Origin of the sequence: Enterobacter sp. UNJFSC 003, assembly GCF_036903355.1 — a bacterium.
GTDB lineage: Bacteria > Pseudomonadota > Gammaproteobacteria > Enterobacterales > Enterobacteriaceae > Enterobacter.
In genome coordinates this window covers 57,266-169,716 of sequence record NZ_JBAKHK010000002.1, presented here as the reverse complement: position 1 = coordinate 169,716, position 112,451 = coordinate 57,266, and the positions used below count along the sequence as shown (strand labels likewise).

Below are 112,451 nucleotides of genomic sequence, written 5' to 3'. Positions count from 1 at the left end.
CCAGCGCCATAGGGAGGGACGACGGGTCTGTTTCATGGCTGTTTGAACCTGTATCCCACGCCGCGAACATTAACCAGCACGCCGGAAATTCCGGCGGCTTCGAGTTTTCTGCGCAGGTTATAGATATGCGTATCCACCACGCGCTCCAGCGCCTCGCTCTCAGGCAAGCAGTATTCCAGTAAATACTGTCGTGAAAATGGGCGCGAAGGAGAACGCATCAGCGTAGCGAGCAGCGAAAATTCGGTGGGGGTCAGATCCAGTATAAGGGGCGCGCTGTCACCGTTGACGATGCTCGCCACAATGGCGGTGACATCCACCTCCAGCGACTGCCAGCGCAGTATCTCTTCCTCGCGCACGTTTTTATTGCTACGGCGTAGCACCGCCTGCACCCGCGCCACGACCTCGCCCGGATGATAGGGCTTGACGACGTAATCATCTGCCCCGTACCTCAGCGCGCCGATACGATCGGGCGTGTCCCCCATAGCGGTGACCATGATAACGGGCACATCGCTTTTACGACGCAGGCTGGCCAGCACCTCGGTCCCATTGAGTCTGGGAAGCATGACGTCCAGCAAAACCAGATCGGGCTTCCACCGTTGCGCCATATCCAGCCCGGACAGGCCGTCTCCCGTTACGGTCACGTCGTAATTTTCACGGCGCAAATAGGCTTCAAGTACGCCAGCCGCATCGGCATCATCTTCAATAATCAGCACTCTTCTGGACAACATCTGTTCACCTTGACCGTTTCTTAACACTATCCCGACGATTCATTGATTTAGCCAAATCATACTGCGCACATCTTATAGAGCAGTCCGCCACTACGGTGTGGAGAAGAGTATGATATCGAGAAAAAAAGCCCTGTATATGACCGTTCCGTTTCTGATGGCGGCGGCAGCCGGCGCAAAAGCCGATGATGCACAAACGCCTCCCGATTCGTTAACCGTCGGGTTAGGGGGGCGGTATGCCACTCGTTACTCAGGCTCAGACAAGCAGGCATGGCAGCTGGTTCCCGTGCTGCAGGGGCGCAAAGGCGCATTCTTTGTTGATGCGCAGAAAGGGGTTGGATATGACCTGCAAAATGACAGCGGTTGGTACGTTGAACATACGCTGGGATACAACCTGGGAAGAGCAGACGAAAATTCCAGCTGGCGCGAAGGCGCGCATAATCTGAAAGGGATGGGAGACATTGATGCCACCCTGAACACCGGGCTCGCTGTCGGCTGGCAGGTAACGTCCTGGCTCAGCGTTGAGGGCAAAGCGACGCTGCCGTTAACAGACAGCCAGGGCGTTAATTATCAGACGTCCGTGACGTTGATCCCCGTTCAAAACAGTGAAGACACGGTTGCGTTTCAGTCTGCCGCGCTGTTTGGCGATAGTCGGTACATGAACACCTGGTACGGCGTCAGCCAGCAGCAGAGCCACCGTTCCGGCTATAACCGCTATTCGGCAGCCGCCGGATTTTACGGCGTGGATAACAGCCTGACCTGGAGCCATCAGCTCGACGCTCGCTGGGGAACGGCGTTGAGCGCAGGCTACACCTGGCTTGGAGAGCATGCGGATAAAAGCCCGCTTGTTTCGCGACGTAATGAAGGCTCTGTCACAGCGGCTATCACCTGGACCTTCTAGCGTTGAGGTGAGGATATGTATAGACGTGACGGGATCTTCTTGAGCGTCGCAGCGACGATTATTACGGCCATCTATGTCATTACCTGGTACGTCTATGTATACGGTTGAACATATCTGGCCGGAGGGGAAAGTGTCGATGCGAGAAAATCCCTGAAAGATTATTTCTTCTTACCCATCATTGCTTTCAAATCGGCAAACGGGTTAAAGGTGGCGACGCCCATCTCTTTTTGCGCGTCTTCTCCCGCCACTACGGTCGTGCCGTACTGATCCGCCTCGGTATATTTCGAGTGTTCATGGTCGTGGCAGAACAGGCACAACAGTTCCCAGTTACTGCCATCTTCCGGGTTATTGGTGTGGTCGTGGTCGATATGATGAACCGTCAGTTCACGAAGATTCGAATAGACAAACTCTCGCGAGCAGCGTCCGCATACCCATGGATAGATTTTGAGTGCTTTCTCACGGTAGCCGCTTTCCAGCCGCGCGTAGTTTCTGGGGATCAGAGCCATTGCCGATGTTACCTGCAGGAAAAAGAGTGGGTGAAATTATATCCCATTATGATAGGGAATGGCGATCCGCACATTTCCATCAATTTATTTGAATCATTCCGTTAGATAAACGGCATTTATTCTCATCCTGTAATGCGTAAAGTAGAAGTAACACATGCATCATCAGGATTACGCATTATGAAAAAGATCGGATTTTTGTCGTTTGGTCACTGGACACCCTCACCGCAGTCTGGCACCCGAACAGCGGCTGACACACTGTTGCAGTCCATCGATCTGGCCGTGGCGGCTGAAGAACTAGGCGCAGACGGGGCTTATTTCCGGGTGCATCATTTTGCCCGTCAGCTCAGCTCTCCGTTCCCCTTGCTGGCCGCAATCGGTGCCAGGACGAAAAAGATCGAAATCGGTACGGGCGTTATCGATATGCGCTATGAAAATCCGATGTATATGGCGGAAGATGCCGGGGCGGCCGATCTGATCTCCGGCGGGCGTTTGCAGCTGGGCATCAGCCGCGGATCCCCGGAGCAGGTCATTGATGGCTGGCGTCATTTTGGCTATGTTCCGCAAGAAGGCGAAAACGAGTCGGATATGGCGCGTCGACACACCGAAGTGCTGCTTGAGGTGCTGCGCGGAGAAGGGTTTGCAAAACCGAACCCGCAGCCTATGTTCCCGAACCCGCCGGGGTTGCTGCGTCTGGAGCCGCATTCCGAAGGCTTGCGCGATCGCATCTGGTGGGGGGCTGGCTCAAATGCGACGGCGGTATGGGCTGCAAAACTCGGGATGAACCTGCAAAGTTCAACGCTGAAAGACGATGAAACCGGTGAACCGTTCCATATTCAGCAGGCGAAACAGATCCGCGCGTATCGACAGGCTTGGGCAGAAGCGGGTCATGCTCGTCAGCCGCGCGTGTCGGTCAGCCGCAGTATTTTTGCCCTGATGAACGATCGTGACCGGATGTATTTCGGTGCAAGCCGCAATGAGAGCGATAGCGTAGGCTATCTGGATGAGAAAACGCGCGCCATTTTCGGTCGCAGCTATGCCGCAGAGCCTGAAAAGCTGATTGAACAGCTGAAGCAGGATGAAGCGATTGCCGAAGCGGATACGCTGTTACTGACCGTGCCGAATCAACTCGGCGTGGACTACAACGCGCATGTTATCGAGTCCTTACTTAAACATGTCGCGCCAGCAATGGGCTGGCGCGATTAGGTGATGTAAGCGTTGCTCGGCCTCGTGCTACTTATGGCTCATATCGCTCAGCAGTACGGCGATACTTTGCCCGCCCGCCGTCTGTTCAAGACCAATCTTCACAATGATGGTCAGCGGCACGGAGAGTAGCATCCCGACGGGGCCGAGCAGCCAACCCCAGAATATCAGGGATAAAAACACCACCAGCGTGGAAAGCCCAAGCCCGCGCCCCATCATGCGCGGCTCAAGAATATTCCCGAACACCAGGTTAATCACCAGATAACCGGCCAGCAGAACCAGCGCGTCATACAAGCCACTGAAAACCAGTACCTGAAGGATAGGCGGGATCGCCGCCAGCACGGAACCGATGTTGGGGATGTAGTTGAGCGCGAAGGCCAGTAATCCCCAGACGAACGCAAACCGCACGTCCAGGGCAACCAGCATGCCCCAGACCACAAGCCCCGTCACCAGGCTGATCGCCGTTTTCAATACCAGATAGCGAGAGACGCTGTCCAGCGCGCGCTGAATCGCCCCCATACCCTCAACGGGACGGACCATAATCTGCTGCAGCTTTGCCGGAAGCTGAGGCACCTCCAGCAGCATGAAAACTACCGTCAAGAACAGCAGGAAAATGGAGGTCATGGCATTGGAGAGCTGGGCCAGCAGGCTAGTGACAATCGTCATGGCGGCATTCGGGTCGATATACTTCAGTAATTCCTCAACCGAGATCTCTATCCCTGCACGCTGTAACCAGGGTTCAAGCTGCAGCAGCGGGATGGCCAGCGATGAGCGATATTTCGGCAACGTGCGCGCAAGCTCGTTCAGGGAGGTGCCCAGATACGCGACCAGTAGCACCATGGCGACAATGATAATGCTGATAAGTAAGCTAATCGCCAGCACGCGGGGCACCCGTAGCCGTACCAGGCGCTGGATGAGGGGGTTCAGGATAACCGCTATAAAAAGTGCCAGGATAAAGGGCACGATGATGTCGGCAGCAAAGCGAACACCCGTGAGTATGATCACCAGCATACCGAGCATGATGACAATCTTTAATCCGTTCAGGGTGATGATGGGTTTTGACATGGGAGTTCCTGAATAATCTTTTTAATTATAATAGATGCGAAAACCATTCCAATAAACTAACCGAAATCAAACAGAATGGGTAAAGAATTGAAAAGACTTTGAGTAAAATCTTGGCTTATGGTACAAATCTGGCGTGTTCAACTACTGAGGACAATTTTCATCCGCACAGACGAGAAGCAACAACGCGGATAATTGTAATTTTATGGACAATTTGTTCAGGACGTACTTTTCAAATAACACCGCTGTATTTTCCACCTCCCTCTGCCTTCTGTCTGGTGAGCAACACTGGCGCACCGCGCTATAGTCACGTCTTCTGCCTGAGCTGGCGCTATGCGCTTAGCTATCTGATCTTATTTCCTCTTTTTTAGGTTTGCTGTCCGCAGTGAGCCCTGATGGATTATATTCTCAAGCAGGAGAAAACCATGTTTTACTGGATTTTATTAGCTCTGGCTATCGTTGCTGAAATTACCGGAACGTTGTCTATGAAATGGGCAAGCGTCAGTGATGGCAACGCCGGATTTATTTTAATGCTGGTGATGATTTCACTTTCCTATATTTTCCTCTCGTTTGCCGTGAAGAAAATTGCGCTGGGTGTGGCCTACGCGCTGTGGGAAGGCATCGGTATTTTGTTGATTACGCTGTTCAGCGTCATGTTATTTGACGAAACGCTTTCAACGATGAAAATTGCCGGATTAACGACGCTGGTGGTCGGCATTGTGCTGATTAAATCGGGTACACGAAAACCGACAAAACAGCAGAAGGAGCAGACCCATGCAGCAGTTTGAATGGATCCATGCGGCCTGGCTGGCGCTCGCCATCGTTCTGGAAATTGTGGCTAACGTCTTTCTGAAATTCTCCGACGGTTTTCGTCGTAAGTTCTACGGTCTGATGTCGATTGCTGCGGTGCTGGGGGCGTTCAGCGCCCTTTCACAGGCGGTAAAAGGCATCGATCTTTCGGTGGCGTACGCGCTGTGGGGCGGATTCGGTATTGCCGCCACGTTGGCAGCAGGCTGGGTGCTTTTCGGCCAGCGTTTAAACAGTAAAGGCTGGATAGGGCTGGTACTGTTGCTCGCCGGTATGATTATGATAAAACTTTCCTGATCGCGACAACGCCATTATTGACAGGCGGCGAATTCGCCGTCTGTCTCATTTAGAAAAGTATAACGTTCAGCTATTGCTGCGCCAGCGCTTCCAGCTTGTCGCGAAAACCTGTCACCGACAAGGCACGGTTATCGGCTCTCCAGCGATCTTTTGCTGCCGGGGCTGAGCTTTGAACGCCAATCAGCTGCCAGCCATTCTCTGTTTTCAACATCAGCGGCGAGCCGCTGTCACCGGGTAACGTATCGCACTGGTGTGACAGCACGCTGTTTTGCGCCCAGCCAGTAACGATACAGTCGGAATGGGTGTACAGCGCATCCAGATGATCGACCGGATAGCCTGACTGCGTTACTTTACGATCGGCTGCCTTCAGCGCGGCGGTCAGTGCCGCTTTATCTCCGTCAAAAAGCGGCAGCGGCGTGATGCCGGACGGCGGGTAGCGTAATACGATCAGGCCAAAATCCCAGGGGGCTGCTGCAGGCGGCACTATCCAGCCGTCGCCGTCCGGCTTCAGGCGTTTCCCCAGTGAAGGATCGACTCGGCCTTCAATACCGTGAATTTCATAGCGCCACATGCCTTTTTGCGACACAAAACGCAACGCAACCGCTTTGTCCGGTTTGCCGTTTGGGGGGGTTAAGAGACAGTGGCCTGCCGTCAGGGCAAGTTGAGGGGTAATCAATGTGGCGGTGCATAAGTTACCGCTGGCGGTTTCCAACTGCCCGATAGCATCCCAGGGTGCCTGGGTAGGATCGGCGACACGCGTACGATCGTCCTGACCGAAAAACAGTGTCTTTACCTCTTTTGCGCTAATAGCATCATCACCGCCATCGTCCGCATGTGAAAGGCCAGAAAAAAGGCTGAACGTTCCCAGTAACAACACAACAGATTTACGCATATCACACTCTGGTGGGGTAATTATGATTATTAAAAGTGAACCCTATGAAATTACTATAGACGGGACGGCGCTAAAGTGGGAGTAAAATCAGCGTGCTACATCAGGAAAGATAAAAGCGGCTTGCGATGAGCGCACATAAAATAAGCAGGATAAGAATCAGCTCAAACCGATAGCGCCGCAGCATACGCCCTCCGGATAAAAAAACGACGCTGATCCGGATGGTTCAGCGCCGGTTTACCAACGTGCCCCGAAGGGCACGGTTAAGCGTGTACTCTTACGCAGCTGGCTGTGCAGCTGGTTTAGCAGCTTCGTGTTTTACTGCTTTTTTGTGATGTTTTTTAGCAGCCTGCGCTTTCTGCTCTACAGCAGGTTTAGCGGCTTTTTTGTGATGTTTTTTAGCCGCCTGCGCTTTCTGCTCTACAGCGGGTTTAGCGGCTTTTTTGTGGTGCTTTTTAGCCGCCTGCGCTTTTTGCTCTACAGCAGGTTTAGCGGCTTTATGGTGTTTCTTGTGGTGAACCGCTTTTGCTGGCGCAGCGGTGGTGGTTGCCGCTGACGCTGCAGCAGGTGTTGCAGTTGCGGTAGTTTCAGCAGCAAACGCAGCAGAAGACAGACCCATAGCAGCGGCAACAACCAGAGCTAATACTTTTTTCATTCTCATACCCTCGAATTTGGTTTTTCATTTAACCCCACTGCGGGGCCGTTGAAATAACTATATCCCTGTAAATTCGCGGTTTCCGTGAGTGATTGGTATCGGCGTGTAACCATATGTACAAAGGTGGGGTGAGGTGTACGAAAACAGGGGGGAGAGATTGCCGGAGCGAACCCCGGCGATGTGAATCAGAGATAGCGCGAGGTCAGGTGTTCACGGAAGTAACGAATGTTCAGATCTTCGCCCGTCGCCTGGGTAATTAGCTGTGAAGTGGTAAAGCGGCTGCCGTGCTGCCAGATATTCTGGCGTAGCCAGTCGAACAATGCCGAGAAATCCCCTTCTGCAATAGACGCCTGAAGACCCGGAAGCGCGGTGTTGGCCGCATGGAACAGCTGTGCCGCGTACATCGCCCCCAGCGTATATGACGGGAAATAACCAAAACCGCCGTCTGTCCAGTGGATATCCTGCATACAACCGTTACGGTAGTTATCTTTGGTAGACAATCCCAGCCACGCCTGCATTTTCTCATCCCACAATGCAGGAATATCATCGACCTCGATATCTCCGTTAATCAGGGCGCGTTCAATCTCATAGCGCAGCACCACGTGCGCCGGATAGCTCACTTCGTCAGCATCGACGCGAATGTAACCCGGTTTCACGCGCTGGTTCCAGGCGATAAAGTTCTCTTCGCTGAATGCTGCCTGGCTACCAAAGCGGGCATGAACGGCGGGCAGGAGGTGTTTCAGGAAGGCCTCGCTGCGGCCAAGCTGCATTTCAAAGAACAGGCTCTGGGATTCGTGGATTGCCGTTGAGCGCGCCATCGCGACAGGCTGGCCGGCCCACGCGCGCGGCAGGTTTTGCTCGTAGCGTGCATGTCCGGTTTCGTGCACCACGCCAAACAGGGCGCTGAGCAGTTCGTCTTCATCGTAGCGCGTGGTAATGCGTACATCCTCCGGCACACCGCCGCAGAACGGATGCGCGCTAACGTCCAGTCGGCCACCATTGAAGTCGAAGCCGAGCATCTTCATGGCTTCAAGCCCCAGCTCGCGCTGTGTGATGGTTGGGAAAGGGCCTTGCGGTGGAACGTAAGACCGTTGCGCCTGTTCTTCGACGACGTTTGCCAGCAGGTCAGGCAGCCAGGATTTCATGTCGGCAAACAACACGTCGAGGCGAGCGCTGGTCATGTCCGGTTCAAAGATGTCGAGCAGCGCATCATAAGGAGAACAACCTTTGGCTTCGGCACGCAGGCGGGCTTCTTCACGACTAAGTTTGACCACGTCTTTCAGGTTGGCGGAAAAACCTTGCCAGTCGTTGGCCGGACGCTGGGTACGCCAGGCATGCTCACATTTGCTGCCCGCCAGCGATTTGGCTTCCACCAGCGACTCAGGCAACAGCGAGGCCTGCTGATAATGGCGCGTCATTTCGCGCAGGTTGGCCTGTTCAACATCATCCAGATCTTCGCTAGCCGCGGCAACGAGCCAGTCACCCACGTTTTTATCGGTCAGGATCTGGTGCTGCAGTACGCTCATTTCCGCCAGCGCCTCACCGCGCGCGGCGCTGCCGCCCGGTGGCATCATCGTAAACATGTCCCAGCTGGCGATGGAGGAGAGGTGGGAGAAGCGGGAGAGGCGCTGAAATGTGCGGGTGAGTTGTTGATAAGCGGATGTTTTTTCCATTCTTGTTATTCCTTATCGTGTTGGGAGTGTTCAGGGAGTGTAACGTGATTTAGGGAGGATTAATGCATTTTTGATACAAGGGGCGTGAAGCCCATTATCAGTCAGTCGTAGAGCCACTTGCCTGCTTTTGCGGACTCTGCAAACATTCTTACGGTCAACGGGATGCGGGTTGCTTCAACTTCTTCCCGCTTCAGCTTGAACCAGCGATCTAACAATGGGGTATGCTGCCAGGGAAAATAACGAGACCAGTTCACGCCAGACAAATCCACGTTAAACTCTTTCTCGTATCGGTTTAATGCATCATGAAAGTCATCCCCCGGGGAACCAAATAAATCAGAATCAAGTTCCAGAGGAACTTCTTTCCAGTCTTTATCCAGATAGCCAGGAATTTCATCCCGAAACATAAATAACACGTCGTCTACGATGCTCATCAGAAAAATGTCCACGCTATGCGGTCTTTTGGTCGTGCAATCAAATTGTATTTTTCTTGCGTACGTGTTGAAACTCGATGAAGAGTCAGTGCAAGCGAGGTCCATCCTAGCCAGGGGATGTAACGACCAATTACCGCAGCGAGTTTGTTAGTTGGCTGCATTCTGACTCCAACGGGAGTGGGAATTTTAATCCCGAAAGGGAGACGCGCGTCCCGTAAAATTATTCGCGCGTACTTTGAAACAACGCTCATCCCAAGGGTAGCGCCTTCAGGTTTTGCCCGAGTACCTAGCCATGGTTGCCCGCCCAAAATAGCCGCGCCTGAAACGGCATCTATCCCCAACTCCATACAGAACTCCTCCAGAAAAATGATCTCAAGTAACTCACCTGGAGTGAGGTTTGAATGGCCTCTGTAGAAGTAGGTTCCGTTAATCTCTTCCGAAGTATCCATACCAATACCCAGTTACGCTGTCGCCCGTTCATTCCATGCGTCAGAGAAAATGATATTGCCGTCGTTATGTTTCCACGTAATTTTCTCATAGCGCAATTCAACCGTTTCGAGGTGGTTGTTATTATTATCGCCCGGCGCGGCCATTGCAGGTGATACCGCAACAATCCGCACGCCTTCCAGAAGAATATTGCAGTACTCAGCTTCAAGACCTGCGTCATTAATTTTATAGAATTTGAGTTCGGCTTTTTGTAGAGCCTGACCTGTCGCGACCGCTTTATAGAGATAGGGTGATGAGTAATCGAATTCCTTTACGATCATCATCGGGGAGTGGATGCGTTTACCCGTAGGTTTACCTGTCAGGTTATCGGTCGGAGTCGAAAGATTGTGGTGAAATCCTTTGAACTCAATGCTGTATTCCCTGTGCTGCACATCACAACCACCTTTAATCAGTGCACCACCGTCATCGAATAATCACATATTGCCTGGAATAGCCATTTTAAAACCCTTCTTTTCTTAGGATGGAGTCGATGAGCTTACAAAAAGAGGGAGGGGCGATAAATGCACGAAATGGCTATAATTAATTGATTTTTCTTAATTTTAAATTAAGCGTGACTAACGTAAGAAACGCCCCCCCGCACAATTACGCTCATGTGGGGGATAGCGTTTGTTTATTTCAAACGCTGATGCAAACTCCCTCCCACCAGCAGCGCCGCGCACAGCATCAGCGCAATAAACCCGCCCACACCGTTCCAGCCGTAGTTATGCCAGAACACGCCGCCGAGCGTCCCGGCGATGCTGGAACCCAGATAATAGCTAAACAGATACAGCGACGATGCCTGTCCTTTGGCGCGACGCGCGCGCGGACCAATCCAGCTGCTGGCGACCGAGTGGGCGGCGAAGAACCCCGCGGAGAAGAGCAGCATTCCGGCAAAAATTAGCCACAGAGAGGAGAAGAGCGTCAGCAGCAGGCCGAGCAGCATCATCGCCGTGAAGAACAGCATGACCGGACCACGCCCATAGCGTGCGGTCATCGCTCCGGCTTTCGGCGAACTCCAGGTGCCGGTCAGGTACGCCACGGAAAGCAGGCCGACCACCGCCTGGCTCAGATGCCACGGGGAGAGCATCAGGCGATAGCCAATATAGTTAAATAGGGTGACAAATGACCCCATCAACAGAAAACCGGTCAGGAACAAACGCGGCAGCCCTTTATCGCGCCAGTGCAGGCGGAAGTTGATAAACAGCGTTTTCGGCCGCAGGGCGGTAGGGCGGAAATGGCGCGATTCCGGCAGGATTTTCCAGAACATCAGCGCAGCGGCCAGCGCGAAGCAGCCAATCACCGCCAGGGCTATACGCCAGCTAAATAAATCCGTAAACACCCCGCTTAACAGACGCCCGCTCATTCCGCCGATGGAGTTTCCGCTGATGTACAACCCCATTGAAAAAGCAACAAAGCTCGGGTGGATCTCTTCGCTGAGATAGGTCATCCCGACCGCTGCCACGCCGCTCAGCGATAAGCCAATCAGCGCGCGCATGATCAAAATCCCATGCCAGCTGGTCATCATGGTAGACAGTAAGGTACAAAGCGACGCCAGCATGAGCGCAGTGACCATCACCTGTTTACGGCCAATAGCGTCGGAGAGTGGCCCAGTAAAAAGCAGCCCCACGGCCAACATGCCGGTAGAAATCGAAAGCGAAATACTGCTGGCGGCAGGCGACACGCCAAACTCGTGAGACAGCACGGGCAGGATCGGCTGAACGCAGTAGAGCAGGGCAAAGGTTGCCAGACCTGCCGAAAAGAGCGCCAGCGTGACGCGCATAAATTGGGAAGTACCACGTTTAATGAACTGAACCGGCTGCGATGCTGCGGGTAAATCATCAATATCGCTTGCCGGATCGATATCAATGGTAGTTGTACGACTCACACATGTTCCTTGCTTAAACATCCCCGTGATTTCTGGTGACGGGTATGACCACATGATCAGAGTAGGAAAATGTAAATATTCTGTCTAATATATTAATAATCTCAAATGATACTTATAAAATATGAATATCGAACTGCGCCATCTACGTTATTTTGTCGCCGTGGCCGAAGAGCTGCATTTTGGTCGCGCGGCTGCACGGCTGAATATCTCGCAGCCACCGCTGAGCCAGCAGATTCAGATTCTGGAGCAGCAGGTGGGGGCGCGTTTGCTGGCGCGTACCAACCGCAGCGTGAGCCTGACGCCAGCGGGCAGGCAGTTTCTGGCGGACAGCCGACAAATCCTCAGCATGGTGGACGACGCGGCAGCCAGAGCCGAACGGCTTTATCTCGGTGAAACCGGAGAATTGCGCATCGGATTTACCTCGTCGGCCCCCTTTATCAGCGCCGTTTCGCAAACGCTATCGTCGTTTCGCCGTGACTTTCCGGATGTCCATCTTCAAACACGCGAAATGAATACCCGCGAACAAATAGCACCGCTGAATGAAGGTTCGCTAGATCTGGGTCTGATGCGCAACACTCAGTTGCCGGATACGTTAGCATGGCAGGTGATCCTCAAAGAACCGCTGATGGCGATGATCCCATACGATCACCCGCTGGCGTCGCAACCTTCCGTGACCTTAGCGGAGCTGGCGAACGAGCCGTTTGTCTTTTTTGACCCACAGGTCGGAACCGGGCTGTATGACGACATTCTCGGGCTGATGCGTCGCTACGATCTGGCCCCGACGATCGCTCAGGAGGTGGGGGAGGCAATGACCATTATTGGTCTGGTAGCGGCAGGATTGGGGGTTTCTATTCTCCCTGCCTCCTTTAAACGGGTACAATTACGGGAAATACGCTGGGTGGCCCTCGCAGAAGAGGATGCTGTTTCTGAGATGTGGCTGGTCTGGTCAAAACATCATGAACAAAGCCACGCGGCACAGCGTTTCAAAAAGCAGCTAATCACCGCCTCATCAGGGCGAAATTTATAGGGAAACGTGGGTAAAAATGTGCAGTAAATCACATGGCTAAGTAAATATTTGACGACGGCCATTGAAGTACTTCACCATAGCCCTCAGTTTATTTCGAAGCTCGAAAATAAGGGAGTACGAGGTGGTTGCTGATAGTCAGCCAGGGCATATTGATCAGATTAAGCAGACCAATGCTGGCGCGGTGTATCGCCTGATTGATCAGCTTGGTCCGGTATCGCGCATCGATCTTTCGCGCCTGGCACAGCTGGCACCCGCCAGTATCACCAAAATTGTTCGCGAAATGCTGGAAGCCCACCTGGTTCAGGAGACGGAAATTCAGGAGCCAGGCAGCCGCGGGCGCCCTGCGGTCGGTTTAATTGTTGAGACGGAAGCGTGGCACTACCTGTCGCTGCGCATTAGCCGGGGAGAAATCTTCCTCGCCCTGCGCGATTTGAGCAGCAAGCTGGTGGTAGAAGACCGAATCGAGCTGCCGCTGAAAGCCGAACACTCCCTCCTCGATGCGATCCTCATCCATATCGATCAGTTCTTTATTCGTCACCAGCAGCGGCTCGAACGCTTAACGGCGATTGCGATCACTATGCCGGGAATTATTGATACCGAGAATGGCATAGTGCACCGCATGCCGTTTTACGAGGATGTGAAAGAGATGCCGCTGGGCGAGGTGCTAAAAAACCATACCGGCGTGCCCGTTTATATCCAGCATGACATCAGCGCATGGACAATGGCTGAGGCGCTGTTCGGTGCGTCGCGCGGCGCGCGGGACGTGATTCAGGTTGTTATCGACCATAACGTGGGGGCGGGCGTCATCACCGACGGACGCCTTCTCCATGCCGGTAGCAGTAGCCTAGTGGAGATCGGTCACACGCAGGTTGATCCCTACGGCAAACGCTGTTACTGCGGGAACCATGGCTGTCTGGAGACGATTGCCAGCGTGGAGAGCGTGCTCGAACTGGCTCAGGTGAGGCTCAGCCAGTCCATGAGCTCTTCGCTCCACGGGCAGCCGCTCACTGTGGATTCCCTCTGCGCAGCGGCGCGTCAGGGCGATCTGCTGGCCAAGGACATTATTACCGGCGTGGGGAATAACGTTGGCCGCATTCTTGCCATTATGGTTAATCTCTTTAACCCGCAAAAAATTCTGATTGGATCGCCGCTCAGCCAGGCGGCAGACATCCTCTTCCCGGCGATCTCTGCCTGCATTAGCCAGCAGGCGCTTCCTGCCTACAGCAAAAACATTGTGGTGGAAAGTACCCAATTTTCCAATCAGGGCACGATGGCCGGTGCCGCGCTGGTGAAAGATGCAATGTACAACGGCTCGTTACTGATCCGCCTGCTGCAGGGATAACTCTTTTCCATAGATGTAAGAAATATTGCGCTATCTCAAGCCGGGTAGCGCACGCTTCCCGTAGACTTCCCCCTATTGAATTATTTACTTGGTTTATATTTCCGAAGCATACCCAAGAGGTGGAATGAGTCATGCTTAAGCGTTTCTTTGTAACGGGTACTGATACCTCTGTCGGGAAGACCGTTGTATCCCGCGCGTTGCTTCAGGCCCTGGCGGCAAGCGGTAAACGTGTTGCAGGGTACAAGCCGGTCGCAAAAGGCAGTAAAGAGACGCCAGAGGGGCTGCGAAATAAAGACGCCCTGGTGCTGCAAAGCGTCTCATCGCTGGAGTTGCCTTATCACGCGGTCAATCCTATTGCCTTAAGTGAAGATGAGAGCAGCGTGGCGCACAGCGGGTTGATTAATTACACCCTGTTGACGGATGGTCTTGCCAGCCTGAGCGGTAAAGTCGACCACGTTGTGGTCGAAGGCACGGGCGGATGGCGCAGCCTGATGAACGATTTGCGTCCGCTCTCTGAATGGGTGGTACAGGAACAATTACCCGTCGTGATGGTGGTCGGTATCCAGGAAGGGTGCATTAACCATGCGCTTCTGACGGCGCAGGCCATTGCGAATGACGGCCTGCCGTTAGTGGGCTGGGTGGCAAACCGTATCAACCCAGGCCTCGCGCACTACGCTGAAATCATTGACGTGCTGAGCAAAAAACTGCCTGGGCCATTAGTGGGTGAACTGCCGTATCTGCCGCGCGCCGAGCAGCGCGAGCTAGCGCAGTACATCGATCTCTCTGCCCTCGGTGGCGTGTTGTCCGTAGACAGAGTCGTGGCGTAGCGTTCTCGATAACACGGACGCAATCACGCACGCTATCAATAAGCCGGGCAGCAAAAAATACTGCCCGGTCATCTCACACACCATCAATGCCGACATAATGGGGGCATGCGTCGTGGCAGCCAGCAGCGTCGCCATTCCTGCCAGTCCCAGCAAGATCGTCGTTTCAGACCCCGGAAACCATAACGCGAAGAGCTGCGCAAACAGCATGCCCGTGGCCATTCCGACAAACAGCGTCGGCGTGAATACGCCCCCCGGCGCGCCTGAACCACTGCTTGCCAGCACTGCCAGCAATTTACAGATAAACACGCCAGCAATTACCGACAGCAGCGGCGGAGCGAGAACAAATGCCTGGACCACGCTATAGCCATTACCCCAGACTTTTGGTGTTAAAAGTGACAGCAGCCCGACAATCAAGCCACCCAGCGCCAGTTGCCACGGTGGCGAGAGTTTGAGGCGCAAAAATAAAAAATGACTCAACGCCATCAGCCACATCAGCAGCGGGCCGCAAAGGCCCGCCAGCAAACCCGTTGCGACAATGAATCCGTAATCGACCGCTGTAAGCGTTCCGCTAAGATGCACCTCATAGAGCGTGCTGGCGCCGGGGCTTAACAGGCGCGTTGTAAGCAGCGCCACGACAGCGGCAACCACCACAGGGCCAAGGGAGGCCAGCATCAGCGTGCCAAAAAGAATTTCAGCGATAAACAAGCTACCCGCGAGAGGGGCATGATAGGCGCTGGCCATCCCGGCAGCGGCCCCGCAGGCGATCCACAATTTCCATTCGGACTTCGGCGTAAAACGCCTGGCGAACAAAGAGGCCGCCAGCGCGGCAAGCAGGATCATTGCGCCTTCGCGGCCGATAGCGCTTCCGCTGGCCACCACAAGCAACGACGCCAGCGATTTTACCAGGCTGGCACTATAGTCGAAGCGTCCGTCTTCGGTTTCCAGCGCTTCCATATAATCGGTTGGCGCATGCGGGCGCTGCGCCGTCAGTCGCTGCCATCCCCACAGCAGTAATCCTGCCGCTAATCCGCCCAGCGCGGGGGTTAGCGCGCGTCGCCAGGGCGATAACGCCGCTGCGGCGTTGACCAGGCTGCCGCTGTCGTTACTCAAAATCAACCACTCCAGCAGATACATACTGTGGCGAAATACCGCAACGGCCAGCGCGGCCAGCACGCCGGTGACGGTTGCAATCAGCAGTCTGCGGAACATCGCGCGGATGTCGGGGTAAGCGTGAAGACGTTGCATGGGTCGCGATCAAACGGGAAAGATACGATATTGTGGCGGGAAATCGCGGGGTTAGCAAAAGATATGCGTGCGAAAAACGGTGAGATACGTTTCTTACATTTGCAAAACTAAAGGTGAACTTGGTAGACAGGTGGTTAGTTATACCGCTCTCTTTTAGATAGCTTGCTAATGACTATTCAATTACTTTTAAGTCTTTCTCTGATTTGGATCAACATCACGTTCTGAACGAAAAAGGATATTCATCAGCGGCAAGGTTTTGATGATTTTTTCCCACATAGAGCAACAAAAAATGATGAGAGCAGTAAAAGTAATTTCCGCCACCGTGCTGGCGCTGTCCCTGGCAGGATGTGCAACAAAGCAATATCCGCAGGCGCCTAACGTTACCGGCGCGGAGTCAACCGCGATGGATTGCAAAGCGCTGGATCTTGAAATTGCGAGGACGAAAAGCGTACAGCAGGAAATCGAGCAGACAGGTGAATTCGACGGCAGAACCGTTTTAGGTTTCCTGGGCGATTTTGGAATCGGTAACGGCATGGCGAAGGGGGAGGCCCGAAAAAAAGCCGAGAATCGACTCAACCAGTTAGACTCGCTGAAAGCCGCTAAGTGCAAACAACAATAAGTTAACAAGCCCGCCTGGCGGGCTTGTTTTTTATACGAACCATCACCTCTGCGCGTGCACGATTAGCTTCCGCTATGAATATTCAGCGCCCGGCGCGTACGCCCTGAACTCAGGTATTCCGCAATGTAGTCCTGCGAAATCTCGCCGTTATAACGCCCGTCTTCATCCACAATCGGCATCCAGCTGGTATTGCTCTCGTACAAGCGAGAAAGCACCACGCGCAGGTTGTCCTCGGCCTTACCGGTCATGCGGAACGGGTGAATAATATCAGCACAGGCACCGCTGGCGTTGCGCGCTTCCCGGCGCTTCACAAAGCCTAACGGTTTACCCTGATCATCGACCACGGTGATCGCCCGGATATCATTATCATCCATGGTCGCAAAGGCTTCGGGAAGCGGCGTAGAGCCCCGCACCGTGATGGTCGGCTGCTGGTCGGTCACGTCGCCCGCAGAGACCAGCAGCAGGCGCTTCAGCGTACGGTCCTGGCCGACAAACGAGCCGACAAACTCATTCGCCGGTTTCGCCAGCAGCTCATCGGGGCTTGCGCACTGAACGATTTTCCCCTGGCGGAATACCGCGATACGGTCGCCGAGCTTCAGGGCCTCGTCGATATCGTGGCTCACCAGCATGACGGTTTTTTTCAACGTGCGCTGCATCTCGAGGAACTGGTTCTGGATCACCTCGCGGTTGATGGGGTCGACCGCGCCGAAGGGTTCATCCATCAGCAGTACCGGAGGATCTGCGGCCAGGGCGCGAATCACGCCGATACGCTGCTGTTGCCCCCCGGACATTTCACGCGGATAGCGATTGAGGAACTTATGGGGATCCATCGCCACCATATCCATCAGCTCCTCGGCGCGGGTTTTGCAGCGCGCTTTGTCCCAGCCCAGCATGCGCGGCACGACGGTAATGTTTTCTTCGATGGTCATGTTTGGGAACAGGCCAATCTGCTGGATCACGTAGCCAATATTGCGGCGCAGCGTAACGGTATCCATGCCGCTGGTATCTTCGCCGTTAATCAGGATCGTTCCGCTGCTCGGGGCAATCAGGCGGTTAATCATCTTCAGGGTGGTGGTTTTGCCGCAGCCGGAGGGGCCGAGCAGGACGCACATTTCTCCTTCGGGCACGTTCAGGTTGACGTTGTCCACGGCCTTCATGGTCTGGCCGTGCTTCTGTGAAAATTGTTTGGTGAGGTTTTCCAGTTTTATCATTATCGAATCCCCTTTGGAGTCAGTACCACCTGCAGACGGTGCAGCAGCCAGTCGAGCACAATCGCTAACAGACAAATCATCAGCGCGCCCGCAATCAACATGCGAATATCACTCCCGCCAATACCATTGAGCAGCAGCAGGCCGAGGCCACCCGCGCCGATAACGGCAGCAATCGCCATCACGCCGATGTTCATCACGACGGCGGTGCGGATCCCCCCGAAAATCACCGGCAGCGCCATCGGAATTTCAACCCAGCGCAGACGCTGCCAGAAGGTCATCCCGATACCGCGGCCCGCTTCGCGCAGGCCAGGCGGCAGGCTGTCGAGGGCGGTGTGGGTGTTCCGTACAATCGGCAGCAGCGAGTAGAGAAACACCGCCGTGATGGCGGGCAGGGCGCCAATCCCCTGACCGATCAGCGAAAATAGCGGGATCATCAGGCCAAACAGAGCAATGGACGGAATGGTCAGCACGATGGTGGCTATTCCCAGCACCGGCGTTGCCAGCCACTTATGGCGGACAATCAAAATGCCCAGCGGGACGCCGATGAGAATGGCTAAGCCTACGGCCAGCGCCACCAGCCACAGATGCTGCAGCGTCAGGGTCAGCAGGTAGTCCCAGTTATCGAGAATGTAGTGAATCGTCTCCATAGCGCCTCCTACAGCAGCTGTTTGCTACGCAGGAAATCTCGGGCGACCTGCTGCGGTGACTGATGGTCGATATCCACCTTCTTGTTCAGTTCGGTGATAACGTCGTTATTGAGCTGGGCCGAGAGGGTGTTGAGCGCCTCTTCCAGGCCCGGGTTGGCCTCCAGCGTGTCCTTACGCACCACCGGGGTGACCGCATAGCTCGGGAAGAAGCCTTTATCATCCTTCAGCACTTTCAGGTCGAAACCCTTCACGCGGCCGTCGGTGGTGTAAATCAGACCGGCGTCGACGAAGCCGTCGCGCACCGCGTTATAGACCAGGCCGGGGTCCATCTGGAGGATCTGCGGGCGATCCAGCGTCAGGTTATAGGCCGCCTGAAGCGGTTTCATGCCGTCGCTGCGTCCGGCAAACTCCAGGTCTAAGCCCAGCAGCCAGTTTTTGTCCGGGTTGGTTTTACGAACCTGTTCTATCTTCGCCACCATTTCCGACATGGTGTTGATATGTTCCGCCTCGGCGCGCTTGCGCTGCATGGCGAAGGCATAAGTGTTGTTCATGTCGGCGGGTTTGAGCCAGACCAGACCGTGCTTCGCGTCGAGGCGTTTCACCGTCTCGTAAGACGCCTGCGGCGACATGCGCTTGTTGATGTGGTTAAAGATGAGTAATGACGTGCCGGTGTACTCCCAGGTCATATCAATCTGCTTGTTGATCATTGCGTTACGGGAAATCACCGTGGCGATATTGGTTTGCGGCTGAACCTGAAAGCCCTTCTTTTGCAGGTACTGCACGGTCATCGCCGAGAGAATATGCTGCTCGGTAAAGCTTTTGGTCGCCAGAATCAGCGGGGCCGCCATTGCCTGGCTGGTGAACAGCGCCGCGGCACACAGCGCCGTCAGGCCGGAAAACAGTCTCATAAAAGCTCCTTGTTATTGTTATCGAGCGAGATGAGGACTCATCACGCGACCCAGCGCCGCCAGCAGGGTATCGAGGATCAGGGCGAACAGGGCGGTGGCCGCCGCGCCGAGGATCAGGGTTGGGAAATCGTTCAGGTAAATACCGGGGAAAATCAGCTCGCCATAGCTGCTGGCGCCAATCAGGAACGCCAGCGGCGCGGTACCGACGTTAATGGCGGTGGCGATGCGGATCCCCGAGAGCATAACCGGCCAGGCAGCAGGCAGCTCGACCTGGCGCAGACGCTGCCATTTGGTCATCCCAATCCCGTTTGCCGCTTCCAGTAACGACGGCGGGACCGAGCACAGCCCGGCGTAGGTATTGCGCACTATCGGCAGCAGCGAAGCGAGGAACAGAGCGATAATGGCGGGCGTATCGCCGATGCCAATCACCACCATCGCCAGCGCCAGCACGGCCAGCGGCGGCAGCGTGTTACCGACGTTGAAGATTTGCATCACGTATTCGGCGATACCCCGCGCGGCCGGGCGGCTCAGCAGGATCCCGGCTGGAATACCGACCAGCAGGGCAAAAAACATCGACGAGAAAACCAGAATCATGTGCTGTTGCCCGAGATAGACCAGGTCCACCTGGCGCGCTTTGATCGTCTCCAGCCCGATCCCCCAGACGAGGAGGGAGAGGACCACGATAATAGCGCTGACAAACAGCAGCGAACGTTTGAGTAATGGGTGCATTGCGGTGTGTCTCCCTGTGCGCATGCGTTATAGCAACTACCGGTTGCCTGTTGTTATGCCATGTTTCGGCAGGGGTGTTTCAGCTATAGCAAGCGAATGGGAAGGGTTCCAGCGAAGGGGTAAAATCAGTAACCCTATGAAAAATGAGACAACCTTAGGTCAAGCCTTATGGTAAAAGGCCTTGGTGTGGGTGAGTCAGAATTGTCTTAAAGATATTTTTTATAAGTGACGCTGTCACTTAATGAGGGCGGTAACCCGCAGGACGTGCTGCGGGTTGGCGGCATTACACCATGCCGTTATTGCCGTGGCGTAAAAACGGCGGACGTTCATTTAGGCGTTCAAACCAGGCTTCAACAGCGGGCACGGCAGGTTTATCAAACGGCGTCATTTTCCAGCGGTTAACCGACAACCCCAGCACGATATCCGCGAGGGTGAAGGCGTCACCCGCCACCCATTCCCCTGAACGCTGGAGCTGTTGCTCAAGAATAGCGATGCAGTGATTCCACTCTCTAATACCTGCGGCGATTCGGTCTGGATCGTTAAAATCCGGGTTGTTACGGCCCAGGGCCGGGAAGACATAGCGCCAGGCGTTGTTGAATTCCGTCGCTTGCCAGTCCATCCAGCGTTCGACGTTAGCACAGCCCTGCGGCTCGTCGGGGAGCAGATCGTAGCGACCCGCTTTACGCGTCAGATAACGGCAGATCGCGTTGGATTCCCATAACACAAAATCGTCGTCGATCAGTACCGGCACCATGGCGTTCGGGTTCATGGCGCGGAAGGCCTCCGTTTGCGTTGAGGCGAAGCCGCTACCGTAATCTTCCTGCTGATACGCAATACCAGCTTCTTCGCAGGTCCAGAGCACTTTACGCACGTTAATGGAGGTTGTTTTGCCGAGGATTTTAATCATGCAGACGCTTCTCTTCACTGTGGGGAATCGTTTAAAAACAATACACCCGCAGTGAAGAAAAGAGGGAATTATTTACTGAGAGCAGGGCGAACCCTGCGCACGCGAAGCGAGATCCTCATGATGGAGAAGGTCGCAACCACAACGAGCATTAAGCCCAGCGCCAGCATCGCGTGAAATCCAAACTCTCTGAACAGGATCAGCCCTGCAATACCGCCGGTAATAAACGAAAACAGGGTGGTTAAATGGGTTTTGAGCTGGCTTTTTTGGGCCGCTGTATCTTTAGAGTAATCCCGTCGCAGCATGGCGACGACGACAGAGGCCAGCGATATTCCCGCATCGGTAAGCGTTCCTGTGATATGCGTCGATCTCACCCGTCCGCTGGAAAGCTGAGTGGAAGTGGAATTATGAATGCCCATCAGGCCGCACAAGAAAACGATAATCTGACGATTTGTGGAAAAGGAGTGGAAATACATTTCGTACAGCGAAACGCCGGCCAGTAATAATCCCTCAATAATCAGAATCTGACAAAAAATGAGCCTGACGTTATGGATAATGCCCCACAGCACCATTATGCGCGCCGCTATCGCTCCCGCCACAAATGAAAGGATAATAGCGCCGAAGAAAAGAATATCGTTCAGGTCAGTGGAAGAGACTTCACTTGATAACTGGGAGGTATTGCCCGTCATGTGGGAGGGAAAGAAGCCAAACGCACCCAGCGCGATGGCATTCAGCAAACCTGCAGAGGTCGCCAGCCACAGGGCAAGCCGACGATCCTCCTGATGCGTTCGATCTTTTTTTAGCTTAATGAGCAAAGAATACCTCCGGTTTGAGCTTTGCCTTTTCAGGCTAGCAAAGCGCGTGAACGGGCTGACCAGGATATTGCTTAATTATTAGCGTATTGAAAAAGAGTGGGGGTTTCGTAATTAATTAAAATAAGCCTGTTTATTTAATGCCTTTAGCAAGCTGGCGGGACGTGTAAAAGGTCATTACCGCCGCGCTTATCAGCAATAGCCCGCTCATGGCGAACGTGCTTTGCCAGCCAACATGGTCAAACACCGTGCCGCCCGCCGTTGAGCCCAGCGCAATGGAAAGCTGAATGACCGCAACCATCAGCCCGCCGCCTGCTTCAGCATCATTGGGAAGGGTGCGCGCGAGCCACGTCCACCATCCGGTAGGTGCTGCCGTTGCCAGCATCCCCCAGAAACCGAGCAGCAGGGCGACGCCCCCGACGCTTTGTCCGGAAAGAATTAACAATCCGGCAATGGCGGCCATCAGCAGAGGGATCGCCATCAACGTCAGGTAAAATGCGGCGTTCAGGATTGGGGCGATAATCAGGGTGCCGATAAAGCCCGCCGTTCCGATAGCCAGCAGGATCAGCGATAGCCCGGCATCACTCACCTGCGTAACCGTTTCAAGAAACGGTCGCACGTAGGTAAAGAGCGCAAATTGCCCCATAAAGAACAGGCCGCAGGCAATCAGGCCGACAGTAACCACGGACTGGCGAAGCAAGCGAAATACGCTCCCGCCCGCAGCGGTATTTTTATTGCCTTTCATCGTCGGCAGGCTAAAGCACTGCCAGATAAAGGCCACGATCGCCACGGGAACCAGACACAGAAAGGCGCCGCGCCAGCCAAGGGTTGCGCCAAGATAACTGCCCAGCGGGGCCGCCACGACCGTCGCCAGCGCGTTCCCGCCGTTGAAAATCGCCAGCGCGCGGGAAACCTGATGTCGCGGCACAAGTCGAATTGCCGTTGCGGCGGACATTGACCAAAAGCCACCGATCGCGATACCAATTAGCGCTCGGCCAGCCATATACACCGAGTAACGGGATGCGAAGGCAATAACGATCCCCGATACCGCCATCAGCAACGTCATCCCCAGCAGGAGATATTTGCGATTCATATTGCCGGCCAGCCGGGACAGGAAGAGGCTGGTCACAACGGCCAGCGCGCCGGAGATGGCAATTCCCTGGCCCGCGAGCCCCTCCGTCACGCCCAGATCCCTGGCGATGGGCGTAAGCAAGCTAACGGGCATAAATTCTGATGCAATCAGCACAAATACGCACAAGGTCATGGCAAAAATCCCGCCCCAGTACGACGTTTCGGCTTGTTGTGATGTGGTTTGGCTTAATGTGGACATATTCAGATTTCATCAAGAGCCACCCGTAAAAACGGGTGGCATAGGGGGTTATTTCAGGCTGGTTTTGAAGAACTGCTCGAACTGCGCGAAAGGGATCTTCCCGGCAGCATTGTCGTACAGGTCGACATGGTTCGCGCCCGGGACAATCACCAGCTCTTTCTGTTTGCTGCCGACGGCTTTATACGCATCTTCTGCAAAATAGCGGGAGTGCGCGTTTTCACCGGTAACGATAAGCGTCGGAATGGTAATCTCCCCGGCATAGCTCAGCAGCGGCATATTCATGAACGATAATGGCGTTGTCGCGGTCCATGCGCCGGTGGAGTTGACGGAACGCGGATGGAAGCCGCGCGGCATCCGGTAATAGTCATAGAACTCTTTTACGACCGGATGCGGATTGGCAGGCAATGTCTCCGGCAGAATACGATCGGCTACGCTTACCTTCCCGTTCTCATCGACGTTAATGTCATGCCCTGCATGGGCAAAGATGCCGCTCTGCGCATCTTTCCAGCGCTGTTCATTCAGATACTGCAACACGGCGCGGCGGTCGGCCGTTGAGTAACGATCTTTCCCGTCACCCACGCCGTGCCCCATGGCGCGGCTCATGTCATACATCACGCTGGTGGCGACCGCTTTGACGCGGGTATCCATGGAGGCCGCATTCAGCGCCATCCCGCCCCAGCCGCAGATGCCGAGAATGCCGATGCGGTTATGGTCGACCTCTTTCTGTAGCCCCAGGAAATCCACCGCCGCGCTAAAGTCTTCGGTGTTGATATCCGGAGAGGCGACGTTGCGCGGCTGTCCGCCGCTTTCACCCGTGTAGGACGGGTCGAACGCCAGGGTCACAAAACCCTGTTCTGCCAGGGTCTGCGCATACAGGCCGCTGGACTGCTCCTTAACCGCGCCAAAGGGGCCGCTGACGGCGATTGCCGCCAGCTTACGGTCTGCACGGTCTTTCGGGAGATACAGATCGCCCACGAGGGTAATTCCGTAGCGGTTCTGGAACGACACTTTGCGGTGGTCGACTTTGTCACTCTCGGCGAACGTTTTGTCCCAGGTGGTCACCATCGAAATGGGCGCGTTTGGGTTGGTTGTTTCTGCATAACTCATTGTCGTTACTCCACTTAATGATGCGCATAGCAGCATCGCAACTGACAGTTTTTGGGTGAATGTTTTCATCAGAGATACCCTGCGTTGTTGTGATGCGGTCATTATAGTGAGCAGAAATAGTGCTGATTAGAGGCCCAGAACTGCTAGGATTCATATCAGATTGTTATAAATGGCGAAGGCAAGATGGCGAAACGGGAAAACTATAATGAGCTGTATCTCTTTATGCAGGTGGTGCGGGAGGGAAGCTTTACGGCTGCCGCGCAGCGGCTCGGGCTGGCACAATCTGGAATAAGCCGTTCGGTGCGGGAACTGGAAGCGCGCCTGGGCGTTCAGCTGCTGGTACGCACAACGCGAAAACTGTCGCTGACCCACGCGGGGGAGCAGCTCTATCAGACCGCCGAGTCCGCGTTCGATACGCTTGATAATGGCCTTGCGACCCTGGCGCATTTCCGCGAGACGCCGTCCGGTACGGTACGGATTAACGCCAGTCAGCACGCCATCGATAAATGTCTTCTGCCAAAGCTTGCGGTCTTTAAGCAGCGCTATCCTGATATTCGCCTGGAATTGATGAACGAGAGTCGATTTGTCGACATCATCACCGAACGGTTCGATGCGGGCGTTAGGCTGGGCCCGGAGGTGGCGCAGGGGATGATCGCGGTGCGCATCACGCCCGATATGGAGATGGCCGTGGTTGGTACTCCGGAACATTTTCGGCGCCACGGTTTCCCGCAGACGCCAGCGGATTTAGGGGGGCATCCCTGCATCGCCTACCAGTTTGCCGATGGCAGCCTCTATCAGTGGGAGCTTGTGGTGGACGGAAAGAGCGTTACCCATCGGCCGGAAGGGCAATGGGCGCTGTCGGACAGCTATATGGAAGCCGAAGCCGCCCGTCTGGGGCTCGGGCTGGCCTATGTGCCGGTGGAGCTGGTGGCCGACGATCTGGAGCGCGGCACGCTTATCCGGGTTTTGCAGCGCTACAGCCTGCGCATGGACGGGCTGTTCCTCTATTATCCGCATCGTAACGTGTCGCCCGCGCTGAGAGCGGTGATTGATACGTTGAGGATTTAGGGGAGGGGGTTGTTGTTCTGGAAATGCGCCTCAAAATTCGTAATTGCTCACAGAACGCAGGTGATATGAAGTTCACATGTTTTATTTTTGCTAGAATCAACGAGTTAGTCGTTATGATATGTTGTGTCGGTAAAAAACGAAGGCAAATATATTAATAACTTATTGAAAATAACATTATGGAGGATGTGTGAGTGATACTGAAGGAAGTTTAAGACTCTTGACCCCCGGTGAAATAGCATTAGCGAGATCTGTCTTCGGAAGTTCTATAGCCTATTCGCGTGTCTGGATTCATCATGCGAGCTACTTCCCATTTAAACTTCAGGGAAGGAATGTTGCGATGAGCCCTAACGGTGAGCTCTACTTTCGGGACTGGTATTGTGAAGACTTCGCGACCAAATCATTTCAATATCAACACCTTTTCATCCATGAAATGTCACATGTCTGGCAGTATCAAAGGGGTGTGTGGGTAAGAATGAAAGGTCTTGTTAGTGGTTTTATTAGCTACGAATACTCGTTTGAGAATGATAAAAAACTCCTTGACTATAGATTAGAACAACAAGCACAAATCATAGCCGATTATTTTTTGCTTCGTAAATTTGGACGAAATCTGTGGTCAGGAAGGAGAGGAGAAGATCGTGAAGTTTCCTATGTGGGACCTGTAGACGATCGGCTTAACGCAAACTATCAAAAAGTTCTTGAAGGATTCCCGTTCAAATGATCATATTTAAAAACAGCACAATATTATTAATTGTCCTTCTGAGCGGCTGTACATTAGGTGAAAATCTCGATCACAGGTATACCAAAGAAACATCAATTCCTGCGCATATGAGAAACAATGATGTTTGCCTTACCTTACCTATGCAGGGCCAGGAGGTAGTGGTATCAGCAATTACATATAACATTGAGAAACCTGAAGAGCAGATTATTTTCCCATCTGGCAAACAACCGCAATCCGGTCTTTTCTGTATTCTGCCCGGCGAATTTACATTCAAAGCAGATCGGGAGTACCTCACTCAGATTGAAGTGAATGTAGGAACAGAGGGAGAAGATAAGAAAATAACCAGAAAAGCGTATGTTTCAACCTTCAAGGTTACAGGAAACGGCGACAGACTTAATATTATTCAGACCGAACATAATTAACCTCTCACATACCAAGTGCGGATTAGCATACATAGCTCTGAGGGCGGAGGTTGATCCGCTAAAGAGTAGCTTTTAGATGGCCGGCTAAGCGAAGCGCCCCCGGCTTGACCGCCTTTCTGGAAGACGCCTCGCAAACTGCAAAATAACCCTCTGTAATCGAGGGTTATGTCTTTTATTCATTTCTACGGAGTCGTAAAGTGCCTGCGTTGCGGCACATCCGCAATCGGGCGTAGGAACCCGCATCTACAGAGCGATATTTATATGTCGCGACAGCGCCGAACTCGTTAAAATTGCGGTGGCGCTGGCGGAGCAGCCGCAAGGCTGGCCGTTTTCTCTGTGGGCGGCATTCCTACCTCTGTCAGCGCTACCCCCTCGAGCGTAGGAACTCATCGGGTGGTTCACCCAATTTACACACTGAGGATGCCTTACGATGGCTACTACCCGAACCCTGACTTATCTCCCGTCTGACGAAAACGTCATTCTGCAACTTATCTCCCGGCCGTTTCCGGCTGATGCCGATCTTTTCATCGTCGCCGACAACTGCGCCGCGCTGGTAAGCGTGCTGGTCGAAATCGAGGATGCAAAGATGTTTACCGTGCTTTGCGAGCGTCTCCTTCAGGCTCTGCGTAAGCTGCGAGAACTCTGCGATGTCGATCTTCCGCCAGACCTGATCGCGCAGTTGATCATGGGTGAGAAAATGAACTCCTGCGTGCCGGACTGCTGGCAGGACACCCTAACTCAGGTGGACTATGTTCTGGCGCTGACACAAGCGGTTATAGGTGGAACGCTGCCCGCCCACGTAGCGAAAGAGCTTACGGGCTTGCTGCACGATATGGTGTGGCTGCTGGCTGAGTTCGTGAAGGAGCCGCGCATTACTGCGCATTAAGGATGCTGGCGTGGAGGGGCGGTAGCGCCCCTTTGAATGCGTGATTAACATGATGAGTTCGCGGTATCAAGAAGCGACGTACCGTAGGAGTTGTCGATGGTACAAAGCCAGCGACCGTCGCTTTCCTGTCGAAAAACATAGGTCGCGCGACGAGATATTTCCGTTCTTCCGCCCTGACCATCAGGAAAACGCAGAACGGTTTCCATGATAACGAGTGCATTACCACCCCCCTCTATTACCTGCATCTCCCCTTGTTCGACGATCAGCTGATCCTGAAAATAATCCGAGATAGCAATAAACGCGCTGCGGATATTGTCTTTGCCTTTAACCGTCATGCCGGGTTTGACCACCAGAGCCGCGTCTTCCGCGTAGTACTCCATCAGGGCGTCATAGTTTTTGGTCGTGATGGCGTGGTCGCAGGATTCGATTATCTGGCGTAGCGGGTGTGGGGTCATGCGCGTTTCCTCTTTGGGGGGTAAACACGTATTAACGTAACAGCCTGGTGCGTTTGTATAGCTACCAGGTTTTGTGGCTGGTGGCTTTAGGTTTGAAGTTGAGGGGGTAGCCAGGATCTCGCTGCGGACCTAGGCCAAGTCTTACATGCATCGTGGCGGTTTGAGATGCAATATTGTGCCGGAGAGGCGTTGTCAGTTCCGTCCAGCAAACCCAAAATTGCTCAACCACAAAAACCAAAGTGTTTGATTTTTTAGCCACTTTAACGAGAGAATCCTAATCAAATAATGGGATAAGGAAGACACGGAATGTTCACTCTTTACATGAGGTGGGACGCCGAGCGAGAGCTGGTTCCTGGTGATATTCAATTCATTCTGTCGCCACGAGATGCGCTGGATATGGCGAGCAACTTTTACGAACTGAATTACCTGGAATATGACCAGCACAGCCGCATTCTGCCTCACAGCCTCCCGAAGCGACGGGGAGGGGGTCACCACAGATTCGCGACACAACCCTACAAACGCAAGCGTCTTAATGAATACGATGGACTCTACGATGAGGTGAAATGGAATCTGGAGCACGGCTGGATGGTTGGCGTTAACGCTAAAGAAAAATGGGACCGCTTCCGTAATCCGTTCTATTTCGATGATGACAGTAATCTGATTTACGATTGCTTCATAGATATATACAGCGAGGGTTTTCAGCAGGCGGTACGTCAAATCTACGAATATAGCCTCAGCGAGCATCAGGGAAGAAAGCCGCCTCCGACCATTAAACATCACTATTCCGATGCTCCGATACAGCACGCCCAAGCGGGTACAACTATTAACAGTAATGCAGCAGGGAGGCTTTTGGCGGCTGGCGGTATCTATAATGGCAACATTGATGGATTCCATCAGGCCGCACAGCAACTTGGTGGCGATGCTCCAGCGGGGTATGATCAGATCGTGAACAACAAAGGTCTTCTCATCACTGGAGCATCTGTTGTCGCCGGTCTAACGATGGGAAAAATTAACGCTACCAGAGAACTTGAAGAATTATCGTCTTTAAGCAAAATCCCAGCGTTTGAATCGCCAGGTTTAAAGGGGTTTACCTCTGAGTCCGGGACATTACTAAATGCCGAACATGCCGTTGTAGATCATAGAAAACTATCTTCTTACTCTTTGGACCCAGCTCATCCAGTTGGAGGACTTAAAGCGAGGGTGTTCCAGTCAGCGCTGGGTTATAACCCGACAAATTCAGACGTGTTAGCGAGTAGAGTCCAGAAGGGCATTTTAACCGCCCCAGCTAAAGTTTTGGAGGCGAATCGGTATGGACAGCTAATGGCTGTAGACATGCCGATATTAGGCGCTAACGGTGAGACAGTGATAGTGCGCAGCGGTTGGATTTATGAACCTGATACCGTCGTTCCGCGCATGACGACGATTTTTGTTAAGTGAGGTACAGGCCATGAGAAGAAAAGAGTTTGACGTGGTTGTGTTAGCGGAAGACTTGCCGGATGAAGGGTTAACTAAAGGCATGGTGGGTGCCATCGTATTCATACATGAAAAACCTTATCTGGCTTACATGGTTGAATTTGTTGATGATGATGGGCGAACTATTGCGATGCCTTCTCTTTTGCCTGAGCAAATAGCGGATTACAGCTAACAAAAACAATGCAAATCAAATGATCGCCAAATTCAAACGCTGATGGTCACCGATAATTACGCGGTAGACAGTCCATGGCATAAACATCTTTCCTGCACAGGAGAAGGGCACCATGACCCGAAAAAAAAGGATCGTCGTCGTAGGTGCTGGGATTACTGGCGTATCCATCGCATGGCATATTGCCCACCGTGAATTTGACGTTACCCTCGTTGAACAGGATGTGCCTGCATCCGGTGCGACCGGTAGCGCGTTTGGCTGGTTGACCGGTGCGGTGAGGGATGATGCGGCTGACGTATTTATCCGGCGCATCGCACTTGCGGACTGGCACAGGCTGGAAGAACACATTCCGGAACTTCACATTAAATGGAGTGGTTCGTTAAGCTACGGCGCAGCATCCGAGTCCTGCCTGCAGGACGAACGCCTACTCGATAAGGCTGAAATTGCCCGTCTTGAGCCTGGTTTGAGCGATCCTCCTTCGCAGGCCCGCTATGCGGCAAAAGATGGTGCGATTGATGCTGCCAACGCAACACGACTTTTGCTCGAAAAAGCCTGTGAAAAGGGCGTCGTGCTGAATACGCAAACAACCGTTACGGATCTTTGCATGACGGAGGGGAGGGTGACTGGCGTCCTGACCTCACAGGGTAAACTGGATGCCGATTGTGTCGTATTGGCCTGTGGTACAGGTATTCCAGCGCTGACTGAGCGGGTGGGGATTCCTGTGCCGGTTCTGTCGTCACCGGCCATATTATTGCGCTTTACGGTTCCCCAGCGCGTGGTCAAAACGATCGTCTCAGGTGATGATATTGAGGTTCGGCAAGCGCACTACGGGGATTTATTAGCCGCAGAAGATTACCCGGCAAGCGGCAACGTCAGAGAAACGGTAGAGGCTGCACAACGCGCGGTCAGAAGCAGGCTCACGGGGGCAGAGACGGCTGCCCTCATCCAGCACTCTGTAGGGGAGCGTCCTGTTATTCAGGATGGGTATCCCGTTCTTGGTTTTACTGATGGGAGCAGGACCCTTTACGTCGCCTCTATGCACCCAGCCGTGACTTGCGCGGCGACGATTGGCAGACTGGTCTCTGAAGCGTTATGCGACGGTCAGAGCGATGAAATCCCGCAATGTTACCGGCCATCCCGCTTTAGTGCGTTATAGGGCTGAAACGCGATTTCTGATCTTCTCAGCCTTTTCAACGTGGCCCAGTTTCATCCCCATAATCAACCCGGTGCGGTTCCAAATAGACAGCCAAAAAAGCCGTAAGCAGTTATCTGCTTACGGCTTACGGATCGGTGATGATTTTTCTGACAATCAGGCCGCTTTCACAGCCCTGATTTTTTTCGTGTCAGCCCCATCGGATTCTGTTTTATCCGTTGCAGCTGGAGCGTTGAGATCGGGAAGCTTGCTGGTACGCAGAATATGCTGCACGGTCTCTTTCTGCTCGGCGAGATACAGGCCAAGATTTTCAGCCTGCGTTTCATCCATCTGCATTCCGCTTTGCAACAGCCAGTCGGTGAACGCGTCTGCCATATCGAGCAGCTTGTCGTGAGCGTCAGCCTCTTTCTTACTGGCAAATGTCATTTTCTCTTCACCTTTTCTTACGACAACAAATTTTGTTTCAACAGCCATTATGCGCACCTCATACTGTAATTATATACAGCATAACAGTTCCAGCTGTATTTTGCAGCTAAAAAATGCTCACATTTCTAGCGAGCAGGGGGCACATTCGAAAACCGTGCGCTGATCGCATCACGCTCATAGCCCTGCGGCTGCGTCAGTATCTGGTATAAATCAGGACGGCGACCGTGGATCCAGCGCCGCCCGGTGCTCATAGCGAGCAGGTTTAAATCCAGCTCGGCGCTCACCATCGCATCTTCCGCTGCCCAGGTTTCACTCACGATCCTTCCATAAGGGTCGAGGATCATCGCATTGCCTGTGCGCACTTCGTCGTCATCGGCACCGACGCCGTTACTGAAGAGGACAAATACTCCGTTGTCATGCGCGCGGGCAGGCAGCCAGCGCATGAGCCATTCCCGACCGCTTGGCCCTTTGAATGCGGCCGTAATCTCTTCCTTGCGCGTTTCCCGCTCCTCCCAGAGCGCGAGCGGAATGGGCTTCATTGCGTGAGGACTGCGGGAATCGGTACCGCCTGTTTGATGCGGCGCGAGAAGAATATCCGCACCCAGCAGCGCCGTCGCGCGCACATTTTCGACCAGATTATTGTCCCAGCAAATCAGGATGCCGACCTTCACTCCCCAGGGCGTATCAAAAACGGTAAAGCGGTCCCCGCTGCTGATGGCCGGATGTTCAAAAGCATGGAGTTTACGATGGGTATGCATTGAGCCGTCCGGCATACAGGCAACATACGCATTGTAGAGGCGGCCATCGTCGGCTCGTTCAATAAGTCCGGCGCCAATCAGCATTTGATGTTTGATTGCCAGCGAGCGAATTAACGTCAGGGAAGGGCTGTCAGCAATCGGTTCGGCCAGCGCAGACACCTCCGATGCGGTGAGCTTAGGGACATGCCAGTAGCCGGTGATACACATTTCAGGGAAAGTGAGAATGTTCACCTGCTCAAGCGCGGCCTGTTCAATAAATTTCTCCATGATCAGCAGGTTGTATTTTTTGTTATTGGCCTGATGCTGAAACTGTACGGTTGCAGCCTTTAAGAATTCAGGTTCGTTCATGGTGCGTCTCCGGTTGTTATCGAAACTGAATTACATAACGATTACCAATAACTGTATAATCAAAACATTTCTTATTTCGATAACCATCTGGAATGAAAAAATGAACACCCGGTTGCTCAAAGCCTTTTTGATGCTGGCTGAAAAAGGAAATTATGCCGATGCGGCGCGAGCGCTGTTTATCTCGCAACCGGCATTGACTAAACAGATTAATCTCCTCGAATCTCAGGTGAATATGTCTCTGTTTTCACGAGGACGTCACGGCGCAATACTGACGGCCGGCGGCAGGCGTTTGCTGCCGGAGGCTGAAAAAGTGGTCAGGCAAAGCCAGCTATTTATGCAGCATGCTGAGCGAGTATCAAAAGGGGTTGAGGGGCATATTTCCGTCGGGTTCGGTCTTTCAAGCTTTTATCTAGCACCGCGCTGTATCGCTGACTTTCGCCGGGACTACCCGGGAGTCGAGATGTCCTTGACGGATCTGCCTTCCTTCCAGCAGTACGCGCTTTTGCAAAATGATGAGCTTCAGGTGGGTTTTGTCAGGGTTCCTCCCCCCGTGGCGCTTGAATACTTGCCGTTATTTACCGATCGGCTGGTTCTGGTTGCGCCCGCAGCATCGCCGACAATCTCTGCCGCTGAGTGGCTAACGCAACGTCCTCTGCTGCGGCTGTATGATGAGCGAGGGCGGGGGTTAAATGCGCAAATTGACCGCTTCCTGCATGACAACGGTTTTTTCATCTCATCAACTCAGCTGACTGATGATATCCAAACTATCGTCGCGATGGTGATTGCGGGTATCGGCGTTGCTATTCTGCCCACCAGCGTGACGCATATCGCGCCGCCGGAACTGGTGGTGATTCCGTTAACGGGGGAGTCAATAAGCTGGAAGGTGGGCATCGCCTGGGACGCAGGCAAAGAAGATGTCATCCGTGACAACTTTATTGCCAGCATACGTAAGGGCATTTCCGCTGATTGCGGGGAGTGATGACTGAGGGCACCATCCCGCACGGCACACTTACCTGGATTGCTGGCGCAACGGGTGCGTTTCCGGGCCACTTATACTGCGCCGCCATGCACCAGGCGCCTGACCATACTGACGCTTAAAGCTGCGGTTGAAGGACTGCTGTGAGTCAAAGCCCAGCGCGATCGCCACGTTCAGAATCGGCTCATCGCTGTGGGTTAAGCGCTCGACCGATTTTTGCAGCTTTTGCGCGCGAATATAGCCGGCGAGGGGATAGCCCGTATGTTCTTTGAACAGCCGCTGGAGGTGCCATTTTGAATAGCCAGATCGCCTGGCGACGGACTCAATGTCCAGACGGCTGTCCAGGTTGTTGTCGATCCAGTCGAGTAAATCATGCATAAATGCGCCAGTGTTCATCTGGTTACCCCCACGCAGCATATCTAAAAGTATCTTTTTCTGTTGCATTAAAAGGTGGCGCGTTTTTGTATTAATTGCAAGTTTTATTGTTGCATTTAAATCCTTGACCGAAACGGGTCTTTTCACATCGGCTCAAATAGCACATAAAGTGCAACAATTATTCTTGCACTTAGTTAAGCGCCTTCCTACAATCGCCGCGATAGTGTATTCGCAACTGTTACAGTTTTGTGGCGATGAACGACACAAATGGCCTTAAGCCAGCTACCGGACAAAGGAAGTGGCGCGGTGTCTCCTGCTGCGTCTTGCCCGGCGGCTACCAATACCGGAATAAAAATAATGAGCCTGCAAAAAACCTGGGGTAACTTTCAACTGAGCGCGCTGGGGGTGATGTTGCTCTCCGTGCTGCTCGTCGGATGCGATAACAGCGTCGCGCAAAACGCCGCGCCACCTGCGCCCGCCGTCAGTGCCGCTGACGTGGTGGTGAAATCTATTAGCCAGTGGGATAGCTTTAACGGTCGGATTGAAGCGGTGGAGAGCGTTCAGCTACGTCCGCGCGTGTCCGGCTACATTGATAAAGTGAATTACACCGACGGCCAGGAAGTGAAGAAGGGCGAGGTGCTGTTCACCATTGATGACCGAACCTATCGCGCCGCGCTGGAACAGGCGCAGGCGAACCTGGCGAGAGCCAAAACGCAGGCCAGCCTGGCGCAAAGTGAGGCTAACCGTACCGATAAGCTGATCAACACTCACCTGGTCTCACGGGAAGAGTGGGAGCAGCGTCGCTCGGCCGCCGTTCAGGCGCAGGCCGACATTCGCGCCGCGCAGGCGGCGGTTGACGCGGCTCAGCTCAACCTGGACTTCACCAAAGTGACCGCGCCTATCGACGGTCGCGCCAGCCGGGCGTTGATCACCAGCGGGAATCTGGTCACCGCGGGCGACACTGCCAGCGTCCTCACCACGCTGGTCTCGCAGAAGACGGTGTACGTCTACTTTGACGTGGACGAGTCAACCTACCTTCACTATCAAAACCTTGCCCGCAGCGGGCAGGGAGCGTCCAGCAATCACACGGCGCTGCCGGTTGAGATTGGCCTGACGGGCGAGGAAGGCTACCCCCATCAGGGCAAAGTGGACTTCCTTGATAATCAGCTCACGCCGAGTACCGGGACGATCCGCATGCGCGCGCTGCTCGATAACGCACAGCGTCAGTTCACGCCGGGACTGTTTGCCCGCGTGCGCCTGCCGGGCAGCGCGGAATTTAAAGCCACGCTTGTCGACGACAAAGCGGTGCTGACCGATCAGGATCGCAAATACGTCTATATCGTGGATAAAGAGGGGAAAGCGCAGCGCCGCGACATTACGCCGGGGCGTCTGGCTGACGGTTTACGCATCGTGCGGCAGGGGCTGAACCCTGGCGATAAAGTCATCGTCGATGGTTTACAAAAAGTGTTTATGCCGGGTATGCCGGTTAACGCGAAAACCGTTGCCATGACCGCCAGCGCCGCCCTCAACTGATCCCTTGACCTGAGAATCCAATCCATGGACTTTTCCCGTTTTTTCATCGACAGGCCGATTTTTGCCGCCGTCCTGTCGATTCTGATTTTTATTACAGGATTAATCGCCATCCCGCTGCTGCCGGTAAGCGAATATCCTGACGTCGTGCCGCCAAGCGTGCAGGTGCGCGCAGAGTACCCGGGTGCCAACCCGAAAGTGATCGCAGAAACCGTGGCAACGCCGCTGGAAGAGGCGATCAACGGGGTTGAAAACATGATGTACATGAAATCCGTCGCAGGCTCGGACGGCGTGCTGGTGACCACCGTCACTTTCCGTCCGGGGACTGACCCGGATCAGGCGCAGGTTCAGGTGCAAAACCGCGTCGCGCAGGCCGAAGCGCGTCTGCCGGAAGACGTACGGCGTCTGGGCATTACCACCCAGAAACAGTCGCCGACGCTGACGCTGGTGGTGCATCTGTTCTCGCCCGGCGGTAAATATGATTCGCTGTATATGCGTAACTACGCCACCTTAAAAGTGAAGGACGAGCTGGCGCGTCTGCCCGGCATCGGCCAGATTCAGATCTTCGGCTCCGGCGAATACGCAATGCGTATCTGGCTGGACCCAAACAAGGTGGCGGCGCGCGGGCTGACGGCCTCGGACGTGGTGACGGCGATGCAGGAGCAGAACGTGCAGGTGTCCGCTGGGCAGCTTGGCGCCGAGCCGTTGCCGAAAGAGAGCGATTTCCTGATCTCCATTAACGCTCAGGGTCGTCTGCATACCGAAGAAGAGTTTGGCAATATTGTCCTGAAAACAACGCAGGACGGTACGGTCGTTCACCTGCGCGACGTGGCGCGTATCGAAATGGGCTCCGGCAGCTATGCGCTGCGCTCTCAGCTGAACAATAAAGATGCGGTCGGGATTGGTATCTTCCAGTCTCCGGGGGCGAACGCTATCGATTTATCTAACGCGGTGCGTGCCAAAATGGACGAACTGTCCACGCGTTTCCCGGAAGATATGAAATGGGCGGCGCCTTACGATCCGACGGTGTTTGTGCGCGATTCCATTCGCGCGGTCGTGCAAACCTTGCTGGAAGCGGTGGTGCTGGTTGTACTGGTCGTGATTCTGTTCCTGCAAACCTGGCGCGCGTCGATCATTCCGCTGATCGCGGTGCCGGTATCGATCGTGGGCACCTTTGGTATTCTCTACCTGCTCGGTTTTTCGCTTAATACCCTGAGCTTATTCGGGCTGGTATTGGCTATCGGTATCGTGGTGGATGACGCCATCGTAGTGGTGGAAAACGTTGAGCGAAATATCGAAGAGGGGCTTGCTCCGCTTGCGGCGGCGCATCAGGCGATGCGTGAAGTGTCCGGTCCGATTATCGCGATTGCGCTGGTGCTGTGCGCCGTGTTCGTCCCCATGGCGTTCCTCTCCGGGGTGACCGGCCAGTTCTACAAACAGTTTGCGGTGACGATCGCCATTTCAACGGTGATTTCCGCCATCAACTCGCTGACGCTCTCTCCGGCCCTGGCTGCCCTGTTGTTGAAGCCGCACGGCGCGCCGAAAGATTATCCAACAAGGCTGATTGACCGTCTGTTCGGCTGGATTTTCCGGCCTTTTAACCGCTTTTTCCACCGCAGCTCGAGCGGCTATCAGGGGCTGGTGGGCAAAACGCTTGGACGTCGCGGCTCAGTCTTTGTCGTTTATCTGCTGTTGCTTTGTGCGGCAGGCGTGATGTTTAAAGCGGTACCGGGCGGGTTTATTCCGACACAGGACAAGCTGTACCTGATCGGCGGCGTGAAAATGCCGGAAGGTTCTTCCCTGGCGCGTACCGACGCGGTGATCCGCAAAATGAGCGAAATCGGGATGAATACCGAGGGCGTGGACTATGCGGTCGCGTTTCCGGGGCTAAATGCGCTGCAGTTCACCAACACGCCGAATACCGGGACGGTCTTCTTTGGCCTGAAGCCGTTCGACCAGCGTAAACACACCGCTGCGGAAATTAACGCGGAGATCAACGCAAAAATCGCGCAAATTCAGGAGGGCTTTGGCTTCTCCATCCTGCCGCCGCCGATTTTAGGGCTGGGTCAGGGGTCGGGCTATTCGCTGTACATTCAGGATCGCGCCGGTCTGGGCTATGGCGCGCTGCAAAACGCGGTGAACACCATGTCCGGGGCGATTATGCAGACGCCGGGGATGCATTTCCCGATCTCGACCTACCAGGCTAACGTGCCGCAGCTGGACGTGCAGGTTGACCGCGATAAGGCGAAAGCGCAGGGCGTGTCGCTGACCGATCTCTTCGGTACGCTGCAAACCTATCTGGGCTCGTCGTACGTGAATGACTTTAACCAGTTCGGACGTACCTGGCGCGTCATGGCGCAGGCCGACGGGCCTTACCGCGACAGCGTGGAAGACATTGCGAACTTGCGTACCCGCAATAATCAGGGCGAGATGGTGCCGATTGGCAGCATGGTGAATATCAGCACCACCTACGGGCCTGACCCGGTGATTCGCTACAATGGCTACCCGGCGGCGGATCTGATTGGTGATGCCGACCCGCGCGTGCTCTCGTCCACGCAGGCGATGACGCAGCTCGAAGGCATGTCTAAGCAGATCCTGCCAAACGGGATGAATATTGAATGGACGGATCTGAGCTTCCAGCAGGCCACGCAGGGGAATACGGCGCTGATCGTCTTCCCGGTTGCGGTACTGCTGGCGTTCCTGGTGCTGGCGGCGCTGTACGAAAGCTGGACGCTGCCGCTGGCGGTCATACTTATCGTTCCAATGACGATGCTGTCTGCGCTGTTTGGCGTCTGGCTGACCGGCGGGGATAACAACGTGTTCGTGCAGGTGGGGCTGGTCGTTCTGATGGGGCTGGCCTGTAAAAACGCGATTCTTATCGTCGAGTTTGCCCGAGAGCTGGAAATCCAGGGGAAAGGGATCATGGAAGCCGCACTCGAAGCGTGTCGTCTGCGTTTACGCCCGATTGTGATGACATCCATCGCCTTTATTGCCGGGACAATCCCGCTGATCCTCGGCCACGGCGCGGGTGCCGAAGTGCGCGGCGTCACCGGGATTACCGTCTTCTCCGGGATGCTGGGCGTGACGCTGTTTGGTCTGTTCCTGACGCCGGTGTTTTATGTGACGCTGCGTAAATTCGTGACGCGCGGCAAAGCGGAAAGAGAAGTTCTGCCTGCGTAGGGACCTTGCAGATAATAAAAAACCGCCTTCATAGTGAAGGCGGTTTTTTTTCGCGATAAAGAAATGATTAGAGCGCTTTTTTAACCTGGGTACAAATTTCAGGGACCGGATCGCAGCCGCTGGTGTCGGCTTTTTTAACTTCTTCCAGCGCGCTTGCCACGGTATGGCGAGCTAAAACCTCTAACGACGCTTGCTCCGCTTCGTCGGCGATAGATTTGAAGTACCAGCACGCGTTGGCGCTGACCACGCAGCGAGCCGGCACGTCGGGACGCGACGCCCACAGTTTTTTATCTTCCGTTACGGAAATATAGATATCGCGCAGGGTTATCTTATCCGCCGGGCGGCCAAGGTGAATGGAACCGTTGCGGCCAAGGGTTGAGACGATAATGCCGTCACGCGTGAGCGGAACCATTAATTTGCGGATAAAGCTCGGATTGGCTTCCAGCCCGTAGGCCAGAATCGTACTCGTCGAACGTTCACCCGATTGCTCCGCCATCGCTACGCTGAGAACCATCTGCAAAGCTGTCGGGAAGCGGTAATCTAACATTATAGTGTCCTGGGTTGCGGTGAATTTTGTTCTTTTTGGCACCGCAGAGGTGAATAAACAGTGAGCAACATTATAACAAATACGGTAATTTTTTTGAAGCAGTGCAGGCGTAACCTGTGACGTAAAAAAGAGTTTCCGCCGCGCGCTGAACGTGAACGGGGATGAACAGGCCGGTAGGAACACCGTCTGCCGGGACGTCAATATCGTGGTTGATGAACCGTCCCGGCAGACGATCGGTCAATGGCTCGATTAGCCATCGATTGATTGCGTAGTGTCTTCCCACTGGTCTATTTCTTTATTTAATGCAGCGAGCTTTTGTCGGACTAAGCCCAATGCATCACTGCCTAACAATAGATGCGCAGGCGGGGTCTGGCTCTCAATCATTGCCAGCATCACGCGCGCAGCCTTAACGGGATCGCCTGGCTGTTTGCCGCTTTTTTCCCTACGTGACTGACGAATGGGCTCGGGGCCGTGAGACAGTGCAAAATATCAATACTTACGCTGACCACAGAGTAACAGCGGCACTCAATAAGCTTGATTCGTTTACCCAGGATGCTATATCCAGATTTGGCTGGCAATGGTGAACGAGCGCCTGGTCGGCTCAGTTGCAATCGACGGTGAGGATCTGGGAAACAACGAAGCGCATTTGCGCTGGTTTATCCTTGACGTGGGTGTCGTGGCAGTGGAATAGGCAGAAAACTCATTGCTGAGGCAATGAGATTTTGTGATGACCAGAAGTTCACTTCTGTACAATTATGGACGTTTAATAAACTTAGCGCAGCAAGACGATTGTACGAATCATTCGGATTTGAATTGTCGAAAGAATGGGAAGGCGAACAATGGGGTAGTACCATTACTGAACAGCAGTTCACCCGAAAAATCATCTAATCAACGGCAATCACTTATCTGTAGAGCAGGATGATTTGCTAACTTCTTGGACTCGTCTCTCTGTCCCAAATTAGCCATGTCCGCTCCTGGCACAATGCTGACATTTCAGCGTTGCTCCCCCCCGAACTGCTGAACTTAGTGTTGACACATTTCCCAAAAGCACCTCCTCAGGCGTTGAGACTATCGCGATATCCATAACATCAAACCTGTAGGTTTACGTATGGTTGAAGGACGTCTGTTATACTTTGGACTTTGATCACCACTATTGTAAACGTATGGAAATCGAATTAAATAAAAGCGTCAGGGAAAGGGTATTCCATGCTGTCATGTATGAGTTGACGGCCAATGTTATTATCGCCCTGTCACTCGCATGGTTGATGAAAGTTTCTGTTCTCCAATCAGGCACCTTATCCGTGATATCTGCACTTACCGCAACTGCCTGGAATTTTATTTTTAATAAGCGCTTTGACTCTTTGCAACAAAAATATCACTTTCAACGTACATTTATCGTGCGTGCAATACATGCAGTTGTTTTTGAAACAGGTCTTATTATAGCTTTAATCCCTGTTGCAATGGTTATGCTGGATCTGACTGTTACAGAGGCGTTTTTTGTGGAGATTGGTCTTGTACTGTTCTTTCTGCCATATACTCTCGCATTTAACTGGTTTTACGACTATCTACGTTGGACGATTGTCGGACGAAAGCGAACGGCTATATAGCCGTTGCGCGCCTTAATGCACGATATTAAAATCGCCTTACTCAAAAAGCACAGAGGCGCCGCTTTATGAATAAATTGCTTATATTATTTCCTGCTCTATGGTTAAGCGGTTGTGTGGATCTGGGTAAAATTAGCGCTCATCCTGACGTTGCGTCATTTTATATTAATCAAAATAAAAGCGTGGTTGCTGATTGCCTCATTTATGCGTCATCCAGAGAACATTTATCACTGGAATTTGATGACTCTCTCCCTGATGGCAGTGAACGATATAATTTGAAAGATAGCGAGTCTATCGATGTTGCTTGGGTCGAAGTAAGTAAATTCAGCGGGAAACAGACTTTACTTCAATTTTATTATGCACCTCACGAACCGGACTTGCACAAAGCAATTCTGTCTATAGTTGATCATTGTAAATAAAAACCGCCTCACGGCGGTTTAGCTCTCCAGTGAGGAGGTTGTGCTTACGAGCCGTGCTGCAAATCCAATAAACAACATACCTGCCTGTGCGTTTCCAATGGCAGATAACCTGCGGTTGCCTTTCAGACGGTTGAAGATAACATGGCGTTTTTTGCGCATACCGGCGGTGCCCGGATTTAAGGAGGGAACTGGCGCCCCAGGGTAAATAACCCATTGTTGCTCTGAACGGTATAATATCTGTTCTGATAAATGACAAAGAGGATGTAGCCAGGTGCTGACTTATATCACTATTGGTACAAACGACTTTCAGCGCTCTGTGGCGTTTTATGACGCTGTTTTAAACGTTCTGGGCTATTCACGACTGCCTGCCTGGACAGAGAGCTGGGCAATGTGGGGAGATGGAAATAATCCGGATGAGGGCTTCAGCTTCTGTATTTGCCCTCCCTTTGACGGGCATCCCGCAACAGCAGGAAATGGGACGATGTTCGCATTCAAAGCCGATAACGCGGAACGTGTCAGACGCTTCCATGCAGCTGGCCTCCTTGCGGGAGGAGAGAATGAAGGAGCCCCAGGCACACGAACCGCGTATGGCCCCGACTTTTATGTTGCCTATCTGCGAGATCCTGATGGACATAAGCTGGCATGTGTTTGTCAGCCTTATTCTCCTGAAGCAGATGAGTATTCAAAGGAATAAGAGTGGCTTCACGGATGAAAACCGTCACCTCCGCTAAGAGTGAGGCGCACATTCAGGGAACTCAATCGTCACCACCAGTCCGCCTTCTGCGGAGGTATCCAGGTATACGCTGCTGTTGTGTTGCTGCGCCACCGCTTTAACGATTGCCAGTCCCAGCCCGCTCCCGCTTTGTATCTGATTAGGATCGCGAAAAAATCGGTCAAACACGCGCTCCCTCAGTTCAAACGGTATGCCCGGCCCTGCATCTGAGACGCGTAGCTGAATGAATTTATCGGCTGGCCGTATATCTACCTCAACACGACCGCCCTCAGGACTGTACTTGACGGCATTTTCAATGACATTGTCAATCAGCGACATCAGGCGTTCCCTGACGCCGGTAATCCAGACTTCATCCAGAGCATAAAATTCCAGCTCAATATTGCGTTCGGCAGCGAGCGGCGACAACGCCGCCATTCGCTCTTGTATCAGCGTCGTCAGCGGCACCGGCTCCATCGCTGTGTCAACGCGCGCTTCACTGTGCATCAGCATCAACAACTGATTGACGAGACGAGCAGCCCGACTGTTACTGCGAATAATCCCTGCCAGCAGTGCCTGTTGATTATCACTGCTTACATAGGTCTGCAAAGCTTCGACGTTAATACGCATCGCCGCCAGAGGGGTGCGAAGCTCGTGAGCGGCATCTGCAATAAATACGCGTTCTCTTTCCGTACTTTCCCGCAGTCTTGCAAGAAACACATTAATCGCGTTCACCATCTGGCGAAGCTCCCTATGCTTTGGCACCTCTTTTAACGGCGAGAGATCTTCCGGGGGACGTAATGAAATTTCATTTACGACCTTGTTCCAGGGGCGCATGGCAATGCGGATCGATAGCCACGCAGGAAACAAAAGGAAGGGGATGCATATCAGGAGCGGCAGTATGTAGTAACCACGGGAGTTCAGATATATAAAGAAATTCCAGCCTGCGGCAGGGGTGACGAGCGTGACCTCCACGTTGGCGCTCGCGGATTTAAGAGTACGGCCAGTCCAGGTTCGACCTTCACTCTGAATACGCTGAATGTCCCCCAGCCGCGTGTTTTTCACGCCTACCGGCGCGCCGTCAGAGGCATAAATTATCACGTTATTCTTGCGAACAATCAGGCTGATTGAGAGGTCTGGATCTTCACCCCCGCCATAACCTTCCCGCAGCGCCTTGCTGAACGCGTCCAGCGCGTGAGTTCTGTCCAGCGGGCGCTCATCCATGCTCGTCACCAAGGTAAAAATGGCTTCGTAAGTCTTATCGCCCGTTAGCATAGGGGGGCTTCGCAAGTCCTCCCATAGGATGAAGGTCAGAAAAAGACACCATAGCAGCGTCAGCAGAAGCATCTGGGCGAACATCATGCGCCGGACCAGCGTGGGGAGCCTCACGTGGCGCCAAAAATTACGCATCAACCGGCTCCCTTATGAATAGGCACGGTATCAATGACATATCCTACGCCCCGCACCGTTCGTACGTAGCTATCGCCGATTTTGCGGCGCAAATTACCCATGTGCACATCAAGCGCATTGCTGATATTTTCTTTGGCGCCGAATAGTCTTTCTTCCAGAAAACGTCGGGTTAGCACCCGGTCGGCGCGCAGCATTAGCGTTTCAAGCAGCGCATACTCGCTTGCCGTCAAATCAATATGACGCGTGCTGACAGTAACGCGACGTGTCGGCACATGAAGCGATAACCCTCTAATTTCTATCGCCTCATTCTCATAGCCGTAACTGCGTCGCGCCAACGCTCTTACCCTGGCCAACAGTTCGGCGAGAACAAAAGGTTTCACGAGATAGTCATCTGCACCAGCGTCCAGTCCGCTCAGGCGATCCTGCAGCGTGCCTCGCGCGGTCAGGATGATGACGGGGATCCCCTTGTGCTGCTGACGCAAGCGCGCCATCAGGCTCATGCCATCGCCGTCGGGCAGTCCCAGGTCGAGCAATATCAGTTCTGGCACGCAGACAGTAAGTTGATGCAGCGCATCCTCTTTGCGGCGAACCCATATGACATCTAATCCCTGATCGGCAAGGGCGATACGTACCCCATTGCCGAGATCCAGGTCGTCTTCAATAAGTAAAATTTTCACATTGGCAACTGTATCAATAGTGAATGAAGAACATCTTAAGAAAACACGGTATCAGCAAATTTTCGGGTTTGCAGCACCTGCACGTGCTTCAGCCTTTCTTCATTTTGGGCTCATAAGAACCATAGGGTGAACATTCAAACTGAGAGCTCTGGCGTTTAACACCGCTTGTATCGTAATCATTTGAATTCACAGGGGCTTCTTTAATGAGAAACATTGAACTGCATCACACGTTCCTTCATTCGCTTACGGCGTTCAGCCTGAAAATAATCGTGCCGGGAGCACTGCTGGCATTGCTGGCCCCCCCTGTGCTGGCGGCAGAACACAGCCAGGGTAACGTATTGACTTTAGGGGGTGGGGTAGACGTGTCGCCACGCTATTCGGGGTCGGATAAAAGCCGCGCCACAACAGCCCTGGTGCTTGATTACTCGCTGTTTAATGGTTTCTTTGTCAGCACCACGCGGGGTATCGGTTACGGCAACACTATCGGTAAGTTGGATTACAGCGCGGCGCTGAGCTATCGTCCCGGCCGCAAGGATCGTGACGTGGACAGCGATTCAATCAGCTACGGAAGCGACAACCTTCGAGGGTTGGGCGACGTTAAAGGTTCTGCGCTCGGCGTGCTGGGTCTGGGATATAAAGTGACCGACTGGTTAAATGTGCAGTTACAGGCAGAAGTGCCGGTTTCCGAGCAAAGTAACGGTCAGGCCCTGCATGTCGGCATTGTCAGCCCGCTCTATGCTTCATCAAAAAATTCAGTGGCGCTGGCGCTGACCGGCAGTTGGGGAAGCAGCAAGTATATGCAGACATACTATGGGGTGAATCCTTCACAGTCTGCGGCGTCGGGATTTGCGCGACACGAGGCTGGTGCGGGTATTTATGCTTATTCTCTAAACGTTGACTGGACGCACAAGATCAACGAAAGCTGGAGCGTGGTAGCCGCAACAGGCTTTACGCAGTTGACGGGTGATGCGGGTAATAGCCCGATTGTTCAGCGAAAAACATCGCCGACGGGAAGTTTGAAGGTGACATATAGCTTCTGACCGTTGCTCGTCACTAAGACGCATTCGATCGGGGGAGGAGAGTATCGATTCAGGTGAGTAACACTTAAAAGCCCTGGCCATTGCAACCAGGGCTTTTAAGGTACTACGGACTTCAGAATTAACATTGATGAACTTACTTAGGATTTACTGCCATTTGTACTACTTACAAATGCACCCGTTTACTGCAGATAATTTTGGGCATTAAGACTTAAAAACCTCCCTCTATTTATCCTGATACACATTTCACCATCTTTATCATAAACAAAAGTATGGCAACTTAAACAAGTACATTCCCCATTGCGACATCTACTCTTTGATGCGTTGCCTTTTGCTGTTACGGCTAAAACAAAACCGACAGCGTGTACTAAAGAGGCCTTACATCGTCGCACTAACATGACCATTTTGCGAACCAGCACAATAACTACGAGGCCTGAAAGCAAACTGCATCCCAAACTACACACTTCGTGGCCTTTACAGCAAAATGGTATACCCCAGTACTGCTACTACTCGCTAACCTTTCTCTGTGCTGTTAGGTACTAATTTACGCATTCACAAAGCAGTGTCAATACTGTTTTTAAAGACATGTTTTTATTGACAGTTCGGGCGTTTCAACCCGTTTTTAGATTGTCCGTTTGGCTGCCCGTTGATTCACATCATCCTCACATGAGCCGAGTGCATTTTTGTATAAAGCAAGCCGTCGCTATCGCTTCTCGTGGTACACCGCCTCAATATTGTATCCGTCAGGATCAAGGATAAACGCGGCGTAATATCCGGGATGATAATGGGGGCGGTAACCCGGCGCGCCATTATCCCTACCGCCGGCAAGAAGGGCGGCGGCGTAGAAGGCATCCACTTCCTCTTTATTTTTTGCGCTGAAGGCAAGATGCATTCGGGGCGTGGAGGGGGTGCCCTGTGTTAACCAGAATGCGCCAGCCGGATCGGCGCTTTCATCGCGTAGGGCGGGACCAAAACCCACCGCATGATCCGGAAATTCAAGCCGGACAGTATGGCCAAGACTGGCAAGAACGCACGTGTAAAACCGTTTACTGTTCTCAAGATTCGTGACGCCGAAGCCGGTGTGATCAATCATGTTTCTACTCCTGTCAGCAAAGAAGAGTAAGCAGTAAAGCACTCAACCCTTGGGCGACGTTTGATTTGGTATAAGATCGGGTGACGTTGTTAACGTCAAAAACCAAATTCATTGCCCTCCTCACAGCAGAGTCATCGGTTCGGATTTTTTATAAGTCCTTTTCGTACTCTATCGTTTCTTTTACCGCGGTCAGGGCAAGACGAAGGTTATCAATACTGACCGAACCGAGCGCCAGGCGAATGGCGTGGGGGACGTTGGGTGATGTGCTAAAGGGTTCGGCTGAGGAAACCGAAATCTGTTGCTCAAGCAAGCGGTGCAAAACGCGTTCAGCCCTGATCTCAACGGGTAAAGGTAGCCAGATAAAGTAAGCGTTGGCATGGCTAATCCATTCACCGTCGCCCAATATTTCACGCGCGATGGCCTGCCGCTGGCGGGCATCTCGTCGTTTTAGCGATTCCATGCGTCTCGCCGTCCCATCCTTAATCCAGCCGCAAACAACCGAAACCATAAGGGCAGGTGTATTCCACGTCGTCGCCCGGATAGCGCGTTCAAGCGGCTTCCTCATCTCTGCCGGAGGGACCACCACGCCGACGCGTAAGCCTGCCGCAATATTTTTGGCAAAGCCGGTGACGTAAACCGTTCTTTCAGGTGCATAGCAAACAAGCGGCGGCGGTGGATGGTCTGCCAGAAACGCGTAAGCAGCGTCCTCAATGACGAGCAAATCGAACGCTCTGGCGATATGGGCGAGCTCCTTGCGCTGGGCATGGCTTAATACCCAGCCCAGGGGATTATGCAGGGTGGGCATTGAGTAAATTGCCCGAACGCGCCTCTGCTGACAGATTTGCCTGAGCGCGCTCATATCAGGGCCGTTAACGCCTGCGGGTATTGGCACAAGTTCCAGATGGTACAGTGCGGCCAGCGCTTTAAAACCCGGATAGGTCAGCGCATCGACAGCCACCACATCACCCGGTTTCAGTAAACCCATCACAACGACGGTTAACCCATGCTGTGCGCCATTCACAATCAGAATGTCGTCAGACGTGGGATTCACGCCGACGGTTGCAAGCCAGCTTGCGAAAATATCCCGATCGATTTTTCGTCCTGCATGGGGCTGGTATCGCAGCAGCGATTCGAGATCGCCGGTGCTGGCCAACTGCCGCATTGCTTCGCGCAGCTGTTCCGTCTGATTCGCAAGGGACGGGTAGTTAAAGTTCAGGTCTAACACATCCGATGCCATGGCTTGCTGATCCACGCCTTGTCCGACGGGGAGAGCGATGTCTCTGACAAAGGTTCCGCGGCCAGTTTCGCCTCGTATCAGACCCATGCCGTCCAGCTCTGCATACACGCGCGTTGCGGTAACGAGTGAAATACGTTTCTCAGCGGAAAGCGCCCTGTGCGTGGGAAGCCGGGTACCCGCGGGAAGGATGCCGTTTCGAATTGCGGTGGCGTATTCATCTACGACGGCCCGATAGCGCACCTTCATAAATTGTACCTATGACAATTTTTTGATCGTACTGAATCATGTTGCTTAGCATAGCGGCTGTCAATCATGCAGGCGTGCTGAACATGTCAACATCACAGGAAGGTATCGTGGCGATAAAAAGAGTACATAGCGCAAATCCTGCCGATCTCTCCGGCTGGATCAATGGATTTTTGGGCGTATTGATATTCAGCGGTTCACTGCCGGCTACGCGTCTGGCAGTGCAGGAAATGAATCCATTTTTTCTGACCTTCTTGCGGGCGTCTATTGCCGGTATTGTGGCGATCGCGCTGCTTTTTATCTTCAGGCAGAAACGTCCAGCACGTCATCAGTTGGCCTCATTGATGGTTGTTGCGGCGGGAGTCGTGATCGGTTTTCCTTTGCTAACCGCATTAGCCCTGCAGCATATATCCTCATCGCACTCAATTGTATTTCTGGGCATGCTGCCGCTGGCAACCGCTATTTTTGGTGCGATCAGAGGTGGAGAACGCCCGCGCCTGCCATTCTGGGTCTTTTCAACGGTTGGCAGCCTGTTAGTCGGCGGGTTCGCGCTCTCGCAGAGCGCTTCTGTTTCTGCGGTGGGAGATTTACTGATGCTTGCGTCAGTGCTCGTCTGCGGTCTGGGTTACGCTGAGGGGGCCAGGCTTTCACGCGAGCTGGGGGGATGGCAGGTCATATGCTGGGCATTGATACTTTCTCTGCCGTGGATGCTGGTGGCTACCTCAATGAGTCTGCCGGGAGAAATAAGCGCCATAAGTGTGAAAGGCTGGCTCGCGCTGGGCTATGTCTCTCTTTTTAGCATGCTGATAGGCTTCATTTTTTGGTACAAGGGACTAGCAACAGGCGGCATTGCCGCTGTGGGGCAATTACAGTTGCTGCAGCCTTTCTTTGGTCTGGGGCTTTCTGCTTTACTGCTTTCTGAAACGGTAAGCCTTTTGATGCTTATGGTTACGCTGGGGGTCATTCTCTGCGTTCTCGGATCGCGGAAGTTTGCACATTAGCCTCCGTAAACGGGCATCTGGACGAAGCAGACCTGACGTTAAGCCGTGAGGTCTGCTAGGTGCGAAAACGCACCACCACAGTGCACCTATCCCAAACCCACTCCCCAAAACGGTGAAGTCTCACCCGCAGAAATACCCAACCCACTCATAATCCGGGCAAAAAAATCCTGGCACACTGCTTGCTTAGATACTCGTGAACGGGCAGCACCACACAATTTGAGTAATAGCTGGCTAGGGTTCCGGTTCACGTCTGTGAATGTCTGGTCCAAGAGCTGGCGACCTCTGAGAGGTTACACGGCGGGACAAAAGCCCGGGAGACAGCAGCACCAGCCGGTGTCGCGCTGCCCCCTTATTTTGTGCCACTCAGAGGTCAAGCATGAAAAAAACGCCATTACTCCGCTCTCTTGTACTGACGCTGGCGATGCTGGTCAGTCTCCCCACGTTTGCTGCGGTGAAAAAAGAGTTCAACGTCTGCTGGACCATTTACGCCGGTTGGATGCCCTGGGGCACCATCAGCAGCAGCAAAATCATCGATAAATGGGCCAGCAAGTACGGCATCAAAATCAACGTCGTTCAGCTCAACGATTACATTGAGTCCATCAACCAGTACACCGCGGGCCAGTTTGACGGCTGCACTATGACCAATATGGACGCGCTGACTATCCCGGCGGCGGGCGGGGTAGATACTACGGCGCTGATCCTCGGCAGCTATTCAGAAGGCAACGACGGCGTGGTGATGAAGGGCGAGGGCAAGACGCTCAAGGATCTTAAGGGAATGAAGGTCTACCTGCCTGAACTGTCCGTTTCCCACTATCTGCTGGTGCGCGGTCTGGAAAAGGCCGGGCTGACGGAGAAAGACGTCACCGTGGTCAACACCTCGGATGCGGATATCGTCTCTGCGTTTGGCACGTCAAGCGTACAGGCCGCCGTGGCCTGGAACCCGCAGCTTTCCGTTATTAACGCCACGCCGAAAACCACCGAAGTTTTCAGCTCCTCGCAGGTGCCGGGGGAGCTCATCGACATGATGGTGGTCAACAGCGAAACCCTGAAAGACAACCCGGCGCTCGGCAAAGCGTTGACCGGTGCCTGGTACGAGATGATGGGCCTCATGAAAGCTCAGGATCCTCAGGCGCTGAACGCGATGGCGGCTGCCTCCGGGACCGACCTGGCCGGCTATCAGGCGCAGCTGAAAACGACCCACCTGTTCACTACCCCGCAGGACAATATTGCGTTTCTAAGCTCGCCAGAGCTGGCAAAAACCATGCAGCGCGTGGCGTCGTTTTCCTTCGAGAAAGGGCTGTTGGGCGACGGCGCTCAAAGCGCAGATTTTATCGGCATGCGCTTTCCGGGCAACGTAACCCAGGGCGATGCCAGCAACGTGAAGCTGCGCTTTGACGACAGCTTCGTGAAAATGGCCGCTGCCGGCACGCTGTGATAACGGACGGAATTTCCATGCGACAAATTAACCGCCATCCCACCTCCGGCATGCGGCTGATGCTGGTGATGCTGCCCTTTGTCCTGCTGCTGGCCGCGTACTTTTTCGGCTCGGCGATCCGGCTGGAGGCTAACCCGCACGACAAGCTGCTGCCCGGACTGCAACAGATGCTGGACGCGCTATCGCGGATGGCGCTTACCCCGGACAAACGCAGCGGTGAATATCTGTTCTGGGTGGACACCTTGGTCAGCCTCGCGAGGTTGCTGGCTGGGCTGGCGATTGCGTCGCTCCTTGGCCTGTGCATTGGCGTGACTGCCGGTGTCTTCCCGCTGTGGCGTGCCTCACTGTCGCCGCTGATGACGGTGTTGTCGATGATCCCACCGTTGGCGATTTTACCGGTGCTGTTTATCGTCTTCGGGCTCGATGAACTTTCGAAGGTGATGCTGATTGTTATCGGCATTACGCCGATGCTGGCGCGCGATCTGGAGCATCGCGCGTGTGAAATCCCGCCGGAAATCCTGATCAAGGCCCAGACGCTGGGGGCCAATAGCTGGACGCTGGTTCTGCGGGTGGTGCTCCCGCAGCTGCTGTCCCGACTGCTGACCTCTCTGCGTCTGCTACTGGGTTCCGCGTGGCTGTTCCTGATCTCGGCGGAAGCGATCTCGTCAACGGCCGGACTGGGCTATCGCATTTTCCTCGTGCGCCGCTATATGGCGATGGACGTGATTATCCCATACGTCCTGTGGATCACGCTGCTGGCCTGGCTCATGGATTTAGTGCTGCGCAAATTACACAAAACCTGTTTTCCCTGGGCGGAAGGAGGGAAGGCATGAGCTATATCACCATCAACAATATTTGGCAGGAGTACGGCGACCACGTGGTGCTGGAGCGCCTGAATCTGCAGGTGAAAGAGGGCGAGTTCTGCTCAATGGTTGGGGCATCGGGCTGCGGGAAGTCGACCTTTCTGCGTCTGCTGCTCGGCCAGGAAGCGCCGAGCCGGGGTTCCATCACCCTGGAGGGCAAACCGCTGGTCGCCGAACCGGACGGCAGCCGCGGCGTGGTGTTTCAGCGCTATTCCGTCTTCCCGCATCTCACCGTGCTGGATAACGTCACCGTGGGGCTCGAACTGCCGCAATCGCCGCTGTTTGGGCGGCTGTTTGGTGCGAAAAAACGCGCCGCGCGGCAACGCGCGAAAGAGATGCTGGAAAAGGTCGGCCTAGGTCATGCCCTGGATAAATACCCGGCGCAGCTTTCCGGCGGCATGCAGCAGCGTCTGGCTATCGCCCAGGCGTTCATCATGCAGCCGCGCGTGCTGTTGCTCGACGAACCGTTTGGCGCGCTGGACCCGGGCATTCGCAAAGACATGCATGCGCTGCTGCTGCAGCTATGGGGCGAAACCCGCATGACCGTCTTTATGGTGACGCACGATCTTTCTGAAGGCTTCAATCTCGGCACCCGTTTGCTGGTGTTCGACAAAGTGCGCCTCGATCCGCAGGCACCGAATGCCTACGGCGCACGTATTACTTATGACATCCCGCTCAACGAGACGCGGCTCTCGGCGCTGAGCGGAACGGTTCCCGACAACGTTTATGCCTTAAGAGGTTAATCAAATGACTACAAAAACACCGGTGCGTGAAGCGCTTTTGCCGGGCGGCGGACATCTTTCGTTTGTGCTTAAGCGCGGGCAGATCCTGCGCATGACGGACGTTGACGGAGGGGCAAACGTCAGCCTGATGATGCTCAATGCCCACGAGAAAAGCGAGCGTCTAAACCTGCCCGATACCCTAAAAGGCCAGCACACCGCGCGTCTTACCGCCGGGCACTGTTTTTACTCGGACATGGGCCGCGTGCTGGCAGGTATCACCGCCGATACTGCCGGCTGGCACGATCCGTTTGGCGGCGTCCTGAACGCGGCCGAAGTGGCGGAAAAGTACGGGCAGGGACGCTATCAGGAACTGCGCAATGGTTATTACCGCAACGGTACGGACAACCTGCTGGTGGAGATGGGGAAGTGGGATCTCAACCTCGAAGATCTTCTGATGGTGGTCAACTTCTTTAGCAAGGTCACCGTGAGTGATAGCGGGCAGTTCAGCTTCCACAGCAGCCATTCGCAGCCGGGGAGCTACGTCGAGCTGTTCGCACCCATGGACACGCTGATGGTGATGACCGCCCTGCAGCATCCGATGGATCCGTCCCGCGAGTATGCCCCGCGCCCGGTGCAGCTCGCCTGGCGCCCGGCTGAAGATGAAGAGGGTGCCCTTAACGCGCTGCTGACGCGTCCGGAAAACGAACGCGCCGTCTTCAATACCCAACTTTTCGCCCTGTAAGGAACCGCATCATGACTATTGCCAGCGAGAAAGACCTGCATCAGGCCTGCTTCCGCCACGTGATCCCGGCAGGTGAACCTTATCTGTTTGAGGTCAAAAAAGGCCAGACCTTGCGCCTGCGGGATCTTGACGGTAACCAGGCGGTGGATACCTTGTTTTATAACGCCGATAACCCGCGCGAACGCTACGATGCCCAGCGCACCCTGCGTCGGCAGAACAATGTCTATCTTACCCACGGCAGCGTGCTGTATTCCAACCTCGGCAACCCGCTGCTGACTATCGTGGCCGATACCTGCGGGCGTCACGATACGCTCGGCGGTGCCTGCTCGCAGGAGAGTAACACCGTGCGTTATGCCCTCGATAAACGTCACATGCACAGCTGCCGGGACAACTTTCTCTGCGCCTGCGTGCACGATGGCCGCCTGCAAAAACGCGATATTGGCGCGAACATCAACTTCTTTATGAACGTGCCGGTCACGCCGCAGGGCGGCCTGACCTTTGAGGATGGCATCTCCGCACCGGGAAAATACGTTGAGTTGCGCGCCGAATGCAACGTCATCGTGCTGATCTCCAACTGTCCGCAGCTCAATAACCCCTGCAACGGCTGGAACCCTACCCCCGCCGAGGTGCTGATATGGAACTGACGCCTACCCGCTGGCAGCGCTTGCGACAGGCAATTTATCGCCTGTTTGAAGTCCGCGCCGGACGCATTCTGCCGTAACCGCTTTTTCCCCATGGACGACCATGGGTGAGCCGATTTTCGGCGGGACGACCCGCCACGATTGAGTCTGACCTATGTTGACGACACTCCTGATTGCGAACCGCGGGGCGATTGCCTGCCGCATTCTGCGCACCCTGCGCGCCATGGATCTCCGCGGCGTGGCGGTCTATTCCGACGCGGATATTAGCAGCCTGCATATTCGTGAGGCCGATGACGCCATCAGCCTGGGCGACGGTCCCGCGGCGAATACCTATCTGGTCACCGAGAAAATTATCGCTGCCGCTAAGGCCAGCGGCGCGCAGGCCATTCATCCTGGCTACGGCTTTCTTTCGGAAAACGCCGCCTTTGCCGAGGCCTGCGAAGCCGCTGGCATTGCGTTCGTTGGCCCCACGCCGGAGCAGCTACGTCTTTTTGGCCTGAAGCATACGGCGCGTGCGCTGGCGAAAGCGCACGGCGTCCCGATGCTGGAAGGCACCGAACTGCTGGCAGACGTGAACGAAGCGCTTTGCGCCGCTGAACGCGTGGGCTACCCGGTAATGCTGAAAAGCACAGCGGGCGGCGGCGGTATCGGCATGCGCGTGTGTTATCACGCAGACGAACTCAACGATGCATTCGACGCCGTTGTCCGTCTGGGGAAAAACAACTTTAGCGACGCGGGCGTATTTATTGAGAAATACATCGAGCGTGCGCGCCACCTGGAAGTGCAGCTGTTTGGCGACGGTATGGGCGAGGTGATAGCGCTTGGCGTACGCGACTGCTCGGTGCAGCGGCGTAACCAGAAGGTACTGGAAGAGACCCCGGCACCAAACCTGCCTGCGGGCATGGAGAGCGCGTTATGCGAGGCGGCGATTACGCTCGGCAAAGCGGTTAACTACCGCAGTGCGGGCACCGTCGAGTTTGTTTACGACAGCGATGCCGCGCGTTTTTATTTCCTTGAAGTGAACACCCGCCTGCAGGTGGAACACGGAGTGACCGAGCAGGTGTGGGGCGTGGATCTGGTTCGCTGGATGATTGAGCTTGCGGCGGGCTCATTACCGCCGCTGGCTGGACTGCGCGCAAAGCTGAAGCCAGGCGGACACGCCATCCAGGCGCGCGTTTACGCCGAAGATCCCGGACGTCAGTTTCAGCCTTCTCCCGGGCTGCTTACCGACGTGGTGTTCCCGGTGCAGGATCGCCACACGTTGCGTATCGACAGCTGGGTAGAATCCGGCTGTGACGTACCGCCGTTCTTTGACCCGATGCTGGCGAAAATTATCGCCTGGCAACCCACGCGCAACAAAGCGATCGACGCCCTGCATGCCGCGCTGGGCGAAACGCGCCTCTACGGCGTGGAAACCAACCGTCGCTATCTGCAGCAGATTTTAACCTTTGCGCCTTTCGCCGGCGGCGAACCCTGGACCCGCTGCCTTGATGGGCTGACGTATCAGGCTTTCACGCTGGAGGTGCTCAATGCCGGCACGCAAACTACGGTGCAGGATTACCCCGGACGCACGGGATACTGGGCGGTGGGAGTGCCGCCGTCCGGCCCTATGGACAGCCGCGCGCTGCGCCTGGGTAACCGCCTGCTGGGCAATGATACTGACGCCGCCGCGCTGGAAATCACCCTCAGCGGCCCGACGCTCAAATTCAACTGCGACGCGCAGCTCGCGGTGACGGGAGCGGAAATTTTGCTCACGCTGGATGGCGAGCCGCTGGCGAATAATCGCGTTTTCACCGTGCGCGCGGGCATGACGCTGCGGATGGGCGATATCGGCAGCCAGGGCGTGCGCAGCTACCTGTGCCTGCGCGGCGGCTTTAGCGTGCCAGATTATCTGGGGAGTAAAAGCACCTTCACGCTGGGACAGTTTGGCGGTCACGCCGGACGGGCGCTGCGCACCGGTGACGTGCTGCATCTGGCGCCGTTAATCGAGCCGGTGACGGAAGGCGAACTGCCCGAATCTCTGCACACCGCGCTGGAGACCGTCCGTGAGCTGCGCGTGATCTCTGGCCCTCACGGGGCTCCGGAGTACTTCACGCCGGGCTATATAGACACCTTTTTTGCTACCGAGTGGGAAGTGCACTTCAACTCCAGCCGAACGGGCGTGCGTCTGATTGGCCCAAAACCGGAGTGGGTGCGCGAGAGCGGGGGTGAAGCGGGGCTGCACCCGTCGAATATTCACGATAACCCGTACGCCATCGGCGCGGTGGATTTTACCGGTGACATGCCGGTGATCCTCGGCCCGGATGGCCCGAGCCTGGGCGGATTTGTCTGCCCGGTCACCCTCATTGAGGCGGATTTACACGCGGTCGGGCAGCTGAAAGCGGGTGACAAAATCCGCTTCATCCCGGTTGATATCGATACCGCGCGGCGACTGGCACTGGCGCAAGAGGCGGAAATTGCCAGCCTGATCCCGCAAGAGGTGATATGGCAATCCTCGGGGTGGGGTTCTCCCGTGGTGCTGGAGCAGGGGGACGCCGATAAACGCCTTGTGGCGAGACTTTCTGGCGATACCCATCTGCTGCTGGAGATCGGCGAGCCGGAGCTCGATCTGGTGCTGCGCTTTCGGGGGCATGCGCTGATGCAGGCGCTGGAAGCGCAAGCATTGAGCGGAATCATCGATCTCACGCCGGGGATCCGTTCGCTGCAAATTCACTATCAGCCGGAAGCGATAGGCTTGACGGTGCTGCTCGACGTGGTGGCAGGCTTGTGGCAAAAGGTTTGCGCACAGGGCGATCTTGAGGTGCCGTCACGCATCGTCTGGCTGCCGCTCTCCTGGGATGACCCGGCATGTCAGAAAGCCATCGACAAATACATGACCACCGTGCGCCGCGACGCGCCGTGGTGCCCGAGCAACCTGGAGTTTATCCGCCGCATCAACGATTTGGCCAATATTGATGAGGTCTATAAAACGGTGTTCGACGCCAGCTATCTGGTGATGGGGCTGGGCGATGTCTATCTCGGCGCGCCGGTGGCGACACCGCTCGATCCGCGTCATCGCCTGGTGACCACCAAGTACAATCCGGCGCGCACCTGGACGGCGGAAAACTCGGTGGGCATTGGCGGAGCCTATCTCTGCGTCTATGGCATGGAGGGGCCCGGTGGGTATCAGTTCGTTGGGCGTACGCTGCAGATGTGGGATCGCTATCACGCCGTCGCGGATTTTGGCGGTAAGCCTTGGCTGTTGCGCTTCTTCGACCAGATCCGCTTCTATCCTGTTTCGGCCGACGAATTAGTGACGATCCGCCGGGATTTTCCGCTGGGGCGTTATCCCCTGCGCATTGAGCACACCACGCTGAGGCTCGACGATTACCAGCAGTTCCTCGTGGCTGAATCGCTGGAGATTGACGCCTTCCGTGCGCATCAGCAGGGCGCCTTTGATGCTGAGCGCGAACGGTGGATTGCCCGCGGGCAGGCGCATTTTGACAGCACCGACGTGCTGGCGGATGAAGGCGAAGATACACCGTTACGGCCGGGACAGGTGGGGGTTGAAAGCCCGGTGTCGGGCAATCTTTGGCAGGTAAACGTTGAGGTGGGTAACACCGTGCGCGAAGGGGATGTGCTGGTGGTTCTGGAGTCGATGAAGATGGAGATCCCGCTGGTTGCCGGGCAGGGTGGCGTGGTCGCTCAGGTACGCGTTCAGCCGGGATCGTCGGTGCGAGCGGGTCAATGTGTGGTGGTCCTGGAGAAAACAGCATGAAACATCCTGTTGATTTGCGTCTTGATGTCCTCGCGCAGGCTTACCGTGACGGTCAGCGTAGCCCGCGAGAAGTGATGTCCATCCTGCGTGAACGCGCGCTGGCGCTGAACCCGGCGTTCAATGCCTTTATCTATCTCCTCACGCCTGAAGAGCTGGAGCCGTATCTGACTGCGCTGGACGGTGTGACGCCTGCATCACTGCCGCTGTATGGCGTGCCCTTTGCGATTAAAGACAATATCGATCTGGCGGGCATCGAAACCACGGCCGCCTGTCCGGCATTCGCGTATCGGGCGACGCAGGATGCGACGATAGTGGCCCGGCTGATTGCGCTGGGGGCAATCCCGCTGGGGAAAACTAACCTCGACCAGTTCGCTACCGGCCTAAACGGCACCCGCTCGCCGTATGGACCGTGCCGCAACAGCGTGCATGCAGATTACCCGTCCGGTGGTTCCAGTGCGGGATCATCGTTGGCGGTCGCGCTGGGGCTGGCAAGCTTTGCGCTTGGCACGGACACCGCCGGGAGCGGCAGGGTGCCCGCCTCGCTGAATAATCTGGTCGGGCTGAAGGCGACAAAAGGGTTGATCTCGACGGCGGGCGTTGTGCCCGCCTGCCGCACGCTCGACTGCGTAACATTTTTCACCACCACGGCAGCGGAGGCCAGCCGGCTGCTGGCGCTGACGGCTGAGCAGGATCCACGAGACGAATACAGCCGCGCCAACCCGCTTTGGAACGGGCCGCAGGCCTTTGGCGTACCCGCAGCAGGGTTCCGTTTCGGCGTACCGGCGCATCTGACGTTTTTGGGTTGCTCAGAGAGCGAAGCGCTGTATCACACCGCGAAAGAACGTCTTATCGCGATCGGCGGCGTGCCGGTCACCATCGATTTTTCTCCGTTTCTGGCGGCGGCGAATCTGCTGTATGACGGCCCGTGGGTGGCCGAACGTTTTTACGTAGCCGGGGCGTTGATTGAACAGCAGCCGGACGCCGTATTGTCGGTGATTCGGAATGTGCTGCAAAAAGCGCCGTCGCTGTCTGCGATCGCCGCGTTTGAGGCACAGTACAGGCTTCAGCGCTTTAAAGCCGAGTGCGATGCCATCCTGGCAGAACTGGATTGTGTATTAACACCTACCTATCCGCGTCCGGTGAGCCTGGCCGAGCTGGCGGATGAGCCCGTTAAGCGCAATTCCGATCTGGGCGTTTACACTAATTTTATGAACCTTCTTGATTATGCAGCCGTTGCCGTACCCGTGGGTTTTATGGCGAACGGACTCCCTTCCGGGGTGACGCTGTTTGGTCGGGCATTCACCGATCAGTATTTACTGAGCCTGGCGGATGCGTTACAACGTCACAAAAAACTCCGCTTGCCCGGCGGGCGAGACATTCGGGGTACGGTGCCTTCTGCGGCGGCAACGCACGATCGTCTATCCATCGTAGTGTGCGGTGCGCATCTGGACGGGCTGGCACTCAATCACCAGCTCCGTAAGAGAGGGGCGACGCTGCGGGAAACCACCGCCAGTGCACCACGTTACCGACTCTATGCCCTGGCTGATGGCAAGCGGCCCGGCATGGTGCGAGACGCCGAGCAGGGGGCTACCATTGCGGTTGAAATCTGGGATGTACCGCACGGCGAGGTGGGATCGTTTCTGGCGGGTATTCCTGCACCGCTGGGGCTGGGAAAAATAGAGCTGAGTGACGGGCGTTGGTTAACCGGCTTTATCTGTGAAGAGTATGGTTTGGCAGGTGCGCAGGAGATAACGGCGTTAGGCGGCTGGCGAGCCTGGCTTGCTCAACGGGCGTGAGCAAGCCAGCGGGGCTTATCGGTACAGCGTTTTTTCTGCCACCGGCGTAAGCAGCGAGGACTGCCAGTCTGCAAGCGTTAGCTGAGCAAGGTTGCCCAGCGCAGTGTAGAAAGGATGCCCGGCGTTTTCGGTGAAAACAGAAAGAAAACGCGTGCTCCACGGCAGCAGATGCCACGCCAGAAGCTGGTCGCATTCGGCATCGCGACCGTTCTCGGCAAGCCACGCCGCAAGCAGCAGCAACGTACCAACGTGATCTTCAGGTTCGTTCTGCTGCATCTCAAACGCGATATGGTTTTCACGCATCCACTGGCGCAGCGCAAGGGTCGAATCGCCAAACAGCACCGATTCGCGATCCAGCCAGACGGAACCCCATGGAGGCGCAGGCAGCGCGTAAGGCCCAATAAACAGGCGCTGCCAGGCATCCGTTAGCGGCTCTTCGGCAGTGGTTTTAAAGGCGTCGGCAACGGGCTTCAGCACGTCTGGTGCCAGCGGCCAGTCCTGCATCCAGTCACCCGCAGTGAGGGCACTTACCAGCGGAGCTGCCTGCTCGCTGTCTGGCGCAAAATAAAACAGCGCGCCCAGCACCCGGGCGCTGAACGCGAACGATTCACGATGTGAGACTTCTTTCATTACAACCTTCCTTGCTCGCGCGGGTTGCCCCGCGCGACAGTGTTAACCCGCAATCGCCATACCTACGGTCATATGCAGACCATAGAATAGCCCACGGCCAATCAATTCACCGAGTACAACCAGCGCAAGCCCAGCAAAAAGCCCAAGGGTTCTGGGTTCCTGACGGCGGATAAGCGGGCAAAGCCAGCAGCCTAATCCGGCCGCGACCAGAGCAATGCGCCAGATTTGCAGTGAGCCATACTCCGGCAAAAGGGCGCAGGCCTGCTGCACCGAACTGTGGATCCCTGCTAGCGCATTGCTTTGCAGCACAATCACGGCCACGCTGGCGAGAAGGGCCAGCACGCTCAGAGAGGCCGCGAGCATGCCGTTAAACGTCGTTTTTGCGACCCGAAGCAGCAAAGCTGCAAACAGCGGGCCGCCCAGAACCACGGTAAGGAAAAAGGCCAGCGTGGTGTAAGCCGTATGCCAGGTCGGAACGGTGTCAATCTGATAAACCCGGGTCATCGCCCAGACAAACACGAGCCCCAGAACCTGGCTGACCACCATCCACAGTTTGCCGAGCACAGGGGGCATTTTGCCGATAACGGACACCAGCCACCAGAATCCGCCGACGGCAAAGAAGACGGTACCTGCCGCGATCTCGTTGCTCAACGCCGACGCGCCCACCCGGTTCAGTGAATTAAAGGCACGCAACGGGGAGCCCAGATGCAGCACCGATGCCATAAACCCAATTCCCATCACCGCCCACAGGAAGAACATGCTGCGGACCATCCGCGCTTTTACCGCCTCGTCTTTTTCGTTCAGCCAGGCGAAACCCATCACGATCAACGCTCCGGCGACGCACTGCCCAAAGACGGTGAAGATCACCAGCGGCCATTCATGCCATCCACTTCCCATCTCACACCTCCTTCGGGTTGGCCAGATAGCCGGTGGTATCGCCCGTCGGGCGGCTATTAGCGTTAGGTTTAATCACAATGCTCGGCTTGGTGAAGTGCGCGGAAGGCAGCGGTGCGACGGCCGCAAGCTGGCCGTGTTTTTTACGCAGCTCGTCAATCGGGCCAAAATCCAGCGCACGCAGCGGGCAGGATTCCACACAGATCGGTTTCTTGCCGTCGACGACGCGGGTATGACAGCCATCGCATTTGGTCATGTGGCCCCTGGCGGCGTTGTACTGCGGCGCGCCGTACGGGCAGGCCATATGACAGTAGCGGCAGCCAATGCAGACATCTTCATCCACCACCACAAAGCCGTCGTCGCGCTTGTGCATTGCGCCGCTCGGGCACACTTTGGTGCACGCCGGGTCTTCGCAGTGGTTACAGGCAATCGACAGGTAATAGGCGAAGACGTTCTGATGCCAGACGCCGTTATCTTCCTGCCAGTCGCCGCCCGCGTATTCATAGATGCGGCGGAAGCTGACGTCCGGAGTTAAGTCTTTGTAATCTTTACAGGCCAGCTCGCAGGTTTTGCACCCGGTGCAGCGGCTGGAATCGATATAAAATCCATACTGGGTTGTCATCAGTTATTCCTTACGCCTTCTCGATCTGCACAAGATTAGTGTGCTGAGGGTTGCCTTTTGCCAGCGGTGACGGGCGATGCGTGGTCAGGGTGTTAATGCATGAGCCGTGGTCAACGCGATCGCCGTTCATGTTGGCGTCGTGCCAGGCACCCTGGCCCATCGCGCTGACGCCGGGCATGATGCGAGGCGTGACTTTCGCCGGAATGCGCAGCTCGCCGCGATCGTTGAAAACGCGCACCATATCGCCGTTTTTAATGCCGCGCTTGTCGGCATCGACAGGGTTGAGCCACACCTCTTGTCGACAGGCGGCTTTCAGCACATCGACGTTGCCATAGCTGGAGTGGGTGCGGGCCTTAAAGTGGAAGCCGAACAGCTGCAGCGGGAAGGTGCTGCGTTCTGGCGCATCCCAGCCGTCGAACGTGGAGGCATAGACTGGCAGAGGGCTGATGGTTTCATCTTTTTCCAGCTCCCAAGTGGCCGCAATGTTCGCCAGCTTGCTGGAGTAGATTTCGATCTTGCCGGATGGGGTTTTAAGCGGATTGGCTTCTGGGTTGTCGCGGAATTTTTTATAGGCTACAAAGTGTCCGTTTGGATCTTTGCGCTTGTAAATGCCCATTTTTTTTAGCGCGTCATAGGACGGCAGCTGCGGATCTTTTTCGAGCATTTTGGCGTACAGATACTGCAGCCACTGCTCCTGCGTACGGCCTTCGGTGAACCGCTGATAGATATCCGGACCGAGGCGCTTCGCCACTTCACTCATGATCCAGTAGATGGGCTTGCGTTCAAACTTCGGCGCGGTGACTGGCTGAAGGAAGATCAGATAGCCCATATTGCCCGCATAGTCGTTAGGAATGATGTCTTCCTGCTCGACGGTCATCAGGTCTGGCAGCACGATATCGGCATATTTCGCCGACGAGGTCATAAAGTTGTCGATCACCACGATGGTTTCGCACTTGCTCTCGTCCTGAAGGATATCGTGGGTTTTGTTGATATCAGAGTGCTGGTTGATGATGGTGTTACCGGCGTAGTTCCAGATAAATTTGATCGGCACATCGAGCTTATCTTTCCCGCGTACGCCGTCGCGCAGAGCGGTCATTTCCGGGCCACGCGCAATGGCATCGGTCCAGCTAAAGCAGGAGATTTGCGTTTTTACCGGGTTATCCGGCAGCGGCATTCGCTCGATGGTGATGGTGTACGTAGACTCACGCGCGCCGCTGTTTCCGCCGTTGATGCCCACGTTACCGGTTAAAATCGGCAGCATGGCGATAGCGCGGGACGTCAGCTCGCCGTTTGCCTGACGCTGTGGCCCCCAGCCCTGGCAGATATACGCCGGTTTTGCCGAGCCTATTTCGCGTGCAAGCTTGACGATGCGGTCGGCGGGAATACCGGTGATGCGGGAGGCCCAGGCCGGGGTTTTTGCCGTTTTGTCGTCACCCTGACCGAGAATATAGGCCTTGTAGTGGCCGTTTGCGGGGGCATCTTCTGGCAGCGTTTTTTCGTCGTAGCCAACGCAGTATTTATCTAGGAACGGCTGGTCAACGAGGTTTTCATCGATCAACACCCAAGCGATGCCCGCCACCAGCGCCGCATCTGTCCCCGGTCGAATCGGGATCCACTCGTCTTCACGACCTGCTGCCGTGTCGGTATAGCGCGGGTCGATAACGATCATCCGTGCGTTAGAGCGTTCCCGTGCCTGTTCAAGGTAATACGTTATCCCGCCACCGCTCATGCGGGTTTCTGCCGGGTTATTGCCGAACATCACCACCAGTTTGGTGTTTTCGATATCCGAGGTGCTGTTGCCGTCATTGCTCCCGTAGGTATAGGGCATTGCGCAGGCAATTTGTGCCGTGCTGTAGGTGCCGTAATGGCTGAGGAACCCGCCGTAGCAATTCATCAGACGGGCGACCAGCGAAGCATAGGGGGAGGAGCGGGTGATATTGCCGCCGACAATGCCAGAGGAGTAGTTGATATACACCGCTTCATTGCCATATTTTTCGACCACGTTTTTCAGGCTGGCGGTGAGGGTATTCAGCGCTTCATCCCAGCTGATACGTTCAAACTTTCCTTCACCGCGCTTGCCGACGCGTTTCATCGGGTAGTTCAAACGGTCAGGGTGGTTGATTCGGCGACGAATAGACCGCCCGCGCAGGCAGGCGCGCACCTGATGATTGCCATAGCTATCATCGCCGGTGTTATCCGTTTCAACCCAGTACACTTCCTCATCGCGCACGTGCAGGCGCAGCGCGCAGCGGCTGCCGCAGTTCACTGAACAGGCGCCCCATACGACTTTATCTTCTGTAGGTTGTACGGCCTGCTGTACCGCGGCTGCGGCGCTGTTCAATCCAAAAGGCAAAGCGATCCCACCGGCAGCAAGCGCCAGAGACCCTATGGCGGTGGATTTAACAAGAGCACGGCGGCTGATACCGCCGTGATGTTCAACATCGGACATGACTCACCCCATCATTGTAATTGCGTATTATTTGCGCCCGTTATTACAACCGGGCTAATGATAGGGTGAGTGTTACTTATTTGGGGGTATTAAATATTAATCCTCATCAATTCAAAGGACATTGGTACAGTAAAAGTGGTTAAGAATCACTGAGGTTCGTCTTGCGAATTATCCTGTGCGCCAGAAACTGCGCCACTTCCTGTGCGGGTGTAGAGAATTTTGAAGGTGTCGTTAGCACAATGCCCAACAACCTGCGCATCAGGCCAATCGGCCTGATCGTTGGGAACGATGTTCAGGCTGAAGCCAGACTCGGGGACGCCGTTGTTAATGATTTTCTGCTGTATGTCGCTTTTTACGCGCTCGCAGGAGTCCGGGGCAGCGAGAGCAGCCGTTGTCGCGCTCAGTAACAGCAGGCCGGTAATCCAGGGTAACCGTTTCATCTGTAGCTCCTTTTCTCTGTGTAGATCCTAATAATAGCAGGGGAACTGTAAGCTTTTGTTTTTGTGTACACCTTTCTGAATTGTCCTGGATTTAAATAATGAATTCTGAAAAGCGCTGCTGATTGTCTACTAGATAAGCGGGTAGGGTGTGTTTTGATACGTCTTGCTTTATCAACTTTCTGTCGCGACCCCAGATATCCTCCGCATTCATGATAACTTTCATAATGTGTTCAGGATTGTTGAATTCCGGGGTGTCATATTCGGTATGAGAAATCGTAGACATTTTTTCGGAAATTCTTTCCGGTGTCATAACCCATGAAAAATGCCATCCACCGTTAGCCACCACCTTATTATTCAGCTTTAACCAATTCCACTTAAACCATGATCACTTTGCATTTTCTGGACGTTCCATCAGTGTTATAAACCGGAAGATTAAACTGATAGTTATAAAAATTTGATGAATCGTAGTGCAAAGTGACTTGCGATCAATCGCCGTTAGGGTTTTGGGAGAGAAGATTTCGTCAACATCAGACACCAAAATCATTACGTTAACCCTAATTCTTTAAATATAATTTTTTATAATATTCCGTAATCATGCGGGCTCAAATTAGCCATTTTGGTTCGCAACGTCAATGTGTGCGGGGGATTTATGCGCTTTCAAAGAGGCAAGCAGAAGTGACATCACGTGTGCTGCCAGAAGATAGCGATTTACTGTAACGTAACTTGCTGTATTTGCTAATATGACGATAACTTTCCTGAATCGGTAAATGATGTGAAGAAATACGCAGTGTTAACACTCCTGGCGATGGCGCTGATGGGGTGCGACAACAGCTCCACGCCGCTGTCGTTTACGCCGGAGATGGCGAGCTTCTCTAATGAATTTGATTTTGATCCGCTGCGCGGTCCTGTCAAAGACTTTACGCAGACGTTGTTCAACGACAAGGGCGAAGTGTCCAAGCGGGTCACCGGAACGATGTCGACGGAAGGGTGCTTCGATACCCTTGAACTGCACGACCTTGATGCCAATACGGGCGTCGCGCTGGTCCTGGATGCCAACTACTATGTTGATGCCGAAACTCAACAGCGAAAGGTGAAACTGCAGGGCAAATGCCAGCTGGCCGAATTACCGTCTGCCGGCGTCACGTGGGAAACTGACGACAATGGATTTGTGGTAGCGGCGCACGGGAAAGAGATGGAGGTGAAATACCGCTACGATGCGGATGGCTACCCTCTGGGTAAAACGACGGTCTCCGGGGAACAGCACTTGTCCGTTCAGTCTACGCCGTCTAAGGACCTGCGCAAAAGAATGGATTATTCAGCGGTGAGTATGCTGAATGAAAAGCCGCTGGGCAACGTGAAGCAGAGCTGTGACTATGATAGACATAATAATCCCGTCAGCTGTGATTTGATGATTACCGACGACAGCGTTAAGCCTGCCGTTGAGCGCAAGTACACCATCAAAAACACCATCGAGTATTATTAAGAATAAAACCGCGCAGGCTACTGCGCGGTAGGTTTCAGCAGGCTGGCGCCTGACGACTTGTGTCCGGCCAGATGTTGATGCTGGAAGATACACATGCGGATGGTGTTACGGTACTCACCGTTAATAAAGAACTCGTGAATCAGTTCACCTTCAACCATAAAGCCAAGTTTACGGTAGATATGGATCGCTTTTTCGTTCTCTTTATCCACGATCAGATAAAGCTTGTAGAGATTCAGGACGTTGAATCCGTAATCCATTGCCAGCTTCGCCGCGCGTGAGGCGAGGCCTTTGCCCTGATGTTCAGGCGAAATGATGATCTGGAATTCTGCCCGACGGTGAACGTGGTTGATCTCAACCAGCTCCACCAGTCCGACTTTTTCGCCTTCACATTCCACGACAAAGCGGCGTTCACTCTGATCGTGGATGTGCTTGTCATACAGATCCGACAGCTCGACAAACGCTTCGTAAGGCTCTTCAAACCAGTAGCGCATGACGCTGGCATTGTTGTCGAGCTGGTGGACGAAGCGTAAATCTTCACGCTCCAGCGGACGCAGCTTAATATCCGATGCACCTGACATTACGGCGCAACCGTGCGGCCAGTGCGGCGATCCAGACAGCGGAGCGTGTTTGGCTCCCAGTAGGCATTAACGTTCGCACTTTGCTGGCACTTATCGCGCGCGTCAAAAGCGACGTCTTCTTTGTCCCACTCTTTTTCAACGCGGGTGTTCACCTTTTGGCGAAGGCTGCGGGTGTCATTCCATTGTTCTTTGTCCATCGCCGCATTCTGACGACTTTGCGCGCTATCACCAGACTCAATGATGAGTTTGCTGGTTTCTGCCGTTGCAGAGGCGGCAAAAGCGAAGGATGACAGTGCTAGCGCAGCAGTCAGACAAAGGCGTTTGCTTAATGATGTCATAGCATTTCCTTTTTTAATGAGTGCAGATAATCAGGTTATCCGATTCGAATTCTACACCATAGCGACATTACGGCATACCCGCAGAGCAGGTATGGAAAACGAAAGGGCATTATCGGGTATGATATCTAAATCAATCCTCACCTGACCTTAAAATGATCAAAACGACGCTGCTTTTTTTTGCCACCGCGCTGTGCGAAATCATCGGTTGCTTCCTGCCCTGGCTCTGGCTAAAAAAGGGGGCATCCATTTTGTTACTGGTACCGGCAGGTATTTCACTGGCGCTCTTTGTCTGGCTTTTAACCTTGCATCCGGCCGCCAGCGGTCGCGTTTACGCGGCATATGGAGGGGTCTATGTCTGCACCGCGCTGCTGTGGCTGCGCGTCGTTGATGGCGTCAAGCTCAGCGCGTACGACTGGGCAGGCGCGTTGATTGCGCTCTGCGGGATGCTAATTATTGTTGCTGGCTGGGGGCGCGCTTAAGCACCCTGATTTTGTGATCGCTCGCCGATTTTATGATCATTATACTTGTATGGTAGTAGTGCAGTTGCGTACATTTCCTTCATCACAACGAACGATGTAAGGAACGGGATCATGAAAATTGTCGGGGCTGAAGTCTTTGTTACCTGCCCGGGGCGTAACTTTGTCACCCTTAAAATTACCACCGATGAGGGGATCGTCGGCCTTGGCGATGCCACGCTAAACGGACGCGAACTTTCAGTTGCCTCTTATCTGAAAGACCACCTTTGCCCGCAGCTGATTGGCCGCGATGCGCACCGTATCGAAGATATCTGGCAGTTCTTCTACAAAGGCGCTTACTGGCGCCGCGGACCGGTTACCATGTCGGCGATTTCTGCCGTGGATATGGCGCTGTGGGATATTAAAGCCAAGGCAGCAAATATGCCGCTTTACCAGCTTTTGGGCGGTGCCTCCCGGGAAGGGGTGATGGTTTACTGCCACACCACCGGGCATAGCATTGACGACGTACTGGAAGATTATGCGCGTCATAAAGAGATGGGCTTTAAAGCGATCCGTGTTCAGTGCGGCGTACCGGGAATGAAAACCACCTACGGCATGTCTAAAGGAAAAGGGCTGGCGTACGAACCTGCCACTAAAGGTGACTTGCCTGAAGAACAGCTGTGGTCCACTGAAAAATACCTCGATTTCACCCCAAAACTGTTCGACGCGGTGCGCAGCCAGTTTGGCTTCAACGAACATCTTCTGCACGACATGCACCACCGCCTGACGCCAATCGAAGCCGCGCGTTTCGGCAAGAGCATTGAAGATTTCCGTATGTTCTGGATGGAAGATCCAACGCCTGCGGAAAACCAGGCGTGCTTCCGCCTCATCCGCCAGCACACCGTCACGCCAATTGCCGTGGGCGAAGTGTTTAACAGCATCTGGGACTGTAAACAGCTCATCGAAGAGCAGCTTATTGATTATATCCGTACCACCATTACCCATGCGGGTGGCATAACGGGCATGCGCCGCATCGCAGATTTTGCCGCGCTTTATCAGGTGCGTACCGGCTCACACGGCCCGTCAGATCTGTCGCCGATTTGCCACGCTGCCGCGCTGCATTTCGATCTGTGGGTACCAAACTTCGGCGTGCAGGAGTACATGGGGTACTCCGAGCAGATGCTGGAAGTCTTCCCGCACAGCTGGCGCTTTGATAATGGCTACATGCATCCGGGCGATAAGCCGGGCCTGGGCATTGAGTTTGACGAGAAGCTGGCTGCGAAATACCCGTACGATCCGGCTTACCTGCCGGTGGCTCGCCTGGAAGATGGCACCCTGTGGAACTGGTAAAGAGGAGTCAATGATGAAAAGCGTAGTGATTCATAAACCCAATGAACTGGTGATTGAAGAACGTCCACTTCCGACTCCAGCAGCAGGGGAAGTCCGCGTTAAAATCATGTTGGCGGGGATCTGCGGTTCAGACAGCCATATCTACCGTGGCCACAATCCTTTTGCTAAATATCCGCGCGTTATCGGCCATGAGTTCTTCGGCGTGATTGATGCCGTGGGCGAGGGCGTGGACGATGCACGATTCGGTCAGCGCGTCTCGGTGGATCCGGTGATCAGCTGCGGGCATTGTTACCCGTGCTCGGTGGGTAAACCTAACGTCTGCACCTCGCTGGTGGTGCTGGGCGTCCACCGTGACGGTGGCTTCAGCGAATACGCCGTCGTACCCGCAAAGAATGCCTGGCGAATCCCGGACGCTATTCCTGACAAACATGCCGTGATGGTGGAGCCTTTTACCATTGCTGCGAACGTCACGGGCCAGGCAAAACCTACCGAGCAGGACGTTGCGTTGATCTACGGCGCGGGCCCGATGGGGCTGGTCACGGTGCAGGCGTTGAAAGGCGTCTACAGGGTGAAGCAGGTTATTGTCGTCGATCGCATTGACGAGCGACTGGCGATGGCCCAGCGCAGCGGCGCGGATTGGGTGTTTAACAACGGCGAGCATTCGCTGCAGGCCGCCCTGGATGAAAAAGGCATCAAACCCACCTTAATCATTGACGCGGCCTGCCATCCGTCGATTCTGCAAGACGCGATCACCCTGGCTTCCCCGGCGGCGCGTATTGTGCTGATGGGCTTCTCCAGCGACCCAAGCCAGATTGTGCAGCAGGGGATCACCGGGAAAGAACTGTCGATATTCTCGTCACGCCTCAATGCTAACAAATTCCCGGTCGTCATCGACTGGCTGGAAAAGGGGCTTATCGACCCCGAAAAATTGGTTACCCATACCTTTGACTATCACCACGTTACAGACGCAATCGAACTGTTTGAGAAAGACCAGCGGCGGTGCTGCAAAGTCTTGCTCACGTTCGGCCAATAAAACAATACGCGGTTAAGAGCCTGCGCAGACAGGCTCTGAGTGGTACGCATCTTACCTTTTAGAGATAGCCATTATGACTCAAGCACAACCTCAAAGAACAACGTCAGATCTGGTAAAAGCCGCGGTATCCGGCTGGCTGGGCACTGCCCTGGAGTTTATGGATTTTCAGCTCTACTCGCTGGGCGCCGCACTGGTATTCCATGAAATCTTCTTCCCGGAACAATCCGCAGCAATGGCGCTGATTCTGGCAATGGGCACTTACGGCGCGGGCTATATCGCGCGCATTGTCGGGGCCTTTATCTTTGGCAGAATGGGCGACAGTATCGGCCGTAAGAAAGTGTTGTTTATCACCATTACCATGATGGGGATCTGTACCACCCTGATTGGCGTGCTGCCAACCTACGCGCAAATTGGTATTTTCGCGCCCGTGCTGCTGGTCACCCTGCGTATTATCCAGGGCTTGGGCGCCGGGGCGGAGATTTCCGGAGCAGGTACCATGCTGGCGGAGTATGCGCCGAAAGGGAAACGCGGCATTATCTCCTCGCTGGTCGCGATGGGGACCAACTGCGGGACGCTGAGCGCGACGGCAATCTGGGCGGTGATGTTCTTTGCCCTTGATCGCGAAGAGCTGATCGCCTGGGGATGGCGCGTACCGTTCCTCGCAAGCGTAGTGGTGATGATCTTTGCCATATGGCTGCGAATGAATCTCAAAGAGAGTCCAGTATTCGAGAAGGTAAACGACGCAGAAACGGCCGCACCGGTGGCGGCGCAGGAAACGTCTCTTGGCGCGATGTTTAAGAGTAAGTCATTCTGGCTGGCAACCGGGCTGCGCTTTGGCCAGGCTGGCAATTCGGGGTTGATTCAGACTTTCCTCGCTGGGTATCTGGTACAAACGCTGCTGTTTGATAAGGGCATTCCCACCGATGCGCTGATGATCAGCTCCATCCTCGGGTTTATCTCTATCCCGCTGCTGGGCTGGCTGTCGGATAAAGTGGGTCGTCGTCTGCCTTACATTATTCTCAATACCTCCGCCATTATTCTGGCCTACCCGATGCTGTCGATTATCGTCGATAAGAGCTACGCACCGGGCGTAATTATGCTTTCGATCATCGTTATCCATAACTTTGCGGTTCTGGGGCTGTTTGCGCTGGAAAACATCACCATGGCGGAAATGTTTGGCTCGCGTAACCGCTTTACCCGCATGGCTATCTCGAAAGAAGCAGGTGGCCTGATTGCGGTGGGCTTTGGTCCGGTGCTGGCAGGCATATTCTGCAATATGACTGGCTCCTGGTGGCCGATTGTCGTGATGCTGATCGCCTACTCCGTGATCGGTCTGATCTCCGCAATTCTGATGCCTGAGGTGCGTGACCGAGACCTGAGCGCGCCGGAAGATGCGGCCGAAGCGCCTCTGAGCGAAACGGTAGGTTACGGTGCACTCTCATCACGCCGTTGATGGTTTATATCTGTCGTGACCTGTCACACAACTTTGAATTCGTGTCACACCACATAGCCAAAAGTTAATATAAATCAATATCTGAAAATGAAGTGGCAGTATGGTTAATGGCAGAGTTTTTATACCCCAACTGCCATTCTAGTTGGTGTAGTCAGCATCCGCTGCCACCCCGTCAGGAGAGCGGCAGCGGATCCCAGCGTTCTTAAATTTACGAGTCATAATCATGGAAAACCGGTTACTACAGGCGAAAGCGACGCTTCCTCAGTACGATCGCGAAAGCCTCAAGGCACGCATTGTTCATTTAGGCTTCGGCGCTTTTCACCGCGCGCACCAGGCGGTCTACGCCGATATTCTTGCGGCTGAATACGGCAGCGACTGGGGTTACTGTGAAGTTAACCTGATTGGCGGCGAACAGCAGATTGCCGATCTTAAGGCGCAGGATAATCTGTACACCGTGGCAGAAATGTCAGCCGATGCGTGGACCGCACGCGTGGTCGGCGTCGTCAAAAATGCACTGCATGCGCAGGTCGATGGGCTGGAGACCGTGCTGGCGGCGATGTGCGAGCCGCAGGTGGCAATCGTATCCCTGACCATAACCGAGAAAGGGTACTGCCACTCTCCGGCAACCGGGCAACTGATGCTCGATCATCCGTTTATCGTCGCCGACCTGAAAAATCCACACCAGCCGAAATCGGCGCCGGGCGTGGTCGTTGAAGCCTTGGCACGTCGCAGGGCGGCAGGTTTACCGGCCTTCAGCGTCATGTCCTGCGACAACATGCCTGAAAACGGCCATGTGATGCGCAACGTCACCTGCGCCTATGCCCGCGCGGTAGACGGCGAGCTGGCTGACTGGATTGAAGCGCATGTTACCTTCCCATCGACCATGGTGGATCGGATTGTGCCTGCGGTGACGGCTGAGACGCTGGATAAAATCGAACAGCTTACGGGCGTACGCGATCCAGCGGGCGTTGCCTGCGAGCCGTTCCGTCAGTGGGTGATTGAAGATAACTTCGTTGCCGGACGCCCAGAGTGGGAAAACGCCGGGGCTGAACTGGTTTCCGACGTCATTCCGTTTGAAGAGATGAAGTTGCGCATGCTTAACGGCAGCCACTCGTTTCTGGCCTATCTTGGCTACCTTGCAGGTTATGCCCACATCAACGACTGCATGGAAGATGAAAACTACCGCCTGGCCGCGCGCGCGCTGATGCTCAACGAACAGGCGCCAACGCTGAAAGTCAAAGGTGTCGATTTAGCGCATTATGCCGATCTGCTGATCGCGCGCTACAGCAACCCGGCGCTGCGTCATCGCACCTGGCAAATTGCAATGGACGGCAGCCAAAAACTGCCGCAGCGAATGCTCGATTCCGTGCGCTGGCATCTGGTTCATCAGAAAAGCTTCCCGCTGCTGGCGCTGGGCGTGGCAGGCTGGATGCGTTATGTCGGCGGTGTGGACGAGCAGGGCAGCGCCATCGACGTAAGCGACCCGCAGCTGGCGGCGATTCAGGCTGCAGTGAACGGCAGCGCCGAGGGCGAAAGCCGCGTGAAAGCGCTGTTGAGCATCGAGGCTATTTTCGGTAAAGAGTTGCCGCGTGACGCGGCGTTTGTGGATGCGGTAATGAAGGCGTATCAAACGTTACTGCAAAAAGGCGCAAAAGCAACGGTGGCGCAGCACGCGGCACAGCTGTAATCCATCACATGCCGCCGTTCTCGGCGGCATGTCTTCACACCGATTAATGCATACCCAGACGAATCAGCTCGATAGGTTCGAACTTACCTTCGCATCCTTCCACTTCTACCGTTTTGCTGCGGCGCACCTGCGCGGCGTCCAGCCCATCGCTATGGATCGCTTTAATCACGCCGAACTGGCCGGTGCCGTTAATCATTACGCGGCTTCCAGTGGTGATTGCATTACGGTTACGGTCGTATGTCATCATGGTATTTTCTCCTCTCCAACGTATTCGCTACGGCGTTATTTTGGCTCGGCCGTTCACGGGGCATAATAATTACACCTGTCCGCGTCAAATTTATTTGTTTTTGATCAAACTTACACTTTTTTGGCTGTCATTGGCGCGCGCTGACGCTTCAGAACGTTACTTTACAAAGCGGACAGTTATTTTCCTTTATTGATAGTTTCTACGGCTGAGTGTTGAGGGGCCGTTTATATTCCTGATGGCATTATCGGATCAGGAAATAATCCTCTCATTGGAATAAGGAGTCAGGCTTATGTACAAGAAGATTTTGATGCCTGTTGATGTGTTTGAAATGGACTTAAGCGATAAAGCCGTGCGCCACGCGGCCAATCTGGCGAAGGTGGAAGGTGCCTCCATTACCCTGGTGAACATTCTGCCTAATAGTAGCCGCTCGTTGCTCCGCGGGTTCAACGCTGATATCAAGAAGTTCGAAGAGTATATGACCGCTGAGTCTGAGAAGAAAATGAACTCGCTGAAGCGGCTCTTTGATATCGCTCCGGAGAATATTCACTGCAAAGTGTGTTTCGGTAACGTGCGCGATGAAATTATCAAACTGAGCAAAGAAGATGAATATGACGTGATCGTCATCGGCTCGAAAAACCCAAGCATTACAACCCATTTGCTGGGGTCGAATGCTGAATCTATCCTGCGCTACGCGACTATTCCGGTATTAGTTGTCCGTTAATTATTTCGCCGCAACCGAAGGGGAGCGGCGAAAGTTACTCTTCGCTGAACCACTCGCTGTTTTCCTGACGAATTAACTGTACGGATTCGCTAATTTCCTGCAGGTGCAAGGTCATTGCTTTTTCTACGCCATCACTGTCGCGTTTTTCCAGCGCAGTGAAAATATCATGATGCTGGCGGAGCAACATTTCCGGCGGGGAAACGTGATCTAGGCTCATATAGCGCACGCGGTCTATAGTGGCTTTGATGTTTTCAATGGTGTCCCACGCCAGCTGACACTCTGCAATTTGTGCCAGCTTCTGATGGAACTCGTCGTCGAGCAGGAAAAAATCGTTCAGCTGTTTACGATCGATCGCAATACGCTGCTGATGCAGATTCTGTTCCAGTAAATAGCACTGGTTATCATCAATCATCGATGCCGCACGACGCGCCACCGCGCATTCAATCGCCTGGCGTACAAAGCAGCCGTTGCGCACCTGAGAAAGCGAGATTTTGTTCACATAGCTGCCGCGCTGCGGGCGGATTTGAATCAGACCGTTCTCGGCAAGCTTAATAAACGCTTCACGCACCGGCTGACGAGAAACGTCAAAACGTACCGACACCTCTTTTTCAGAGAGGGGCGTACCTGGGGGAATCAGGCAGTGGACAATGTCACGACGCAGAATACGGTAGATTTGCTGATTAACGGGTTGGGTAGGGTTGAGTTGCGATTCAGCGGCCATAGGTTGTGGTTTCTCAGAGAGTTAACCTGTATATACTACCATTCTTTTCCCTGCCAGCCCATACCCGGCCCGCAGGCCGGGAAGGGCAAACTACCCGCGATGGACGTTAAGTCCGGCAAAGCTCTGGCTGACTGGCATCATTTCTACGGTGTTGATATTGACGTGCTTAGGCAGGGTCGCAACCCACCAGACCGTTTCAGTGATATCTTCCGCGGTCAGCGCATTGGCGTTTTCGTAGGTTTTATCCACTTTTGCGTCATCACCCTTGAAGCGCACGTTGGAAAACTCTGTCCCGCCAACCAGTCCTGGCTCAATATCGGTTACGCGGATAGCGGTGCCGTGCAGGTCGGTGCGCAGGTTAAGACTGAACTGGCGCACAAACGCTTTCGTTGCGCCATACACGTTACCGCCCGCATAAGGCCAGCTGCCGGCCGTAGAGCCGATATTGATCACGTGGCCGCGATTGCGCTCAACCATGCTCGGCAGTACGGCACGGGTCATATACACCAGGCCTTTGTTGTTTGTGTCGATCATGTTTTCCCAGTCTTCAACGCTGGCCTTGTGGGCCGGTTCCATGCCCAGCGCCAGACCGGCGTTGTTAACCAGCACATCGATGTCGCGCCATTCGGCAGGCAGATTCGCCATCATCTCTTCAATTGCTGCACGGTTACGGACGTCCAGCTGTGCGGTCAGGATGCTGTCGCCTAATTCATCCTTTAACTCCTGCAAACGTTCCTGACGACGACCGGTAGCAATCACCTTGTGTCCGTTGGCGACGAAGCGACGCGTGATGCTTTCACCAAAACCCGCTGTCGCCCCGGTAACTAATATAATCATCTCACTGTTCCTCAACGCTTTTTGTGTTGTATTAACATAGCACGCTCTCCGGCACGTCGTTAAGGCAACATTTGTATGACGGCATTGCAGGCAATGGCTGACTGGCCTACTCTGGGGAGATATACCGTTCCCAGGAGTAAAAGATGTCGGTCAACAATCCTTTTTTTGATATCAGCCTGTTGCCTTACCAGGCTCCGCGTTTTGACGAAATCAACGATAGCCACTATCGTCCGGCATTTGATGAAGCCCTGCGCCAGAAGCGGGCTGAAATAGAGACCATTTGTGCCCAAACCGCGCCCCCCGATTTCGACAACACCGTGCTGGCGTTGGAAAAAAGCGGTGCCATGCTGTCACGCGTCAGCAGCGTTTTCTTCGCCATGACCTCCGCGCACACCAATGATTATTTACAAGAGTTGGATGAGCAGTTCTCGACCGAACTGGCCGGGCTGGCGAACGATATCTGGCTTAACAATACGCTTTTTTCCCGCGTCGAGCGTGTCTGGCAGGCGCGTGAGTCGCTGGATGCCGAATCCCGCCGTCTGGTGGAAGAGACCTATCAGCACTTTGTGTTGGCCGGTGCGCGCCTCAGTGATGCAGAAAAAGCAGAGCTTAAAACGCTGAATACCGAGTCCGCTTCTCTGACCAGCCAGTTTAATCAGCGCCTGTTGGCCGCGAACAAGGCGGGTGGGCTGGTCGTCAATGATGTACATCAGCTAGAGGGGCTGAGCGCAGACAACATTGCCAATGCCGCGCAGGCTGCAGCAGAGAAAGATCTCCACGATCGCTGGCTACTGCCACTTCTGAATACCACGCAGCAACCTGCACTTTCCTTGCTTCGTGACCGTCAGACGCGCGAAAGCTTGTTTAAAGCAGGATGGGAACGCACCCAGAAGGGGGATGAAAACGATACCCGCGAGCTTATTCTGCGTCTTACCGCGCTGCGCGCGCGCCAGGCTCAGCTGCTGGGCTTTGACGATTACGCCAGCTGGAGTATTGCCGATCAAATGGCGAAAACGCCTGCCGCCGCGCTGTCATTCATGCGCGATATCGTCCCCGCAGCACGGGCAAGAGCGGAGCGTGAACAGGCTGATATTCAGAACGTAATTGATGACGAGCAGGGCGGGTTCAGGGTGCAGGCCTGGGACTGGTCATTTTATGCCGAGCGCGTCCGGCTGGGAAAATACGCTCTGGACGAATCGCAGATCAAGCCTTACTTCGCGCTCAACACCGTGTTGCATGACGGCGTATTCTGGGCGGCCAGCCAGCTTTTTGGCATTCGTTTTGTCGAGCGGTTTGATATACCTGTCTATCACCCGGATGTTCGCGTGTGGGAAATTTTTGACCACACCGGTGAAGGCATGGCGCTGTTCTACGGTGATTTCTTCGCCCGCGATTCAAAAGGAGGCGGGGCATGGATGGGCAATTTCGTTGAGCAATCCTTTGAGTTTGCCGCGCGCCCGGTGATTTACAACGTCTGCAACTATCAGAAACCGGCTAACGGGCAGGCCGCGCTTATCTCCTGGGATGATGTCGTCACGCTGTTCCACGAGTTCGGCCATACGCTGCACGGCCTGTTCGCCAGCCAGCGTTATGCCGCGCTCTCCGGCACCAACACCCCGCGTGATTTTGTTGAATTCCCGTCACAAATCAATGAGCACTGGGCCAGCCATCCGCAGGTGTTTGCCCACTATGCTCGTCACTATGAGACAGGTGAACCGATGCCGGAGGCGTTGCGGGATAAAATGCTAAACGCGACCCAGTTCAACAAAGGCTACGACATGACGGAGCTGCTGAGCGCGGCGCTGCTTGACATGAACTGGCACGGGATCCGCGAAGCCGTGGATAACGTTGAGGACTTTGAAGCCGCAGCGTTGAAAAAAGAGGGGCTGGATCTTCCCTCCGTGCCGCCGCGATATCGCAGCAGTTACTTCGCCCATATTTTTGGCGGCGGTTATGCCGCGGGCTATTACGCCTACCTGTGGACGCAAATGCTGGCGGACGACGGCTATCAATGGTTTGTTGAACAGGGTGGATTAACGCGTGAAAACGGGCAGATATTCCGCGATGCGATCTTATCCCGCGGCAACAGTTCAGATTTGGCGGAGCTTTATCGCCAGTGGCGCGGCCACGACCCCCGTATCGAGCCTATGCTGGCGAATCGCGGGTTGAGCGCGTAGGGAGAGTATGGTTAGGATAGAGAGCCGGGCGTAATGCCCGGCGTGAGTATATTTATAGAGTAGGAAGCGAAGCAGGTGAGGGATGATGGCGTATTTGGATGATTTATTGACGTTTATTGAGAGCAATCCGGCACTTGCTATCGGTTTTAACATCATACTGCTGATTATTTCAGGCTTTTTTGCACATATCATGTGCAAATTCCTGTTAATCAAAGTCGTGAGAAGGGTGTTCTTTTCGAGCCATAAACAGGACGTTCCGTTAGAAAAAGATCGTCGAATTGCTGAAAAATTATCCAACTTCGTCCCGGTTCTTATTGTTTATTACGTTCTGCAGTTTATGCCGAATATGCCGGCGTCATTGGTTACGGCAATAAATACCATTTGCGGTATATTGTTCTTTGTTTTTTCGTCGGTATTTTTCAATGAGATGTTAGATATAGTTAATAGCTCATATTTGCGAAAAACCAAGCGGAAAAATCACTCCATAAAAGGGTATATCCAGATAGGGAAAATTTTAGTACACATCATTGCTGCCATTATGATACTTGCCGTGATGTCTAATAAATCCCCTGCAATTATCATATCCAGCCTTGGTGCGGTTGCTGCGGTACTCATGTTAGTCTTCCAGCACACGTTACTGTCGCTCGTGGCCAACGTTCAGCTGTCATCAAATGACGTACTTCAACTGGGTGACTGGATTGAAATGCCGGATAAAAACCTCAGTGGCGAAGTGACTGACATTGCGTTGCACACGATTACCATACGTAACTGGGATAACACTATCTCACGTATACCAACGAAAAATTTCCTGACTGAGACCTATACCAACTGGCAGGCAATGTTCTCATCAGGTGCGCGCAGGATTATGCGTAGCACGACCATCGACCAGCATTCGGTCACTTTCCTGAATCAGGATATTCTTGCACCCATGCTTGCGATACGTGGCGTGAATGAACCGCTTGCAAAGCTGCTCGACGGGCGGGACCCAATGGGGGTGGCGGACAGCTGGTTTGTTGATAATGGACTGACGAATTTAACGCTGTTTCGCCATTATATGATGGCCTACCTTGCTGAAAGAGCCGATATTATTAAGGATATGTACATCGTGGTCAGAACATTGAAACCCTCGGCATCCGGGATCCCGCTGGAGATTTACTGCTTTACCACATCAACGATGTGGATGGATTATGAAAATACGCAATCCGCTATTTTTGAGTATATTACCGCTGTCGTTGAAAAGTTCTCCCTCCGTTTGTATCAGTATCCGGCCGGGCACGATTTCTGGCGTTTATCGCAGGAAAGCACTAATCGAAAGAGTGAACAGCGGCAGGGTGATGCTTAATCACGCTGTATTTAAGGCGATCGTGTAGGTGCAGCTAAACATGCAAAAGGCAGGAAGTATGTCTGTTCGTTCACTGCGGGCATTGTGCCTGACGAGCTTTTTTATTGCCGATGTACGGGATGGGCTCGGTCCTTTTCTCGGTATCTTTCTAACAGAGCGCCACTGGGCACCCGACGATGTAGGGTTACTGATGACGGTCGGTGGCCTGGCAGGATTACTGGCAACGCTTCCTGCAGGGTTTATTACTGATACCTCACGAAACAAGCGCGCCGTGCTGGCCCTCCTTTGTCTGATGATCACCGCGAGTACGCTTCTGCTCTGGTTTAGCCAGCAAACGGGTATTGTCGCCATCTCGCAAATTGTCACCGGGATCTGCGCTGCATTTGTGGGGCCTCTTATTACCGGTATTACGCTGGGTCTGACGGGACAACGCGGATTTAGCGCGCAGATGGGGAAAAATGAAGCATTCAATCATGCCGGTAATTTCGTCACGGCCCTGATGGCAGGAGGCATTGCCTGGTTCTGGGGCGTCGGCGGGATTTTCCTGCTGATGACCTGCACCACGCTGCTAACGCTCTGCGCGCTGCTCGCGATTCGCAACAAGGATATCGACAACAATGCGGCGCGAGGGCTCGCGTCATCCGAACCTCAGGCGGTGCCTGGTTTTGCTGTGCTGATAAAAAACAGAGCGCTTTTTATCACCGGACTGACGTTGCTGTTGTTCCATCTGGCGAATGCAGCGCTGCTGCCCATGCTCAGCATGAGAATTGCTGCCGCCCCCGCGACGATGAATCCGGGTTTATTCGCCGCGGCAACGGTCATTATTTCTCAGGCCGTGATGATCCCGGTGGCTATCTGGGTCTCTGGCCGAATCGAACGCTACGGCTACTGGCGCTTGATCCTTCTGGCGCTGCTCATCATGCCTGTGCGTGCAGCGCTTGCCGCATCCACTGACGCGCCGTTAATGATGGTGCCGGTACAGATTATGGATGGGCTTGCCGCCGGGATTCTGGGGGTCGTGGTGCCGTCGTTTATCGTGGTGCTTTTGCGCGGGAGCGGGCACATTAACGCCGGTCAGAGTGTCGTGATGCTAATGCAGGGGGGTGGGGCAGCAATGAGTCCGGCGCTAACGGGGGCGATAGCCGGTTATTACTCATTTGCTACTGCGTTTGAGGTGCTTAGCGCCATCGCCGTTGCAGCACTCCTGCTGTGGTGGTGCTGCGCCGAGCGGGCTTACGAAACGTATGAGGCCGGGTGAGGATCGCCTACACCCGGCACAACAGGCTTACACGATCGCGTTAGGGCACGCTTCACCCTTTTCGAGCTGCTGCAAATTACCCAGCGTGGTCTCTGAAATGCTGATTAATGCTTCAGCCGTCAGGAATGCCTGATGACCGGTGAACAGCACGTTATGGCATGCAGACAGGCGGCGGAACACGTCGTCCTGAATGACGTCGTTCGATTTATCTTCGAAGAACAGATCGCGTTCGTTCTCGTACACGTCCATTCCCAGCGCGCCAATTTTCTGGGTTTTCAGCGCTTCAATCGCCGCCTGAGAGTCAACCAACCCGCCGCGGCTTGTGTTGATGATCATCACCCCGTCTTTCATTTGGTCGAACGCTGACTGGTTAAGCAGATGGTAGTTTTCCGGCGTCAGCGGACAGTGGAGGGAGATCACGTCGGACTGGGAGAACAGCGTGGGCAGATCGACATACTCCACACCCAGCTCCAGCGCGGCCGCACTTGGGTATGGATCAAACGCCAGCAGGCGCATGCCAAAGCCTTTCAGAATGCGAAGGGCCGCCACGCCGATTTTGCCGGTGCCAATGACCCCCGCGGTTTTGCCGTGCATGGTAAAACCGGTCAAGCCTTCCAGCGAGAAGTTCGCATCGCGGGTACGTTGATAAGCACGGTGAATGCGACGGTTCAGCGACATCATCATACCGATCGCATGCTCAGCGACCGCCTCGGGAGAATACGCCGGCACGCGAACCACCTTCAGCCCTAACTCTTTGGCTGCATCGAGATCCACGTTGTTAAAGCCAGCACAGCGCAGGGCGATGTACTTCACGCCGTGGTTTTTCAATTCTTCTAACACCGGACGGCTGCCGTCGTCGTTCACAAAGATGCAGACAGCTTCACAACCGTGCGCCGTTTTGGCGGTTTTCTCGGTGAGCAGAAAGTCGAAAAATTCGAGTTCGAACCCGTAAGCCTCGTTAACATGTTGCAGATACTTTTTGTCGTACTGCTTTGTGCTATATACCGCGAGTTTCATAAGGCTTTCTCCAGTGATTTTACATTCACGTTAGCATGATTAAAATAATCTGACAATTCATAAAATATTATTGAATTCAATAGGTTCTATCGATTATTTTAGATCATCTATACCCATTGACTCTATGATATTTAAACTACACACTTTCTAATGGTGAATGTATCCCGTGGGCAGAGGGTAGGCTAATGTTAAACGCTGGGAGGGTAAGCAGGGCGCGAAGATTATGAAGTTGCACTTTGTACAAGCAATTTTAAGCAAATGAAAAATCAAAGCGTACAGGCAGGCATATCATCAAGTGACGGCCTGCGTATATTACGTGCAGGGGAATAAAGACTACGCCTCAAGCCACATATCTGCTTCTTCAAACATTTCCTGAACGGCTCTGCTGATCTGCTCTTTCTCATGTTTACTGGCGTCGGTATTGATCGCCGGCAACGTCATCATCGGTTTAACCCGAACCTCGGCATCAGGGAAGATTCGATGCACTCTTTTAGTCAGTTCGCCAAGAATGATGTCTCTTGCGCCAGGTAAACCATCAAAATTCCTTTTGTCATAAACGAGTTCCACAAACATGCTTAACGCCTCTTAATGGGATATCGCTTTATTATATACTGTATGGACAACCAGTATCAATGTGGGTGAGTGTATTAAGCGATTTTATTCCCCTCGCGCAGGGCCTGCCCTTCGGCGGCTGCGTGAAAGTCAACATTCGAGGTCTTCGCGAGTGGGGCCTTGGAAGTAAATCGTGCTGATATGGCAGGTACGGGGCTGAGTCAACAGAAAGCGTACCGTTTCCCAGACCGATCGCCCGTTCAATAAATTTTCTCTCATTTGGGACGAATTATCCCTTAGCGCATTTTGATGCTGCAGTTTTTTGAATATCCTCAGTCCGCCGCGCACTAAAAACCACGTCGACCCCTTCGCGTGCCAGCCAAACACACCGTGCTTGACCAAATCCTCCACCTCCACCTCATTATTGAGCTGATAAAGTTTTTACTGAGATAGATGCCTCTGCGGGTATGTAAGGAAAGGTGCATCTCACTGTTAGTCATGTCGTTGCGCCTGGCGGTCTGCTTCACAACATTAGCTGACGCTGAAACTATTACCCGGCGGCAGGCATTGCATTATGCCTGAACTGCTTTGTAATGAGCCTCCAGCTTATCCAGGAAGCCAAAGAGTATCTGATTCATTTCACTGTAGTCGTGCGCTCGGAGTTCTTCAGGCGTGTTAACGAAACGGTATTCTGAAGCAAAGCTCAGGTCTTTCTCAGCGTGCGCGATCAGCAACTCAACAATATCCAGCGTGAACTCCATGTGGCACTGAAAACCAAAGACGCGGTCTGAATATAAAACGATCTGGCGCGGACAGCCTTCACTATACGCGATAATTTTTGCTTCCGGAGTCAGACCCGGCATGTCGTTATGCCAGTGCCCAACTTCCAGGGTTTTCGTAAAGTGAGAGAACATCGCCTCCTTGCTGCCGTCTTCTGTCAACGTGAGCGGGAATTTACCGATCTCTTTTTCAGGACTGTGAGAGAACGAAGCGCCCAGCGCTTCACCAATTAGCTGTGAGCCGAGGCAGATACCGATCACGGCCTTACCGGCTTTAATCGCTGAAGCAATCAGCGCCTGTTCACCTTTAGAATCGAAGTGTGGGCACTCTTCAAGAGTAGTAGATGGATCTTGCGGACCGCCCATAACAATAAGGAAATCGATGTGCTCGGCATCAGGAGGTAGCGCATCGCCTGCGTATACGCGTGAGTAAGTCACTTCATGACCTTGGTTTCTTGCCCACATTTCATAAGCCCCTGGGGCTTCAAAACTTTCATGCACGATGAAGTGTACTCGCATTGGGATAAGCTCCTGTTATATCTATAATGATCAGAATTATAAATAACTCACCCATCCAATAGGGTTATGCTCTGGGTGGCTACAATTTCGATATCATAATTGCAGGGGCTAAATCTGAAATGCCAGGAAGTATAGATAAAGCGCCAAGACATGATGAAGCAACAGGCTGGTCAACCACAGCGATAAGCTACCAACGTGGAGAGGCAGACCCACCCCATCATCATGTTGAGGGACAGCTACTTTTCGCTAGCAGGGGGGTTATGCTGGTTGAAACGGAGCGTGACCGCTGGGTAATACCTCCTCAACGTGCATTATGGCTGCCTCCTCTTCAGATCCACAGTTACAATCTGCTTTCACAAACAGACCTACGGGCTATCTATTTCAGCAGCAGCCTTATCGCAGAATGCACGAATTTCACGAAGAGTAATCAGGTGCATGTGATTACTGCCACGGCATTGGTGAAAGAGCTGATAGCCGGGCTATTCAGTGAGGACTACCACAGGCCGAGTCAACGGAAAATGGCTCTATTGCTTCTGGAAATCCTCAGCGAGGCTCCACCTTTAACTACGGAGCTACCAATGCCGCATGATGAAAGATTATTCAGGGCGGCCAGAGAGCTACTTGTTAATCAGCGCTGGGAAACGTCGCTGAGCGATCTGGCTTTTATCGCGGCCATGTCTGAACGTACATTTACGCGATTGTTTATTAAGGATACTGGCTTTAGTTATAGAACATGGAAGCAGAGAGCCAGAATTTGTGCTTCGTTAGATCTCCTCGCGAATGGCATCCCAATCAAACAGGTCGCTTACCAGCTTGGTTTCTCATGCCCGGCGGCATTTACGGCTGCTTTTCGTTTCATTTTGGGCTCAACGCCACGCGATTTTTTACCTTAATCTCTGTCAGAAAGGGGCAACCATACTAAAATCTCGGGTGATCCAACCTCTGTTGGACCATAAGAACCGGGAAAGCACAGTCCGTTATCTGGGTGTTGAAGTCGATGATGCGCTGGCGGTTTCTGAATTGATTGAAGTCTAAGGCTGCAACAGCAGCCCTGTGCCATAAGCGACGTTGGCGTCACCCCTCTTCTAGGTTCTAGCCAATGGTGATGAAGGCATATCTGTATTTTCAAGGCAACCGAGACCCTGTAATGTCATACGGACAGCTTCATCAAGAGGGGTGTGCGGCTCGGCACCTAAAAACGTCACGAGTTTCGTATTGTCCAGGCGGACCGATTGACGCCACAGATACCGCATTTCCAAAAGTTCGCGCAAGGTTGCGTTGAAAGGTGCAGCCATGTACATGAACCACCACGGAAATGAGTGTATTTTGGCAACACCGCCATAGTGTGCTGTGATGCGTTGTATCGCTCTGACCATTTCGCTGCCGTCGGGATCCCAGTGACCTTGCATATGAAAGCGCGCAAAGGGATCAAGCTCCTCACGTCGTGCCAGCAATGCAGCAATAGTTTTCGCGATATCAGGTAAATAGGCCCACTGATGGCCTGTTTCCGGCGTACCAGGATTGGAAATGACCTTGGGCAACGTGCCGGGCTTGATCAAACCCTGAGAAAACCAGTTATTACCCGCGTGTGGACCGAAAAAATCCCCCGCGCGAACGATTAAGACCCGTCCGCCGCGCTGTGAATAGGCCTCAAGTTCTTTCTCCATTTGTACCCTGATCGCGCCTTTCTTTGTGACCGGACTCTGCTGAGCATCTTCTCGTAACAGCGGGAAGGCATCAGGGCCATAGTTGTAAACAGTACCAGGAAGCACTATCAAGGCGTTATTTCGTTCTGCTGCGCCGATCGTGTTGCGCAGCATAGGCAACACAAGATGCTGCCAGTTTCGGTAGCCGGGTGGGTTGACGGCGTGGACGATCACGTTGCAGCCTTTCGCCGCAGCGGCGACGTGTCCACTGTCAAGAGCATCGCCTGCTAGCCACTGGATTTCGCCCTTATGTTCGCGTCCATGACGTCCTCGTGTTAATGCACGTACCTCCCATTTTTCACGAATGAGTTGGCGAGCAGTTTCACCACCAATACCGCCTGTAGCGCCAAGGATTAAGACCTTCCCGCTGGTTTCCATAGAGTTTGCCTCTTTGCTGATTTGAGATTGACAGCGTACGTACCGGCAGAGCTAAATGGAATTGCATATCATAATAGGGCAGGTATACAAATTTGTATGAATACATCGATTCCATGGGAGTGGTACCGAACATTTTTGGCCGTGCTAAGAGAAGGGTCACTTTCCGGTGCTTCGCGCATGCTGGGTATCACGCAACCAACGGCAGGTCGGCATATAGCCGCGCTGGAGACTGCCCTTGGCCAGGTGTTGTTCACGCGTTCGCAAACGGGCCTGCTGGCAACTGACACCGCACAGGCGTTGAGGATACATGCCGAAGCGATGGAGAGCACGGCTAGCACGCTGGAGCGTACAGCAGCCAACTTTGGTGCTAACAGCACGTCTATTCGTGGTGTAGTACGTATCTCCGCAAGTGAGGTCATTGGCGTCGAGGTACTACCGCCACTCATTGCGCAGCTCAGGGAGTCCAACCCGCAAGTCACTATTGAATTGGTTCTGTCCAACCGGGTTCAGGATTTACTGCATAGAGAAGCAGAAATTGCTATACGGATGACGACGCCAATACAGGAGCAGCTTATTGCGCGTCGCGTTGGTCGCATTGAACTCGGTCTACACGCGTCCACTGCTTATCTTGCCCGACATGGCGCGCCTGACAGTACCGAAGATCTGCTGAAGCATGCGCTGGTTGGTTTTGATCAGAATACGCCTTTCATCCGATACGCATTGAAAAAATACCCGCAGCTAAACCGGGATCTCTTTTCTATGCGCACTGACAGCGACGTGGCTCAGCTGAGTCTTATTCGCGCCGGTGCAGGCATCGGCATATGCCAGGTGCAACTTGCCAATGGACATATTCCACTACAGCGGATACTTCCCCATTTTTTTTCGTTATATCTTGATACCTGGCTCGTCATGCACGAAGACCTGCGTAATAGCCGGTGCTGTAAATTAGTTTTCGATGTTCTGGCAAGGGGATTAGAGGAATATATCTCCCAAAAGCGGCCGTAAAAATGCCAATATGGTGATGATTTAAATGGATTGAGAAATAAGAAATGGGATCGTCTGAGCCAATAAAGAAAATCGTTATGCTAACCATTGTGGTCAGCCTGGCTGCGGGATGCGCGCCGTTACATCCTTCCGGCTGCCATAAGACCACAGCAACGGGGAGTTGCAGTTCAGGACGCTGGGATGATCGGGATGAATGGGGCGCGCAAGCGCGGGCAATCAGGGCGGCAATAAATGCCGAACTTAACGATCCACCATACTGGAAAGGGAAAAAATGCAGGTTGCATATTGAATTTGCTCAGGATGGCACGGCACTACACATATCCACCAGCAACGGTAATAAAGCCTATTGCGAAGCGATAAAATCAGCAGCCTACAAGGCCAAATTCCCGGCCTTCAACAATCCGGAAGTCTTTAGAGATTTTCAAAAAGCCGGGTTCAATATGGGCGATTAGCAACGCAATGACTCTATAAACGACCGCTCTTTGCTTATCACCCTCGTCCTCATTATCGGCTTATCCGCGTCAAGCAAGGAGCGGGCGGTACACTCCTTTTTGAGACGCGTTCCGACACTATTTTTTGGCCACAATCCGCATTTCCACGAGGGCATTCTCCGGAATAAACGCTACTACGCCAATGGCGGACCACGCTGGGTAAGGGGCCTTCACATACTCATCTTTTACTTTAGAAAAAACGTCGATATGTTTTTTAAGATCAATATGGAAGGTGGTCATTTCAAGAATGTGTTCATAGCTTAGGCCGGCGGCGTTTAAATACCCCCCAAGCTTATAAAACGCATCATGAAATTGCTCTTCAGGATGCTTACTTATAGGTTTGTCCTTACGCGCTGCGGTAACACCTGAAAGATACACGGTACCATCGGCTTCAATAACGGGAGAAAAGTGCCAATCATTGAAGTAATGTTGAAATTCTTCCGGAACTATCGATTTTTTCATGTTTTCTCTCAGGTTGATCGCTTAATAAATACCTGCATATTGCCTGGCAAAGAGCCACAAGCTTTCAGGATACTCTTAGCATAATAAGGTGACTTTCACTACGTTTGCCGTTCTCGGCCTGCACCAGCCAAGGGCTCAGAAGAGGTGGGATCGTGAAGGTTTTAAGGCCTCTCAACCGATAGCCAGCCATGGATACCGTTTACTTTGGTATTAACTGCCACATTTTGTGATCCGATTCATCCTTTCCCTTATATTTCTCTGCAGCAAGGACCCATCACGTCATATGCTAGTGAATTAAACATTTAATTAACATTTTTATTGCGGGCGCCAGTGAATAATTTTATTAATATTTAGAGGTTTATGTTTACGTATGATTTTATATGTTAATAAAATTAATCATTGGGATGACTTATGACAACAAAACCCGCCGCGGAGGTTTGTGCGGCACCGGGGCTATTCCGAACGCTAAAAACGTTCCCGGCGACTGTGCATGCACTGCTCTTTTTTACGTTCGTTATACGGTTTAGCTATTTTATGGCGTGGCCCTTTATCGCGGTGATCATGACGCAAAACTACCATATGTCGCCGATCGCTATTGGCGTGGCGATGACCAGCAGCGCGTTGATTTCAGTGGTGCTCGGTATGTATGGTGGCCAAATTTCGGACAGATTAGGACGGCGAATCATACTTCTGCTGGGCTGCGGATTTTCCGCTGTGGGATATATCATTCTGGCGCAGGCTGCCGGGATGGGGATGTTTATAGCTGGCCTGATGATCATCGGCGTTTGCTTTGCGTGGGTTGATCCCCCCGTGCGTGCACTGATGAGCGATCTGCTTGGCGATCGCCGCCGCCGCGCGCTAGCCCTTCAAATGCGTTACTACTTGATCAACGTCGCGGCGGTGTTTGGTCCGCTGGTGGGAATAGTCTTTGGCCTGACGTCCCAGAAAGGGACATTCCTGATAACCGGACTGAGCTATCTGCCGTTTTTCGTCTATGTCCTGCTGTTTATCCCCACGGGTAAACTGCTTGGCGAACAGCAGGCAGACAGCGCATCTGTGGTCAAGCTGCACCAGGTGATGGGGATAATCGGCAGAGATAAAATTTACATTGCGGCACTGCTGTGCAGCATTTTGTGCTCTGTTGTTTTTATTCATTACGAAGCCGTTTTGCCTCAGTACCTGATGCTACTTGACAGCAACGCGGCGGTGAAATTGATTACCTTCATACTGGTCACTAATGCCTGTACCGTGCTGTTATTCCAAAGTTTTATTATGCGTTTTCTGGCGCAAGTCAACCTGCCAAAACGCATTTTACTGGGTGGCGCAATTTTCGCCTTATCGCAGCTCTGCTTTTTGCAACACGCTCAACGGACGTTTGGGCATGGCTGACGGTCACAGCCGTGTTCAGCATGGGGGAAGCGATACTGATGCCGAATCTGAACATTTTGCTGGATCAGCTAGCGCCTGCAGAGCATCGCGGGGCCTATCTTGGCGCTTCAACGCTATCAACGCTGGGGGTCGCTATCGGGCCATTAATAGGCGGCGTGATGCTGGCCATGACGGGGGCGGGCGTATTTATCTGCACGGCATTCCTTAGCCTACTGTTGTGTGCAATTATTTTCATATGCAGGAGCGGTATGCTGAGACGTCTGCAGGATTCATAGTAAAAGAGGAGTCAGGCGTGAGGGCGTATGCAAAGTCTATCATGTCTGACCGACATACCATTATTAATCAATCCTCTGCGTTAACATTTTTGCCACAAGGTCGGTCATGAAAGCAGTAAGCCTGCAAAACTTGTATCTTTCTGCAAACGCGAACACCCTCGCACTGTGGGCGAAAAATGCAGGGATCGGGAAAATCAGAGCCGAAAACTATTACGATCCGCTAAAGCTCGCTCTTTCTGCGGGCATACAGCCTCCTGCACCCGTTTATGTCTTACGTCTTATTGAGGAACTGAAGCGACTCACAAAGGAGGATCCGCATGCCGATGTTCTGCCAGCACAAGGTTTTCATTTTACTTTCTTACCCCTGACCCTGCCGCTGTATGAAGTCAACGCGCTATTGCCAGCAAAAGTGGATCAATTGACCACTCTTTGGGCTGGGTTTCATGGGAAAAAAATCGTTATCCGGGATCTTCGGTTAGTTGCTTTGCCCAGCCAGCTGTTGCTTGCAGGGATCCCTGAGCCTCCGGCGATAGACATGCGCCAGTCATTTTGCGAAAAGGTTCTGGAGTCTGACTGGAAAGATGAATTGCTGATGCGGCATACCGGCAGCCCTTTACCCGCGCCATTCTGGCACAGCACGCTTCTGCGCTACAGCGCTGCATTTTTACCCGGAACCGTGCGTCAATTTTTTATTGAACGTCAGACCATTAATTTCGGTGATGTTGCCGGCGAACTGACGTTAGCGAAGATCAATTACAACTGGACAACATGTTACCCCGTACAGGTTTTAACGGGAAAGCACAGTATGTAAGCAGTAAATTTTATCTAACGTATTGAAGAAACATTCTTTTTTATTAGTGCTTAACATTCCCCCGGCGTTAACGACCCGAAGCATCTGTGATTCACCTCTTATTTACATCATTTAAACCAATCGATAACTGGATAAAAACGCGGCAGCCTCGTTATAGTAGTTTTGTTAAATGAAACAGAGTTGTACCAAGTACAACTAGCCGAAGTGACTTATTTCATCTGAACATCGTTTTCCTGATAAACATAATGAAACCCTGCGAGGAAACAATGACCGATCAATTACCCAACAGCGCAACCTATGACGAAGCGCTTGAAAAAGAGACCATGCGGCGGGTTATCTGGCGCATTCTGCCTTTCCTGGTTGTGAGCTACCTGGTTTCGATTATTGACCGTGGGAATATAGGTATGGCTGCGCTACAGATGAATGAGGATCTGGGCCTGAGTAAGGCGGCCTTTGGGTTCGCCAGCAGCCTGTATTTTGTGGCCTACTTTATCTTTGAGGTGCCCAGCAACCTGGCAATGCAGAAGGTGGGAGCACGATTGTGGATCCCGCGTATTATGATCAGCTGGGGGCTGGTCTCTATGTGTATGGCGCTGGTGCAAAATACGACCTCACTGTATATCGTCCGTTTTTTGCTGGGTGCTGCGGAAGCGGGCTTTTTTCCGGGCGTGGTGCTCTATCTTACCTGGTGGATCCCTTCACGCTATCGCGCGCGCATAATCGCCTCCTTTATGGTGGCCATTCCGCTGGCTAACTTTATCGGTTCACCACTTTCAGGGCTGATATTAACCCTGGATGGATGGTTCGGGCTGCGCGGCTGGCATCTGTTATTCATTATTGAAGGGCTGCCAGCGGTGCTGCTGGGGATCGCCGCGTTTTTTATACTGCGGGACCGTCCTCATCAGGCCGCCTGGTTAACCGATCGACAGAAAGCGTGGCTTGAAAATACGCTTAATACGGAGCGCCAACAGCAGAAACCGATCGGGCACACCACCACATGGCAACTGTTGAAGCACCGCCAAATCTGGCTCATGGCACTTATTTATGCCGGCGCTTCGTCAGCGGGCACCACGCTTAGCGTCTGGTCTCCGCAGCTGCTGAAATCTTTCCATCTTGATAATTTGACCACCGGACTGCTGAATGCCATACCCTATGGCCTGGCCTCGGTGATCATGATTTTTTGGGGACGCAGTTCGGACCGGAACAATGAGCGTCGCTGGCACACGGCTCTTACCCTCTTTTTGATTGCGGCTGGCGTGTTCGCGGCGTTTATCAACCTGTCGCTACCGGCCACCATTATGATCCTCAGTACCATCCTGATTGGTGCTTATGCGATGAAGGGGCCGTTCTGGGCGCTGGCCTCGGGCTGGATGAGCAGCACTTCAGCAGCAGCAGGACTGGCGGCAATCGGCGCGATAGCCAACCTGATTGGCGGAGCAGTGATGGTGAATGCCTATGGCATTATTAATGAACGTACGGGAAGCCCTACGCTTGCGATGTTGCCGCTGGCTGGCTTGTGTTTGGCAGGCGGAATCGCCGTGCTGACAATGGGACGCCGCTACTCGCAGCCTGCCGGTCAGGAAAAACAGGTGACGCATCACTGAGCAAAGGCGGGATTTACCCGCCTTTTCAGCATTAATTATTCTTTCAGACCGTAAAACCCTTCGCAGAAAGGCTTGCTTGCGCCTAGCTTGAGCGACAGGCGGTAGGCCGTCTCATGCATGAGCTGGCTGATGCCGCTTTCTTTACGGTCTTCAGTCAGACGCGATGCTGGTCCTGTCAGGGCCAGCGCCGCGATCAGTTTATCGTGGACGCCAAAAACCGGCATCGCGAAGGCAGCCGTGTGCGGATCGCGCGCGCCAGACGTGTAGAACGGAAGCGTTGGTTCGCCTTCCGGCAGCTCCTCATTCAATCCCCAATGGCGTAAAACCTTGCTGATAGCGGAACTATCCAGTGGAAACTGGCTGCCGGGCAGGTTGCTGTGTCGTAATCCCTCTGAGGCTTCGGCACGGAAAAGACACAGACGTTGCCCGCCCTCAATCACATACCAGCTTGCGCTTTCACTGGATGCCTGAGACAGCGCGTGTAATTCCGGCTGCACGACTCTGGCAAGCTGAAAGGATTGCTCATAGAGTTTGCCAAGATAGAGCAGACGGTGGCCAAGCGTATAGGTGCCGTCATCATGCCGGATGATGTAGTTCATACGCTCGAGCGAATTCATCAGGCGATAAACGGTTGTTTTATGATATCCCGAAAGCTGGGCAAGCTCAGTTAACGTCAGACTGTCATTACCGGGACGGAAGCAATCAAGTAAAGCCAGCGCCTTTTCAACGGCAATTACGCCTTCATTCCCCATCATTTTCTCCTTTTTGCTGGACAAAATTGTACCTGAATTTTGTGAGTAACTTCGTGTTTACATCACAAACAACTTCGCAACGCTGGCTAAAAGCAAAGCAATACTCGTATAGTTGTTTTATATAGTACATCAGTGTTGTATACAGTAAAACAAATGGAGATTAACCATGCCTGCTACCCAACAGAAATTAATAAATTTAAATATTGAGCGAGTTGACGCTGAGTCGGTCCGTCAGGCCGCCGAATTCCAGGCTGCCATTCTGGCTGACGTGGCCGGACGTCGCGGCACCTTACACGGTCGCGTCAAGCCGCTGGCACCCCACATGGCGGTCGCCGGCCCGGCGATTACCGTAGAGGTCCGTCCGGGCGATAACCTGGCTATTCACGCCGCGATGGCCATCGCCAGACCTGGTGATGTGTTAGTGATAGACGGGAAAGGGGATCTCTCCTGCGCGCTGCTGGGAGAGATCATGGCAACGCAGGCGCAGGCCAGCGGTATTGCAGGCATCATCATCGATGGCGCTGTTCGCGATGCTGAAACCTTAAGTAAACAAAATTTTCCTGTTTTCTCAGCGGGTCTTAACCCGTGCGGCCCCACCAAATTTATTCCTGGCCGAGTTAATCATGCCATTTCGGTAGCAGGTGCCGCGGTACAGGCGGGTGATCTGGTCGTCGGGGATATTGACGGCGTGGTCGTTATCCCTCGCGATGAAGTAAGCGCAATTATCGCTTTGGCGAAAGATAAGCTGGCGTTTGAGTCTACACGTCTGGCCGCCATCCACGACGGAGATCTTCGCCCGCACTGGCTTGAGAACGCACTGCGTCAGGCAGGTATGCTGAGTGAAGGGGAGGCATTGCCATGAGCGGTAAAAAAGTCATATTGATAACCGGCAGCGATTTGGCTGATGTGGCGCTCAGGATGTTAGAAGATTACGAACCTGTATTTACTGGCCGTCAGCCGACAGAAGCCCAGTTAATAGCACTCTGCCAGCAGCACAATCCGGTCGCGATACTGGTGCGCTATGGCAAAATTACGGCATCCGTCATGGATGCCGCGCCGGGACTGAAGGTTATTTCCAAACATGGCAGCGGTATTGATGTCATTGACGTAGAGGCTGCTGCCGCGCGCGGCGTAATGGTCCGCGCAGCGGCAGGTGCCAATGCTGCTGCGGTTTCAGAACACACCTGGGCGCTAATTCTGGCCTGCGCCAAGTCGGTCATTCCACTTGACCGCCGCCTGCGCGCAGGGCATTGGGACAAAGCAACGCATAAATCGCTTGAACTTGAGGGCAGAACGCTGGGGCTGATCGGGCTGGGCGCGATTGGAAGCCGCGTGGCGAAAATTGCCTGCGCCTTTGGCATGAAGGTTCTGGCTTACGATCCCTATGCGAACACGGTTCCGCCAGAATGTGAGCGTGTTGATGAACTCAAAGACATTCTCATGCACGCAGATGTTCTGTCTCTCCATTGTCCCTTGACTCAACAAAACAAGGGAATGATTAATGCCTCCACGCTGGCCTACTGTAAGCCGGGTGCAATACTGGTCAATACCGCGCGAGGTGGGTTGATCGACGATGCGGCACTGGCCGCGGCATTAAGGGCGGGAACGTTGCGCTGGGCGGCTCTCGACAGCTTTAGTAGTGAACCACTCTCCACGCCTCACGTCTGGGAAGAAATCGATAACGTCATACTGTCTCCACATGTTGGCGGCGTAAGCGATGCGTCTTACGTGAAAATGGGTACAGGCGCAGCGGCCAACATTTTGCAGGTCCTTCAGACGTCATCGCAGACAGAAACAACGCACTAAATTTTTTGCCCCCGGTTTGTAGCAGCTCCAGCCCGTGAGGAGCTGCTCTGATTTTTGCGGTAGTGTTGTTTCGTGAGACAGGCCTGCTTTCCGATATGAGTTCAACCGATGGATGCAACACCAGGCTAAAATGACGCTTTTCAGCCGTAATACGGAGCACCAAATGGTCACCACACACGTTTTTATCGCGGCCAGTCTTGATGGTTACATCGCTCGACAGGATGGCGATATCGGCTGGCTGTTGCAGCGCGATGAGCCAGCAGAAGACCACGGCTATGCGGCGTTCATCGCGGGCAAAGATTGGATCGTCATGGGCCGAGGAAGCTATGAGAAGGTGCTGACCTTTGACGAGTGGCCTTACGACCTGCCCGTGCTGGTGCTGTCCCGGCAGCTGGCCGATTCCCCCGTGCCCGAGGCGCTTAAGGGCAAAGTGCATTTCTCCCGCCGCACGCCGAAGGAGGTGATGAATGACCTCGCGGCGCAAAATGCACATCGCGTCTATCTCGATGGCGGGCAACTCATACAGTCGTTCCTGCGTGAGGGGCTGGTCGCCGATATCGTAGTCACTACCGTTCCTGTGCTGCTCGGTTCGGGGAAACCGCTGTTTGGACCCATTCCCCAGGACATTGATTTGACGCTGCTATCAAGCCGCAGCTTCCCTTCGGGGCTAGTGCAGTCGCACTATCGAGTGAACAACTGATATAAACCTTATTGAAAGCGGCATTCATGACGTTGCGCCGGGTAAAGGGCGGTACTCTTACAGGCTGTTGCTTAAACCTCAGAAGAATGTATGAGCCGCAGGGTTATTGCGCGTTACCGTCTTCTGAAAGGTACATTATGTTATCACTCATTTCTTGTAGTTCATTTATGAGTCTTGCCACATGGAAACCGTCGCACACGGAATGATGGACCTGAACGGCGAGAGGCAACACTATTTTCCCATCCTGGTAAATGTATTTTCCAAGAGTAAACATGGGCGCAAAAAAATTCTTCATATTAGCAACGTTGACATTAAAGCTGGTAAAGCTCACCCAAGGAATGCCTGATACGAAAAAGATATTTTCCCGCGACTCTTTCTTCGGCCAATAAGCGAGAGTATTACAATAGCGTGCCGCGTCTTCGGAATACATCTTCTGGAAGTGATGGATATTGCCATCGTAGTGGCTCCATAAGGATGAAAAGGTCTCCGTTTCCTTATGGAAAATGGTATAGCTTGGATGAATTTCATTCCATATGACAAGCTCATTGTTTTTTATAGCCATACGGAACTCCGCATGCCTGTTTACAATTTTAGAGAGAAGAAAAATGATAGTAGGGTAAAATTTCCAACCAACCTCTTTTATATGCTTTATCAGCACCGTAATGTCGAGCTGGACAGTCATGTTAAATGTACTTTGTGCAAACCCCTGAAATACCTCGAAGTGCTCTTTTCTTGCCCAGCTAGATAAGTCAACAGACGTATATTCTGAGGTCGATTTATTCATTTTTTTAACCTTTGAGTCGCAAGTATATATAAGATGTTAGACTACGTTTTTTATGAATTAAGCAAGCATCGAGGTGCCAAGCCGTGCTGGTAGCGAATGCTTTTGTGAGAGTAGCGCATCCTTATGCCTAAGGGGAAGGAAATGTTAACTCTCTAATATAGCTGATAAAAACTCGAACGTCAGGAGACATTACGGTCTCTTAAAGATAGAAAAGCGGTATCGCCGATCTGCGCCATGCACCGACCATAACATATTGAATGATATGTAACTTGTTGAGTAAGAAACGAATAAAAAATTTACCCTATACAGGTAGACCATCTATCCTTAAAAAAGTCATTCTCTTCAACTGACTGGCTAAACATGCGACAATGACCGGCACTGTCGGCTTAATTTTTTCGCTAAATCAGGATATTAACTGCCCATGAAGGGTAAATACAAAGCCGCAATTGCGCTCTTACTGCTGATCGTTCTTGTACCGCTAACGCTGCTGATGACGCTCGCCCAGTGGGTACCAACCTTAGCGGGGATTTGGCTCCCTGTCGGAACGCGTATCGCGTTTGAAGAAAGCCCGAAACTTACGCGTCACGCGCTGCTCATCCCGGATCTTCGCTATATGGTTGAAGAGTGCGACATTGCGCGAATCAAAAACGTGACGCTGTCACATCCCAGCCGCTGGAAGCTTGATATTGGCGAGCTGGAGCTCAATTCCGTCTGCCTCAGCAAACTTCCTCAGTCTGCACCCTCGACGGTGGCACCCAAAATGCTGTCACAGTGGCAGGCGGTTTTGCCTAATACCTGGCTAACGGTCCATCGTCTTTCGCTTGCGCCGTGGCAGCAGTGGGAAGGGGAACTCCATGCCTCTCTCACCCCGGCTGTTCAGGAAGTCACCTATAAAGGTGACCAGGTCAGCATTCAAGGCCAGCTACGGGGACAAATCCTCTCCGTCAGCCAGTTCGATATTCAACTCCCAGGGCAACCGCAGCCCATTAAACTCCTGGGCAAATTCACTCTGCCGCTGGTACCGGACGGCGTGCCGGTGAAAGGCCACGCCGTCGCCACCTTTAACGTGCCGCAGCTATCGTCGCTAGTCGATGCCGATCTTGACTGGGAAGAGAACCAGGGTCAGCTGGTAGTGATGGCGCGTGATAACCCGGACCCGCTGCTGGATCTGCCGTGGCAAATCACCGCCCAGCAGTTGAACATCAGCGACGGACGCTGGAACTGGAATTTGTCCGGCATGCCGCTGAGCGGCCGCGTGGGTCTGCGGGTCGACAACTGGCAGCAGGGGCTGGAAAAGGCCATCTTCACCGGCCGCTTAAACGTGCTGACTCAGGGGGATGCCGGCAAAGGTAACGCGGTACTGAACATAGGCCCCGGCACGCTCAGCATGGAAAACAACAACATGCCGTTGTACCTCAGCGGCGAGGCCAAACAGAATGACCTTATTCTCTATGCGAAGCTCCCGGCAAAACTGACGGGCAGCTTCAACGATCCGCAGCTGGCTTTCGAGCCTGGCGCGCTGTTGCGCTCGCGCGGGCGCATCATCAACTCCCTTGATATCGATGAAATCCGCTGGCCGCTGGCGGGGGTGAAACTCACGCAGAAGGGCGTGGACGGCCGCCTGCAGGCCATCCTGCGCGCGCATGAGAACCAGATGGGCGGTTTTGAGCTGCACCTGGACGGTCAGGCGACCGATTTTTTACCCGATAACGGCCTGTGGCAGTGGCGCTATTGGGGAAAAGGGGGCTTTACGCCGATGCAGGCGCGCTGGGACGTCGCCGGTAAGGGTGAGTGGCGCGACACGCTTATCGAGTTAACCGATCTCTCCACCGGTTTTGACAAACTCAAGTACGGCACCATGGAGGTGAACAAGCCGCGCCTGGTGTTGGATAATCCGGTGCGCTGGTATCGCGACCCGGTTAATCCAAGATTCAGCGGTGCGCTATCGCTCAATGCCGGACAAACAACTTTTTCCGGCGGAAGCGTGCTGCCGCCGTCGGTACTGACCTTCAGCGTTGATGGAACCGATCCGACAATTTTCCAGTTTAAGGGCGATCTGCATGCCGATAAAATCGGCCCCGTGCAGGTGAACGGCCGCTGGGACGGCGAGCGTCTTCGCGGACAGGCCTGGTGGCCGAAACAGTCCCTGACCGTGTTCCAGCCCCTGATCCCGCCGGACTGGAAAATGACCCTGCGCGACGGCGAGCTTTATGCACAGGTGGCGTTTTCCGCTGCGGCCGATCAGGGGTTTGAAGCGGGTGGTCACGGCGTGCTCAAAGCGGGTAGCGTCTGGATGCCGGATAATCAGGTAAACGGCGTCGACTTTGTCCTGCCATTCCGTTTCGGCCAGGGGACCTGGTCGCTGGGCACGCGCGGGCCTGTCACACTGCGGATTGGCGAAGTCCAAAATCTGGTGACTGCGCGCAACATCACGGCGGATTTGCAGGGCGATTACCCCTGGACGGAAGACAATCCACTGCTGCTCACCAATGTGAAGGTAGAAACGCTCGGCGGAAAAATTACCATGCAACAGCTGAGAATGCCGCAGCACGATCCGGCGCTGCTGCGCGTGGATAACATCTCGTCCAGCGAGTTAATTAGCGCCGTCAATCCGAAGCAATTTACGATGTCTGGCCCGGTTAGCGGGGCGCTGCCGTTCTGGCTGGACAACGAAAAATGGATCATTAAAGATGGCTGGTTAACTAACCCTGGGCCCATGACCTTACGCATCGATAAGGATACGGCAGACGCCATAGTGCACGATAATATGGTGGCAGGTGCGGCGATTAACTGGCTCCGCTATATGGAAATCTCCCACTCGTGGACAAAAATAAATCTGGATAACCTGGGCGAACTCACGATGCAGTCGACCATCAAAGGAACCAGTCGGGCGGATGGCAAAAGCGGTTTTGTGAACCTGAACTACACCCATGAAGAGAACGTTTTCACCCTCTGGCGCAGCTTGCGCTTTGGGGACAATCTGCAAACATGGTTTGAGCAACATGCGGCGATACCGGGTCTCCGCAGTTCGACCGGCAAGGAAAGTGAGGAACAACAATGAAAATGATGGCGGGTGTACTCACCGTTGCCGTAGTTGCGCTACTGACAGGCTGTACGCCGCGTATTGAAGTCGCTGCGCCGAAGGAGCCGATTACCATCAACATGAACGTGAAAATCGAGCATGAGATCCACATCAAGGTCGATAAAGACGTTGAAACCCTGTTGAAATCGCGCAGCGATCTGTTCTGAGGACGCCATGAAACGAACATTAGCTCTTATTTTGCTGGCGCTGGGAATGAACGTGCAGGCGGCTACGCTCACCCTGAATGAAGCCCGTGCGCAGGGGCGAGTGGGCGAAACCCTGAGCGGTTATATTGCGCCGATAAAACACGATGCCCAGACGCTGGAGCTGGTTAACAGCATTAACGCTGCACGCACTGAGAGTTATCAAAAACTGGCGGACAGCAATAATTTACCGGTCGACGAAGTGGCGAAAATGGCGGGACAAAAGCTGGTTGCCCGCGCGCAGCCGGGAGAATACGTGAAGGGAATTAACGGCAGGTGGCTGAAAAAGTAATTAGCGGCAGCGCTTGCGATACTCGCCGGGCGAGACGCCAAAACGCTGCTTAAACGCCGTTGAAAAATGGCTGTGATCGGCAAAACCCCAGCTATAGCCGATCCCGGCCAGCTTTTCATCCTCGCGGGTGGCGCGAAGCATTTGCGCGCACAGGTCGAGGCGACGGTTTTTGATGTACTGCGCAACCACCAGCCCTTTATCGGCGAACATGCGATAAAGGCTCCGTACCGACATACCGCTTTGTGCAGCAATCCATTCCGGACGCAGAGATTCAGACTGGATATGATCGTCAATCAGCAACAGCACGTTCTGGAACTGACGCTCTTTTCGCGGCTGCGCGGGTTCACGCTGTTGAAACGCCGGGCGTAAAAGACACACCATCGCTTCCAGCGCCGCTTCACTCTCCCTCTCGCTGAGATCGGCGTTTCCCATGCTTTCCTGCAGGAGACGATGGCTCAGCTGAACGGTCGGCAAACTCCGCGACAGCGCGAGCGCGCAGCTTACTTCCTGGAAACGATACTGCTGCTCAATAATCTGACGGGGCAACAGAAGTGAGATTTGACGAGACTTATCCTGCCAGTTAATTGAGCACGGGCGTGATGCATCGAGGAGGGTGATGTCGCCGGCTTTCAGGATGGCACGGCGATCGTCCTGCTCAATTTCCGCGCTGCCGTCCAGCTGGAACACGGTATAGAACCAGGCGTCATTGCCGTTTTTGATCTCCTGGCGAGTGCGAAACAGATTAACCCCTGCGGCGGTGACGGTGCTGAGCTTCAGGCTGCGGGCGTAGCTGGTTTCCAGTTCTCCAATGAATTTGCCCCCAAGAGGACGCGCATCAAAGCGGCCACAAACCTGATTAATTTGCGCCAGCCATTGTTGATACTTCTCCTGCTCGCTTGCACACGCCATCGTTTCTCTCGCTGCGCCGTCAATGTTTTTGCATTGTTGCATTGTTGCATTGTTGCATTGTTGCATTGTTGCATTGTTGCATTGTTGCATTTGTGTTGCATTTTGTCAGAGCTATGAGGCTGACTATAGGAAAGAACACTCATCGGTTACAGCACTATAAGCGGGAATTATCACGAATTGCGGAGCCTGTCACAGGTGGCAAAGCGAATGTCACACAGATAAAAGCAGGATGACGAAACCCCTCGTAGACTGCAATAACACCCTGAGAAGAATAACGAAGGAGTACCCTATGTCTGAATCACAGGTCGCCGTCCTGCCGGCCGTGCAGCAGTTTTTAGACCGCTATCACGGCGTGTGGATTGACGGGCGTCAGGCCGCCTCCGACAGCGAAAAACGGCTTAACGTGTTCAACCCGGCGACGGGAGAGGTGATTGCTACCACCGCAGATGCCAGCGTTGATGACGTCGATCGTGCCGTGATGTCCGGCTGGCGTGCGTTTGTTAGCCGTAGCTGGGCCGGGAAATTACCGGCGGAGCGCGAGCGTATTTTGCTGCGCTTTGCCGATTTGGTTGAACAGCACGGCGAGGCGCTGGCGCAGTTGGAAACGCTGGAGCAGGGGAAATCGATCAACATTTCCCGCGCCTTTGAGGTCGGCTGCACCCTGAACTGGATGCGTTACACCGCCGGGTTAACCACTAAAATTGCGGGTAGAACCCTCGATCTTTCTATTCCGCTCCCGCAGGGCGCACGCTATCAGGCGTGGACGCGCAAAGAGCCGGTGGGCGTTGTGGCCGGTATTGTCCCCTGGAACTTCCCGCTGATGATTGGCATGTGGAAGGTGATGCCTGCGCTGGCTGCGGGGTGCTCTATCGTGATTAAACCGTCTGAAACCACGCCGTTGACCCTGCTGCGCGTCGCAGAGCTGGCGAGTGAGGCCGGAATTCCTGACGGCGTATTCAACGTGGTGACGGGCAGCGGCGCGGTGTGTGGTGCAGCGCTGACCTCGCATCCCCATATTGCGAAGGTGAGCTTTACGGGCTCAACGGCGACGGGCAAACAGATTGCGCGCACGGCGGCGGAGACGCTGACGGGCGTTACCCTGGAGCTGGGCGGTAAAAATCCTGCCATCGTGCTGAAAGATGCCGATCCGGCCTGGGTGATTGAAGGGCTAATGACCGGCAGCTTCCTGAATCAGGGGCAGGTTTGTGCCGCGAGTTCGCGTATTTACATTGAAGCACCGCTGTTCGACACGCTGGTCAGCGGTTTTGAGCAGGCTATTAAATCCCTGAGCGTCGGGCCGGGCATGTCGCCTGAGGCGTTTATCAACCCGCTGGCGTCACGCGCGCACTGTGAGAAAGTTCAGGCGTTCCTCGACGAAGCGACGTCGCGCAACGCGGAGCTGATTGCGGGCAATGCGGGCCCGGATAGCAAAGGCTATTACGTCTCGCCGACGCTGGTGGTGAACCCGGATGCCGCGCTGCGGCTCACCCGCGAAGAGGTCTTTGGCCCGGTGGTGAACCTGGTACGCGTGGACGATGGTGAAGAGGCGCTACGGCTGGCAAATGATACCGAATATGGCCTGACGGCCAGCGTCTGGACGCAGAACATCAGTAGGGCGCTGGAGTACACCGACAGGCTGCAGGCGGGAACCGTGTGGGTGAACAGCCATACGCTGATTGACGCCAACCTGCCGTTCGGCGGTATGAAGCAGTCCGGAACCGGGCGCGACTTCGGTCCGGACTGGCTGGACGGATGGTGCGAGACCAAATCGGTGTGCGTGCGGTATTAATACACGCCTTGCCGGCGCGGGTCGGGCAAGGCGCAGACGCCACCCGACCTGACGTTAGCGGTCGAGCAACGCAGCAATCACGACAGGAATTGACGCCAGCGCCTGCGCAACGCCTTTTTCGCGGATTTCGGCGCTCCGCGTTGTGCCCTCTGCTCGCACAAACTCAACCTGCTCAATGCCCAGAAATCCAAAGAAGCGCTGCAGGTATTTTTCCTGAAAATCCATCTCTGCGATTGGCGTACCGAAATAAATCCCGCCGCGCGAAGAGACGACAATAATTTTTTTACCCGCGGCGTGACCCACCGGGCCGTCAGGCGTGTAGCTGAACGTTTTCCCCGGCTGGGCGAGCCTGTCTAGCCAAGTTTTCAGCTGGGAGGAGACGGAGAAGTTATACATGGGCGCACCAATGACCACGATATCGCTGTCCAAAAACTCGTTCACCAGACGCGCCGACCACGCATGCTCGGCGGTCACCTCAGGCGTGAGTAACGTCTCCGTGCGTAACGGCCTGAACCCGGCAGCAATATTCCCAGTAAGGTGGCCAATGGGTTTTTCCACTACGTCCCGGTAGGTGACAATGGCGTCGTTATGACGGGATGTTAACGCCCGGACCACTTCTGCCGTTAGCTGACGTGAAATTGAATATTCACCGCTAATGCTTGAGTCAATGTGAAGTATGTTCATTTCTGCGTTTCCTTTGAGGAGAGTTGAGTTGCACGTTCGATAAACCGGACGACGTCTCCGGCATGGGAAACCATCGACATATGGCTGGCATTAATGCGCGTCACGGTTGACCCCATCGCCGCCGCAAGCTGCTGTTGGGTGTGGGGCGTGAGGGCATGGTCGTTTTCTGTCAGCAGATACCATGAGGGTTTATCGCGCCAGGCCGCGTGCTGCACGATGTCGTGAAACGCGCGCGCGGCAATTGGCTGCTGGGTTGCGGTTAGCTGCAATGTGCGGCGATGCGAAACGTCATTGGCCATGACGCGGTGATACAAAACCGGATCGTCAAGCCAGATCAGTCCGTGTTGATCGGCGTGCAGTCCTTCCATGGGCGCGTTGAGGCGCGTAAGTAGCGATGCAGCGGACTCGCCGCTGTCAGGCGCAAGGGCGGAAAGATAGGCCAGTCTTTTTACCTTTGGGTGATTTCCCGCCTGGGTAATCACCGCCCCTCCCCAGGAGTGGCCGACCAGCAGCACATCACCCTGCTGACGATCGATGACCTGTCCTGTTGCCTTTACGTCATCGTCCAGAGAGCTCAACGGATTCTGTACCGCTGTGACGTGATAGCCCTCCGACTGCAGATCTGCAATAACGTCCTGCCAGCTTGACCCGTCGGTAAACGCGCCGTGGACAAGGACGATGTTGTTAATACGCGATTGTGCAGCCATAAGCCCCTGAGGTGTGGTCAGGCCCAAGGAGGCAAGGATGGCGAAGATAAATGCGGGTTTCATAGGCGGACATACGCTCTGGAAAAGAATGTTACTCATTCTAACCAGAGCCGCGAAAACGCTTGTAGTGTCCGATTTGACGGTTATCATGCAAAATCAGACAATTTCTGGAGGCGTACAATGCGCGTCGGTATTTTAGCGTTATCCGGAAGCATGAAGTCCGCCGTGGCAGGGCTCTCCGATATGTTTTGGCTGGCTAACCAGGTCATCGCCCAGCGGCCAGAAAGCCAGCAATATCCACCTTTTGTCGCCACCATCATCACAGCGGACGGTAAGCCCGTGTTGGATGCGCAAGGGCGCGTGATTGAGGCGGAGGGCGACTTCGCCCGCTGCGGCGCGTTGGATGTCGCGATCGCCAGCGGAATGAAGCTTGATGCATACAAGCAGCCCGTTTCATTACAGGCCGTTCAGGATGCAGGGAAATGGATGTGTGAACAGTACAGGCAGGGGGCGACGCTTGCTGGTGCCTGCGCGGGAGGGCTGGTGCTGGCCGAAGCGGGGATTCTGAATGGCCGGGCCTGTACTACCACGTGGTGGCTGTATCATACATTCCGCCAACGTTACCCCCTTGCCCGGCCTGTCTGGGGTAAAGCGCTCGTGCTGGACGAACGCGTGATGACGTCGGGTGGCCCGCTGTCCTGGGTCGACACGGCTTTACAGGTGGTCAGCCTGCATGCCGGCAAGACGGTTGCCAGGCTAACGGCCGATATGGCCGTGGCCGATAGCCAGCCGTTATCCCAGCAGCTTTACGCGCCTGCCGGTTTTTTAAATTCGCTGCACCCGTTAATCATGAAAGCGGAACACCTGGTGCGATACGAAAACCCGGGCATCACGGTTGAACAATTAGCCCAGGCGTTGAACGTGACCACCCGAACGCTTCACCGCAAAATGGTGGAAGAAGTGAACGAAAGCCCCAAGAGTTTCCTGACCCGAATACGCATTGAAATGGCCATGAGGTTGCTTGAGCAACCGGCGAAAGCAATCTCCCACGTTGCCAGGGAATGCGGTTACGCTGACGATACGGTCTTTCGACGCGCTTTCATCAGCGTAGCGGGAATGTCGCCCGGCCAGTACCGGAAGTGGATCGCGGAACGTCAGGCGCTGTAAGTCATGACGCTCAGGTACGGACGCAATTACGGCCAGCCTCTTTTGCACGGTACAGTGCCGCATCGGCGCGGGCAATCACTTCGGTGCCTGCCAGACCCTCAGCCTTACCCGCAATCCCGATGCTGACGGTGACGAATTCGCTGACGTGAGACGCGCTGTGCGCAATCCCCGCGCTGCGCAGACCATCCTGAATACGAGCAGCCACCTGTTCCGCCATGTTGACCGGGCAGTCAAACAGGATCACCACAAACTCCTCGCCGCCGTATCGCGACACCACATCATTCGGCGTTCGTACCGACTGTTTCAGGACCTGCGCGACGCGGGTTAAGCATTCGTCACCCGCCTGGTGGCCGTAGGTGTCGTTGTAGAGTTTGAAGTAATCAACGTCCAGCATAATCAGCGAGAAGGATTTTCCCTGTTCAACGGCCTCTTCCAGGACGGTTTCCATTGCCCGACGATTCGCGGTTTGGGTCAATGCATCCAGGTGCGCCAGGGCATCCAGCCGCGAGATGAGCAGCTGGTTCTGTTGGTTACGCCGCCAGGCTTCTTCAAACCAGCTTAATAAGATAAAGCGGCCGCAAACGAGAATCAGGGTAAAAACAATCCAAATGACAGCAAAGCGCAGGTTCACTCCGTGGTTAAGTGCCACACTGGCGACGGGGAGAGCAAGCCAGAGCGGTACGGTAAAAGACAGCAGCCCCGACGGGTGAAAATAGAGGGCCGTCATTCCTGTTAACAGCAGAATTACAAATATTGGCCAGGCATGAGGAAGCTGTACAACCGAGATGAGCAGGTAGCTGCACATCGCCCACAGAAGGCTACAAATGAACAGAACGGCACCGATCCCAGCAATATGCCGCCAGGCCATCACGATCAGCGCGGCCGAGAGGATAATCACCCCCAGCATGGAAGTATCGACAATGCGCGTAAGGTAGGGTGTGGCGCCAATCTGGCCGTCGATATTCGCGAACAACACATTACGCAGCAGGAGCATGAGCGCAAAGCTCACGTTGACGAAGGCCAGCCAGGGCAGGTTCATTGCCAGGCCATGACGCACCATTGATTTTCGGGTAGGCCATGTGGCGAGTCCTGGCGTTGTGTTGTGTCTTTTTTCCATCGAGGCCGATTTCCGTATCAAAAGGGTTGAAGAAAAACGGGCGGAATGTCCGCCCGTCCGTGTCGAACGTTACGGCGTCACTATGCTAAACCAGAACTCAAATTTATCCATATAGCCCAGCATTTCATCGAGTTTCGCTCCGTTACCGCTGATCTTAATGTCGCCGCTATCCTGCGCCTGCTTCAGCGTCACTTCCTTCAGGATAATTTTGTTCAGCGTATCGCGGTTGAGCGCCAGCGTGGCGTCTGCGTCTTTCGCCTCAGCATTGGCCGTATGGTTAAGCACGCCGTTTTCCAGCTCAAGCTTGTACTTACCGCCATCGTTGCCCAGATCGATGTTGAACACCGATTTAGCATCTCCGGCTTTTTGCCCGTTGATATGGACGGCCAAATAGTCGAAGAACATCTCCGGCGTCATGGCCCGCACGGTATCCGGGCTAGCGGTATTCGGCGTTGGGCCTTTCACCACGCCGTTACGCAACTCCTGTGCGCCGGTGAGATAGAAGTTACGCCACGGACCGGATTCAGCCTGGTAACCCAACTGCTCCAGCGCATCCGCTTCCAGGTTGCGCGCGGCCTGATTGTTCGGATCGGCAAACACCACTTTGCTCACTACCTGCGCCACCCAGCGATAGTTCCCCTGGTCGAAGTCGGTTTTGGCCTTGCTCAGGACGGCGTCTGCGCCGCCCATATACTCAACGAATTTCTTCGCGCCTTCTTCTGGCGGCAGTTCGTCAAGGGTTGCCGGGTTGCCGTCAAACCAGCCCAAATAAAGCACGTAGGTCGCTTTTACGTCGTGACTGACGGAGCCATAGTAGCCGCGGTTCGCCCAGGTATGCGCCAGGGAGTCAGGGAGCTTGAAGCTGGCGGCAATTTCATCGCGCGTCAGACCTTCGTTCGCCATACGCAGCGTCTGGTCGTTAATATAACGGTAAAGATCGCGCTGGCTTTTCAACAGTTTGACAACATTTTCGTTGCCCCAGGTAGGCCAGTGGTGCTGTGCCATGATGATTTCGGCTTTATCGCCCCAGCGCACAATCGCCTGGTTGATGTATTTCGACCACGGCAACGGTTCACGGATTTTTGCTCCGCGCAGCGAGTAGGTGTTGTGCAGGGTGTGGGTGACATCCTCAGCGGACTCAATCAGCTTTTTCTCTTCGATATACCACAGCATTTCAGACGGGGCTTCGGAACCCGGGGCGAGCATAAAATCATAGGTCAGCCCGTCAATGACCTCTTTCTGCCCATCTTTCTCAATGATATTCGTGGGGGCAATCAGGGTGACGGTCCCGGCTGACGTTGTCGTGCCCAGGCCTGCACCGACCTGGCCTTTGGCATCCGGTTTCAGCAGGTTGCCGTACATATAGCTGGCTCGGCGGCTCATCACGTTGCCCGCCATAATATTTTCCGCAACGGCGGCTTCCATAAATCCTGCCGGCGCGTAGATTTTCACCTTGCCCGATTTCACATCTGCTTCGTCAACCACCCCGCGAACACCGCCGTAGTGATCAACGTGGCTATGGGTGTAAATGACGGCGATCACCGGTTTTTGACCCCGGTTTTTATAATAAAGATCCATCCCGACTTTTGCGGTTTCCGCCGACACCAGCGGGTCGACCACGGTAATACCATCCTTTCCCTCGATAATGGTCATATTCGATAAATCGAGATTTCGTATCTGATATACGCCGTCGGTAACTTCAAACAGCCCGCTAATATTAATCAGCTGAGATTGACGCCATAAACTTGGGTTAACGGAATCCGGTGCCTTATCGCCTTCTTTAATAAACGTATACTGCTGCGGATCCCAGACAACATTGCCTTGTTCCCCTTTGATGACCTCTTGCGGGATGGGCGCGATAAATCCTTTATGCGCGTTGGCGAAATCGGTGTTATCAGAGAAAGGTAATTGATTAAAAAGGGCGTTGTTAGCTTGTTGCGTCGCCGCGGTAGCATCCTTCGGGGATTCTGCTGAGTAAGAGGGACTAATGGAAACAAAAAATCCCGCCAGCGCGAGACTTCTGACTATCAAATTGAATTTCATCCTAAAACCTCTCAGTTATGTACAACGGTGTTTGTGTAAACTTCGTGTCCTGGCTGAAAGTCGTTCAAGAGAAGCAAAAAAGGAGGGGCAAATTAAATATAATCGGGATGAAATATTCAGCAAATAAATATATGAAAAACCGGGCGTTGCGCCCGGTGCGTGATTTATTACTGCGCCTCTTTCTTCTTGCCGAGCGTTGGCGTCTCATCGAAGAAGTTCCACGGTTTGAGCAGGGTATGCACCCATTCCGTCGGCATTATTGGCCACTCTTCCGCGCGGGCGACGTGGGTCGTCCCGGTCGTCATCCACACCACGTCATCCTGATTGTTCAACGACTCGTTATCTTTGCTGTATTGGCCCAGCCCCGTATCGTGCGTTGAGCGGTTCGGGAATTTCCCTTCCGGGTACATTTCATTGGGATGGTAGCGTGTCACCCACAGCTGTTTATCCATAAAGCTCAGGCGGTGGTAAATCCATTCGTCCGGGGCAAACTTCGCGCCGGTGGCGACCGGGTGCGTTCCGCCTGCGTAAGGGATTATCTGATACGACACCGGGTTCCCCATCCGGTTTTCTTTACGGGTGTTGCTCAGCAGGCGAATCGTGCCCGGATCGAATTTCTGCGCCGCCTGTTGCTCGGTATCAATATCGTACTGGCTGATCTGCAGGGTGCTGGTACGCGGTCCGCCGGCGGTATTTGGCTTCACCTCCGGATCCATCGCCACCAGTTTGTTATTAATACCATCCACATCCATATCCAGACGGAAGTTGTAGATGTGCTGGTGGGTCGTACCCACGATGTTATGGTCGATCAGCGTCCCGTATCGGGTGTCATCTTTGGCGGTGGCGTCATGCATGGTTTTTGTCACCACGCCTTTTACCGCCTCTATACCCGTTGCCCCGGCATCAATACCGATGGTGCCGTTCTCATGGAATACCCAGTCGAAGATATAGTCGTAGTTGCCTACGGTACTGACCCAGCGGATCACCAGTTCGCGGCGTTCGGTGCTGACGTTGGGCTGCCCCATCTCCTGATGCTTGTACTCTGGCCCGGCGTAGCGCTCAAAAATCGCGATAGCGCGCGGGATCTCCATGGGCGCACCGGTGTAATCCGGGATGGTTTCATTCAGCATCACGGCGTTAGACGGTACGTCTTTACCGCGCACCAGCGGGGAGGTCAGGGTGCCCATGCCATAATCGCCGGAATCCAGATATGCTTTAAAGTACCAGCCGACATCCGGGTCGCCGTAGGGGACGATCATTCCGCCGAGCGAGCCTTGATACATGACCTGGCGTTTTTTACCGTTGTCGTTGTAGGTGACGGTCGAAATCATTGGGCCAACGCGCGAATCCAGGCTCAGGTGGAAATCCCAGTTCTGCCAGTGCACCATGTCGCCGGTAATGGTGTAGTTTTTTCCTTCTGGCTCCACGATCTCCAGCGGTTTTTTCGCGGTTTCAACCCGATCGCGTCCATCATAAGGGCGCGGAGTCATGGGGACCGGCACCACCGCACCTTCTTCAATCTTCTGAATTTTCTTCTGTTCGAGATCGACCACGGCCACCAGGTTTTCAATCGGATGCGCCCAGTAGTTCCCGTCACCCACGTCCAGATAACTCACCACTTTCAGCAGGCGGTCTTCCTGCTTCAGGCCGTCTTTACCGTCAAAGTAGCCGACGGTCAGCGGGGTGGTGATCACCTTCTTCGTATCGGTGATGCCGCGTTTTTTAAGCACTTCAGCAAACTCGGGGCTCTCGTTCACGATCTGCTGCACGGCGGTAAAGTCATCCAGCAACACCATGCCGTGCGCGTCTTTAATCGGTTCCCAGCGCAGAATTTTTTTGTCTTTCAGGTCCACCAGGCTCTCGATAACGTGCTTACCGTCCAGCATGGTGATGTTCGCCTGGCGAGGCGCATCCACCGCGGTGCCGTTCAACACAAAGTCCCACACTTTGGCTTTTTCGGGTTCTGCAAGGGCAATCTGGGTAAAGCGGGTATTGGGTTTAAAATCCGCAGACGCTTTTACGATGTCGACGGCCTGTTTAATCTCGTCAGCCGTCAGGGCATTTAGCGGGTGAGGGCGTTTTTCTACCTGGAAGGTCCGATCGAGGCCAGACTGGAAAACGTCGTTGATGAAGGTCTCAGAGATAAAGGCTTTATTGTTTTTCATCACCACCGGCACCTGCAGCTTCAGGGGGTGGCCGTTGACGATAGCGGTTTTCGCGCCCGGTTTAACCTTCACAAAGGCACCGTCTTTCGCGATGGTGAACATTTGTGCGTAATCGTCCCACCTAACGTCGGCGCCAAAATCCTGCAGCGTTTTGTCCAACGGGACCATATGCGCTTCGCTGCCGTGTGCGAAAACAGGGGATTGCCAGGCGCAACACAGCGCAACGGCCATGGCCAGTGCCGTTCTACGGGCAGAAAAAGAAGAATTGCTTCCCATCGTAGACCTCATCTTGTTGTGTTTATTGTGTTGTGACAGCCTTATCCTGACACCCCCCTGCCAAAAGCGTTTGTCTGCATCTGCCAGGTTATTTGTCAGCCTTGCCAGGTTAAAAAAAGACCGGGGTTTATCACACCCCGGTCAAGGTACAGAGAGGAATGGGTCAGAGGTCGCCCTGCTGGCGCGCCACCAGCGTCAGAATGGAATAGAGCGCGACGGCCTGCTGATGCTGGTTAACGATCTCAACGGACCACTCCACCACGCCGGTGGGTTTTTCGTCAGCAGTTCGTTGTTTTTTCACTGTTTTACGTTTACAGGTCAGGCGTACCTGAATGGTATCGCCCGGTTTGACGGGCTCGATAAAGCGCAGGTTTTCCATGCCGTAGTTAGCAATCACCGGCCCAACGCCTGCATCGACAAACAGCCCTGCGGCGGCGGAGATCAGGAAGTAACCGTGGACTACGCGCTCGCCGAAGATCGACTCTGCCGCGCCAATCTTGTCCATGTGAGCGTAGAAATGATCCCCGCTGAGACAGGCAAAGTTAACTATATCCGCCTCCGTTAACGTCCGTCGCGGCGTCAGCAGGCTATCGCCAGGCTGTAGCTCTTCGAAGTATTTGCGGAACGGATGGACGCGATCTTCCTGCACCTGTGCACCGCGTACCCACTGCTTACCAATAGCGGCCAGCATGGTCGGGCTGCCCTGTATGGCCGTGCGCTGCAGGTAATGCTTCACCGCACGCAGCCCGCCCAGCTCTTCGCCACCGCCCGCACGTCCCGGACCGCCGTGGACCAGCTGCGGCAGCGGAGAGCCGTGGCCGGTGGACTCTTTCGCGGACTCCTCATTGAGGATTTGAATACGGCCGTGAGCGCGTGCCGCCCCGGCGATAAACTGGCGCGCAAGGGGCAAATCTGCCGTTACCAGCGTCCCCGCCAGGCTGCCGCCGCCCGCGCGCGCAAGCTGCATGGCGTGCTCTGGATTACGATACGGCATCAGCGTTGCAACCGGGCCAAAGGCTTCGGTGGCATGCACGGCAGGGGTTTCATCCGGCTGCGGACAGAAGAGCAGGGTTGGCGGGAAGAAAGCGCCTGCCGTCTGCAGGTCCGCTTTTCCGCCCAGACGAACCTGACAGCCTGCGCTAATCAGCTGATTGACTTTCTCCTGCACATCCGCGCGCTGTTCGCCGTTCACCAGCGCGCCCATCTTCACGCCCTCCTGCGCCGGGTCGCCCACGACCACCTTTTCCAGCCGCGCAATCAGCGCCTGGCTGACGGCATCAACCTGCTCGTGCGGCACGATGATGCGGCGGATAGCGGTACATTTTTGCCCCGCTTTGGCGGTCATCTCACGCACGACTTCGCGAATGAACAGTGCGAACTCCGGTTTATCCGGCGTGACGTCTTCACCCAAGACGCAGCAGTTGAGGGAGTCGGCTTCCATGGTGAACGGGATCGCGTTGGCGACAATATTGGGATGCACGCGCAGACTTTGCCCGGTGCTGGCCGAACCGGTAAAGGTCACCACGTCCTGACCGTCGAGATGGTTCAGCAGATCGCCCGCGCCGCCGCAAATCACGCTGATGGCCCCGTCCGGCACTAGCCCGCTTTCGACAATCGACTTCACCATTGCCTGCGTGACCTGCGCGGTCGCCGTGGCCGGTTTGATGATGGCGGGCATGCCGGCAAGCCACGTCGGCGCCAGCTTTTCCAGCATTCCCCAGCACGGGAAGTTAAAGGCATTGATATGCACGGCCACGCCGGATTTTGAGGTTAAGACGTGGCGGGCAGCAAAGCCGCCTTCTTTTGACAGCGGTATCAGCTCATCTTCCGGCCACAGCGTATCGTCCGGCAGTTCGCGGCTGCCCAACCCGGCATAGGTGAAAAGGGTGCCGATCCCGCCTTCAATATCCACCCAGCTGTCGGCCCGGGTTGCACCCGTTTGCGCTGACAGTGCGTAAAAGTGCGCTTTGTGCTCAAGAAGATGCTTGGCTACCGCTTTCAGCATGGCCGCGCGTTCGATAAAGGTCATGGCACGCAGTGACTCGCCGCCGTGTTCGATGGCGTAGCGGCGTGCGGCCGCCATATCCAGCCCTTCGCTGGTGACTTCCCACAATGCTTCACCGCTGATGGCGTGACAGATGTTGCGCTCGCGGCCCCGGCCAGACTGCCAGGCACCGGACAAGAAGCTGGCTAACTGCTGCATCATTTATCTCCAGATGTTTCATGAGTTCACTATGAATAGTTAAATTACGAATCATAAAAATCAAGCTGAGTTTTAATGAATTGTTAACATTGTGATCCGGCATGATGAAATGCTGCCATCAAAACCCCTCTGCAGGCGGATTTAGCAAAATCCCTGCGAGATGGATCACGAAATAAACAAACTCTCCTTGGGGTTATATTTAACCTTTGTGTAACTTTCAAGAAACAAAGCGATTCATGAATTGGCCTTGTTAAATAGATTAACGAATCATAAAGGTGATGATGTGACGCAAGAACAACGCTTTGAGCAGCGCATAGCCCAGGAGACGGCCATTGAGCCTCAGGACTGGATGCCGGAAGCCTACCGTAAGACGTTGATCCGTCAGATTGGTCAGCATGCGCACTCCGAAATTGTCGGCATGCTGCCGGAAGGGAACTGGATTGCTCGCGCCCCGACGCTGCGCCGTAAAGCCATCCTGCTGGCAAAGGTGCAGGACGAGGCCGGGCACGGTTTGTATCTCTACAGCGCAGCGGAAACGCTGGGCTGCGCGCGGGAAGATATCTACCAGAAGATGCTTGACGGCAAGATGAAATATTCCTCCATCTTCAACTATCCCACGCTGAGCTGGGCCGATATCGGGGTGATCGGCTGGCTGGTGGACGGCGCGGCCATCGTCAATCAGGTGGCGCTCTGCCGCACCTCCTACGGCCCCTACGCTCGCGCGATGGTGAAAATCTGTAAAGAAGAGAGCTTCCACCAGCGTCAGGGGTTTGAGGCCTGCATGGCGCTGGCGCAGGGCAGCGAAGCACAGCGCCAGATGCTGCAGGACGCCATCAACCGTTTCTGGTGGCCGGCTCTGATGATGTTCGGGCCCAACGACGATAACTCGCCGAACAGCGCGCGCAGCCTCGCCTGGAAAATCAAACGCTTTGGTAACGATGAGCTGCGCCAGCGCTTCGTGGATAACACCGTCCCGCAGGTGGAAATGCTGGGCATGACCGTGCCCGATCCCGACCTGCATTTTGATGAAGAGAGCGGTCATTACCGCTTCGGCGAGATTGACTGGCAGGAGTTTGAAGAGGTCATTAACGGGCGCGGCATTTGCAATCACGAACGTCTGGCCGCCAAACGCAACGCCTGGGAAGAAGGGGCGTGGGTGCGCGAAGCCGCACTGGCGCACGCAGAAAAACAGCACGTCCGCAACGTGGCCTAAGGGGAAACAGGATGAGCAATGTCTACTGGCCGCTGTACGAAGTCTTCGTACGCAGCAAACAAGGGTTGTCCCACCGTCATGTGGGAAGTCTTCATGCCGCTGACGACCGCATGGCGCTTGAAAACGCGCGTGATGCCTACACCCGCCGCAGCGAAGGCTGTTCTATCTGGGTGGTGAAGGCGAGCGAAATCGTCGCCTCGCAGCCCGAAGAGCGCGGTGAATTTTTTGACCCGGCGGAAAGCAAGGTTTACCGCCATCCGACGTTTTACACCATCCCTGATGGCATCGAACACATGTGAGGTCAGGAATGAAAACTGTCTCTGCCTATGCCCTGCGACTGGGCGACAACGGTCTGGTGCTTTCCCAGCGCCTGGGCGGCTGGTGCGGCCACGCGCCGGAGCTGGAAATTGATCTGGCGTTGGCCAATATCGGGCTCGATCTGCTGGGTCAGGCGCGCAACTTCCTGACCTACGCCGCCGAGCTGGACGGTCAGGGCGATGAAGACACGCTGGCCTTTAGTCGCGATGAACGCCAGTTCCGCAACTTACTGCTGGTAGAGCAGCCGAACGGCAGTTTCGCCGACACGCTGGTTCGTCAGTACCTGATGGATGCCTGGAACGTGGCGCTGTACGCGCGCTTGACCCAAAGCACCGACAGCCAGCTTGCCGCCATTGCCGCGAAAGCGATTAAAGAGGTGCGCTACCACCTGCGCTTTAGCCGCGGCTGGGTAATCCGTCTGGGCGACGGCACGGAAACCTCCG

The 112,451-nt window shown here is 54.2% G+C and carries 112 protein-coding genes, 3 pseudogenes and 1 riboswitch (2 of these 116 running past the window's edge); of the genes and pseudogenes, 59 read left to right on the top strand and 56 right to left on the bottom strand.

What is annotated here, in order from left to right; genetic code table 11:
* Positions 1 to 36: the 5' end (the start) of an ATP-binding protein gene (locus V5P19_RS06865; RefSeq protein ID WP_334401486.1), read on the bottom strand. The gene continues 1,161 nt to the left of window position 1, outside the view; 36 of the gene's 1,197 nt are visible here — the first part of the coding sequence; its start codon is at positions 34 to 36; the stop codon falls past the left edge of the window.
* Positions 33 to 728: a response regulator gene (locus tag V5P19_RS06860; protein ID WP_334401484.1), complete on the bottom strand. Its 696-nt coding sequence runs from the start codon at positions 726 to 728 to the stop codon at positions 33 to 35. The genes V5P19_RS06865 and V5P19_RS06860 overlap by 4 nt, the downstream gene beginning before the upstream one ends.
* A gap of 109 nt (positions 729 to 837) precedes the next feature.
* Here V5P19_RS06860 and V5P19_RS06855 point away from each other — a divergent pair, with 109 nt between their 5' ends.
* Entirely contained in the window at positions 838 to 1,626 is a 789-nt protein-coding gene (locus V5P19_RS06855) for a MipA/OmpV family protein (RefSeq protein WP_334401482.1), read from the top strand.
* Between the two features lie 158 nt (positions 1,627 to 1,784).
* Here V5P19_RS06855 and yajD read toward each other — a convergent pair whose 3' ends face one another.
* Positions 1,785 to 2,132 (bottom strand): HNH nuclease YajD, encoded by a 348-nt coding sequence (yajD, locus tag V5P19_RS06850; protein WP_334401480.1) that lies wholly within the window; start codon positions 2,130 to 2,132, stop codon positions 1,785 to 1,787.
* 177 nt (positions 2,133 to 2,309) lie between these two features.
* Here yajD and V5P19_RS06845 point away from each other — a divergent pair, with 177 nt between their 5' ends.
* A complete protein-coding gene (locus V5P19_RS06845) occupies positions 2,310 to 3,335 on the top strand; it encodes an LLM class flavin-dependent oxidoreductase (protein WP_334401478.1) in 1,026 nt (341 codons plus the stop codon).
* A gap of 27 nt (positions 3,336 to 3,362) precedes the next feature.
* Here V5P19_RS06845 and V5P19_RS06840 read toward each other — a convergent pair whose 3' ends face one another.
* Positions 3,363 to 4,397 (bottom strand): AI-2E family transporter, encoded by a 1,035-nt coding sequence (locus V5P19_RS06840; protein WP_334401476.1) that lies wholly within the window; start codon positions 4,395 to 4,397, stop codon positions 3,363 to 3,365.
* A 422-nt stretch (positions 4,398 to 4,819) separates the two neighbouring features.
* On the opposite strand from V5P19_RS06840, the gene mdtJ reads away from it, so the two are divergent.
* Together mdtJ and mdtI are read left to right on the top strand one after the other, a co-directional pair.
* Positions 4,820 to 5,182 carry a multidrug/spermidine efflux SMR transporter subunit MdtJ gene (gene mdtJ, locus V5P19_RS06835; RefSeq protein ID WP_334401474.1) on the top strand — a complete coding sequence of 121 codons (363 nt, stop codon included), beginning with the start codon at positions 4,820 to 4,822 and terminating at the stop codon, positions 5,180 to 5,182.
* Positions 5,169 to 5,498: a multidrug/spermidine efflux SMR transporter subunit MdtI gene (gene mdtI / locus V5P19_RS06830; protein WP_334401472.1), complete on the top strand. Its 330-nt coding sequence runs from the start codon at positions 5,169 to 5,171 to the stop codon at positions 5,496 to 5,498. Before mdtJ ends, mdtI begins: the two co-directional genes overlap by 14 nt.
* Positions 5,499 to 5,568: 70 nt before the next feature.
* Here mdtI and V5P19_RS06825 read toward each other — a convergent pair whose 3' ends face one another.
* The 7 genes from V5P19_RS06825 to V5P19_RS06795 form a co-directional block, all read right to left on the bottom strand.
* Complete coding sequence (locus tag V5P19_RS06825) at positions 5,569 to 6,390, bottom strand: serine protease (RefSeq protein ID WP_334401470.1); 822 nt, start codon at positions 6,388 to 6,390, stop codon at positions 5,569 to 5,571.
* 274 nt (positions 6,391 to 6,664) lie between these two features.
* On the bottom strand, positions 6,665 to 7,042 hold the full coding sequence (gene asr / locus V5P19_RS06820; RefSeq protein ID WP_334401468.1) for an acid resistance repetitive basic protein Asr: 378 nt from the start codon (positions 7,040 to 7,042) through the stop codon (positions 6,665 to 6,667).
* 185 nt (positions 7,043 to 7,227) lie between these two features.
* Positions 7,228 to 8,715 (bottom strand): carboxypeptidase M32, encoded by a 1,488-nt coding sequence (locus tag V5P19_RS06815; protein ID WP_334401466.1) that lies wholly within the window; start codon positions 8,713 to 8,715, stop codon positions 7,228 to 7,230.
* Positions 8,716 to 8,816: 101 nt separating this feature from the next.
* Positions 8,817 to 9,146: a DUF1493 family protein gene (locus V5P19_RS06810; protein ID WP_334401464.1), complete on the bottom strand. Its 330-nt coding sequence runs from the start codon at positions 9,144 to 9,146 to the stop codon at positions 8,817 to 8,819.
* Positions 9,146 to 9,595, bottom strand: coding sequence for an STM2901 family protein (locus V5P19_RS06805; protein ID WP_334401462.1), 450 nt, complete (start codon positions 9,593 to 9,595; stop codon positions 9,146 to 9,148). The genes V5P19_RS06810 and V5P19_RS06805 overlap by 1 nt, the downstream gene beginning before the upstream one ends.
* A gap of 12 nt (positions 9,596 to 9,607) precedes the next feature.
* Positions 9,608 to 10,045 carry a type VI secretion system tube protein TssD gene (locus V5P19_RS06800; RefSeq protein WP_334402717.1) on the bottom strand — a complete coding sequence of 146 codons (438 nt, stop codon included), beginning with the start codon at positions 10,043 to 10,045 and terminating at the stop codon, positions 9,608 to 9,610.
* Positions 10,046 to 10,263: 218 nt separating this feature from the next.
* Positions 10,264 to 11,517, bottom strand: a complete 1,254-nt coding sequence (locus V5P19_RS06795) for an MFS transporter (protein ID WP_334401460.1) — start codon at positions 11,515 to 11,517, stop codon at positions 10,264 to 10,266.
* Positions 11,518 to 11,638: 121 nt separating this feature from the next.
* Here V5P19_RS06795 and V5P19_RS06790 point away from each other — a divergent pair, with 121 nt between their 5' ends.
* From V5P19_RS06790 to bioD, 3 genes are all read left to right on the top strand, one after another.
* Positions 11,639 to 12,544 carry a LysR family transcriptional regulator gene (locus V5P19_RS06790; protein WP_334401458.1) on the top strand — a complete coding sequence of 302 codons (906 nt, stop codon included), beginning with the start codon at positions 11,639 to 11,641 and terminating at the stop codon, positions 12,542 to 12,544.
* A 121-nt stretch (positions 12,545 to 12,665) separates the two neighbouring features.
* Positions 12,666 to 13,886, top strand: coding sequence for a sugar metabolism global transcriptional regulator Mlc (gene mlc, locus V5P19_RS06785; RefSeq protein ID WP_334401456.1), 1,221 nt, complete (start codon positions 12,666 to 12,668; stop codon positions 13,884 to 13,886).
* 131 nt (positions 13,887 to 14,017) lie between these two features.
* Complete coding sequence (gene bioD, locus V5P19_RS06780; RefSeq protein WP_334401455.1) at positions 14,018 to 14,713, top strand: dethiobiotin synthase; 696 nt, start codon at positions 14,018 to 14,020, stop codon at positions 14,711 to 14,713.
* Here bioD and clcB read toward each other — a convergent pair.
* Positions 14,648 to 15,958, bottom strand: a complete 1,311-nt coding sequence (clcB, locus tag V5P19_RS06775; protein WP_334401453.1) for a voltage-gated ClC-type chloride channel ClcB — start codon at positions 15,956 to 15,958, stop codon at positions 14,648 to 14,650. The genes bioD and clcB overlap by 66 nt on opposite strands.
* A 292-nt stretch (positions 15,959 to 16,250) precedes the next feature.
* On the opposite strand from clcB, the gene V5P19_RS06770 reads away from it, so the two are divergent.
* Positions 16,251 to 16,577 (top strand): hypothetical protein, encoded by a 327-nt coding sequence (locus V5P19_RS06770; protein WP_334402714.1) that lies wholly within the window; start codon positions 16,251 to 16,253, stop codon positions 16,575 to 16,577.
* Between the two features lie 62 nt (positions 16,578 to 16,639).
* Here the strand turns inward: V5P19_RS06770 and osmV are convergent, their stop codons facing one another.
* From osmV to V5P19_RS06730, 8 genes are all read right to left on the bottom strand, one after another.
* On the bottom strand, positions 16,640 to 17,788 hold the full coding sequence (gene osmV / locus V5P19_RS06765) for an osmoprotectant ABC transporter ATP-binding protein OsmV (protein WP_334401451.1): 1,149 nt from the start codon (positions 17,786 to 17,788) through the stop codon (positions 16,640 to 16,642).
* Complete coding sequence (osmW, locus tag V5P19_RS06760) at positions 17,788 to 18,435, bottom strand: osmoprotectant ABC transporter permease OsmW (RefSeq protein WP_014169860.1); 648 nt, start codon at positions 18,433 to 18,435, stop codon at positions 17,788 to 17,790. The genes osmV and osmW overlap by 1 nt, the downstream gene beginning before the upstream one ends.
* An 8-nt stretch (positions 18,436 to 18,443) precedes the next feature.
* On the bottom strand, positions 18,444 to 19,343 hold the full coding sequence (gene osmX / locus V5P19_RS06755; RefSeq protein WP_334401449.1) for an osmoprotectant ABC transporter substrate-binding protein OsmX: 900 nt from the start codon (positions 19,341 to 19,343) through the stop codon (positions 18,444 to 18,446).
* 18 nt (positions 19,344 to 19,361) lie between these two features.
* Positions 19,362 to 20,072 carry an osmoprotectant ABC transporter permease OsmY gene (gene osmY, locus V5P19_RS06750; protein WP_334401446.1) on the bottom strand — a complete coding sequence of 237 codons (711 nt, stop codon included), beginning with the start codon at positions 20,070 to 20,072 and terminating at the stop codon, positions 19,362 to 19,364.
* A 283-nt stretch (positions 20,073 to 20,355) separates the two neighbouring features.
* Positions 20,356 to 20,979 (bottom strand): glutathione S-transferase family protein, encoded by a 624-nt coding sequence (locus tag V5P19_RS06745; protein WP_334401444.1) that lies wholly within the window; start codon positions 20,977 to 20,979, stop codon positions 20,356 to 20,358.
* 68 nt (positions 20,980 to 21,047) lie between these two features.
* Positions 21,048 to 21,791, bottom strand: a complete 744-nt coding sequence (locus V5P19_RS06740) for a YoaK family protein (RefSeq protein ID WP_334401442.1) — start codon at positions 21,789 to 21,791, stop codon at positions 21,048 to 21,050.
* A gap of 130 nt (positions 21,792 to 21,921) precedes the next feature.
* The gene (locus V5P19_RS06735) at positions 21,922 to 23,118 is read right to left on the bottom strand and encodes an MFS transporter (RefSeq protein ID WP_334401440.1); all 1,197 of its coding nucleotides are present in this window, start codon (positions 23,116 to 23,118) and stop codon (positions 21,922 to 21,924) included.
* A gap of 48 nt (positions 23,119 to 23,166) precedes the next feature.
* Positions 23,167 to 24,294, bottom strand: a complete 1,128-nt coding sequence (locus V5P19_RS06730; protein ID WP_334401438.1) for an alpha/beta hydrolase — start codon at positions 24,292 to 24,294, stop codon at positions 23,167 to 23,169.
* Between the two features lie 114 nt (positions 24,295 to 24,408).
* Between V5P19_RS06730 and V5P19_RS06725 the strand changes: the two genes are divergently transcribed.
* The 4 genes from V5P19_RS06725 to V5P19_RS06710 all read left to right on the top strand — a co-directional run bounded on the left by V5P19_RS06725 (position 24,409) and on the right by V5P19_RS06710 (position 27,319).
* Entirely contained in the window at positions 24,409 to 25,293 is an 885-nt protein-coding gene (locus V5P19_RS06725; protein WP_334401436.1) for a LysR family transcriptional regulator, read from the top strand.
* Positions 25,294 to 25,480: 187 nt separating this feature from the next.
* Positions 25,481 to 26,011: a type IV secretion protein Rhs gene (locus V5P19_RS06720; protein ID WP_334401434.1), complete on the top strand. Its 531-nt coding sequence runs from the start codon at positions 25,481 to 25,483 to the stop codon at positions 26,009 to 26,011.
* Entirely contained in the window at positions 26,008 to 26,433 is a 426-nt protein-coding gene (locus V5P19_RS06715; RefSeq protein WP_334401432.1) for a putative T6SS immunity periplasmic lipoprotein, read from the top strand. Before V5P19_RS06720 ends, V5P19_RS06715 begins: the two co-directional genes overlap by 4 nt.
* Positions 26,434 to 26,863: 430 nt before the next feature.
* Entirely contained in the window at positions 26,864 to 27,319 is a 456-nt protein-coding gene (locus V5P19_RS06710) for a hypothetical protein (protein ID WP_334401430.1), read from the top strand.
* A 44-nt stretch (positions 27,320 to 27,363) separates the two neighbouring features.
* On the opposite strand, the gene V5P19_RS06705 is transcribed toward V5P19_RS06710, so the two are convergent.
* A complete protein-coding gene (locus V5P19_RS06705; protein WP_334401428.1) occupies positions 27,364 to 27,774 on the bottom strand; it encodes an SgcJ/EcaC family oxidoreductase in 411 nt (136 codons plus the stop codon).
* A 306-nt stretch (positions 27,775 to 28,080) separates the two neighbouring features.
* Here V5P19_RS06705 and V5P19_RS06700 point away from each other — a divergent pair, with 306 nt between their 5' ends.
* The 3 genes from V5P19_RS06700 to V5P19_RS06690 all read left to right on the top strand — a co-directional run bounded on the left by V5P19_RS06700 (position 28,081) and on the right by V5P19_RS06690 (position 30,572).
* Complete coding sequence (locus tag V5P19_RS06700; RefSeq protein WP_334401427.1) at positions 28,081 to 29,211, top strand: DUF6883 domain-containing protein; 1,131 nt, start codon at positions 28,081 to 28,083, stop codon at positions 29,209 to 29,211.
* A gap of 10 nt (positions 29,212 to 29,221) precedes the next feature.
* Positions 29,222 to 29,419 (top strand): DUF4926 domain-containing protein, encoded by a 198-nt coding sequence (locus V5P19_RS06695; protein WP_334401426.1) that lies wholly within the window; start codon positions 29,222 to 29,224, stop codon positions 29,417 to 29,419.
* A 112-nt stretch (positions 29,420 to 29,531) separates the two neighbouring features.
* Entirely contained in the window at positions 29,532 to 30,572 is a 1,041-nt protein-coding gene (locus tag V5P19_RS06690; protein ID WP_334401425.1) for an FAD-binding oxidoreductase, read from the top strand.
* Positions 30,573 to 30,725: 153 nt separating this feature from the next.
* Here the strand turns inward: V5P19_RS06690 and V5P19_RS06685 are convergent, their stop codons facing one another.
* Positions 30,726 to 31,043 (bottom strand): YebG family protein, encoded by a 318-nt coding sequence (locus V5P19_RS06685; protein WP_334401424.1) that lies wholly within the window; start codon positions 31,041 to 31,043, stop codon positions 30,726 to 30,728.
* A 77-nt stretch (positions 31,044 to 31,120) separates the two neighbouring features.
* A complete protein-coding gene (locus V5P19_RS06680; RefSeq protein WP_334401423.1) occupies positions 31,121 to 32,101 on the bottom strand; it encodes a nitrilase family protein in 981 nt (326 codons plus the stop codon).
* 100 nt (positions 32,102 to 32,201) lie between these two features.
* On the opposite strand from V5P19_RS06680, the gene V5P19_RS06675 reads away from it, so the two are divergent.
* On the top strand, positions 32,202 to 33,080 hold the full coding sequence (locus tag V5P19_RS06675; protein ID WP_334401422.1) for a LysR family transcriptional regulator: 879 nt from the start codon (positions 32,202 to 32,204) through the stop codon (positions 33,078 to 33,080).
* 30 nt (positions 33,081 to 33,110) lie between these two features.
* On the opposite strand, the gene V5P19_RS06670 is transcribed toward V5P19_RS06675, so the two are convergent.
* Positions 33,111 to 33,473, bottom strand: a complete 363-nt coding sequence (locus tag V5P19_RS06670; protein WP_334401421.1) for a helix-turn-helix domain-containing protein — start codon at positions 33,471 to 33,473, stop codon at positions 33,111 to 33,113.
* A gap of 336 nt (positions 33,474 to 33,809) precedes the next feature.
* Between V5P19_RS06670 and V5P19_RS06665 the strand changes: the two genes are divergently transcribed.
* Positions 33,810 to 34,985 carry an efflux RND transporter periplasmic adaptor subunit gene (locus V5P19_RS06665; protein WP_134350109.1) on the top strand — a complete coding sequence of 392 codons (1,176 nt, stop codon included), beginning with the start codon at positions 33,810 to 33,812 and terminating at the stop codon, positions 34,983 to 34,985.
* Positions 34,986 to 35,009: 24 nt separating this feature from the next.
* Positions 35,010 to 38,162, top strand: coding sequence for a multidrug efflux RND transporter permease subunit OqxB (gene oqxB, locus V5P19_RS06660; RefSeq protein ID WP_334401416.1), 3,153 nt, complete (start codon positions 35,010 to 35,012; stop codon positions 38,160 to 38,162).
* A 67-nt stretch (positions 38,163 to 38,229) separates the two neighbouring features.
* Here the strand turns inward: oqxB and V5P19_RS06655 are convergent, their stop codons facing one another.
* Positions 38,230 to 38,709 (bottom strand): Rrf2 family transcriptional regulator, encoded by a 480-nt coding sequence (locus tag V5P19_RS06655; RefSeq protein ID WP_334401413.1) that lies wholly within the window; start codon positions 38,707 to 38,709, stop codon positions 38,230 to 38,232.
* A 249-nt stretch (positions 38,710 to 38,958) separates the two neighbouring features.
* Positions 38,959 to 39,174, bottom strand: a pseudogene (locus tag V5P19_RS06650) (short-chain dehydrogenase/reductase); the annotation flags it as partial.
* Between the two features lie 97 nt (positions 39,175 to 39,271).
* On the opposite strand from V5P19_RS06650, the pseudogene V5P19_RS06645 reads away from it, so the two are divergent.
* The 4 genes and pseudogenes from V5P19_RS06645 to V5P19_RS06630 all read left to right on the top strand — a co-directional run.
* Positions 39,272 to 39,597, top strand: a pseudogene (locus tag V5P19_RS06645) (GNAT family N-acetyltransferase); the annotation flags it as partial.
* Between the two features lie 275 nt (positions 39,598 to 39,872).
* The gene (locus V5P19_RS06640) at positions 39,873 to 40,316 is read left to right on the top strand and encodes a PACE efflux transporter (protein WP_334401411.1); all 444 of its coding nucleotides are present in this window, start codon (positions 39,873 to 39,875) and stop codon (positions 40,314 to 40,316) included.
* A 65-nt stretch (positions 40,317 to 40,381) separates the two neighbouring features.
* The gene (locus tag V5P19_RS06635) at positions 40,382 to 40,732 is read left to right on the top strand and encodes a hypothetical protein (RefSeq protein ID WP_334401409.1); all 351 of its coding nucleotides are present in this window, start codon (positions 40,382 to 40,384) and stop codon (positions 40,730 to 40,732) included.
* Positions 40,733 to 41,003: 271 nt separating this feature from the next.
* On the top strand, positions 41,004 to 41,426 hold the full coding sequence (locus tag V5P19_RS06630; RefSeq protein ID WP_334401407.1) for a VOC family protein: 423 nt from the start codon (positions 41,004 to 41,006) through the stop codon (positions 41,424 to 41,426).
* A 33-nt stretch (positions 41,427 to 41,459) separates the two neighbouring features.
* Here V5P19_RS06630 and V5P19_RS06625 read toward each other — a convergent pair whose 3' ends face one another.
* Both V5P19_RS06625 and V5P19_RS06620 read right to left on the bottom strand, forming a co-directional pair.
* Entirely contained in the window at positions 41,460 to 42,851 is a 1,392-nt protein-coding gene (locus V5P19_RS06625; protein WP_334401405.1) for a HAMP domain-containing sensor histidine kinase, read from the bottom strand.
* Positions 42,851 to 43,528 carry a response regulator gene (locus tag V5P19_RS06620; RefSeq protein WP_334401403.1) on the bottom strand — a complete coding sequence of 226 codons (678 nt, stop codon included), beginning with the start codon at positions 43,526 to 43,528 and terminating at the stop codon, positions 42,851 to 42,853. The genes V5P19_RS06625 and V5P19_RS06620 overlap by 1 nt, the downstream gene beginning before the upstream one ends.
* 203 nt (positions 43,529 to 43,731) lie before the next feature.
* Between V5P19_RS06620 and V5P19_RS06615 the strand changes: the two genes are divergently transcribed.
* Positions 43,732 to 44,568: a MipA/OmpV family protein gene (locus V5P19_RS06615; protein ID WP_334401401.1), complete on the top strand. Its 837-nt coding sequence runs from the start codon at positions 43,732 to 43,734 to the stop codon at positions 44,566 to 44,568.
* A gap of 700 nt (positions 44,569 to 45,268) precedes the next feature.
* Here the strand turns inward: V5P19_RS06615 and V5P19_RS06610 are convergent.
* Positions 45,269 to 45,658, bottom strand: coding sequence for a VOC family protein (locus V5P19_RS06610; protein WP_334401399.1), 390 nt, complete (start codon positions 45,656 to 45,658; stop codon positions 45,269 to 45,271).
* Between the two features lie 148 nt (positions 45,659 to 45,806).
* The gene (locus V5P19_RS06605) at positions 45,807 to 47,141 is read right to left on the bottom strand and encodes a PLP-dependent aminotransferase family protein (protein ID WP_334401397.1); all 1,335 of its coding nucleotides are present in this window, start codon (positions 47,139 to 47,141) and stop codon (positions 45,807 to 45,809) included.
* An 83-nt stretch (positions 47,142 to 47,224) separates the two neighbouring features.
* Here V5P19_RS06605 and V5P19_RS06600 point away from each other — a divergent pair, with 83 nt between their 5' ends.
* The 8 genes from V5P19_RS06600 (at position 47,225) to atzF (ending at position 58,095) form a co-directional block, all read left to right on the top strand.
* Entirely contained in the window at positions 47,225 to 48,139 is a 915-nt protein-coding gene (locus V5P19_RS06600) for a DMT family transporter (protein WP_334401395.1), read from the top strand.
* Between the two features lie 220 nt (positions 48,140 to 48,359).
* Positions 48,360 to 48,458, top strand: a riboswitch (guanidine-I (ykkC/yxkD leader).
* A gap of 57 nt (positions 48,459 to 48,515) precedes the next feature.
* The gene (locus V5P19_RS06595; protein WP_334401393.1) at positions 48,516 to 49,574 is read left to right on the top strand and encodes a putative urea ABC transporter substrate-binding protein; all 1,059 of its coding nucleotides are present in this window, start codon (positions 48,516 to 48,518) and stop codon (positions 49,572 to 49,574) included.
* A gap of 17 nt (positions 49,575 to 49,591) precedes the next feature.
* Positions 49,592 to 50,407 (top strand): ABC transporter permease subunit, encoded by an 816-nt coding sequence (locus V5P19_RS06590; RefSeq protein WP_334401391.1) that lies wholly within the window; start codon positions 49,592 to 49,594, stop codon positions 50,405 to 50,407.
* On the top strand, positions 50,404 to 51,180 hold the full coding sequence (locus V5P19_RS06585) for an ABC transporter ATP-binding protein (protein ID WP_334401389.1): 777 nt from the start codon (positions 50,404 to 50,406) through the stop codon (positions 51,178 to 51,180). The genes V5P19_RS06590 and V5P19_RS06585 overlap by 4 nt, the downstream gene beginning before the upstream one ends.
* Positions 51,181 to 51,184: 4 nt before the next feature.
* Positions 51,185 to 51,901, top strand: a complete 717-nt coding sequence (locus tag V5P19_RS06580) for an urea amidolyase associated protein UAAP1 (protein WP_334401386.1) — start codon at positions 51,185 to 51,187, stop codon at positions 51,899 to 51,901.
* Positions 51,902 to 51,912: 11 nt separating this feature from the next.
* The gene (locus V5P19_RS06575; RefSeq protein WP_334401384.1) at positions 51,913 to 52,545 is read left to right on the top strand and encodes an urea amidolyase associated protein UAAP2; all 633 of its coding nucleotides are present in this window, start codon (positions 51,913 to 51,915) and stop codon (positions 52,543 to 52,545) included.
* A 151-nt stretch (positions 52,546 to 52,696) separates the two neighbouring features.
* On the top strand, positions 52,697 to 56,299 hold the full coding sequence (gene uca, locus V5P19_RS06570) for an urea carboxylase (RefSeq protein WP_334401382.1): 3,603 nt from the start codon (positions 52,697 to 52,699) through the stop codon (positions 56,297 to 56,299).
* The gene (gene atzF / locus V5P19_RS06565) at positions 56,296 to 58,095 is read left to right on the top strand and encodes an allophanate hydrolase (RefSeq protein WP_334401380.1); all 1,800 of its coding nucleotides are present in this window, start codon (positions 56,296 to 56,298) and stop codon (positions 58,093 to 58,095) included. The genes uca and atzF overlap by 4 nt, the downstream gene beginning before the upstream one ends.
* Positions 58,096 to 58,110: 15 nt before the next feature.
* On the opposite strand, the gene dmsD is transcribed toward atzF, so the two are convergent.
* The 6 genes from dmsD to V5P19_RS06535 form a co-directional block, all read right to left on the bottom strand.
* The gene (gene dmsD, locus V5P19_RS06560) at positions 58,111 to 58,725 is read right to left on the bottom strand and encodes a Tat proofreading chaperone DmsD (RefSeq protein WP_334401378.1); all 615 of its coding nucleotides are present in this window, start codon (positions 58,723 to 58,725) and stop codon (positions 58,111 to 58,113) included.
* Positions 58,726 to 58,767: 42 nt separating this feature from the next.
* Positions 58,768 to 59,622, bottom strand: coding sequence for a dimethyl sulfoxide reductase anchor subunit family protein (locus V5P19_RS06555; protein ID WP_334401376.1), 855 nt, complete (start codon positions 59,620 to 59,622; stop codon positions 58,768 to 58,770).
* A gap of 1 nt (position 59,623) precedes the next feature.
* Complete coding sequence (locus tag V5P19_RS06550; RefSeq protein ID WP_334401374.1) at positions 59,624 to 60,241, bottom strand: DMSO/selenate family reductase complex B subunit; 618 nt, start codon at positions 60,239 to 60,241, stop codon at positions 59,624 to 59,626.
* A gap of 10 nt (positions 60,242 to 60,251) precedes the next feature.
* On the bottom strand, positions 60,252 to 62,690 hold the full coding sequence (ynfE, locus tag V5P19_RS06545; RefSeq protein WP_334401371.1) for a selenate/tellurate reductase subunit YnfE: 2,439 nt from the start codon (positions 62,688 to 62,690) through the stop codon (positions 60,252 to 60,254).
* Between the two features lie 146 nt (positions 62,691 to 62,836).
* On the bottom strand, positions 62,837 to 63,130 hold the full coding sequence (locus tag V5P19_RS06540) for a DUF1161 domain-containing protein (RefSeq protein WP_334401369.1): 294 nt from the start codon (positions 63,128 to 63,130) through the stop codon (positions 62,837 to 62,839).
* A gap of 91 nt (positions 63,131 to 63,221) precedes the next feature.
* Positions 63,222 to 63,476: a hypothetical protein gene (locus tag V5P19_RS06535; protein ID WP_334401367.1), complete on the bottom strand. Its 255-nt coding sequence runs from the start codon at positions 63,474 to 63,476 to the stop codon at positions 63,222 to 63,224.
* A gap of 426 nt (positions 63,477 to 63,902) precedes the next feature.
* Between V5P19_RS06535 and V5P19_RS06530 the strand changes: the two genes are divergently transcribed.
* On the top strand, positions 63,903 to 64,613 hold the full coding sequence (locus V5P19_RS06530; protein ID WP_334401365.1) for a YnfC family lipoprotein: 711 nt from the start codon (positions 63,903 to 63,905) through the stop codon (positions 64,611 to 64,613).
* Between the two features lie 17 nt (positions 64,614 to 64,630).
* Here the strand turns inward: V5P19_RS06530 and speG are convergent, their stop codons facing one another.
* Both speG and V5P19_RS06520 read right to left on the bottom strand, forming a co-directional pair.
* Complete coding sequence (gene speG / locus V5P19_RS06525; protein WP_334401363.1) at positions 64,631 to 65,191, bottom strand: spermidine N1-acetyltransferase; 561 nt, start codon at positions 65,189 to 65,191, stop codon at positions 64,631 to 64,633.
* Entirely contained in the window at positions 65,191 to 65,529 is a 339-nt protein-coding gene (locus tag V5P19_RS06520) for a DUF1283 family protein (protein ID WP_334401361.1), read from the bottom strand. The genes speG and V5P19_RS06520 overlap by 1 nt, the downstream gene beginning before the upstream one ends.
* A gap of 152 nt (positions 65,530 to 65,681) precedes the next feature.
* Here V5P19_RS06520 and V5P19_RS06515 point away from each other — a divergent pair, with 152 nt between their 5' ends.
* The 5 genes from V5P19_RS06515 to V5P19_RS06495 all read left to right on the top strand — a co-directional run bounded on the left by V5P19_RS06515 (position 65,682) and on the right by V5P19_RS06495 (position 71,507).
* Entirely contained in the window at positions 65,682 to 66,008 is a 327-nt protein-coding gene (locus V5P19_RS06515) for a YnfA family protein (RefSeq protein ID WP_334401359.1), read from the top strand.
* 111 nt (positions 66,009 to 66,119) lie between these two features.
* Complete coding sequence (gene manD, locus V5P19_RS06510; RefSeq protein ID WP_334401357.1) at positions 66,120 to 67,334, top strand: D-mannonate dehydratase ManD; 1,215 nt, start codon at positions 66,120 to 66,122, stop codon at positions 67,332 to 67,334.
* Positions 67,335 to 67,347: 13 nt separating this feature from the next.
* Positions 67,348 to 68,367: a Zn-dependent oxidoreductase gene (locus V5P19_RS06505; RefSeq protein ID WP_334402712.1), complete on the top strand. Its 1,020-nt coding sequence runs from the start codon at positions 67,348 to 67,350 to the stop codon at positions 68,365 to 68,367.
* Positions 68,368 to 68,440: 73 nt separating this feature from the next.
* A complete protein-coding gene (locus V5P19_RS06500) occupies positions 68,441 to 69,820 on the top strand; it encodes an MFS transporter (RefSeq protein ID WP_334401355.1) in 1,380 nt (459 codons plus the stop codon).
* A gap of 223 nt (positions 69,821 to 70,043) precedes the next feature.
* Positions 70,044 to 71,507 (top strand): mannitol dehydrogenase family protein, encoded by a 1,464-nt coding sequence (locus V5P19_RS06495; protein WP_334401353.1) that lies wholly within the window; start codon positions 70,044 to 70,046, stop codon positions 71,505 to 71,507.
* Positions 71,508 to 71,550: 43 nt separating this feature from the next.
* Here the strand turns inward: V5P19_RS06495 and ydfZ are convergent, their stop codons facing one another.
* Positions 71,551 to 71,754: a putative selenium delivery protein YdfZ gene (gene ydfZ / locus V5P19_RS06490; RefSeq protein ID WP_334401350.1), complete on the bottom strand. Its 204-nt coding sequence runs from the start codon at positions 71,752 to 71,754 to the stop codon at positions 71,551 to 71,553.
* 289 nt (positions 71,755 to 72,043) lie between these two features.
* On the opposite strand from ydfZ, the gene V5P19_RS06485 reads away from it, so the two are divergent.
* A complete protein-coding gene (locus tag V5P19_RS06485) occupies positions 72,044 to 72,475 on the top strand; it encodes a universal stress protein (RefSeq protein ID WP_334401348.1) in 432 nt (143 codons plus the stop codon).
* Between the two features lie 34 nt (positions 72,476 to 72,509).
* Here V5P19_RS06485 and V5P19_RS06480 read toward each other — a convergent pair whose 3' ends face one another.
* Both V5P19_RS06480 and ydfG read right to left on the bottom strand, forming a co-directional pair.
* Positions 72,510 to 73,196: a GntR family transcriptional regulator gene (locus V5P19_RS06480; protein ID WP_334401346.1), complete on the bottom strand. Its 687-nt coding sequence runs from the start codon at positions 73,194 to 73,196 to the stop codon at positions 72,510 to 72,512.
* 90 nt (positions 73,197 to 73,286) lie between these two features.
* Complete coding sequence (ydfG, locus tag V5P19_RS06475; RefSeq protein ID WP_334401344.1) at positions 73,287 to 74,033, bottom strand: bifunctional NADP-dependent 3-hydroxy acid dehydrogenase/3-hydroxypropionate dehydrogenase YdfG; 747 nt, start codon at positions 74,031 to 74,033, stop codon at positions 73,287 to 73,289.
* Positions 74,034 to 74,176: 143 nt separating this feature from the next.
* On the opposite strand from ydfG, the gene dcp reads away from it, so the two are divergent.
* The 3 genes from dcp to V5P19_RS06460 all read left to right on the top strand — a co-directional run bounded on the left by dcp (position 74,177) and on the right by V5P19_RS06460 (position 78,810).
* A complete protein-coding gene (gene dcp / locus V5P19_RS06470) occupies positions 74,177 to 76,210 on the top strand; it encodes a peptidyl-dipeptidase Dcp (protein WP_334401342.1) in 2,034 nt (677 codons plus the stop codon).
* A gap of 85 nt (positions 76,211 to 76,295) precedes the next feature.
* Entirely contained in the window at positions 76,296 to 77,552 is a 1,257-nt protein-coding gene (locus V5P19_RS06465) for a mechanosensitive ion channel domain-containing protein (protein ID WP_334402710.1), read from the top strand.
* Between the two features lie 58 nt (positions 77,553 to 77,610).
* Positions 77,611 to 78,810, top strand: a complete 1,200-nt coding sequence (locus V5P19_RS06460) for an MFS transporter (protein WP_334401341.1) — start codon at positions 77,611 to 77,613, stop codon at positions 78,808 to 78,810.
* A gap of 27 nt (positions 78,811 to 78,837) precedes the next feature.
* On the opposite strand, the gene V5P19_RS06455 is transcribed toward V5P19_RS06460, so the two are convergent.
* From V5P19_RS06455 to V5P19_RS06440, 4 genes and pseudogenes are all read right to left on the bottom strand, one after another.
* A complete protein-coding gene (locus V5P19_RS06455; RefSeq protein WP_334401339.1) occupies positions 78,838 to 79,827 on the bottom strand; it encodes a 2-hydroxyacid dehydrogenase in 990 nt (329 codons plus the stop codon).
* Between the two features lie 333 nt (positions 79,828 to 80,160).
* Positions 80,161 to 80,400 (bottom strand): DinI family protein, encoded by a 240-nt coding sequence (locus V5P19_RS06450; protein WP_334401337.1) that lies wholly within the window; start codon positions 80,398 to 80,400, stop codon positions 80,161 to 80,163.
* A 129-nt stretch (positions 80,401 to 80,529) separates the two neighbouring features.
* Positions 80,530 to 80,673: pseudogene (locus V5P19_RS06445) on the bottom strand (deoxygluconate dehydrogenase); the annotation flags it as partial.
* Positions 80,674 to 80,951: 278 nt separating this feature from the next.
* Positions 80,952 to 81,677, bottom strand: coding sequence for a type 1 glutamine amidotransferase (locus V5P19_RS06440; protein ID WP_334401335.1), 726 nt, complete (start codon positions 81,675 to 81,677; stop codon positions 80,952 to 80,954).
* Positions 81,678 to 81,796: 119 nt separating this feature from the next.
* Here V5P19_RS06440 and V5P19_RS06435 point away from each other — a divergent pair, with 119 nt between their 5' ends.
* Positions 81,797 to 82,570, top strand: coding sequence for a helix-turn-helix transcriptional regulator (locus V5P19_RS06435; RefSeq protein ID WP_334401333.1), 774 nt, complete (start codon positions 81,797 to 81,799; stop codon positions 82,568 to 82,570).
* 192 nt (positions 82,571 to 82,762) lie between these two features.
* On the opposite strand, the gene V5P19_RS06430 is transcribed toward V5P19_RS06435, so the two are convergent.
* The gene (locus tag V5P19_RS06430; protein WP_334401331.1) at positions 82,763 to 83,761 is read right to left on the bottom strand and encodes an NAD-dependent epimerase/dehydratase family protein; all 999 of its coding nucleotides are present in this window, start codon (positions 83,759 to 83,761) and stop codon (positions 82,763 to 82,765) included.
* A 96-nt stretch (positions 83,762 to 83,857) separates the two neighbouring features.
* Between V5P19_RS06430 and V5P19_RS06425 the strand changes: the two genes are divergently transcribed.
* Together V5P19_RS06425 and V5P19_RS06420 are read left to right on the top strand one after the other, a co-directional pair.
* A complete protein-coding gene (locus V5P19_RS06425; RefSeq protein WP_334401329.1) occupies positions 83,858 to 84,766 on the top strand; it encodes a LysR family transcriptional regulator in 909 nt (302 codons plus the stop codon).
* Positions 84,767 to 84,810: 44 nt separating this feature from the next.
* Positions 84,811 to 85,218 carry a cell envelope integrity TolA C-terminal domain-containing protein gene (locus V5P19_RS06420; RefSeq protein WP_334401327.1) on the top strand — a complete coding sequence of 136 codons (408 nt, stop codon included), beginning with the start codon at positions 84,811 to 84,813 and terminating at the stop codon, positions 85,216 to 85,218.
* Positions 85,219 to 85,335: 117 nt separating this feature from the next.
* On the opposite strand, the gene V5P19_RS06415 is transcribed toward V5P19_RS06420, so the two are convergent.
* Entirely contained in the window at positions 85,336 to 85,719 is a 384-nt protein-coding gene (locus V5P19_RS06415) for a Rid family hydrolase (protein ID WP_334401325.1), read from the bottom strand.
* A gap of 411 nt (positions 85,720 to 86,130) precedes the next feature.
* Here V5P19_RS06415 and V5P19_RS06410 point away from each other — a divergent pair, with 411 nt between their 5' ends.
* The 4 genes from V5P19_RS06410 to V5P19_RS06395 all read left to right on the top strand — a co-directional run bounded on the left by V5P19_RS06410 (position 86,131) and on the right by V5P19_RS06395 (position 89,798).
* Complete coding sequence (locus V5P19_RS06410) at positions 86,131 to 87,108, top strand: MFS transporter (protein WP_334401323.1); 978 nt, start codon at positions 86,131 to 86,133, stop codon at positions 87,106 to 87,108.
* Positions 87,057 to 87,383, top strand: coding sequence for an MFS transporter (locus V5P19_RS06405; RefSeq protein ID WP_334402708.1), 327 nt, complete (start codon positions 87,057 to 87,059; stop codon positions 87,381 to 87,383). Before V5P19_RS06410 ends, V5P19_RS06405 begins: the two co-directional genes overlap by 52 nt.
* Before the next feature lie 106 nt (positions 87,384 to 87,489).
* On the top strand, positions 87,490 to 88,194 hold the full coding sequence (locus V5P19_RS06400) for a hypothetical protein (RefSeq protein WP_334401321.1): 705 nt from the start codon (positions 87,490 to 87,492) through the stop codon (positions 88,192 to 88,194).
* Positions 88,195 to 88,460: 266 nt separating this feature from the next.
* Positions 88,461 to 89,798 carry an MFS transporter gene (locus V5P19_RS06395; protein WP_334401320.1) on the top strand — a complete coding sequence of 446 codons (1,338 nt, stop codon included), beginning with the start codon at positions 88,461 to 88,463 and terminating at the stop codon, positions 89,796 to 89,798.
* A gap of 35 nt (positions 89,799 to 89,833) precedes the next feature.
* On the opposite strand, the gene V5P19_RS06390 is transcribed toward V5P19_RS06395, so the two are convergent.
* Positions 89,834 to 90,550 (bottom strand): IclR family transcriptional regulator, encoded by a 717-nt coding sequence (locus V5P19_RS06390; RefSeq protein ID WP_334402707.1) that lies wholly within the window; start codon positions 90,548 to 90,550, stop codon positions 89,834 to 89,836.
* 166 nt (positions 90,551 to 90,716) lie between these two features.
* On the opposite strand from V5P19_RS06390, the gene V5P19_RS06385 reads away from it, so the two are divergent.
* The 3 genes from V5P19_RS06385 (at position 90,717) to V5P19_RS06375 (ending at position 93,056) form a co-directional block, all read left to right on the top strand.
* Positions 90,717 to 91,412, top strand: coding sequence for an RraA family protein (locus V5P19_RS06385; RefSeq protein ID WP_334401319.1), 696 nt, complete (start codon positions 90,717 to 90,719; stop codon positions 91,410 to 91,412).
* Complete coding sequence (locus V5P19_RS06380) at positions 91,409 to 92,356, top strand: hydroxyacid dehydrogenase (RefSeq protein WP_334401317.1); 948 nt, start codon at positions 91,409 to 91,411, stop codon at positions 92,354 to 92,356. The genes V5P19_RS06385 and V5P19_RS06380 overlap by 4 nt, the downstream gene beginning before the upstream one ends.
* A gap of 163 nt (positions 92,357 to 92,519) precedes the next feature.
* Positions 92,520 to 93,056, top strand: a complete 537-nt coding sequence (locus V5P19_RS06375) for a dihydrofolate reductase family protein (RefSeq protein WP_334401315.1) — start codon at positions 92,520 to 92,522, stop codon at positions 93,054 to 93,056.
* Between the two features lie 103 nt (positions 93,057 to 93,159).
* Here V5P19_RS06375 and catA read toward each other — a convergent pair whose 3' ends face one another.
* Positions 93,160 to 93,840, bottom strand: a complete 681-nt coding sequence (catA, locus tag V5P19_RS06370) for a type A chloramphenicol O-acetyltransferase (RefSeq protein WP_334401313.1) — start codon at positions 93,838 to 93,840, stop codon at positions 93,160 to 93,162.
* Between the two features lie 421 nt (positions 93,841 to 94,261).
* Here catA and V5P19_RS06365 point away from each other — a divergent pair, with 421 nt between their 5' ends.
* From V5P19_RS06365 to V5P19_RS06355, 3 genes are read left to right on the top strand one after another with little or no spacing between them, the layout of a single operon-like run.
* Positions 94,262 to 96,901 carry a YdbH family protein gene (locus tag V5P19_RS06365; protein WP_334401311.1) on the top strand — a complete coding sequence of 880 codons (2,640 nt, stop codon included), beginning with the start codon at positions 94,262 to 94,264 and terminating at the stop codon, positions 96,899 to 96,901.
* Positions 96,898 to 97,089: a YnbE family lipoprotein gene (locus tag V5P19_RS06360; protein WP_334401309.1), complete on the top strand. Its 192-nt coding sequence runs from the start codon at positions 96,898 to 96,900 to the stop codon at positions 97,087 to 97,089. The genes V5P19_RS06365 and V5P19_RS06360 overlap by 4 nt, the downstream gene beginning before the upstream one ends.
* 7 nt (positions 97,090 to 97,096) lie before the next feature.
* Positions 97,097 to 97,417 carry a YdbL family protein gene (locus V5P19_RS06355; RefSeq protein WP_334401307.1) on the top strand — a complete coding sequence of 107 codons (321 nt, stop codon included), beginning with the start codon at positions 97,097 to 97,099 and terminating at the stop codon, positions 97,415 to 97,417.
* On the opposite strand, the gene feaR is transcribed toward V5P19_RS06355, so the two are convergent.
* Positions 97,418 to 98,326 carry a transcriptional regulator FeaR gene (feaR, locus tag V5P19_RS06350; RefSeq protein ID WP_334402706.1) on the bottom strand — a complete coding sequence of 303 codons (909 nt, stop codon included), beginning with the start codon at positions 98,324 to 98,326 and terminating at the stop codon, positions 97,418 to 97,420.
* Positions 98,327 to 98,615: 289 nt separating this feature from the next.
* Between feaR and V5P19_RS06345 the strand changes: the two genes are divergently transcribed.
* Positions 98,616 to 100,115 (top strand): aldehyde dehydrogenase family protein, encoded by a 1,500-nt coding sequence (locus tag V5P19_RS06345; RefSeq protein ID WP_334401305.1) that lies wholly within the window; start codon positions 98,616 to 98,618, stop codon positions 100,113 to 100,115.
* Positions 100,116 to 100,169: 54 nt separating this feature from the next.
* On the opposite strand, the gene V5P19_RS06340 is transcribed toward V5P19_RS06345, so the two are convergent.
* Both V5P19_RS06340 and V5P19_RS06335 read right to left on the bottom strand, forming a co-directional pair.
* The gene (locus tag V5P19_RS06340) at positions 100,170 to 100,799 is read right to left on the bottom strand and encodes an NAD(P)H-dependent oxidoreductase (protein ID WP_334401303.1); all 630 of its coding nucleotides are present in this window, start codon (positions 100,797 to 100,799) and stop codon (positions 100,170 to 100,172) included.
* Complete coding sequence (locus tag V5P19_RS06335) at positions 100,796 to 101,569, bottom strand: alpha/beta hydrolase (RefSeq protein ID WP_334401301.1); 774 nt, start codon at positions 101,567 to 101,569, stop codon at positions 100,796 to 100,798. The genes V5P19_RS06340 and V5P19_RS06335 overlap by 4 nt, the downstream gene beginning before the upstream one ends.
* Positions 101,570 to 101,686: 117 nt before the next feature.
* Between V5P19_RS06335 and V5P19_RS06330 the strand changes: the two genes are divergently transcribed.
* Entirely contained in the window at positions 101,687 to 102,673 is a 987-nt protein-coding gene (locus V5P19_RS06330; RefSeq protein ID WP_334401299.1) for a helix-turn-helix domain-containing protein, read from the top strand.
* Positions 102,674 to 102,683: 10 nt separating this feature from the next.
* On the opposite strand, the gene V5P19_RS06325 is transcribed toward V5P19_RS06330, so the two are convergent.
* From V5P19_RS06325 to paaZ, 4 genes are all read right to left on the bottom strand, one after another.
* Positions 102,684 to 103,790, bottom strand: a complete 1,107-nt coding sequence (locus V5P19_RS06325) for a membrane-associated sensor domain-containing protein (protein WP_334401297.1) — start codon at positions 103,788 to 103,790, stop codon at positions 102,684 to 102,686.
* Between the two features lie 69 nt (positions 103,791 to 103,859).
* Entirely contained in the window at positions 103,860 to 105,833 is a 1,974-nt protein-coding gene (locus V5P19_RS06320) for an alkyl sulfatase dimerization domain-containing protein (RefSeq protein ID WP_334401295.1), read from the bottom strand.
* 167 nt (positions 105,834 to 106,000) lie between these two features.
* Positions 106,001 to 108,274: a primary-amine oxidase gene (gene tynA, locus V5P19_RS06315; protein ID WP_334401293.1), complete on the bottom strand. Its 2,274-nt coding sequence runs from the start codon at positions 108,272 to 108,274 to the stop codon at positions 106,001 to 106,003.
* Between the two features lie 163 nt (positions 108,275 to 108,437).
* Complete coding sequence (gene paaZ / locus V5P19_RS06310; RefSeq protein ID WP_334402704.1) at positions 108,438 to 110,477, bottom strand: phenylacetic acid degradation bifunctional protein PaaZ; 2,040 nt, start codon at positions 110,475 to 110,477, stop codon at positions 108,438 to 108,440.
* A 283-nt stretch (positions 110,478 to 110,760) separates the two neighbouring features.
* Here paaZ and paaA point away from each other — a divergent pair, with 283 nt between their 5' ends.
* The 3 genes in view from paaA to paaC are tightly spaced (at most 11 nt apart) and all read left to right on the top strand, a layout consistent with a single transcriptional unit that may run on beyond the window.
* Positions 110,761 to 111,690, top strand: a complete 930-nt coding sequence (paaA, locus tag V5P19_RS06305; protein ID WP_334401291.1) for a 1,2-phenylacetyl-CoA epoxidase subunit PaaA — start codon at positions 110,761 to 110,763, stop codon at positions 111,688 to 111,690.
* 11 nt (positions 111,691 to 111,701) lie between these two features.
* Positions 111,702 to 111,989 carry a 1,2-phenylacetyl-CoA epoxidase subunit PaaB gene (gene paaB / locus V5P19_RS06300; protein WP_008502380.1) on the top strand — a complete coding sequence of 96 codons (288 nt, stop codon included), beginning with the start codon at positions 111,702 to 111,704 and terminating at the stop codon, positions 111,987 to 111,989.
* An 8-nt stretch (positions 111,990 to 111,997) separates the two neighbouring features.
* A protein-coding gene (gene paaC / locus V5P19_RS06295) for a 1,2-phenylacetyl-CoA epoxidase subunit PaaC (RefSeq protein WP_334401289.1) crosses the window boundary here: on the top strand, positions 111,998 to 112,451 show its 5' portion. Its footprint extends 293 nt past the window's final position; the window shows 454 of its 747 coding nt (coding positions 1-454); the start codon lies at positions 111,998 to 112,000; the stop codon falls past the right edge of the window.

Bases quoted from the DNA above. Each gene is read 5' to 3' on its own strand.
- V5P19_RS06550 (WP_334401374.1), bottom strand. From the start codon at position 60,241: ATGACAACCCAGTATGGATTTTATATCGATTCCAGCCGCTGCACCGGG.
- V5P19_RS06675 (WP_334401422.1), top strand. From the start codon at position 32,202: ATGAACACCCGGTTGCTCAAAGCCTTTTTGATGCTGGCTGAAAAAGGA.
- yajD (WP_334401480.1), bottom strand. From the start codon at position 2,132: ATGGCTCTGATCCCCAGAAACTACGCGCGGCTGGAAAGCGGCTACCGT.
- V5P19_RS06520 (WP_334401361.1), bottom strand. From the start codon at position 65,529: ATGACATCATTAAGCAAACGCCTTTGTCTGACTGCTGCGCTAGCACTG.
- V5P19_RS06805 (WP_334401462.1), bottom strand. From the start codon at position 9,595: ATGGATACTTCGGAAGAGATTAACGGAACCTACTTCTACAGAGGCCAT.
- V5P19_RS06770 (WP_334402714.1), top strand. From the start codon at position 16,251: ATGAGAGCAGTAAAAGTAATTTCCGCCACCGTGCTGGCGCTGTCCCTG.
- V5P19_RS06635 (WP_334401409.1), top strand. From the start codon at position 40,382: ATGAATAAATTGCTTATATTATTTCCTGCTCTATGGTTAAGCGGTTGT.
- osmW (WP_014169860.1), bottom strand. From the start codon at position 18,435: ATGGAGACGATTCACTACATTCTCGATAACTGGGACTACCTGCTGACC.
- V5P19_RS06435 (WP_334401333.1), top strand. From the start codon at position 81,797: ATGCCAGGAAGTATAGATAAAGCGCCAAGACATGATGAAGCAACAGGC.
- asr (WP_334401468.1), bottom strand. From the start codon at position 7,042: ATGAAAAAAGTATTAGCTCTGGTTGTTGCCGCTGCTATGGGTCTGTCT.
- osmX (WP_334401449.1), bottom strand. From the start codon at position 19,343: ATGAGACTGTTTTCCGGCCTGACGGCGCTGTGTGCCGCGGCGCTGTTC.
- feaR (WP_334402706.1), bottom strand. From the start codon at position 98,326: ATGGCGTGTGCAAGCGAGCAGGAGAAGTATCAACAATGGCTGGCGCAA.
- V5P19_RS06450 (WP_334401337.1), bottom strand. From the start codon at position 80,400: ATGTTTGTGGAACTCGTTTATGACAAAAGGAATTTTGATGGTTTACCT.
- V5P19_RS06585 (WP_334401389.1), top strand. From the start codon at position 50,404: ATGAGCTATATCACCATCAACAATATTTGGCAGGAGTACGGCGACCAC.
- V5P19_RS06700 (WP_334401427.1), top strand. From the start codon at position 28,081: ATGTTCACTCTTTACATGAGGTGGGACGCCGAGCGAGAGCTGGTTCCT.
- V5P19_RS06580 (WP_334401386.1), top strand. From the start codon at position 51,185: ATGACTACAAAAACACCGGTGCGTGAAGCGCTTTTGCCGGGCGGCGGA.
- manD (WP_334401357.1), top strand. From the start codon at position 66,120: ATGAAAATTGTCGGGGCTGAAGTCTTTGTTACCTGCCCGGGGCGTAAC.
- V5P19_RS06480 (WP_334401346.1), bottom strand. From the start codon at position 73,196: ATGGCCGCTGAATCGCAACTCAACCCTACCCAACCCGTTAATCAGCAA.
- V5P19_RS06495 (WP_334401353.1), top strand. From the start codon at position 70,044: ATGGAAAACCGGTTACTACAGGCGAAAGCGACGCTTCCTCAGTACGAT.
- V5P19_RS06670 (WP_334401421.1), bottom strand. From the start codon at position 33,473: ATGAACACTGGCGCATTTATGCATGATTTACTCGACTGGATCGACAAC.
- V5P19_RS06715 (WP_334401432.1), top strand. From the start codon at position 26,008: ATGATCATATTTAAAAACAGCACAATATTATTAATTGTCCTTCTGAGC.
- V5P19_RS06810 (WP_334401464.1), bottom strand. From the start codon at position 9,146: ATGAGCATCGTAGACGACGTGTTATTTATGTTTCGGGATGAAATTCCT.
- V5P19_RS06790 (WP_334401458.1), top strand. From the start codon at position 11,639: ATGAATATCGAACTGCGCCATCTACGTTATTTTGTCGCCGTGGCCGAA.
- V5P19_RS06410 (WP_334401323.1), top strand. From the start codon at position 86,131: ATGACAACAAAACCCGCCGCGGAGGTTTGTGCGGCACCGGGGCTATTC.
- V5P19_RS06540 (WP_334401369.1), bottom strand. From the start codon at position 63,130: ATGAAACGGTTACCCTGGATTACCGGCCTGCTGTTACTGAGCGCGACA.
- V5P19_RS06610 (WP_334401399.1), bottom strand. From the start codon at position 45,658: ATGATTGATCACACCGGCTTCGGCGTCACGAATCTTGAGAACAGTAAA.
- V5P19_RS06745 (WP_334401444.1), bottom strand. From the start codon at position 20,979: ATGATTAAAATCCTCGGCAAAACAACCTCCATTAACGTGCGTAAAGTG.
- V5P19_RS06575 (WP_334401384.1), top strand. From the start codon at position 51,913: ATGACTATTGCCAGCGAGAAAGACCTGCATCAGGCCTGCTTCCGCCAC.
- V5P19_RS06380 (WP_334401317.1), top strand. From the start codon at position 91,409: ATGAGCGGTAAAAAAGTCATATTGATAACCGGCAGCGATTTGGCTGAT.
- V5P19_RS06680 (WP_334401423.1), bottom strand. From the start codon at position 32,101: ATGAACGAACCTGAATTCTTAAAGGCTGCAACCGTACAGTTTCAGCAT.
- V5P19_RS06395 (WP_334401320.1), top strand. From the start codon at position 88,461: ATGACCGATCAATTACCCAACAGCGCAACCTATGACGAAGCGCTTGAA.
- bioD (WP_334401455.1), top strand. From the start codon at position 14,018: ATGCTTAAGCGTTTCTTTGTAACGGGTACTGATACCTCTGTCGGGAAG.
- V5P19_RS06725 (WP_334401436.1), top strand. From the start codon at position 24,409: ATGGCGAAACGGGAAAACTATAATGAGCTGTATCTCTTTATGCAGGTG.
- catA (WP_334401313.1), bottom strand. From the start codon at position 93,840: ATGAATAAATCGACCTCAGAATATACGTCTGTTGACTTATCTAGCTGG.
- V5P19_RS06730 (WP_334401438.1), bottom strand. From the start codon at position 24,294: ATGAAAACATTCACCCAAAAACTGTCAGTTGCGATGCTGCTATGCGCA.
- oqxB (WP_334401416.1), top strand. From the start codon at position 35,010: ATGGACTTTTCCCGTTTTTTCATCGACAGGCCGATTTTTGCCGCCGTC.
- V5P19_RS06695 (WP_334401426.1), top strand. From the start codon at position 29,222: ATGAGAAGAAAAGAGTTTGACGTGGTTGTGTTAGCGGAAGACTTGCCG.
- V5P19_RS06365 (WP_334401311.1), top strand. From the start codon at position 94,262: ATGAAGGGTAAATACAAAGCCGCAATTGCGCTCTTACTGCTGATCGTT.
- V5P19_RS06555 (WP_334401376.1), bottom strand. From the start codon at position 59,622: ATGGGAAGTGGATGGCATGAATGGCCGCTGGTGATCTTCACCGTCTTT.
- V5P19_RS06440 (WP_334401335.1), bottom strand. From the start codon at position 81,677: ATGCGAGTACACTTCATCGTGCATGAAAGTTTTGAAGCCCCAGGGGCT.
- V5P19_RS06340 (WP_334401303.1), bottom strand. From the start codon at position 100,799: ATGAACATACTTCACATTGACTCAAGCATTAGCGGTGAATATTCAATT.
- V5P19_RS06515 (WP_334401359.1), top strand. From the start codon at position 65,682: ATGATCAAAACGACGCTGCTTTTTTTTGCCACCGCGCTGTGCGAAATC.
- tynA (WP_334401293.1), bottom strand. From the start codon at position 108,274: ATGGGAAGCAATTCTTCTTTTTCTGCCCGTAGAACGGCACTGGCCATG.
- V5P19_RS06460 (WP_334401341.1), top strand. From the start codon at position 77,611: ATGTCTGTTCGTTCACTGCGGGCATTGTGCCTGACGAGCTTTTTTATT.
- atzF (WP_334401380.1), top strand. From the start codon at position 56,296: ATGAAACATCCTGTTGATTTGCGTCTTGATGTCCTCGCGCAGGCTTAC.
- V5P19_RS06355 (WP_334401307.1), top strand. From the start codon at position 97,097: ATGAAACGAACATTAGCTCTTATTTTGCTGGCGCTGGGAATGAACGTG.
- uca (WP_334401382.1), top strand. From the start codon at position 52,697: ATGTTGACGACACTCCTGATTGCGAACCGCGGGGCGATTGCCTGCCGC.
- V5P19_RS06825 (WP_334401470.1), bottom strand. From the start codon at position 6,390: ATGCGTAAATCTGTTGTGTTGTTACTGGGAACGTTCAGCCTTTTTTCT.
- V5P19_RS06420 (WP_334401327.1), top strand. From the start codon at position 84,811: ATGGGATCGTCTGAGCCAATAAAGAAAATCGTTATGCTAACCATTGTG.
- paaZ (WP_334402704.1), bottom strand. From the start codon at position 110,477: ATGCAGCAGTTAGCCAGCTTCTTGTCCGGTGCCTGGCAGTCTGGCCGG.
- V5P19_RS06665 (WP_134350109.1), top strand. From the start codon at position 33,810: ATGAGCCTGCAAAAAACCTGGGGTAACTTTCAACTGAGCGCGCTGGGG.
- V5P19_RS06625 (WP_334401405.1), bottom strand. From the start codon at position 42,851: ATGCGTAATTTTTGGCGCCACGTGAGGCTCCCCACGCTGGTCCGGCGC.
- V5P19_RS06840 (WP_334401476.1), bottom strand. From the start codon at position 4,397: ATGTCAAAACCCATCATCACCCTGAACGGATTAAAGATTGTCATCATG.
- speG (WP_334401363.1), bottom strand. From the start codon at position 65,191: ATGTCAGGTGCATCGGATATTAAGCTGCGTCCGCTGGAGCGTGAAGAT.
- V5P19_RS06325 (WP_334401297.1), bottom strand. From the start codon at position 103,790: ATGGAAAAAAGACACAACACAACGCCAGGACTCGCCACATGGCCTACC.
- osmY (WP_334401446.1), bottom strand. From the start codon at position 20,072: ATGCACCCATTACTCAAACGTTCGCTGCTGTTTGTCAGCGCTATTATC.
- V5P19_RS06400 (WP_334401321.1), top strand. From the start codon at position 87,490: ATGAAAGCAGTAAGCCTGCAAAACTTGTATCTTTCTGCAAACGCGAAC.
- V5P19_RS06425 (WP_334401329.1), top strand. From the start codon at position 83,858: ATGAATACATCGATTCCATGGGAGTGGTACCGAACATTTTTGGCCGTG.
- V5P19_RS06655 (WP_334401413.1), bottom strand. From the start codon at position 38,709: ATGTTAGATTACCGCTTCCCGACAGCTTTGCAGATGGTTCTCAGCGTA.
- ydfG (WP_334401344.1), bottom strand. From the start codon at position 74,033: ATGATTATATTAGTTACCGGGGCGACAGCGGGTTTTGGTGAAAGCATC.
- V5P19_RS06390 (WP_334402707.1), bottom strand. From the start codon at position 90,550: ATGGGGAATGAAGGCGTAATTGCCGTTGAAAAGGCGCTGGCTTTACTT.
- V5P19_RS06430 (WP_334401331.1), bottom strand. From the start codon at position 83,761: ATGGAAACCAGCGGGAAGGTCTTAATCCTTGGCGCTACAGGCGGTATT.
- V5P19_RS06845 (WP_334401478.1), top strand. From the start codon at position 2,310: ATGAAAAAGATCGGATTTTTGTCGTTTGGTCACTGGACACCCTCACCG.
- V5P19_RS06690 (WP_334401425.1), top strand. From the start codon at position 29,532: ATGACCCGAAAAAAAAGGATCGTCGTCGTAGGTGCTGGGATTACTGGC.
- V5P19_RS06605 (WP_334401397.1), bottom strand. From the start codon at position 47,141: ATGAAGGTGCGCTATCGGGCCGTCGTAGATGAATACGCCACCGCAATT.
- paaB (WP_008502380.1), top strand. From the start codon at position 111,702: ATGAGCAATGTCTACTGGCCGCTGTACGAAGTCTTCGTACGCAGCAAA.
- dcp (WP_334401342.1), top strand. From the start codon at position 74,177: ATGTCGGTCAACAATCCTTTTTTTGATATCAGCCTGTTGCCTTACCAG.
- V5P19_RS06590 (WP_334401391.1), top strand. From the start codon at position 49,592: ATGCGACAAATTAACCGCCATCCCACCTCCGGCATGCGGCTGATGCTG.
- V5P19_RS06455 (WP_334401339.1), bottom strand. From the start codon at position 79,827: ATGAAACTCGCGGTATATAGCACAAAGCAGTACGACAAAAAGTATCTG.
- V5P19_RS06500 (WP_334401355.1), top strand. From the start codon at position 68,441: ATGACTCAAGCACAACCTCAAAGAACAACGTCAGATCTGGTAAAAGCC.
- V5P19_RS06600 (WP_334401395.1), top strand. From the start codon at position 47,225: ATGTCAACATCACAGGAAGGTATCGTGGCGATAAAAAGAGTACATAGC.
- V5P19_RS06735 (WP_334401440.1), bottom strand. From the start codon at position 23,118: ATGTCCACATTAAGCCAAACCACATCACAACAAGCCGAAACGTCGTAC.
- V5P19_RS06385 (WP_334401319.1), top strand. From the start codon at position 90,717: ATGCCTGCTACCCAACAGAAATTAATAAATTTAAATATTGAGCGAGTT.
- osmV (WP_334401451.1), bottom strand. From the start codon at position 17,788: ATGATAAAACTGGAAAACCTCACCAAACAATTTTCACAGAAGCACGGC.
- clcB (WP_334401453.1), bottom strand. From the start codon at position 15,958: ATGCAACGTCTTCACGCTTACCCCGACATCCGCGCGATGTTCCGCAGA.
- V5P19_RS06360 (WP_334401309.1), top strand. From the start codon at position 96,898: ATGAAAATGATGGCGGGTGTACTCACCGTTGCCGTAGTTGCGCTACTG.
- V5P19_RS06640 (WP_334401411.1), top strand. From the start codon at position 39,873: ATGGAAATCGAATTAAATAAAAGCGTCAGGGAAAGGGTATTCCATGCT.
- V5P19_RS06335 (WP_334401301.1), bottom strand. From the start codon at position 101,569: ATGAAACCCGCATTTATCTTCGCCATCCTTGCCTCCTTGGGCCTGACC.
- V5P19_RS06505 (WP_334402712.1), top strand. From the start codon at position 67,348: ATGAAAAGCGTAGTGATTCATAAACCCAATGAACTGGTGATTGAAGAA.
- V5P19_RS06705 (WP_334401428.1), bottom strand. From the start codon at position 27,774: ATGACCCCACACCCGCTACGCCAGATAATCGAATCCTGCGACCACGCC.
- V5P19_RS06595 (WP_334401393.1), top strand. From the start codon at position 48,516: ATGAAAAAAACGCCATTACTCCGCTCTCTTGTACTGACGCTGGCGATG.
- V5P19_RS06710 (WP_334401430.1), top strand. From the start codon at position 26,864: ATGGCTACTACCCGAACCCTGACTTATCTCCCGTCTGACGAAAACGTC.
- ydfZ (WP_334401350.1), bottom strand. From the start codon at position 71,754: ATGATGACATACGACCGTAACCGTAATGCAATCACCACTGGAAGCCGC.
- V5P19_RS06415 (WP_334401325.1), bottom strand. From the start codon at position 85,719: ATGAAAAAATCGATAGTTCCGGAAGAATTTCAACATTACTTCAATGAT.
- dmsD (WP_334401378.1), bottom strand. From the start codon at position 58,725: ATGAAAGAAGTCTCACATCGTGAATCGTTCGCGTTCAGCGCCCGGGTG.
- V5P19_RS06615 (WP_334401401.1), top strand. From the start codon at position 43,732: ATGAGAAACATTGAACTGCATCACACGTTCCTTCATTCGCTTACGGCG.
- V5P19_RS06860 (WP_334401484.1), bottom strand. From the start codon at position 728: ATGTTGTCCAGAAGAGTGCTGATTATTGAAGATGATGCCGATGCGGCT.
- V5P19_RS06685 (WP_334401424.1), bottom strand. From the start codon at position 31,043: ATGGCTGTTGAAACAAAATTTGTTGTCGTAAGAAAAGGTGAAGAGAAA.
- V5P19_RS06345 (WP_334401305.1), top strand. From the start codon at position 98,616: ATGTCTGAATCACAGGTCGCCGTCCTGCCGGCCGTGCAGCAGTTTTTA.
- mdtI (WP_334401472.1), top strand. From the start codon at position 5,169: ATGCAGCAGTTTGAATGGATCCATGCGGCCTGGCTGGCGCTCGCCATC.
- V5P19_RS06465 (WP_334402710.1), top strand. From the start codon at position 76,296: ATGGCGTATTTGGATGATTTATTGACGTTTATTGAGAGCAATCCGGCA.
- V5P19_RS06375 (WP_334401315.1), top strand. From the start codon at position 92,520: ATGGTCACCACACACGTTTTTATCGCGGCCAGTCTTGATGGTTACATC.
- V5P19_RS06485 (WP_334401348.1), top strand. From the start codon at position 72,044: ATGTACAAGAAGATTTTGATGCCTGTTGATGTGTTTGAAATGGACTTA.
- mdtJ (WP_334401474.1), top strand. From the start codon at position 4,820: ATGTTTTACTGGATTTTATTAGCTCTGGCTATCGTTGCTGAAATTACC.
- ynfE (WP_334401371.1), bottom strand. From the start codon at position 62,690: ATGTCCGATGTTGAACATCACGGCGGTATCAGCCGCCGTGCTCTTGTT.
- V5P19_RS06855 (WP_334401482.1), top strand. From the start codon at position 838: ATGATATCGAGAAAAAAAGCCCTGTATATGACCGTTCCGTTTCTGATG.
- V5P19_RS06815 (WP_334401466.1), bottom strand. From the start codon at position 8,715: ATGGAAAAAACATCCGCTTATCAACAACTCACCCGCACATTTCAGCGC.
- V5P19_RS06320 (WP_334401295.1), bottom strand. From the start codon at position 105,833: ATGAAATTCAATTTGATAGTCAGAAGTCTCGCGCTGGCGGGATTTTTT.
- V5P19_RS06330 (WP_334401299.1), top strand. From the start codon at position 101,687: ATGCGCGTCGGTATTTTAGCGTTATCCGGAAGCATGAAGTCCGCCGTG.